Annotated in this window: 76 protein-coding genes, 1 tRNA gene and 2 pseudogenes; 33 read left to right on the top strand and 46 right to left on the bottom strand. The window is 70.3% G+C overall.

Annotated features, from left to right (window positions below; all coding sequences use genetic code 11):
- The coding region (locus tag ACWD2L_RS34990) for an ATP-binding cassette domain-containing protein (protein ID WP_351337386.1) at positions 1-347 on the bottom strand (347 nt) is incomplete at its 3' end.
- A 301-nt stretch (positions 348-648) separates the two neighbouring features.
- On the opposite strand from ACWD2L_RS34990, the gene ACWD2L_RS34985 reads away from it, so the two are divergent.
- Genes ACWD2L_RS34985 through ACWD2L_RS34975 form a run of 3 tightly spaced genes read left to right on the top strand, consistent with a single transcriptional unit; the run spans position 649 to position 3433 of the window.
- A complete protein-coding gene (locus ACWD2L_RS34985) occupies positions 649-1557 on the top strand; it encodes a 5'-3' exonuclease (protein ID WP_351337537.1) in 909 nt (302 codons plus the stop codon).
- 49 nt (positions 1558-1606) lie between these two features.
- Positions 1607-2440, top strand: coding sequence for a siderophore-interacting protein (locus ACWD2L_RS34980; RefSeq protein ID WP_351337389.1), 834 nt, complete (start codon positions 1607-1609; stop codon positions 2438-2440).
- 33 nt (positions 2441-2473) lie between these two features.
- Positions 2474-3433 (top strand): pseudouridine synthase, encoded by a 960-nt coding sequence (locus ACWD2L_RS34975; RefSeq protein ID WP_351337392.1) that lies wholly within the window; start codon positions 2474-2476, stop codon positions 3431-3433.
- A 9-nt stretch (positions 3434-3442) separates the two neighbouring features.
- Here the strand turns inward: ACWD2L_RS34975 and ACWD2L_RS34970 are convergent, their stop codons facing one another.
- The 17 genes from ACWD2L_RS34970 to ACWD2L_RS34890 form a co-directional block, all read right to left on the bottom strand.
- Complete coding sequence (locus tag ACWD2L_RS34970) at positions 3443-4984, bottom strand: cytochrome P450 family protein (RefSeq protein ID WP_351337395.1); 1542 nt, start codon at positions 4982-4984, stop codon at positions 3443-3445.
- Between the two features lie 75 nt (positions 4985-5059).
- On the bottom strand, positions 5060-5707 hold the full coding sequence (locus ACWD2L_RS34965) for a GTP-binding protein (protein ID WP_351337398.1): 648 nt from the start codon (positions 5705-5707) through the stop codon (positions 5060-5062).
- Entirely contained in the window at positions 5688-6095 is a 408-nt protein-coding gene (locus ACWD2L_RS34960) for a DUF742 domain-containing protein (RefSeq protein ID WP_351337400.1), read from the bottom strand. Before ACWD2L_RS34960 ends, ACWD2L_RS34965 begins: the two co-directional genes overlap by 20 nt.
- Complete coding sequence (locus ACWD2L_RS34955) at positions 6092-6499, bottom strand: roadblock/LC7 domain-containing protein (protein ID WP_266721521.1); 408 nt, start codon at positions 6497-6499, stop codon at positions 6092-6094. Before ACWD2L_RS34955 ends, ACWD2L_RS34960 begins: the two co-directional genes overlap by 4 nt.
- Positions 6496-8196: a sensor histidine kinase gene (locus tag ACWD2L_RS34950; RefSeq protein ID WP_351337403.1), complete on the bottom strand. Its 1701-nt coding sequence runs from the start codon at positions 8194-8196 to the stop codon at positions 6496-6498. Before ACWD2L_RS34950 ends, ACWD2L_RS34955 begins: the two co-directional genes overlap by 4 nt.
- 343 nt (positions 8197-8539) lie before the next feature.
- Positions 8540-11350 (bottom strand): DEAD/DEAH box helicase, encoded by a 2811-nt coding sequence (locus tag ACWD2L_RS34945; RefSeq protein WP_451193111.1) that lies wholly within the window; start codon positions 11348-11350, stop codon positions 8540-8542.
- 76 nt (positions 11351-11426) lie between these two features.
- Positions 11427-12317: a diacylglycerol kinase gene (locus ACWD2L_RS34940; protein ID WP_351337409.1), complete on the bottom strand. Its 891-nt coding sequence runs from the start codon at positions 12315-12317 to the stop codon at positions 11427-11429.
- A 42-nt stretch (positions 12318-12359) separates the two neighbouring features.
- Positions 12360-13334 carry a twin-arginine translocase subunit TatC gene (gene tatC / locus ACWD2L_RS34935; RefSeq protein ID WP_351337412.1) on the bottom strand — a complete coding sequence of 325 codons (975 nt, stop codon included), beginning with the start codon at positions 13332-13334 and terminating at the stop codon, positions 12360-12362.
- Between the two features lie 51 nt (positions 13335-13385).
- A complete protein-coding gene (gene tatA / locus ACWD2L_RS34930) occupies positions 13386-13679 on the bottom strand; it encodes a Sec-independent protein translocase subunit TatA (RefSeq protein ID WP_351337415.1) in 294 nt (97 codons plus the stop codon).
- 260 nt (positions 13680-13939) lie between these two features.
- On the bottom strand, positions 13940-14137 hold the full coding sequence (locus ACWD2L_RS34925; protein WP_351337417.1) for a G protein-coupled receptor family protein: 198 nt from the start codon (positions 14135-14137) through the stop codon (positions 13940-13942).
- Positions 14138-14146: 9 nt separating this feature from the next.
- Positions 14147-14419 carry a hypothetical protein gene (locus ACWD2L_RS34920; RefSeq protein WP_351337538.1) on the bottom strand — a complete coding sequence of 91 codons (273 nt, stop codon included), beginning with the start codon at positions 14417-14419 and terminating at the stop codon, positions 14147-14149.
- A 19-nt stretch (positions 14420-14438) separates the two neighbouring features.
- A complete protein-coding gene (locus ACWD2L_RS34915) occupies positions 14439-15395 on the bottom strand; it encodes a helix-turn-helix transcriptional regulator (protein ID WP_351337420.1) in 957 nt (318 codons plus the stop codon).
- A gap of 14 nt (positions 15396-15409) precedes the next feature.
- Entirely contained in the window at positions 15410-16363 is a 954-nt protein-coding gene (locus tag ACWD2L_RS34910) for a helix-turn-helix transcriptional regulator (RefSeq protein WP_351337423.1), read from the bottom strand.
- A 129-nt stretch (positions 16364-16492) separates the two neighbouring features.
- The gene (locus tag ACWD2L_RS34905) at positions 16493-16867 is read right to left on the bottom strand and encodes an FKBP-type peptidyl-prolyl cis-trans isomerase (RefSeq protein WP_351337426.1); all 375 of its coding nucleotides are present in this window, start codon (positions 16865-16867) and stop codon (positions 16493-16495) included.
- 84 nt (positions 16868-16951) lie between these two features.
- The gene (locus tag ACWD2L_RS34900; protein WP_351337429.1) at positions 16952-17965 is read right to left on the bottom strand and encodes an FKBP-type peptidyl-prolyl cis-trans isomerase; all 1014 of its coding nucleotides are present in this window, start codon (positions 17963-17965) and stop codon (positions 16952-16954) included.
- Between the two features lie 144 nt (positions 17966-18109).
- Positions 18110-19471, bottom strand: a complete 1362-nt coding sequence (pafA, locus tag ACWD2L_RS34895) for a Pup--protein ligase (RefSeq protein WP_351337432.1) — start codon at positions 19469-19471, stop codon at positions 18110-18112.
- A gap of 9 nt (positions 19472-19480) precedes the next feature.
- Positions 19481-20740, bottom strand: a complete 1260-nt coding sequence (locus ACWD2L_RS34890; RefSeq protein WP_351337435.1) for an MFS transporter — start codon at positions 20738-20740, stop codon at positions 19481-19483.
- Positions 20741-20860: 120 nt separating this feature from the next.
- Between ACWD2L_RS34890 and ACWD2L_RS34885 the strand changes: the two genes are divergently transcribed.
- Positions 20861-21907 (top strand): LacI family DNA-binding transcriptional regulator, encoded by a 1047-nt coding sequence (locus ACWD2L_RS34885; RefSeq protein WP_351337437.1) that lies wholly within the window; start codon positions 20861-20863, stop codon positions 21905-21907.
- Between the two features lie 56 nt (positions 21908-21963).
- Here the strand turns inward: ACWD2L_RS34885 and prcA are convergent, their stop codons facing one another.
- From prcA to arc, 6 genes and pseudogenes are all read right to left on the bottom strand, one after another.
- Positions 21964-22743, bottom strand: a complete 780-nt coding sequence (gene prcA, locus ACWD2L_RS34880) for a proteasome subunit alpha (protein WP_351337440.1) — start codon at positions 22741-22743, stop codon at positions 21964-21966.
- Positions 22744-22808: 65 nt separating this feature from the next.
- Positions 22809-23654: a proteasome subunit beta gene (prcB, locus tag ACWD2L_RS34875; RefSeq protein WP_351337443.1), complete on the bottom strand. Its 846-nt coding sequence runs from the start codon at positions 23652-23654 to the stop codon at positions 22809-22811.
- Positions 23606-23803 (bottom strand): annotated as a pseudogene (locus tag ACWD2L_RS34870) (endonuclease VII domain-containing protein); the annotation flags it as partial. The gene prcB and the pseudogene ACWD2L_RS34870, both read right to left, overlap by 49 nt.
- Before the next feature lie 122 nt (positions 23804-23925).
- Positions 23926-24144, bottom strand: a complete 219-nt coding sequence (locus ACWD2L_RS34865) for a ubiquitin-like protein Pup (RefSeq protein WP_306319237.1) — start codon at positions 24142-24144, stop codon at positions 23926-23928.
- Between the two features lie 202 nt (positions 24145-24346).
- Entirely contained in the window at positions 24347-25858 is a 1512-nt protein-coding gene (gene dop, locus ACWD2L_RS34860) for a depupylase/deamidase Dop (protein ID WP_351337447.1), read from the bottom strand.
- Between the two features lie 280 nt (positions 25859-26138).
- The gene (gene arc, locus ACWD2L_RS34855; RefSeq protein ID WP_351337450.1) at positions 26139-27905 is read right to left on the bottom strand and encodes a proteasome ATPase; all 1767 of its coding nucleotides are present in this window, start codon (positions 27903-27905) and stop codon (positions 26139-26141) included.
- Between the two features lie 263 nt (positions 27906-28168).
- Between arc and ACWD2L_RS34850 the strand changes: the two genes are divergently transcribed.
- Complete coding sequence (locus tag ACWD2L_RS34850; RefSeq protein WP_351337453.1) at positions 28169-28483, top strand: ferredoxin; 315 nt, start codon at positions 28169-28171, stop codon at positions 28481-28483.
- Between the two features lie 85 nt (positions 28484-28568).
- Here ACWD2L_RS34850 and ACWD2L_RS34845 read toward each other — a convergent pair whose 3' ends face one another.
- The 3 genes from ACWD2L_RS34845 to ACWD2L_RS34835 all read right to left on the bottom strand — a co-directional run bounded on the left by ACWD2L_RS34845 (position 28569) and on the right by ACWD2L_RS34835 (position 32028).
- On the bottom strand, positions 28569-29144 hold the full coding sequence (locus ACWD2L_RS34845) for a hypothetical protein (protein ID WP_351337456.1): 576 nt from the start codon (positions 29142-29144) through the stop codon (positions 28569-28571).
- Between the two features lie 233 nt (positions 29145-29377).
- Entirely contained in the window at positions 29378-30283 is a 906-nt protein-coding gene (locus tag ACWD2L_RS34840; RefSeq protein WP_351337459.1) for a tRNA (adenine-N1)-methyltransferase, read from the bottom strand.
- A 47-nt stretch (positions 30284-30330) separates the two neighbouring features.
- Entirely contained in the window at positions 30331-32028 is a 1698-nt protein-coding gene (locus ACWD2L_RS34835) for a site-2 protease family protein (RefSeq protein ID WP_351337462.1), read from the bottom strand.
- Positions 32029-32207: 179 nt separating this feature from the next.
- Here ACWD2L_RS34835 and ACWD2L_RS34830 point away from each other — a divergent pair, with 179 nt between their 5' ends.
- Together ACWD2L_RS34830 and ACWD2L_RS34825 are read left to right on the top strand one after the other, a co-directional pair.
- Complete coding sequence (locus tag ACWD2L_RS34830) at positions 32208-33107, top strand: RecB family exonuclease (RefSeq protein ID WP_351337465.1); 900 nt, start codon at positions 32208-32210, stop codon at positions 33105-33107.
- 64 nt (positions 33108-33171) lie between these two features.
- Positions 33172-33843: a response regulator transcription factor gene (locus ACWD2L_RS34825; protein WP_351337468.1), complete on the top strand. Its 672-nt coding sequence runs from the start codon at positions 33172-33174 to the stop codon at positions 33841-33843.
- Positions 33844-33906: 63 nt separating this feature from the next.
- Here ACWD2L_RS34825 and ACWD2L_RS34820 read toward each other — a convergent pair whose 3' ends face one another.
- The 4 genes from ACWD2L_RS34820 to metH all read right to left on the bottom strand — a co-directional run bounded on the left by ACWD2L_RS34820 (position 33907) and on the right by metH (position 41844).
- Complete coding sequence (locus ACWD2L_RS34820; RefSeq protein ID WP_351337471.1) at positions 33907-35484, bottom strand: ABC transporter substrate-binding protein; 1578 nt, start codon at positions 35482-35484, stop codon at positions 33907-33909.
- A gap of 71 nt (positions 35485-35555) precedes the next feature.
- On the bottom strand, positions 35556-37163 hold the full coding sequence (locus ACWD2L_RS34815; protein ID WP_351337474.1) for an ABC transporter substrate-binding protein: 1608 nt from the start codon (positions 37161-37163) through the stop codon (positions 35556-35558).
- A gap of 368 nt (positions 37164-37531) precedes the next feature.
- A complete protein-coding gene (locus ACWD2L_RS34810; protein ID WP_351337476.1) occupies positions 37532-38227 on the bottom strand; it encodes an HAD family hydrolase in 696 nt (231 codons plus the stop codon).
- A gap of 98 nt (positions 38228-38325) precedes the next feature.
- Positions 38326-41844, bottom strand: a complete 3519-nt coding sequence (metH, locus tag ACWD2L_RS34805; RefSeq protein ID WP_351337479.1) for a methionine synthase — start codon at positions 41842-41844, stop codon at positions 38326-38328.
- A gap of 272 nt (positions 41845-42116) precedes the next feature.
- Between metH and ACWD2L_RS34800 the strand changes: the two genes are divergently transcribed.
- The 4 genes from ACWD2L_RS34800 to ACWD2L_RS34785 all read left to right on the top strand — a co-directional run bounded on the left by ACWD2L_RS34800 (position 42117) and on the right by ACWD2L_RS34785 (position 47272).
- Positions 42117-42890 carry an IclR family transcriptional regulator gene (locus tag ACWD2L_RS34800; RefSeq protein WP_351337481.1) on the top strand — a complete coding sequence of 258 codons (774 nt, stop codon included), beginning with the start codon at positions 42117-42119 and terminating at the stop codon, positions 42888-42890.
- 367 nt (positions 42891-43257) lie between these two features.
- Positions 43258-44052: an MIP/aquaporin family protein gene (locus ACWD2L_RS34795; RefSeq protein ID WP_351337483.1), complete on the top strand. Its 795-nt coding sequence runs from the start codon at positions 43258-43260 to the stop codon at positions 44050-44052.
- A 46-nt stretch (positions 44053-44098) separates the two neighbouring features.
- Entirely contained in the window at positions 44099-45646 is a 1548-nt protein-coding gene (gene glpK, locus ACWD2L_RS34790) for a glycerol kinase GlpK (RefSeq protein WP_351337486.1), read from the top strand.
- Positions 45647-45655: 9 nt separating this feature from the next.
- The gene (locus ACWD2L_RS34785; RefSeq protein WP_351337489.1) at positions 45656-47272 is read left to right on the top strand and encodes a glycerol-3-phosphate dehydrogenase/oxidase; all 1617 of its coding nucleotides are present in this window, start codon (positions 45656-45658) and stop codon (positions 47270-47272) included.
- 121 nt (positions 47273-47393) lie between these two features.
- Here ACWD2L_RS34785 and ACWD2L_RS34780 read toward each other — a convergent pair whose 3' ends face one another.
- Positions 47394-47927 carry a MarR family winged helix-turn-helix transcriptional regulator gene (locus ACWD2L_RS34780; RefSeq protein ID WP_351337492.1) on the bottom strand — a complete coding sequence of 178 codons (534 nt, stop codon included), beginning with the start codon at positions 47925-47927 and terminating at the stop codon, positions 47394-47396.
- Positions 47928-47998: 71 nt separating this feature from the next.
- Positions 47999-49381, bottom strand: coding sequence for an MFS transporter (locus ACWD2L_RS34775; RefSeq protein ID WP_351337495.1), 1383 nt, complete (start codon positions 49379-49381; stop codon positions 47999-48001).
- A 230-nt stretch (positions 49382-49611) separates the two neighbouring features.
- Here ACWD2L_RS34775 and ACWD2L_RS34770 point away from each other — a divergent pair, with 230 nt between their 5' ends.
- From ACWD2L_RS34770 to ACWD2L_RS34700, 15 genes are all read left to right on the top strand, one after another.
- Complete coding sequence (locus tag ACWD2L_RS34770; RefSeq protein WP_351337498.1) at positions 49612-51096, top strand: aldehyde dehydrogenase; 1485 nt, start codon at positions 49612-49614, stop codon at positions 51094-51096.
- A gap of 23 nt (positions 51097-51119) precedes the next feature.
- Positions 51120-52052 carry a VOC family protein gene (locus ACWD2L_RS34765; RefSeq protein ID WP_351337499.1) on the top strand — a complete coding sequence of 311 codons (933 nt, stop codon included), beginning with the start codon at positions 51120-51122 and terminating at the stop codon, positions 52050-52052.
- Positions 52049-52843, top strand: a complete 795-nt coding sequence (locus ACWD2L_RS34760) for an aspartate dehydrogenase domain-containing protein (protein ID WP_351337502.1) — start codon at positions 52049-52051, stop codon at positions 52841-52843. The genes ACWD2L_RS34765 and ACWD2L_RS34760 overlap by 4 nt, the downstream gene beginning before the upstream one ends.
- The gene (locus ACWD2L_RS34755) at positions 52840-53646 is read left to right on the top strand and encodes an alpha/beta fold hydrolase (RefSeq protein ID WP_351337505.1); all 807 of its coding nucleotides are present in this window, start codon (positions 52840-52842) and stop codon (positions 53644-53646) included. The genes ACWD2L_RS34760 and ACWD2L_RS34755 overlap by 4 nt, the downstream gene beginning before the upstream one ends.
- Positions 53647-53673: 27 nt before the next feature.
- Positions 53674-54195 carry a cupin domain-containing protein gene (locus ACWD2L_RS34750; RefSeq protein WP_351337508.1) on the top strand — a complete coding sequence of 174 codons (522 nt, stop codon included), beginning with the start codon at positions 53674-53676 and terminating at the stop codon, positions 54193-54195.
- A complete protein-coding gene (locus ACWD2L_RS34745) occupies positions 54188-54943 on the top strand; it encodes an SDR family oxidoreductase (protein ID WP_351337511.1) in 756 nt (251 codons plus the stop codon). The genes ACWD2L_RS34750 and ACWD2L_RS34745 overlap by 8 nt, the downstream gene beginning before the upstream one ends.
- Positions 54944-54986: 43 nt before the next feature.
- Positions 54987-55763, top strand: coding sequence for an SDR family oxidoreductase (locus tag ACWD2L_RS34740; protein WP_351337514.1), 777 nt, complete (start codon positions 54987-54989; stop codon positions 55761-55763).
- Positions 55764-55772: 9 nt separating this feature from the next.
- Positions 55773-57401 (top strand): thiamine pyrophosphate-binding protein, encoded by a 1629-nt coding sequence (locus ACWD2L_RS34735; protein WP_351337517.1) that lies wholly within the window; start codon positions 55773-55775, stop codon positions 57399-57401.
- A gap of 10 nt (positions 57402-57411) precedes the next feature.
- Positions 57412-58353 (top strand): PDR/VanB family oxidoreductase, encoded by a 942-nt coding sequence (locus ACWD2L_RS34730; protein ID WP_351337520.1) that lies wholly within the window; start codon positions 57412-57414, stop codon positions 58351-58353.
- 22 nt (positions 58354-58375) lie between these two features.
- Positions 58376-58612 carry a recombinase-like helix-turn-helix domain-containing protein gene (locus ACWD2L_RS34725; protein ID WP_351337522.1) on the top strand — a complete coding sequence of 79 codons (237 nt, stop codon included), beginning with the start codon at positions 58376-58378 and terminating at the stop codon, positions 58610-58612.
- Positions 58613-58620: 8 nt separating this feature from the next.
- Positions 58621-59634 carry an aromatic ring-hydroxylating dioxygenase subunit alpha gene (locus tag ACWD2L_RS34720; RefSeq protein ID WP_351337541.1) on the top strand — a complete coding sequence of 338 codons (1014 nt, stop codon included), beginning with the start codon at positions 58621-58623 and terminating at the stop codon, positions 59632-59634.
- Positions 59631-60881: an MFS transporter gene (locus tag ACWD2L_RS34715; RefSeq protein WP_351337524.1), complete on the top strand. Its 1251-nt coding sequence runs from the start codon at positions 59631-59633 to the stop codon at positions 60879-60881. The genes ACWD2L_RS34720 and ACWD2L_RS34715 overlap by 4 nt, the downstream gene beginning before the upstream one ends.
- Before the next feature lie 141 nt (positions 60882-61022).
- The gene (locus ACWD2L_RS34710) at positions 61023-61991 is read left to right on the top strand and encodes a PAC2 family protein (RefSeq protein WP_351337526.1); all 969 of its coding nucleotides are present in this window, start codon (positions 61023-61025) and stop codon (positions 61989-61991) included.
- Positions 61992-62278: 287 nt separating this feature from the next.
- Complete coding sequence (locus ACWD2L_RS34705; protein WP_351337528.1) at positions 62279-64051, top strand: S8 family peptidase; 1773 nt, start codon at positions 62279-62281, stop codon at positions 64049-64051.
- A 37-nt stretch (positions 64052-64088) separates the two neighbouring features.
- Entirely contained in the window at positions 64089-64745 is a 657-nt protein-coding gene (locus ACWD2L_RS34700; protein ID WP_351337531.1) for a hypothetical protein, read from the top strand.
- A gap of 76 nt (positions 64746-64821) precedes the next feature.
- Here the strand turns inward: ACWD2L_RS34700 and mshC are convergent, their stop codons facing one another.
- The 4 genes from mshC to ACWD2L_RS34680 form a co-directional block, all read right to left on the bottom strand.
- Positions 64822-66051, bottom strand: a complete 1230-nt coding sequence (gene mshC / locus ACWD2L_RS34695) for a cysteine--1-D-myo-inosityl 2-amino-2-deoxy-alpha-D-glucopyranoside ligase (protein ID WP_351337534.1) — start codon at positions 66049-66051, stop codon at positions 64822-64824.
- A gap of 199 nt (positions 66052-66250) precedes the next feature.
- Complete coding sequence (locus ACWD2L_RS34690; protein WP_351343419.1) at positions 66251-67084, bottom strand: SCO1664 family protein; 834 nt, start codon at positions 67082-67084, stop codon at positions 66251-66253.
- Positions 67048-67638 carry a DUF3090 domain-containing protein gene (locus ACWD2L_RS34685; RefSeq protein ID WP_351343421.1) on the bottom strand — a complete coding sequence of 197 codons (591 nt, stop codon included), beginning with the start codon at positions 67636-67638 and terminating at the stop codon, positions 67048-67050. Before ACWD2L_RS34685 ends, ACWD2L_RS34690 begins: the two co-directional genes overlap by 37 nt.
- Positions 67639-67736: 98 nt before the next feature.
- On the bottom strand, positions 67737-68423 hold the full coding sequence (locus tag ACWD2L_RS34680; RefSeq protein WP_351343423.1) for a histidine phosphatase family protein: 687 nt from the start codon (positions 68421-68423) through the stop codon (positions 67737-67739).
- Between the two features lie 62 nt (positions 68424-68485).
- Here ACWD2L_RS34680 and corA point away from each other — a divergent pair, with 62 nt between their 5' ends.
- A complete protein-coding gene (corA, locus tag ACWD2L_RS34675) occupies positions 68486-69487 on the top strand; it encodes a magnesium/cobalt transporter CorA (RefSeq protein WP_351343425.1) in 1002 nt (333 codons plus the stop codon).
- 7 nt (positions 69488-69494) lie between these two features.
- Here corA and ACWD2L_RS34670 read toward each other — a convergent pair whose 3' ends face one another.
- Together ACWD2L_RS34670 and ACWD2L_RS34665 are read right to left on the bottom strand one after the other, a co-directional pair.
- The gene (locus ACWD2L_RS34670; protein ID WP_351343427.1) at positions 69495-70274 is read right to left on the bottom strand and encodes a ferritin family protein; all 780 of its coding nucleotides are present in this window, start codon (positions 70272-70274) and stop codon (positions 69495-69497) included.
- A gap of 231 nt (positions 70275-70505) precedes the next feature.
- Positions 70506-71567 carry an LLM class F420-dependent oxidoreductase gene (locus ACWD2L_RS34665; RefSeq protein ID WP_351343429.1) on the bottom strand — a complete coding sequence of 354 codons (1062 nt, stop codon included), beginning with the start codon at positions 71565-71567 and terminating at the stop codon, positions 70506-70508.
- A 144-nt stretch (positions 71568-71711) separates the two neighbouring features.
- On the opposite strand from ACWD2L_RS34665, the gene ACWD2L_RS34660 reads away from it, so the two are divergent.
- Positions 71712-72695 (top strand): aldo/keto reductase, encoded by a 984-nt coding sequence (locus ACWD2L_RS34660; RefSeq protein WP_351343431.1) that lies wholly within the window; start codon positions 71712-71714, stop codon positions 72693-72695.
- Positions 72692-75190, top strand: a complete 2499-nt coding sequence (locus ACWD2L_RS34655) for a helix-hairpin-helix domain-containing protein (protein WP_351343433.1) — start codon at positions 72692-72694, stop codon at positions 75188-75190. Before ACWD2L_RS34660 ends, ACWD2L_RS34655 begins: the two co-directional genes overlap by 4 nt.
- Before the next feature lie 92 nt (positions 75191-75282).
- On the opposite strand, the gene ACWD2L_RS34650 is transcribed toward ACWD2L_RS34655, so the two are convergent.
- A complete protein-coding gene (locus tag ACWD2L_RS34650) occupies positions 75283-75960 on the bottom strand; it encodes a hypothetical protein (protein ID WP_351343435.1) in 678 nt (225 codons plus the stop codon).
- 47 nt (positions 75961-76007) lie between these two features.
- Between ACWD2L_RS34650 and ACWD2L_RS34645 the strand changes: the two genes are divergently transcribed.
- Positions 76008-76196, top strand: coding sequence for a DUF5703 family protein (locus tag ACWD2L_RS34645; RefSeq protein WP_018535088.1), 189 nt, complete (start codon positions 76008-76010; stop codon positions 76194-76196).
- Positions 76197-76447: 251 nt separating this feature from the next.
- Here ACWD2L_RS34645 and ACWD2L_RS34640 read toward each other — a convergent pair whose 3' ends face one another.
- The 3 genes from ACWD2L_RS34640 to ACWD2L_RS34630 all read right to left on the bottom strand — a co-directional run bounded on the left by ACWD2L_RS34640 (position 76448) and on the right by ACWD2L_RS34630 (position 78994).
- A complete protein-coding gene (locus ACWD2L_RS34640; RefSeq protein ID WP_351343437.1) occupies positions 76448-77158 on the bottom strand; it encodes a chaplin in 711 nt (236 codons plus the stop codon).
- Positions 77159-77283: 125 nt separating this feature from the next.
- Complete coding sequence (chpH, locus tag ACWD2L_RS34635) at positions 77284-77517, bottom strand: chaplin ChpH (RefSeq protein ID WP_351343439.1); 234 nt, start codon at positions 77515-77517, stop codon at positions 77284-77286.
- Between the two features lie 151 nt (positions 77518-77668).
- The gene (locus ACWD2L_RS34630) at positions 77669-78994 is read right to left on the bottom strand and encodes a M20/M25/M40 family metallo-hydrolase (protein WP_351343441.1); all 1326 of its coding nucleotides are present in this window, start codon (positions 78992-78994) and stop codon (positions 77669-77671) included.
- A gap of 196 nt (positions 78995-79190) precedes the next feature.
- Between ACWD2L_RS34630 and ACWD2L_RS34625 the strand changes: the two genes are divergently transcribed.
- Positions 79191-79275, top strand: a tRNA-Leu gene (locus ACWD2L_RS34625).
- Positions 79276-79331: 56 nt separating this feature from the next.
- Here the strand turns inward: ACWD2L_RS34625 and ACWD2L_RS34620 are convergent.
- Both ACWD2L_RS34620 and ACWD2L_RS34615 read right to left on the bottom strand, forming a co-directional pair.
- Positions 79332-80222 (bottom strand): tryptophan 2,3-dioxygenase, encoded by an 891-nt coding sequence (locus tag ACWD2L_RS34620; protein WP_351343443.1) that lies wholly within the window; start codon positions 80220-80222, stop codon positions 79332-79334.
- Positions 80223-80281: 59 nt separating this feature from the next.
- Positions 80282-81463, bottom strand: coding sequence for a M20 metallopeptidase family protein (locus ACWD2L_RS34615; protein ID WP_351343445.1), 1182 nt, complete (start codon positions 81461-81463; stop codon positions 80282-80284).
- A gap of 134 nt (positions 81464-81597) precedes the next feature.
- Here ACWD2L_RS34615 and ACWD2L_RS34610 point away from each other — a divergent pair, with 134 nt between their 5' ends.
- Positions 81598-82653 carry an Lrp/AsnC family transcriptional regulator gene (locus ACWD2L_RS34610; RefSeq protein WP_351343447.1) on the top strand — a complete coding sequence of 352 codons (1056 nt, stop codon included), beginning with the start codon at positions 81598-81600 and terminating at the stop codon, positions 82651-82653.
- 34 nt (positions 82654-82687) lie between these two features.
- On the top strand, positions 82688-84589 hold the full coding sequence (locus tag ACWD2L_RS34605) for a serine/threonine protein kinase (RefSeq protein ID WP_351343449.1): 1902 nt from the start codon (positions 82688-82690) through the stop codon (positions 84587-84589).
- A gap of 54 nt (positions 84590-84643) precedes the next feature.
- On the opposite strand, the pseudogene ACWD2L_RS34600 reads toward ACWD2L_RS34605, so the two are convergent.
- Positions 84644-84748, bottom strand: a pseudogene (locus ACWD2L_RS34600) (6-phosphogluconate dehydrogenase); the annotation flags it as partial.

Raw genomic sequence — 84748 nt, 5'->3', positions numbered from 1 at the left:
AACAGCGCGAAGTGCTGGAAGACCATGCTGATCTTGTGGGAGCGGACCTCGCGCAGCTCCTTGGGAGCCAGCGTCGTCAGGTCCTGCCCGTCGAAGCGCACGTGTCCCGCGGTGGGCTCCAGGAGTCCGTTCAGCATCCGCAGGAGCGTGGACTTACCGGATCCCGACAGACCCATGACGACGAAGATCTGGCCGGACTCCACGGTGAACGACGCGTCGATCACGGCGGCGGTGGTTCCCTCGGAGCGCAGCTCCTCACGGTCCACACCGTTACGGAGCTTCTCCACACCCTCATCGGGTTGTCTGCCGAATACCTTGTACAGGTCTTCGGCTTCAAGCCTGGACACATACACCTCTCGGGTCGAAACAACACGGCCCGCCTCCCCCGCCGGCGGGCCGTAGAGCGATACGGATCTGTCCGCTTGACCGGTCGACCTCAATAGTTGAAGTACGAACCGGCACCGCTCCGTGGCCGCGCCTGCCCCCGTTTATCTGAAACAAACGGGGGAGTTACCCAGTTCACAGTGTGTTCACTCATATCGATCAGACCCCTTACGTTCGGTGACTGTCAGTGGCGTGCGGCATGATGCGAACGTGACCCAGACGACATCCACGACAGGATCGGCGGCCCGGGCGGATCGCCGTCTGATGCTGCTCGACACCGCATCTCTGTACTTCCGGGCCTACTTCGGGGTCCCGGACTCGGTGAAGGCCCCGGACGGCACCCCGGTGAACGCGGTGCGCGGGCTCCTCGAATTCATCACCCGCCTCGTGCACGACCACCGGCCCACGCACCTGGTGGCGTGCATGGACGCGGACTGGCGCCCCCAGTGGCGCGTCGACCTCATCCCCTCGTACAAGGCGCACCGCGTCGCCGAGGAGACTCCCGCCGGCTCGCCGGACGCGGAGGAGATCCCCGACACCCTCTCCCCCCAGGTCCCGGTCATCGAGGCGGTGCTCGACGCGGTGGGCATCGCGCGCGTGGGCGTGGAGGGGTACGAGGCGGACGACGTGATCGGTACGTTCACGGGGCGGGCCGAGGGGCCGGTCGACATCGTCACCGGCGACCGTGACCTCTTCCAACTGGTCGACGACAAGCTGGAGCGGCGCGTGCTGTACCCGCTCAAGGGTGTCGGCACGCTACAGGTGACGGACGAGGACCTGCTCCGCGAGAAGTACGGGGTGGACGGATCCGGGTACGCGGACATGGCGCTGCTGCGCGGCGACCCGAGCGACGGACTGCCGGGCGTGCCCGGCGTCGGCGAGAAGACGGCGGCGAAGCTGCTCGCGAGTTACGGGGACCTGGCCGGGATCATGGCGGCCGTCGACGACCCGAAGTCGAAGCTGACGCCGACGCAGCGCAGGCGGCTCGACGAGGCGCGCCCGTATCTGGCGGTGGCGCCGAAGGTGGTGCTGGTCGCCGGGGACGTACCGCTGCCGGAGGTGGAGACGGCACTGCCGCGCGAACCGCACGATGCCGCGACCCTCGAGGAGTTGGCGGTCCGCTGGGGCTTGGGAGGATCTTTGCAGCGCCTCCTCAGCACCCTCTCAGAATGAGGTGTTAGCTTAGGTATACCTAACTAATTGTGATCGAGGGAGACCGCCCATGGCCGAGCGCCCCGCACGCCCGCCCCGCAAGGCCCGCTCCGCACAGGTCGTGCGCGCCGAGAGCCTCACGCCCCACATGCGACGAGTGGTGCTCGGCGGTGAGGGGCTCGCTGACTTCCCGCAGGAGCTCGAACACACCGACCACTACGTGAAGTTGCTCTTCGCACCGGCCGGGGTGACCTACGAGGAGCCCTTCGACGTGGCCAGGATCCGCGAGGAGCTGCCCCGCGACCAGTGGCCCGTGACGCGTACGTACACGGTGCGCACCTGGGACCCGCAGGCACTGGAGCTCACCCTCGACTTCGTGGTGCACGGCGACCAGGGCCTGGCAGGGCCGTGGGCCGCGAACGTCACGCCCGGCGAGACCATTCATTTCATGGGCCCCGGCGGCGCCTACCACCCCGACACCACGGCGGACTGGCACCTGATCGCCGGTGACGAGAGCGCCCTGCCGGCGGTCGCCGCCGCCCTCGAAGCGCTGCCCGAGGGCACGCGGGCACACGCCTTCGTCGAGGTCGAGGGCCCCGAGGAGGAGCAGAAGATCGACTCCCCCTTGGAGATCACCTGGCTGCACCGCGCGGGCCGCCCGGTCGGGCAGGCGCTCATCTCCGCGGTGACCGGGCTCGACTTCCCCGAGGGCCGCCCGCACGCGTTCGTGCACGGCGAGGCGGGCTTCGTGAAGGAGCTGCGCCGCCATCTGCGCGTCGACCGCGCGATCCCGCGTGAGGACCTGTCCATCTCCGGCTACTGGCGCCTCGGGCACAACGAGGACGGCTGGCAGGCCTCGAAGCGCGACTGGAACGCGCAGGTGGAGGCCGAGCAGGAGGCCTGATCCCGCGCCCCGGCCGCCGTACCCTTTCTCCCTGTGAGAAGACGCAAGCGCCCCGCCCCGCCGCCCTCCCCGCTCGCGCAGCGTGCAGGCATCGACGCCGTTCGCGTACGGATGCCGGAGGGCGGGCCGGGGCGCACCGTCCGGGACCACCTCGTACAGCGGCTTCCCGCGGAGGACGCGGTGATCGACCGGATGATCGCGCAGGGCGCGTTCGTGACGGCGGACGGGCACCCGGTCACCGCCGACAGCCCCTACGAGGTGGGTGGCACCGTGTGGTTCCACCGGGACCTCGCGCCCGAGGTCCCCGTGCCGTTCGCCGTCGAGGTCGTGTACCGCGACGAGCACATCGTGATCGCCGACAAGCCGCACTTCCTCGCCACGACGCCGCGCGGCAGTCATGTCACCGAGACCGCGCTCGCCCGGCTCCGCCGCGACCTCGGCATCGAGCGGCTGAGCCCGGCCCACCGCCTCGACCACCTCACGGCCGGGCTCGTCCTGTTCGTGGTGCGGCCCGAGGAGCGCGGCCGCTACCAGACCCTGTTCCGCGACCGCCTGGTCACCAAGCGGTACGAGGCGGTGGCCGCGTACGACTCCGGGGTGGAGCTCCCCGTCACCCTGCGGGGCCGGATCGAGAAGGAGCCGGGGAAGCTCGCCGCGTTCGAGGTGCCGGGCGGGGAGCCGAACGCCGAGAGCCGCATCGAACTCGCCGAGCGCAAGGGGGACCTGGCGCTGTACCGCCTCACCCCGCACACCGGCCGCACGCACCAACTGCGCGTCCACATGAACCGGGTCGGCCTGCCGATCCTCGGCGACCCGCTCTTCCCGGAAGTCGCCGACCGCGCGGCGGACGACGACTTCCGGCGCCCCCTCCAACTCCTGTCCCGGTCCCTGGAGTTCACGGACCCGGTGACCGGCCGCGAGCACCGCTTCGTGAGCCGGAGGGACCTCACGGCCTGGACCTCGTACGAGCGGTGGGACCAGGGACCGGTCTAGGACACCGGCTCACTCACCGCGCCACCAGCGCAGGAAGCGCTGCCACACGCTGAGCTCGGCCGAGGCCGACCCCTGCGGGTCCGGGTGCGCGTACGGGCGCGGCGGCCGCGCTGCCGGATCGGGGGCCACCGGCGCGGCAGGCACTGCCGGGGGCGTCGTGGCCGGCGGCGGCGTCGGCAGGCCCGACGTGATCTTCCAGTCCGGCCGCTGCGAAGGCAGCTGGCCCGGCTGGGACCTCACGTCCTGCGGCGGACGCGGCGTGAAGTCCACCGGCAGCTCCACCAGATGCCGCCCCATGATCGTCGAAGTCCACCTCAACTCGCTCTCGGGGACTTCGAGTTCGGCGTCGGGCAGCCGCATCAGGAACGCGTCGACCCCGATCTCCGCCACCGCACGCCCGATGTCCTGTCCGGGGCACTCGTGCGGGCCGCCGCCGAACGCGAGGTGCGAGCGGTTGCCCATCATGTGGGCGCCGGGTTCGGGCCGTACCCTCGGGTCCGCGTTGCCCGGCTGGATGCCGAAGATCAGGCCGTCGCCCGCCCGGATCGGCTGCCCACCCAACTCCGTGTCCGCCTTGGCGAAGTAGCCGACGTTGGCGCTGAACGGCGGCTCGTCCCACAGCGACTGCTCGACCGCCTCCGGCACCGTCATCTGCCCGCCGTTGAGCCGCGCGCGGAACCGGGGGTCGGTGAGCACCACACGCAGCACGTTCGCGATGAGGTTGGCCGAACCCTCATGGGTGGCGATGAGGATGACCCGCAGGTTCTGCGCGACCTCGTCGTCGGTGAGTCCGGAGGGCGAGGTGATGAGCGTGCTGGTGAAGTCGTGCTCGAGGGGCGCGGCGCGGCGCCGCACGACGAGGTCCGTCAGGATGCCCATCAGGTACTCGTTGCACGCGATGGCCGACTCGCCACCCTTGAGCAGATCACGGGTGGCCTGCACGATGCGCTCGCTGTAGGCCTCGGGGGCGCCGAGCACCTCCAGCATCACCATCATCGGGAGGTGCTCGGCGAACTCCCTGACGACCTCGCACGTGCCGCGCTCGGAGAACCGGTTGATGATCTCCTGCGTGGCCTTGTTGATGGAGCGACGCAGCTCACGGTGCTCGACGGTCTCGACGGCGGCGGTGACCGGGCTGCGCAGCCGCAAGTGCTCGGCGCCCTCCTCCATCGCGCACATGGGCTGCCAGGTGAAGACCGGGGCGAGCGGGTGCGTGGGCCCGGCGGTGCCGTCCCTGACGGCGCTCCAGTTCCGGGAGTCCCGGTTGAACAGGGCCGTGGTGCTCACCATCTGGAGGTTCTCGCTGTGCCCGAGCACCGCCCACATGGGAACGTCCTCGTGGATGAGCGCCGGGGCGACCGGGCCGTACTCGGCACGGAGTTTCTCGTAGACACCGGCGATGTCCTCGTCCGCCTCGGGGCCGTAGAGCCGGCGCAGGCCGTCGGGGCCGAGGGCGTCGTGGGCGGGGCAGCCCGGCGGCGGCGCGAGCGGGGAGTCTCCGAGTGCGTCGAACGCGGTGGGCGGCTGTGAAGGCTGGGAGGGTGACGTCACGGGAATGCTCCGGTCGGTTTGGTTCGACGAAAGAAGAAGCGAACTACGTGAAGGAACACGGTGATTGATGGCACGTCAGGTGCGGTGCAGCGCCATCTCGTGCAGATACCGCATCAGCGTGAGCAGCACCTCGCGGCTGGACGCCCTGCGGCGCACGTCGCAGTCGACGATGGGGACGTACGGACCCAGGTCGAGGGCCGAGCGCAGCTCTTCGCTGGGGTAGCGCGGTCCGTCGGGGAAGGTGTTGTTGGCGATCACGAACGGCACTCCGCGCTCCTCGAGCCGCCCGATCACGTCGAAGCTGACTTCGAGGCGGCGGGTGTCGGCGAGCACGACGGCGCCGAGCGCGCCCTCGAACAGACCGTTCCACAGGAACCAGAACCGCTCCTGCCCCGGCGTCCCGAAGAGGTACAGGACGAGTTCCTCGGTGATGCCGATCCGGCCGAAGTCCATGGCCACGGTCGTGGCGGTCTTGGTCTCCGAGCCGTAGTCGTCGTCGACGCCGATGCCCGCCTGCGTCATGGTCTCTTCGGTGGTGAGCGGCCGGATCTCGCTGACGGAGCCGACCATGGTGGTCTTGCCGACCCCGAATCCGCCCACGATGACGATCTTTACGGCCGACGTGACGGTGTCGGGCAGTCGTTCCTCGGCCCGGGGTCCCGGGATGTTCACGCTCATCGCGGTGTCGGTCCCGGCCGTGCTGTCAGAGCTTCTGTAGTCCATGCATCACCGCTTCGAGAAGGGAACGGTCCGCGACCGCGCCGCGGATCACCGGCGCGCGGGCCTGCACCAGCTCGGCCGCGAGGAGTTCGCCGAGCAGCACGGTGACCACGCTGAACGGCAGAGCGAGGTAGGCCGAGATCTCGGCCGTCGACAGGGGCGTCTTGCACAGGCGCATGACGGCGGCCTGCTCGGGCGGCGACGACGGCGGCGGATCTCCGCGCGCCACTATCAGGGTCACCAGGTCGAGCGGCGCGCGGTCGCTTCCGTCGGTGCCGCCCGTGATGACGTAGAGACGCTCGGGGTCGGGCTTACCGTCGACCTGCTGCGCCCGGCGCTCACGCCTGGGCGGCGGTTCCCTGAAAGGGGGTTCGGGGGGACGGTGCGTCATACGGTCTGGCCGTTGCGCCGTGGCGGGCTCGTCAGATGCGCCCCGATCCGGATGACGAGATCGCGCATCTGGTGGCTGACGAGGCCGGCGTCGACGAACTGGTCGGCGAGCACGGCGAGGTACGCGCCCTTGCCAGCGGCCATCAGATAGAAGAAGCCGCCGTCGACCTCGATGATGACCATGTTCATCTTGCCGCTGCTCTCCGGGATCTCCGTGGCGACGGCGGAGGCCAGCGACTGAAGTCCCGCGCAGGCGGCGGCGATCCGGTCGGCGGCGTCGGGGTCACCGCCGTAGCGGGCGATGCGCAGCCCGTCCGAGGAGAGCACGACCACCTGCTTCACATTGGGCACGCACTCGGCGAGCTCCTTGAGCATCCAGTCGAAATTGGCCCGTTGCTGGATCACTGGCGGTCTCCCTCGTCGACCTGCTGGTTGTACGCGTCGCCCTGCGGCTTGGCCGCGCCGTCCGGGTCCTCGGCGGTGTGCCCCACCGCGTCGGTCCCCTCGGCCCGGCCCGCCTCGGGCCGCAGCCCGCTCATGAACGCCTCGACCCACAGGCCGGGTTCGGGCTGCTCGGCCCCGCCGTGCCGGTCCTGCTCGCCGGGTGCGGCGGAGGCCGGTGCCGAGGTCCCGTACGCCGCCGGGGCGGGCTCCGCCGCGGGCGGCGGCGTCGAGAGGTCCGGGTTGCGGGGCGTCACGATGATCTGGTCCTCGATGACCTTCGTGTCGTACTTCCTGCGCCGCTGCGGCAGGCCGTTGGCCCGCCATTCCGTGACCACGGGAACGTCGTCCTCCATCGCGGCGACGAGTGGGGCGGAGGGGCGCGGGCCCGTGACGGGGCGCGGTCCTGTGGTGGGGCGGCGCGTCTTCTTCAGTCGCGGCTCCTCCTTGACCGGCAGGCCCTCGTGGTCGACGCGGGGCACGGCGGAGGCGCCGATGCCGTGGGCGAGGCCGGGGGCGTGCTGGGTGCTCAGCATGGCGCGCGGCACGACGAGCACCGCGCGCACGCCGCCGTACGCGGACTGGCGCAGCGAGATCTGCATGTCGTACATCGCGCACAGCCGACCCACGATCGCGAGCCCGAGCCGCGGGTTCCCGCCGAGGTCGTTGAGGTCGTAGCCGGCCTGGGCCTTCTCCAGCATCCCCTCGGTCTTGCGGCGCTGCTCCTCGCTGAGGCTGACGCCGCCGTCCTCGATCTCGATGGCGACGCCGGTCTGCACCTCGACCGCGGTGACGTGCACGCGGGTCGTCGGCGGCGAGTAGCGGGTCGCGTTGTCGAGGAGTTCCGCGCAGGCGTGGATGACGGGCTCGACGGAGATTCCCCTGACGGCCACGTCGCAGATGGCGTGCAGGTCGATGCGCGGGTACTCGAGGATGCGCGACATGGCGCCGCGCAGCACGCTGTAGAGCTTGACGGGCTGGGGCCACTGGCGCCCGGGGCGGGCGCCGCCGAGGACGGCGACGGAGTCGGCGAGGCGGCCGATCAGGGCCGTGCCGTGGTCGACGCGCAGCAGGTCGTCGAAGACCTCGGGGTTGCGGCCGTGGTCCTCCTCCATCTCGCGGAGTTCCTCGGCCTGCTTGTGCACGATGGCCTGGACGCGACGGGCGACGGAGACGAAGGCACGCTGTGCGCCGTCCCGCATCGTGATCTCGTTGTCGATCTCCGTGAGGGCCATGCTCATCAACTCGCGCTCGCCCGGCGTGACATCACGGAAGGCGGGCTCGGCGTCGCAGGTGTTGCGGACGGCGTCGCCCGGCCTGTCGCCGGTGGCCATCCGGTACAGGGCGTGCGGGAAGACCTCCTTGGCCACCCGCATCGTGCGGTGTTCCTGGGCGGCTATATGGGCTTCCAACTCGGCTACATGCTGGGCGTATTGGCCGCGCTGCGCCCTGTTGACGCGGCCGCGGCGGACCGCCTCGGCGGAGACGGCGAGCACGAGGAGCACGCCGAGCGCGCCGCACAGGGCGACGGCCGGCCGGGCGGGCTGCGTGACCAGGGCGGCGGCTGCTCCGGTGGCGGCCGCCATGACCATGGCGGGCAGCAACAGCACGCGCAGATAGGGGACTTCTCGGCCACCGGGAGGCGATTGAACACTCACCATGTATGCCCTCTGAACGGTCGGGTCTGGGAACGTCGGAGATTCAGGATGGTTCGTCACGCTTCAGGTGCGCCACATCACGGAACTTCGGCGCATAAGGGAACAAGCGGCCGAATCCATCTCAACTCGGTTCGCTGCGTGCGAGCTTAGTCCCGCCGGATCATCGCCGGGTCATATTCAGCAAGGCCCTGAAATCGTCCCCACGACAGGAATACACTCGCCCCATTTGCACGCTCGGTCGCGAATCGCACACATGGAGCAATGGCGTCCGCGCGCGCGAATGTGGCCGAACGCAGCGGCGGGCCCACCCGGCATCCGGGTGGGCCCGCCGACGTACGCCTCGCTTCTACCCCACCGAGGAGTAGGCGACGACTCCCCTGCGTACGGCGTCCACGGCCTTGCGCGCATTGCGCCCCACCGTGGAGCCCTCCGTGGGGGCGGCCGCCGCGATCTGCCCCAGCACGTCGATGACCTGCTTGCACCAGCGCACGAAGTCGCCGGCCGGCATCTCGGCCTCCCGCAGCACCTCGTCGAGCCCCTTGCCCGAGGCCCACTGGTAGGCGATCCAGGCGAAGCCGAGGTCGGGCTCGCGCTGGCCGACGCCCTCCGCCTGGTTGATCCGGAACTCCTCCTCCAGGGCGTCGAGCCGGCCCCAGATCCGCACCATCTCGCCGAGCGCCGCCTTGGCCTTTCCCGCGGGCAGCTTGGGCGCGAGCGCGTCGTCCGCGACCCGCGCCTCGAACACCAACGCCGAGACGCACGCCGCGAGTTCGGCCGGGTTCAGGTCCTCCCAGACGCCGTCCCGCAGGCACTCACTGGCGAGCAGGTCCAGCTCGCCGTAGAGGCGGGCGAGCCGCTTGCCGTGCTCGGTCACCTCGTCGCCGCGCAGATAGTCCATCTCGGTGAGCAGCTTGACGATGCGGTCGAAGGTCCGCGCGATCGTGTTCGTGCGCCCCTCGATCCGCCGCTCCAGCTGCCCGGTGTCCCGCTTGAGCCGGTAATAGCGCTCGGCCCACCGCGCGTGGTCCTCGCGGTCGGAGCAGCCGTGGCACGGATGCGCCCGCAACTCAGCCCGCAGCCGCGCGATCTCCCGGTCGTCCGCCGCCTCCGAGCGGCCCTTCTTCTTGTGCCGGTCCGGCACGATGTGGCCGGCCTTGGTGCGCAGCGCGGAGGCCAGATCGCGCCGGGACTGCGGCGAGCGCGGGTTGAACGACTTCGGGATGCGCATCCGGTCCAGCGCCTCCACGGGCACCGGGAAGTCGATCGAGGCGAGCCGCTTGACCTGGCGCTCGGCGGTCAGCACCAGCGGTCTCGGGCCGTCGTGGTGCTCGAAGCCGCGATGCCCGTTGGACCGGCCGGCCGGCAGGCCCGGGTCGAGCACGAGCGCGAGGCCCGCGAACTTCCCCGTCGGCACATGGATGACGTCACCGGGCTTCAGCTTCTCCAGCGCGGCCGCCGCCTGGACGCGCCGCTGTGCGGCACCCTGCTTGGCCAACTCGGTCTCGCGGTCCTTGAGTTCGCGCCGCAGCCGGGCGTACTCCTCGAAATCGCCGAGGTGGCAGGTCATGGACTCCTGGTAGCCCTCGAGCCCCTCCTCGTTCTTCTGCACCTGCCGCGAGATGCCCACGACCGAGCGGTCCGCCTGGAACTGGGCGAAGGACGTCTCCAGGAGCTCCCTCGACCGGTGGCGGCCGAACTGGTCGACCAGGTTCACCGCCATGTTGTACGACGGCCTGAAGCTCGACTTGAGCGGGTACGTGCGCGTACCCGCGAGCCCCGCCAGGTACTCGGGGCTGAAGCCGCGCTGCCACAGCACCACGGCGTGGCCCTCGACATCGATGCCACGACGCCCGGCACGACCTGTGAGCTGCGTGTACTCACCGGGCGTGATGTCCGCGTGCTGCTCGCCGTTCCACTTGACGAGCTTCTCCAACACCACCGACCTGGCAGGCATGTTGATGCCGAGCGCGAGCGTCTCCGTCGCGAACACGGCCTTCACCAGGCCGCGCACGAACAGCTCCTCGACGACCTCCTTGAAGGTCGGCAGCATGCCCGCGTGGTGCGCGGCGATGCCGCGCTCAAGACCTTCGAGCCACTCGAAGTAGCCGAGGACGTGCAGATCCTCGTCGGGAATGGCCGCCGTGCGCTCCTCGACGATCGAGCGGACCTCGGCCCGCGCGTCCTCGTCGTTGAGTCTGAGGCCCGCGTACAGGCACTGCTGGACGGAGGCCTCGCAGGCGGCCCGGCTGAAGATGAACGTGATGGCGGGCAGCAGTCCCTCGGAGTCGAGGCGCTCGATGACCTCGGGGCGGCCCGGCGTCCAGATCCGGGAGCGCTGTCTGCGCTCCCGCTCCCTGTCGGCCTCGCGCATGTGCCGGCCGCGTCTGCGGTCCTGGTACGAGGGGCGGCTGGCCTCCATGCGCGCCATCCGCGTCAGGTCGGGGTTGACCGCCTTCTTGCTGCCCTCACCCTCCTCGAAGAGGTCGTACATCCGGCGCCCGGCGAGCACGTGCTGGAACAGGGGCACGGGCCGGTGCTCGGAGACGATCACTTCGGTGTCACCGCGCACGGTGTCGAGCCAGTCGCCGAACTCCTCCGCGTTCGACACCGTCGCCGACAGGGAGACGAGGGTCACGGACTCCTGGAGGTGAATGATCACCTCTTCCCAGACGGCGCCACGGAAGCGGTCTGAGAGGTAGTGCACCTCGTCCATGACGACGTAGCCGAGCCCGAGGAGCGACCGCGAGCCCGCGTACAGCATGTTGCGCAGCACTTCGGTGGTCATGACGACCACGGGCGCGTCACTGTTCACACTGTTGTCGCCCGTGAGCAGGCCGACCTTGTCCGCGCCATAGCGCTTCGAGAGGTCCTGGTACTTCTGGTTCGACAGGGCCTTGATGGGGGTCGTGTAGAAACACTTCTTGCCCTGCTCCAGGGCAAGGTGTACGGCGAATTCGCCGACGATCGTCTTGCCGGAGCCGGTGGGCGCCGCGACCAGGACGCCCTTGCCCGCCTCCAGCGCCTGGCACGCCTCGATCTGGAAGGGGTCGAGGCCGAAGTCGTACATCTCGCGGAAGGTCGCGAATGCGGTGGCCTGCTCGGCGGCCCGCTTACGGGCTGCCGCATACCGCTCGGCCGGTGAGAGGTCCTCTGTCATCGTGTTTTCCAGCCTACCGACGACCACTGACATCGGACGATCATTATCCGGTTAGGACTAGGGCCCGTCCGGCGGATCAGCCGGTGAGGATCCGCACCGCCCCCGGCACGCACCGCGCGACCAGCGGCAACGCGCCGACCGGCTCCCCGTCCGCGTAACCCGTGATGCCCCCGGCGGCCAACTCGACACGCGCCGCCCGGTACACGCTCACCGCGGGGTGGCCGATGTGGGTCCCCTTGTAGACGCGTGGGAACACCTTCATCAGGGTCGTACGGGAGCAGTCCCCGACCACGGTCACGTCGAAAAGACCGTCGCTCATGTCGGCCTCCGCGCAGATCCTCATGCCACCGCCGTACGACGTCCCGTTGCCGACGGCGATCAGCGTCGCGGCGACCTCGCGCACGGAACCGTCGTCGAGCGTCAGCTTGAAGGGCACCGCCTTGAAGGTGGCCAGTTCCAGCGCGATCGCCAGATCGTACTTGAAGCGGCCGATCGGCAGCCGCATCCGGTTGCCGCGGTCGTTGACGCGTGAGTCGAAGCCGGAGGCGAGCACAGTGCCGAACCAGTGGTCGCCGATCCGGCCGAGGTCGACCTCCCGGGTCCGCGAGCCCTTCAGCGCGTCGGCGACGAGCCGGCCGGCCGTGGCCGGGTCACGTATCGGAAGGCCGAGCGCACGGGCGAAGTCGTTGCCGGTCCCCACGGCGACGATCCCGAGCGGTGTGTCGGTCCCGGCGACCGCCTGCAGCGCGAGGTTCACGAGGCCGTCCCCGCCGACGGCCACCAGCGCCCCGGTCCCCTCCGCCACCGCTTCACGCGCGCGTGCCAGGGCGTCGTCGGCGTCCGTTCCGACGACGGTGCGCACCTGGAAACCGGCTGCCCGCAAAGCGGAAGCGGCCGGCTGCGCAGCGTGTGCGCCCCGGCCGCGTCCCGCGGTGGGATTGACGAAGAGGGTGATCTCACAGCTCACGTGCGGACACTAACAAGTGCCCAGCTCCGAACAGGAGTTACCTCAGGTCACATCGTCGTAACCGTTGATCCGGTCCGGTCGCGTCGCCGTGTCCGGCCGCTCGGAGGTCGCCTGCTCCGGGAGCGCCCGGCTCGCCGGGACGGGCTCGATCTCGCCGATGTCATCGGGCGTCAGGTCGAGCTCGGAGGCCTCGTCGTCATCGGGTCCCGCGGCCTCGCTCAGCCGCCTGCGCCGGTCGTTGAGCAGCGAGAAGATCACCGCTCCGAAGTAGAGGATCCAGATGGGCCCGGCGAGCAGCAGCATGGTCACCGGGTCGGTGCTCGGCGTCGCCACGGCCGCGAACACCGTGATGCCCATGATCATCGCGCGCCACCAGCCGAGCATCCGCTTGCCGGTGATCGCCCCGATGAGGTTGAGGAAGATCAGCAGCAGGGGCAGCTCGAAGGAGAGTCCGAAGACGAGCACCATGCGCAGCACGAGGTCGAGCAGATCGTCGAGCGGCAGCAGGTTCTGGGCGTTGCCCGGCGTGAAGTCGATGAGGACCTTCGCCGTCGTCGGCAGCACCGTGTAGGCGAAGTAGGCGCCGATCATGAAGAGCGGGGCGCCCGTGGCCACGAACGCGTACGCGTACTTCTTCTCGTGCCGGTGCAGACCCGGCGCGACGAAGCCCCAGAGCTGGTACAGCCAGACCGGCGAGGCGCCGACGACGCCGACCATCAGCGACACCTTCAGAGCGAGGGTGAAGGGGGTCAGCAGGCCGTTGAGGGTGATCTGGGCGCAGGGCTTGTCCGATGTCGTCTTCGCCAGCTCGGAGAACGACTGTGCGCAGCCGACCGAGTCGAGGATCGGCTTGGTGATCACATTGATGATGTCGTTGTAGAAGAACGCGGCGACGATCGTGATCGCGACGATGCCCACGAGCGCCTTCGCGAGCCGGTTGCGGAGCTCACGCAGGTGCTCCGCGAGCGGCATCCGCCCCTCGGGATCCTTCTCCTGTTTGCGGGCAGACTTGAGCAACCCACGTCCTCATCTCGTGCGGCAGGCCGCCATGGCAGGCGCGGCCTTCGATCAGCTCTTGGTCGTCTGGTTCGTCTGCTCGTTCACGGGACGCGAGCTGTCCACGTCGCCGGGGGACGCCTGGATGGTGCGCGGTACCGCGGTGTCCTTGGCGTCCTGCGGCGCGTCGGAGGGAGCGGCCGTCTTGTCGCCGCCCTCGCCCTTCATGGCCTTGGCCTCGCTCTTGAGGATGCGGGCCGACTTGCCCAGCGAACGCGCCATGTCGGGAAGCTTCTTCGCGCCGAACAGCAGAATGACCACTACGAGGATCAGGATGATCTCGGGTGCACCGAGCCTTCCGAACATATCCGTTTACCTTCTCACTGAGGCGGCAGGGGGCGGGGCTGCCGGTACCGATCGGACCTCGGACTGTTGTCCGACCACCGTGCTGGCAGCGATCGTATCCCGTGGGGGTAAACACGAGGCAATGCCCGTGCGTCCTCCCAATTGCGGACCGCGCCTCACTACCGGACCGCCAAAGGGAGCGTACCCGCCGACCACGACAACGGGACAGGCCGCGACGGTAAAGCGCTTTCCACGCTCCCGCCGAGGGCGCCGACGGGCCGTCAGACCACGTCGCCGCCGGCCTTCGCGACACCCACGGCGGCCCGCTCGAGGTCCTCCGCCGCGCGGTTGATCCGCTGCGTGGTGTCGGCCACTTGACTCCCGAGGCGCTGCGCCTCGACGAAGACCCGCACCGCGAGGACCGCCAGCACGGCGAGCCCCACGAAACCCACAGCAACCGCCAGCATCGCCCAGAACATGCGCCGAGCCTAGACGGTCTGGTGGAGACGCAGCGTGCGCACCCCGCCACCGGTGAGGAGTTCGATGATGCGCTCACCGGCGGGCTTGCGCACCGAGGTCTCGCACTCGGGGCAGGTGAACGAGTAGAACGTGGTGCGGCGGCTGGCCCCGATCGCCAACCGGATCGCCGTCGCGGCCAGTTCGAAGCGGGCGCGACAGTCGGGGCAGGCGGCCCTGAAGACGACGGGCGCGACGGTCGACGCCGTGGGGGACATTTCGGCGATATCAGTGAATCCGGCCATACCCGTCATGTCTCGCACCTCACGCCGCCCCGTCGTACGCCACGAGCGCCTCGCGCGCCGCGTCCCGCGCGCTGGTCGCCAGCTCGGCGGGCGCCACGATGTGCCCGTCCCGGCCGAGCCGCAGCGCGAGCCTGCGCAGCGAGGACGGCTCCGGCGTGCGCAGCGTGATCCGCAGCCCGCCGTCCTGCAGCTCCTCGGCGCTGTCGTGCGGGTAGTACTCGGCGACCCAGCGGCCACCGGGGCCGACCTCGACGACCACCTCGGGGTCCTCGGCCGCGGGCTGCACAAGCCCCTCGGACAGATCCCGCAGTTCGACCTCCGGCGGCGCCGACGGCTCGTCCAGGACCTTGATCTCGGCGACCCGGTCGAGCCGGAACGTCCGCCGCGCCTCCGAACGACGACACCACGCCTCTACGTAGGTGTGCCCCACGCTCACGAGCCGGATCGGGTCGATCTCCCGCTCGGTGACCTCGTCGCGGGCGGGTGAGTAGTAGCGGATCCACAGCCGGCGCCGCTCCGAGATCGCCCGGTCGACGTCCGCGAAGACGCCGCCCTCCGACTCGAAGGTGACGCTCAGGCGCGCGCTGGCGCCGGCCACCTCACCGGCCGCGGTCTCCAGCTTCGCGGTCGCCCGCAGCAGCGCGAGACGGTCGCTCTCCCGCAGCCCCGGCAGCGTCGCGACCGCGCGGGCCGCCACCAGAAGCGCGGTCGCCTCGTCGGCGGCGATCCGCAGCGGCTCCGCGACATCGTCGGGGTTGTGCCACCAGATGCGGTCGCCGTCGGTGTCGATGTCCAGCAGATCGCCGCCGCGGAAGCTCGTTCCGCACAGCGGCAGCACGTCCAAGTCGGAGATCAGCTCGTCCTCGGTGATGCCGAAGGCCCGCGCGACATCCTCCACGCGCGCGCCGGGGCGCTCGCGCAGATACGTCACCAGGGACAACATCCGCCGGGTCTGGTCAATGGCGTTGGAAGCCATCTGCGTACTCCCCCTCAGCCCTTGGCCACGGCGCGCAGCCGGTCCACGACATCGGCCCGCAGTTCCGCGGGCTCCAGCACCACCACGTCAGGCCCGAACTCCACGAGCCAGGCGTCGAGCCCGTGCCCGTACGGGATCTCCATCTCGTCCCAGCCCCCGCCGAGCTCGCGCACGGAGGCGGCCTTGGCGCGCAGCGGGTAGCCGGCGCCCGTCCGCAGCCTGATCAGCGCGGAGCGGTCGGCGGTCTCCCCCGCCCAACTCGCGACGGTCTCCCGCACGGTCACCACATCCGGCACGGGCACCTTGAACTGTCCTGCGCGCGAACGCACCTTGCCGGTGATCCGGGACAGCCGGAAGACCCGCTCGGCCTGCCGGTCCCGATCCCAGCCCGCGAGGTACCAGTGGCCGCGCCAGCACTCCAGGGCCCACGGCTCGACGTGCCGCTGCTCGGGCCGGACGGCCGTGGCCTTGCGGTAGTCGAAGACGACAGGGCGCCGGTCGCGGCAGGCCAGCATCAGCGGCTCGAAGGACGCCTCGTGCGCCGGGATCCTGGGTTCGAGCGCGCCATGGCTCTCGTACGGGTCCACGTCCTCGGGCATCCCGGCCGCGCGCAGCTTCTGCAGGGCGCCGCTCGCCGCTCCGGCGAGGCGGGCCTGCTGCCAGACCTTCGCGGCGAGGCCGAGGGCGGCGGCCTCCTCCGCGTCGAGCGTGACGGGCGGCAGGCGGTTGCTGTCACGGCCGGCCAGATATCCGACCTCGCCGTCCAGGTTCTCCACGGTCTCGATGACCAGGCCGAGTTCGCGCAGATCGTCCTTGTCGCGCTCGAACATCCGGTTGAAGGAATCGTCGCTGCCCGCTTCGAGGTAGGCCTCGATGGAGCCGCGCAGCTCGCGCTTGCTGAGCGGACGCCGCGTCCCGAGCAGACACAGCGCCAGATTCATCAGCCGCTCGGCCTTGGCAATCGCCATCGACGCCCTTTCTGAAGGTGACTCCCGACGGACGACCGTACCGCTCGGGAGTGTCGCGGCAAAAGCCGAGGGCCCATGCCAGCTGGCATGGGCCCAGGGTTGACCGCTTGCGGTCGGAGTGCGACTGGCTCAGACGGCGATCAGGTCACACACGAAGATCAGCGTCTCGCCGGGGGCGATGCGGCCGCCGCCGGCGCCACGGTCCCCGTACGCGAGGTGCGCCGGGATGGTCAGCCGACGACGACCGCCGACCTTCATGCCCTGCACGCCCTTGTCCCAGCCCGCGATGACCTGACCGGCACCGAGCTGGAACTCCAGCGGGTTGCCGCGGTTCCACGAGGCGTCGAACTCCTCGCCGGTGGAGAAGGCCACGCCCACGTAGTGGACCTTCACGAAGTCGCCGGCCTTGGCCTCGGCGCCGTCGCCCTCCCAGAGCTCCTCGATCTGGAGGTCCGCCGGTGCGTCACCGATCGGGAAGTCGACCTCGGGCTTGTCGATGTTCACGTGAAGTGCTCCTGCTTGTTGACTGCTCTGCAAACGGGACAGTCTGCCATCTTCTGCGGCTCAGTGTGCCGCTCAGTGTGCCGCTCAGTGTGCGGCGAGGATGTCGACCGTGAAGACCAGCGTCGAATTGGCCGGCAGCGTCTTGCCCTGCGCCTTCTTGCCGTACGCCTGCTCCGGCGGGATCACCAGGAGCACCCGGTCACCGACGTGCTTGCCGACGAGCCCGTTGTCCCAGCCCTTGATGACCTGGCCGCCGCCGATCGGCGTCGTGAACGGCTGGCCGCTCTTCCAGGACGAGTCGAACAGCGCGGCCTTCTTCTTGCCCTCGTTGATCTTCCAGGCGGCACCGCTGTACTGCATGGTGACCGTCTGGCCCTTCTTGACCTCGTCACCCTTGCCCTGGATCAGGACCTTGTCGACCAGCTTCTTCGGCGGGTCGCTCTTCGGGATCGAGATCGTCGCCGGCTCTTCCTTGTCGGCCTGGATCTGCGGCAGGTCCGACGGGATCGAGGCCTGCTTGCCCGCGGCCTTCTTCGGGATGACCTTGCCGACGTCCAGGGCGAAGACGAGCGTGTCCGAGCCCTTGATGCCCACCTGCTGGTTGCCCTGGCTGCCGAAGCCCGCGGCCGGCGGCGCCACGACGAGGACCCGGCTGCCCTCCTTCTGCCCGAGCACGGCCTGCGAGAACGCCGGAAGCTGACCCTCGGCGCCCGCGGTCACCATCTGGTCGCCACCGCCCTGCGCGCCGTACGTGGACCCGAGGTCCTTGCCGCCCTTCCAGACCTTTCCGGTGAAGTTCATCGACACCAGGTCGTTCTTCTTCACCGCCGGACCGTCACCCTGCGACACCGTGTGCACGACGAACTTGTCGCTCGGGTCGCCCTTCGGCAGCGAGATCTTCGCCTGCTTGCCGTACGCCCCCGACACCGCCGGCATCGGGTCGGCCTTGTCGACCGCCTTCGGCACCGCGGCCCCCTTCGGCGAGGAGGACGAGTCGGCCTTGTCCGCCGAATCCTTGTTGCCGTCATCGCCGCCGCAAGCCGTCGCGGTCAGCGCCAGTGCCGGCACGATCAGTAGAGCTGCAAGTCGGCGTCGCACAGTGGTCCTCAGGTCGCTCGAATAAGGTCCGGCCACTCTAGGCCCTGTCCCTGACATTCCAAGGGACGGCCGGGGGCCTCGTACGAATGATTCGTACGAGGCCCCCGGCCGGATTGCTCAGCGTGTGCGCCCACATACCGGCGATCACATACCGGCGATCAACTTCTCCACCCGATCGTCCACACTGCGGAACGGGTCCTTGCACAGCACCGTGCGCTGCGCCTGATCGTTCAGTTTCAGATGCACCCAGTCGACCGTGAAGTCACGGCGCTGCTCCTGGGCACGGCGAATGAAGTCACCGCGCAGCCTCGCGCGCGTGGTCTGCGGCGGCACCGACTTGCCTTCGAAGATCTTCAGATCGTTGCAGATCCGCTTGGCCTGGCCCTTCTTCTCCAGGAGGTAGTAGAGACCGCGCTGCCGGTGGATGTCGTGATACGCGAGGTCTATCTGCGCGACCCTCGGGTGCGACATCGTCATGTTGTGCTTCGCGCGATAACGCTCGATGAGCTTGTACTTCATGACCCAGTCGATCTCGGTGCCCACCCGGTCCAGATCCTCGGACTCGATGGCGTCGAGCGTGCGACCCCACAGCTCGAGGACCTGCTCGACGGTGCCGGTGCGGATCCCCCGGCGATCGACGAAGTCCACGGCCTTCTCGTAGTACTCGCGCTGCACCTCGAGAGCCGAGGCCTCCCGGCCACTGGCGAGCCGCACCTTGCGGCGACCCGTGATGTCGTGACTCACCTCGCGGATCGCCCGGATCGGGTTCTCCAGGGTGAGGTCCCGCATCACCGTGCCCGCCTCGATCATGCGCAGCACGAGGTCGGTGGCGCCGACCTTCAACAGCATCGTCGTCTCCGACATGTTCGAGTCGCCGACGATGACGTGCAGACGGCGATAGCGCTCGGCGTCCGCGTGCGGTTCGTCCCTGGTGTTGATGATCGGCCGGGAGCGCGTCGTCGCGGAGCTGACGCCCTCCCAGATGTGCTCGGCACGCTGGCTCACGCAGTACACGGCACCGCGCGGAGTCTGCAGCACCTTGCCCGCACCGCACAGCAACTGCCTTGTGACCAGGAAGGGGATGAGAATGTCCGCGAGCCGTGAGAACTCCCCGTGCCGCGCCACCAAGTAGTTCTCATGGCAGCCGTAGGAGTTACCCGCCGAGTCGGTGTTGTTCTTGAACAGGTATACGTCGCCCGCGATCCCCTCCTCGTGCAGGCGGCGTTCGGCGTCGACGAGCAGGCCTTCCAGAATGCGCTCGCCCGCCTTGTCGTGCGTGACCAACTCGGTCACGTTGTCACATTCGGGAGTTGCGTATTCCGGATGCGACCCGACGTCGAGGTAAAGGCGGGCACCGTTCCGCAGAAAGACATTGCTGCTGCGGCCCCATGACACGACACGGCGGAAGAGGTACCGCGCCACCTCGTCAGGAGACAGGCGGCGCTGTCCCCTAAACGTACACGTGACGCCGTACTCGTTCTCCAGCCCGAAAATGCGGCGGTCCATGACTGAACATTACGCCCGATCCCCCGAGCTGAAACGGGGTTCGACGGCACGGTTTGGATCATTTTCCGAAGAGCGTGCGACACGCCCGGACGTGCGCGGCTCCGCCAGGACCCGAGCCGTTGAAACCAGGACGACCAGCGCGAGCGCGCCGGCGACCGCCGGAACGGCGAAACCCCACCGTGTGCCGGCCCACTCGACGACCGGGCCCGCCACGGCCGTTCCCACACTGGAGCCGACCATGAACGTCGTCACGAGCCACGAGAACGCCTCCGTCACCGTGCCCCGCGGCGCGTGCCGGTCCACCACGATGAACGCACACGCGATGCACGGCGCGAGGAACACCCCCGCCACCACCATCAGAGCCACCATCGCCACCGGACCCGGCATCAGGACCAACGGCACGTAGAACAAGGCAAGGAGCGCCACCAGCCACCGAAGTCGCGCCTCCGGAGCGCCACTCCACTGGCGGGCCCCATACATGCTGCCACCCACCAGCGCGCCCAACCCGATCGCCGCCATCAGCCAGCCGTACACGGCATCGCCGCCGCGCCCCTCCGCATACGACATCGCCGCCACGGTGATCGAACCGAGCGCGATCCCGATGAACAAGAAGGCAACGAGCAGGACCAGCAGCCCAGACGAGCGCAACGCGCCCAGCCAATGCGCCTCGCGCGGAGCCGAACGCCACGCGCGCGAAGGCTTCGACAGCACCACGGAGAGCGCGCCCAACACGCCGATCACGTTGAGCACCACGAGCGCGGCCTGCGCCGACCACAACGACACGCACAGGGTCACCAGCAACGGCCCTACGGTGAACATGACTTCCTGCGCGATCGCGTCCATCGCGTACGCCGTGTGCACCTGCTCCTCACGCGCCAGCACACTCGGCCACAGCGCACGCAGACCGCCCTCGAGCGGCGGCGTGAACAGCCCGGCCAGGGCCATCGCCGCGTACGCCAACGGCAGCGAGTCCATCCCGACGAACGCGAAGACCGTCATCGCGAGGCCCGACAGGATCGCCGCCGGCAGCTGCACCAGCGGCTGGCCCCGCAGGTCGACGAGGCGCCCCAGGAGCGGCTGCCCGATCGCGTTCGCCACCCCGTACACCGCCGCGAGCGCGCCCGCCAGGCTGTACGTGCCGCCCTCGGCCCGGATGAAGAGCACGACGGCGATCGGAGCCGTCGCGTTCGGCAACCTGCCCACCAGGGTCCCGGTGAGCAGCCGCATCGCGTGCCGCGCCCTGAGGATCTCCGCATAACCCGCTGCCATCGACCCGCCCCCGCCTTGAAGTTTTACGTATAACGTCTCGGCGTTATACGTACCACGTGCCCGGCGGACAGAGCCACCCGCTAACGTCGGGAACCCCGGACGACCCCTACGGAGGCACCAGTGACCAGCGGCCCGGACGGCACCACCACCGCCCGCCCCACCAGCAGAGACGTCGCCCGCGCGGCAGGCATCTCGCAGGCCGCCGTCTCGCTCGTCATGGGCGGCAAATGGCGCGGCCGAGTCTCCGAGACCACCGCCGAACGCGTCCGCGCCGCCGCGGAGCGACTCGGCTACCGCCCCAACCTCGCGGCCCGCAACCTCCGCACCGGCCGCACCCGCACCGCCCTCCTCGTCGTCCCCGCACTCACCAACGAGTTCTTCGCCGGGGTCTACACCGGAGCGGCCCGCGTCGCGGCACAACACGACTTCGGCGTCATCCTCTACCCGTCACCCGACGGCATCGGCCCCGCGCGCGACCCCTTCCCCTCCGCCCGCGCCGCACTCGACGGCATCCTCGCCTCCTCCATGGCCGCCGACGCCCTCACCGCCCTGCGCGGCGACGACACCCCACCCATCCCCCTCGTCATGCTCGACAGCGACCCCGCGGGCAGCCCCGGCGCCACCACCGTCAACCTCGACCTCGCCGACGGCATCCGCCGGATCACCGACCACCTCATCGCCCACGGCCACCGGAACTTCCTGCACCTCGCCTCCGCCGTCCAGTCCTGGACCTTCGACGTCCGCGCCCGCGAACTCGCTGCCCGCACCGCACAGTTGCCCGACACCACCGTGCGCACCGTCCGCTCCGCCCTCACCGTCGAGGACGCCGTCGCCGCCACCGAAACAGCGCTGCGCACCTCCGGCCTCGTCGAGCCCACCGCCATCGTCTGCGACGACGACAAGCTCGCCGCCGGCGCCTACAAGGCCGCCCGCCGGATGGGCCTGCGCGTCCCCGACGACCTCTCCGTCACCGGCTTCGACGACCTCTCCCTCGCCACCGCGATCGAACCCGAACTCACCACCGTGCGCCTGCCCGCCGAAGAGGTCGGCGCCCACGGCATGCGCGCCCTGCTCGCCGTCCTCGACGAACGCGAGGCCGAAACGACCCCGCTCCCCGTCGAGTTGATCGTGCGCGGCTCCACGGGACCGGCCGCACCCCGCCCCTGACACACGGGTGCCCCGGCCGGTTCGACAACCGGCCGGGGCACACGACGCGCTACGAGCTACTTGTCCTCTGAAGGACCTGAAGGTCCGTCGTCGTCGGACACCGCCTCCGACTCGGCCTCCGTCGTCGCGGCAGCCCCCTCGGCCGTGAGCAGCCGCGACAACTGCCGCCCCACGATCCGCTTGAACTTCCGCTGCTGCGGCCGCGTCCGGTCCAGGACCGCCACCTCCAGGCGCTCCGCGGGAATCTCCCGCTCGCCCCCGTTGGTGTCCCTCGACAGCGCCGTCACGGCCAGCTTCAGGGCCTCGGACAGCGTCATGCCGTCCCGGTGCTCCTGATCCAGGTAATTGCTGATCTGCTCCGCACTGCCACCGACCGCCACCGAGCCGTGCTCGTCGACGATCGACCCGTCGTGCGGAAGCCGGTAGATCTGATCACCCTCGGCCGACTGCCCGACCTCGGCGACCACCAACTCCACCTCGTACGGCTTCTCCCCCGCGCTGGAGAAGATCGTGCCCAGCGTCTGCGCGTACACATTCGCCAGACCACGAGCCGTCACATCATCACGGTCGTATGTGTACCCCCGCAGATCCGCGTAGCGCACACCACCGATCCGAAGGTTCTCGTACTCGTTGTACTTACCGGCGGCCGCGAAACCGATCCGATCATAGATCTCGCTGAACTTGTGCAGAGCACGGGACGGGTTCTCGCCGACGAACACGATGCCATCGGCGTACTGCAGCACGACAAGGCTGCGACCGCGAGCGATGCCCTTGCGCGCGTACTCCGCGCGGTCGGCCATCGCCTGCTGGGGTGAGACATAGAACGGCGTCGACACCGGCTATCCGTCCCTTTCTGTCAGTAAAAAGTCAGTGGGGAACCAGAGGCAGAGGCGCGGTCAGCTCACAACAGGGCGGCCCGCGGGCCGTCCGGCTGCTCCAGACGCCGCTCGAGAACCGCCCGCGCGATCTCGGACGACTCATCGTCCGACAACCGCCGGAACCCGTCCTCAGTGATCACCGTGACGATCGGGAAGATACGCCGCGCCATGTCCGGACCACCCGTCGCCGAGTCGTCATCGGCCGCGTCGTACAACGCCTGCACGACCAACGTCGTCGCCTGCTCCTCCGTCAGGTCCTCGCGGTAGAGCTTCTTCATCGCCCCACGCGCGAACACCGAACCGGAGCCGGTCGCGGCATACCCGTGCTCATCACTCCGGCCACCCGTGACGTCGTACGAGAAGATCCGGCCCTTCTCGCGATCCACGTCGTAACCCGCGAACAGCGGCACAACGGCCAGCCCCTGCATGGCCATCCCGAGGTTCGACCGAATCATGGTCGACAACCGGTTCGCCTTGCCCTCCAGCGACAGCTGCGCACCCTCGACCTTCTCGAAGTGCTCCAGCTCCAACTGGAAGAGCTTCACCATCTCGACGGCCAGACCGGCGGTGCCGGCGATGCCCACGGCCGAGTACTCGTCCGCCGGGAAGACCTTCTCGATGTCGCGCTGCGCGATCACGTTCCCCATCGTGGCCCGCCGGTCACCGGCGAGTACCACGCCACCGGGGAACGCGACCGCGACGATGGTCGTGCCGTGCGGGGCCTCGATGACACCCTGCGTCGGCGGCAACTGCCGGTTGCCCGGCAGGATTTCGGGCTGGTGCTCGGACAGGAAGTCCATGAAGGACGACGATCCCGGCGTCAGGAAGGCAGCCGGTAGACGCCCGGTGCTACGAGGGTTGGCTTCCACGCGTTTCCTTCCAAGTAGGCAGCGGCCCGACGGACGGTGTCGAGGTCATCCCCCAACTTGCCGATGGCCGAATTGCAGTTGAAGCACAGTACGCCACGGACCCTACCCGTCTCGTGGCAGTGATCCACATGTACTGCCGGGGCATTCAGCTTGTGGTACCACTCGGCGTGCGGCTTGCCGGAAATACGCGGCGCCGCATTCCGCCACGCATTGCCGGCACCACACCTGGAGCCCGTGCAGACGGTCGTGTCGGCCGCGACCGACATGACCGCTATTGCCCGCCCTTCTGCACAAATGACCTCACGAAGTCCTCTGCGTTCTCCTCCAAGACGTCGTCGATTTCGTCCAAGACGGAGTCGACGTCATCGCTCAGCTTCTCCTGGCGCTCCTTGAGGTCCTCGGTCGACTGCTCGTCGACCTCCTGCTCCTCGACCTCCTCGGTGGAGCGCGTCGCCTTCTGCTGTCCGCCGCCGGTGTCCTTGGTTGCCATGTCCAGCTCACCCCGCTCGGTTCGACATCCACGCCGTGGGACGACGTGGTTCGCTCAGGTCGTTCGTGATCAGAACCCTACGCGTCGGCTCTGACATCGGCCCCGCACTTTGTGCAACGTGCGGGGCCCACCTCTGTGATTCCCCTGCCACCGACTTTTCAGCCCTGGATCGGTGATTGATCATCGGTGGATCGGGTGCCCGTCACTGGCCGGACAGCACCCGGACCAGGTCCTCGGCCGTGCGGCACCTGTCCAGGAGCTCCTTCACGTGGTTCCGCGTTCCGCGAAGGGGTTCCAGGGTTGGGACGCGCTGGAGCGAGTCCCGGCCGGGGAGGTCGAAGATGACCGAGTCCCAGGAGGCCGCCGCGACGTCGTCCGCGTACTGCTCGAGGCAGCGTCCGCGGAAGTACGCACGGGTGTCCTCCGGCGGCTTCGTACGGGCGTTCTCGACCTCGGTCTCGTCCAGGAGGCGCTTCATCTTGCCGCGCGCCTCCAGGCGGTTGTAGAGGCCCTTCTCGGCCCGTACGTCGGCGTACTGGAGGTCGAGCAGGTGCAGCTTGGCGGCGTCCCACTCGAGGTTGTCGCGGCGCCGGTAGCCCTGCATGAGCTCGAGCTTGGTGACCCAGTCGAGCTCGCCGGACAGGCTCATGGGATCCGACTCCAGGCGCCCCAGCACGTCCTCCCAGCGCGCCAGGACGTCCTTGGTCTGGTCGTCCGCGTCGGAGCCGAAGCGCTCCTCCACGTACTTCCTGGCGAGCTCGAAGTACTCCATCTGGAGTTGCACCGCGGTGAGTGTGCGGCCACTACGGAGAGTGATCAGGTGTTGGAGGGACGGGTCGTGGGAGACCTGGTGGAGGGTGCGGACGGGCTGGTCCACGGCCAGGTCGACCGCGATGAAACCGTCTTCGATCATGGACAGAACGAGTGATGTCGTGCCGAGCTTGAGGTAGGTCGAGATCTCCGACAGATTCGCGTCGCCGATGATCACGTGCAGGCGGCGGTACTTCTCCGCGTCGGAGTGCGGCTCGTCGCGGGTGTTGATGATCGGGCGCTTGAGGGTGGTCTCGAGGCCCACCTCGACCTCGAAGTAGTCGGAGCGCTGGCTGAGCTGGAAGCCGTGTTCGTGGCCGTCCTGACCGATGCCCACACGGCCGGCGCCCGTGACCACCTGGCGGGAGACGAAGAAGGGCGTCAGGTGGCGCACGATGTCCGAGAAGGGGGTCTCCCGCTTCATCAGGTAGTTCTCGTGCGTCCCGTAGGAGGCGCCCTTGTTGTCGGTGTTGTTTTTGTAGAGGTGGATGGGCTGGGCGCCGGGCAGCTGGGCCGCCCGGTCCGCGGCCTCGGCCATGATGCGCTCGCCGGCCTTGTCCCAGAGCACGGCGTCGCGGGGGTTGGTGACCTCGGGTGAGCTGTATTCGGGGTGTGCGTGGTCCACGTAGAGGCGCGCGCCGTTGGTGAGGATGACGTTGGCCAGGCCGATGTCCTCGTCGGTCAGCTGGCTCGAGTCGGCGGCCTCGCGTGCGAGGTCGAAGCCTCGCGCGTCGCGCAGCGGGTTCTCTTCCTCGAAGTCCCAGCGGGCCCTGCGGGCCCGGTGCATCGCCGCGGCGTAGGCATTGACGATCTGGGACGAGGTGAGCATGGCATTGGCGTTGGGGTGGCCGGGGACGGAGATCCCGTATTCCGTCTCGATGCCCATTACTCGCCGTACGGTCATGCGGCCCTCCTTGCCCGGCAGCGCCCTCGGTCGGGGGCGCCGCTCAAGTACCGCTGGTTCTCCGGTGCGTGTGCGGTGCCCGTCCCCGCACTGCGCGACTCGGCGGCATGGAAGAGACTAGAACGCCTTTGCGCTGGTGGGGAGATCATTTGCGTCATTGGATTCGCTCCGGCTTCGCGCGGTCGCTCGCGTGGTCGGTTCCTGTCGTGCGCCGCGGAGTGCTGCCGCAAAACAGTCGGCTGCGGGTACCCGGTTCGGGCACCCGCAGCCACCCTGTCTTTTACAGGTACTGACCGGTGTTCGCCACCGTGTCGATGGAGCGTCCGGTGTCCGCGCCCTGCTTTCCGGTGACGAGGGTGCGGATGTAGACGATCCGCTCGCCCTTCTTGCCGGAGATTCGGGCCCAGTCGTCCGGGTTGGTGGTGTTGGGCAGGTCCTCGTTCTCCTTGAACTCGTCGATGCAAGCCTGCAGGAGGTGGGAGACCCTGAGTCCCTTCTGGTTCTGTTCGAGGAAGGCCTTGATGGCCATCTTCTTGGCGCGTCCGACGATGTTTTCGATCATTGCGCCGGAGTTGAAGTCCTTGAAGTAGAGGACTTCCTTGTCGCCATTTGCGTATGTCACCTCGAGGAAGCGGTTTTCCTCGGATTCGGTGTACATGTGCTCCACGGCCGTCTGGATCATGGCGTGGACCGTGGCTGCCTTGTCGCTGCTGTGCTCCTCGACGTCGTCGATGTGCAGCGGGAGGCGTTCGGTGAGGTACTTGCCGAAGATGTCCTTGGCCGCTTCGGCGTCCGGGCGCTCGATCTTGATCTTCACGTCGAGTCGTCCGGGCCGCAGGATGGCCGGGTCGATCATGTCCTCGCGGTTGGAGGCGCCGATCACGACCACGTTCTGCAGGCCTTCGACGCCGTCGATCTCGGCGAGCAGCTGCGGGACGATGGTGTTCTCGACGTCCGAGCTGACGCCGGAGCCGCGGGTGCGGAAGAGGGATTCCATCTCGTCGAAGAAGACGATGACGGGGGTGCCCTCGCTGGCCTTCTCCCTCGCACGCTGGAAGACGAGGCGGATCTGCCGCTCGGTCTCGCCGACGTACTTGTTGAGAAGTTCGGGACCCTTGATGTTGAGGAAGTAGCTCTTGCCCTGGGCCACTCCGGTCACTTCTGCGACCTTCTTGGCCAGGGAGTTGGCTACTGCCTTGGCGATCAGGGTCTTACCGCATCCGGGGGGCCCGTACAGCAGGACGCCCTTGGGCGGCCGCAGTTCGTGCTCCCTGTAGAGGTCCGGGTAGAGGTAGGGGAGCTCGACCGCGTCGCGGATCAGTTCGATCTGGTTGCCCAGGCCGCCGATCTGCTCGTAGCCGATGTCCGGGACCTCTTCGAGGACGAGTTCCTCTACTTCGCTCTTCGGTACGACTTCGTAGACATAGCCGGATCGGGGTTCGAGCAGCAGGGCGTCGCCGGGGCGGATGGTGACGTCCAGCAACGGCTCGGCGAGCCGTACCACCCGTTCCTCGTCGGTGTGCCCGACCACGAGGGCTCGATCGCCGTCCTCGAGGATTTCCTTGAGGGTGACGATGTCGCCGACGCTCTCGAACTCCATGGCCTCGACCACGTTGAGCGCTTCGTTGAGCATGAGTTCCTGGCCGCGTCGGAGCTCTTCGAGTTCGACGCTTGGGCTCACGTTCACGCGGAGTTTGCGGCCGCCGGTGAAGATGTCGGCAGTGCCGTCCTCGTTGGCCGAGAGGAAGACTCCGAAGCCTGCCGGCGGTTGTGCGAGCCGGTCGACTTCTTCCTTGAGGGCCACGATTTGGTCGCGGGCCTCACGGAGTGTGTTGGCGAGCCGCTCGTTCTGAGCGGACACGCCGGCCAGGTTTGTCTGCAGCTCGACGATCCGCTCTTCGAGAATCCTCGTGTGCCGCGGAGAGTCGGCGAGCTTGCGCCGCAGGACGGCGATTTCCTGCTCGAGATAGGCAACCTGCCCGGCGGGGTCTTCGGACCCTCGTCCCGGGCGGATGCCGCGGTTGATGTCGTCGTCGTGGGCTGCCACGGTCCTCACCTCCTCCAAGGGGAGCTGGACGCTTCCAGACCCTACCTGGGCGGGTGTCGATTGAAACCCCTAGATCAAAAAGACGATGGGGTGTGTCCGATCTTCACCCTTGCGCTCTCCCTCACGCCAGGGGAATACCCACCCAACAACATCGGAAAGCGGCCGGTTGTAGGGTCGAAGCGTTCAACACCCGTCAGGCTTGGCCCGACTTACTCCTCTGAAGGAGGTTTTCGGGGGCCGCGACGCAGGAAAGCGCAGGAGACATGACCGTGCGGCAAGAGGCCGGATCCGACACCGGAAGCAGCGTTCCGCTGGAGGTGTGGATCGACCAGGATCTGTGCACCGGGGACGGGATCTGCGCGCAGTACGCCCCTGAGGTCTTTGAGCTGGACATCGACGGTCTGGCGTATGTGAAGAGCGCGGACGACGAGCTGTTGCAGGACGTGGGTGCGTCAACGCCCGTGCCGCTTCCGCTTCTCACGGATGTGGTGGCGTCGGCGAAGGAGTGTCCGGGCGACTGCATCCATGTGCGGCGGGTTTCGGACAGGGTCGAGGTGCACGGCCCTGACGCCGAGTAATTTTTTGCTCACTCCGCTCACTCTGCGTAGACGAACGGGCCCCGTTCGCCGGTTTTCCGGCGGGCGGGGCCCGTTGTGTGCGGTGTCAGGCGGCGCGGGCCTCGGAGGGCGTGGAGCGGACGAACGCCCCGCCCTGCCACTGCCACTTGGCCTTCTCGTGGACGTCCGGGCGGTATCGGGGCACGGAGTCCGAGGAGTAGCCGTCCAGCTCGGCGAGGACCGATCCGTCCTGTATGGCGAGCGTGGTCGCCGAGTAGTTGTCCTTGGGTGTGACGAGCGTGGCGACGACGCGGGGTTTGGCACCGGCGGGTTGGGTGACGACGTAGATGCCGCTGGGTGGTGTGCCGACGCCGGCGTCGCAGCGGACGACGGCGACCGTCTCGGGGCGTCCGTCGCCGTCCAGGTCCCCAGCGGCCTTCTGGACCACGGCGGTCTTGACGGGCCCGCAGTCGAGCGGGAAGTGCACGGCGGCGGGATCGGGCGGGGCCACGGCCGCGGGTTTGCCCGCGGGGGCCCTGTGGTCGGCCTGGGCCGCGGTGGCGGAGCCCGGCTTCAGGAAGCCGGAGACCGCGACGACGGCGGCGAGGGCGGCCGCGGTGGCCAGCCAGTGGATGGGTCGTGTGGTGGTGTGCGCCAGTTCCGGGACGGCGGATTGCTGCACGAGGAGCGTCTCCTGTGAGGGCTGTGCCGGTGGGGGTGGCCAGCATCGTGCCATACGTCACAGTGCGCGGGAACGGCGGGGTCCGTTCTTTCTTCCGGTGATATCTGGTCCTGGTGCTGCCGCTTCGTCAACGAACAAGCGCCGCCGCGGAGTTCCCGTGCGTGCGGGGGAACTCCGCGGCGGCGCTTTCGCGTTGTGCGGTTGTACGTTTCCGGTGGCTCGGCTTCGGCGGCTCAGCGGCCGCGGTTGCCGCCGTCGGCATTCGGGCCGTCGTAGTCCTCGCCGTAGGCGCCCTTGGAGGGGCGGCGGCGGCGCATGGGCGGCTCGACGCCGTCCGCGAGACGGCGGGCGGTGAGCAGGAAGCCGGTGTGGCCGATCATCCGGTGGTCGGGGCGGACGGCGAGGCCCTCCACGTGCCAGTTGCGGATCATCGACTCCCAGGAGGTCGGCTCGTTGAAGCAGCCGATCTCGCGGATGGACTCGACGGTGCGGGCGAGCTGCGTGGTGGTGGCCACGTAGCAGCACAGGATGCCGCCGGGAACGAGCGCCTTCTTGACGACGTCCAGGCACTCCCAGGGGGCCAGCATGTCGAGGATGACGCGGTCGACGTCACCGTCGGACAGGTTGTCCTGGAGGTCGCCGACGGTGAGCTGCCAGGCGGGGTGCGGTCCGCCGAAGTAGCGCTCGACGTTGCCCTTGGCGATGTCGGCGAAGTCCTCGCGGCGCTCGTAGGAGTGCAGCATGCCCTGGTCGCCGATGGCGCGCAGCAGGAAGCTGCTGAGCGAGCCGGAGCCCACGCCCGCTTCCACGACGCGCGCGCCGGGGAAGATGTCGGCGAAGGCGAGGATCTGCCCCGCGTCCTTGGGGTAGACCACGGCGGCGCCGCGGGGCATGGACAGGACGTAGTCGGGGAGCAGGGGGCGCAGCGCGAGGTAGGCGACGTTTCCGGTGGTACGGACAACGCTGCCCTCGGGTGCGCCGATCAGCTCGTCGTGCGGGAAGGAGCCCTTGTGGGTGTGGAAGCTCTTTCCCTCTTCGAGCGTGAACGTGTGATGGCGGCCCTTGGGGTCGGTCAGCTGAACCTGGTCCCCGACCGTGAAGGGCCCGCGCCTGCGGGCGGCACCGGTCGGTTCGGACATGTGAACAGCCTACCGGGCCCGGCGGGGGGCGCCGACCACGCGGCTTCTTATGAAGGGCGGGCCATGGCCTTGACGAAGGCGCGCTCCACGTCCGCCGCGGAGAGCACTCCGTAGATGGCGCCGTTCTCCTCGACCACGAGGTATTCGGTGGCGGGGGTCTCGCGGAGGGTGTCGAGGAGTTCCTCACCGGCGAGTTCGGCGGAGACGCGCATGCCGTCGGTGAGGTCCTGGGCGAGACCGCTGACGGGGACCCAGGGGCGGCGGTGTTCGGGGATGCCGACGATGGCGGCCTCGCGGACGAGGGAGTGGGGGTCGCCGTCGGCGTCGACGACGACGAGGGCGCGGGCGCCCGCGTCGTTGGCGCGGCGCAGGGCTTCGGAGAGCGGGGTTTCGCCTTCGACGGGGACGGCGCGGCGGGTGAGGGTGCGGGCGCGCAGGTCGGGGAGGTGTTCGCGCAGGCGTGCCATCCGCAGGCTGTTGCCGGCGCCGGTCCAGATGATCGCGGCGAGGATGGCGGCGAGCAGCGCGTCCATGAGGGTGTCCATGCCGCCGGCTTCTTCGGCGCCTTCGCCGAGGGCGCCGGACTGGGTGAGCAGCGGCAGGCCGATGAGGACGGTGACGGCGAGGGCGCGGCCGACCCAGGCGGCGGCGATGGTGCCGCTCATGGGCTTGCCGGTGAGCTTCCAGACGACGGCGCGGAGCATCCGGCCGCCGTCGAGGGGCAGTCCGGGCAGGAGGTTGAACGCGGCGACGATCAGGTTGGAGATCATCAGGCCCGCGAGGAGTACGCCGGGGACGGTGCCGGGTTCGACGGCTCGCATCGCCGCGTAGAAGACGCCGGAGAGGACGAGGGAGAGCAGCGGGCCCACGAAGGCGAGCACGAACTCGCGTCCTGGGGTCTCGGACTCCTTCTCGATCTCCGATACGCCGCCGAAGAACTGCAGCCGGATGCGGCGCACCGGGAGCTTGAAGCGCAGCGCGGCGACGACGTGCGCGAGTTCGTGGACGAGTACGGAGGCGTAGAAGGCGACGGCGAAGAAGAGGGAGACGAGGTAGCGGGCGGCGCCGAGTTCGGGGAGCACGCGGTCGAGCTGGCCGCCGAAGACCCAGGTGATCAGCGCGGCCACGAGGAACCAGCTGGGGGCGACGTACACCGGGACGCCGAAGGGCCGCCCCATGAGCAGTCCGCCGCGCGGTTCGGGGCGCTTGGTGGGGCCCTTGGTGGCGCCCTTCCGTTCACCGGAGGCGGCCGCGGCACGCTCGGGGTGCCGGTCATAGGGATGCGCGGGCGGCACGTCCTGCGGCTGGGGGGCGGGGCTCGTGTCCGGGTCGGAGTCGGCCGTCCGGGCGGAGTCGGCCGGCGAGGTGGAGTCGGTCTGCCGTGTGCCGGGGGCCCGCTGTGGCGCCGCGCTGTCCGGTGTCGCGGCGGGCTGGTTCGAGGCGGGCTGGCCCACGCCGACCTGGTCCGCACCCGGCCGGTCCACGTCCGGCCGGTCCGCACCCGGCCGGTCCGCACCCGGCCGGTCCGCGTCCGGCCGGTCCGCGTCCGGCCGGTCCGCGTCCGGCCGGTCCGCGTCCGGCTGGTCCGCATCAGGTCGCTGCGGCGCCTGCGGCGCTGCCGGGTCGTGTGGGTTCTGGGTCCCATTGGTTTCACGGGCTTCGGTCGCGTCCGGCTCGGCCGCGACCGGAGGCCCGGGCGACGTCGCCTCGCCGGTGCCGGGCTGCGGCCGGCCGCTCTCGTCCACGGTGATCCCTCGGTCCCCTCGTTCGAAGCGTTTCCCGCCGCCGGGCGGGACGTTCTGGCGTCGATGGTATGCGGACAGTGTCGGCGGGCCCCCGTCGACTCCCCCGCGCCACGCTACGCAAGACGCGGCCGTCCGTGCAGGTGCCTGACTGTCAGTGGGTGCCCGTATCGTCGTACGGCATGGAGACCAGCACCGATCAGGCCCCCGCGCAGGCCGTGGCCGCCCCGCCGAGGTCGCTCTCGCCCTCGCGCGCGAGCGATTTCATGCAGTGCCCGCTGCTGTACCGGTTCCGGGTGATCGACAAGCTGCCGGAGAAGCCGAGCGAGGCGGCGACGCGGGGCACGCTGGTCCATGCCGTCCTGGAGAGACTCTTCGACGCGCCCGCGGACGAGCGGACGGTGCCGCGGGCCGCCGCGCTGATCCCCGGCCAGTGGGACCGTCTGCGGGAGTCGAAGCCGGAGCTGGCCGAGCTGTTCGCCGATGCCGGCGAGGGCGAGGAGGCCGCGGGCGAGCGGATGGCGCGCTGGCTCGCCGATGTGGAGCGCCTCGTGGAGCGGTGGTTCACGCTGGAGGATCCGACGCGGCTCGAGCCCGTCGAGCGGGAGCTCTTCGTGCAGGCCGAGCTGGAGTCGGGCCTGAAGCTGCGCGGGATCATCGACCGGGTGGACGTGGCGCCGTCGGGCGAGGTGCGCATCGTCGACTACAAGACGGGCAAGGCGCCCCGCCCCCAGTACGCGGAGGGCGCGCTGTTCCAGATGAAGTTCTACGCGCTGGTGGTGTGGCGCCTGAAGGGGGTCGTGCCGCGCCGCCTTCAGCTCGTGTATCTGGGCAGTGGGGACGTGGTGACGTACGACCCGGTGCCCGCGGATCTGGAGCGCGTGGAGCGGAAGCTGCTCGCGTTGTGGGAGGCGATCCAGCAGGCGACGGAGACGGGCGACTGGCGGCCGAGGCCCACGAAGCTGTGCGGTTGGTGCGACCACCAGGCGGTGTGCCCGGAGTTCGGCGGCACTCCCCCGCCGTACCCGCTGCGGATCGTCCCGGCGGCCGAGGCCGGGGTGACGGACCTCCCGCAGGCATAGCAGGGCAGAATGGGCCGCCGGGTCTGTCCAAGGATCCCCCATCGAAGGATCAAAGGAGAGTTTCGTGGCCATCCGCGTCCTGCTGGTCGACGACCAGCCGCTGCTGCGTACGGGCTTTCGCATGATTCTGGAGGCCGAGCAGGACATCGCGGTGGTCGGCGAGGCCGGGGATGGCCTGCAGGCGCTTGACCAGGTGCGTGCCCTGCAGCCCGATGTGGTCCTCATGGACATCCGGATGCCGCGGATGGACGGCGTGGAGGCGACACGGCAGATCTCGGGTCCCGGCAAGGACGGCCCGGCGAAGGTCCTGGTGCTCACCACGTTCGATCTCGACGAGTACGTGGTGGAGGCGTTGAAGGCGGGGGCCAGCGGCTTCCTGCTCAAGGACGCGCCCGCGGGCGAGCTGGTGCAGGCGATCCGGGTGGTGGCGGCCGGCGAGGCGATGCTGGCGCCGAGCATCACGCGCCGTCTCCTCGACAAGTACGCGGACCATCTCCCGTCCGGGGACGAGCCGGTGCCGGACACGCTGGGCACGCTCACGGAGCGGGAGGTCGAGGTGTTGAAGCTGGTCGCGCGCGGCCTGTCGAACGCCGAGATCGCCGCCGACCTGTTCGTGAGCGAGACGACGGTGAAGACGCACGTCGGCCATGTGCTGACGAAGCTGGGCCTGCGCGACCGGGTGCAGGCGGCTGTGTACGCGTACGAGAGCGGGCTGGTCCGCCCGGGCGCGCAGTAGGCAGTAGAAACGAAGGCGGCGGTCACCATCACGGTGACCGCCGCCTTCGTGTGCGTACGGTGTTCAGCCCTTGCTGATCTCCCAGAACCGGAAGACGGTCGACGCGTCGAGGCAGTTCTCCAGGCCGTACACGTCGGACTTGGCGACGGCGTACTGCTTGGCCTGCCAGACCGGCAGGATGGGCAGTTCGTCGGCGACGATGTCCTGAAGCTGCTCGTAGCGCGGGACCGTTCCGGAGCGGTCGCTGCGGGCGCCGGTCTCGGGGATGATCCGGCCGGTGATGGTGCTGTTCTCGTAGCGGTTGTCGAGGACGTTGCCCTTGCCGAAGAACGGCTGGGTGAAGTTGTCCGGGTCCGGGTAGTCGGGCACCCAGCCCTTGACGTAGACGCCGTACTTGCCGGACTTGATGTCCCGCTCGTACTGGGCGAATTCGACGGACTTCACGTCGGCGTCGAACAGGCCGCTCGCGTTGAGCTGCTTGGCGATGGTCTTCAACTCGGCGTCGGTGGCCGGGCCGTAACGCGCGGGCGTGGACCAGAGCGTGAGCTTGACCGGCGTGTCGATGCCGTCGGCGCGCAGCGCGGCCGCCGCCCTGCTCTTCGAGGGGCGGGCCCCGTACTTGTCGAAGAAGGCGGTGTTGTGGCCGGTGATGCCCGCCGGGATGATCGAGTACAGCGAGGTGGCCGTCTGGTCGTACACGTCGCTGATGAGGGCGTCGCGGTCGATGAGGTGGGCCATCGCCTTGCGGACGCCGATCTTGCCGGCGACCGGGTCGTCCATGTTGAAGACGAGGTGCTGGACCTCGGCGCTCGTGCCCTCGATGACGTCCAGGTCCTTGGTGCCGGACTCCTGGATGTCGGCGACGTCCTTGGCGGCGAGGCCGCGGTAGGCGAGGTCGAGGTTCCCGGCGAGCAGCGACTTCTTCAGGCCTGCCTGGTCACCGTGGAAGAACTTCATGGTGACGCCCTGGTTCTTGACCTTGGCGGTGCCCTCGTACTTGGAGTTGACCGAGAAGTCGGCCTGCTTCTTGCCGAAGGAGTCGAGCTGGTAGGGGCCGGAGCCGGTGGCCTTGCCGTCCGTGCGCAGCTTGTCCGCGGGGTATGCGGTGTGGTCGACGATCGATCCGGCGCCCGAGGCGATCTTGCTGGGGAAGGTCGCGTCGGCGGACTTCAGCTTGAAGGTGACGGTCCTGGCGTCCGGGGTCTCGACCTTGTCCAGCATCGGGAACATGATCGCGGGACCGGCCGCGTCGTTGATCTTCATCATGCGGTCGAAGGAGAACTTGACGTCCTTCGACGTGAGTGCGTTCCCGTTGCTGAACTCGAGGCCGGAGCGGAGCGTGCACGTGTAGACCTTGGTGGCGCTGTCGCTGAAGTGGCACTCCTTGGCGGCTTCCGGCTGCGGTTCGGTGCCACCGTTGGGGAAGCTGAGGAGCGACTGGAAGACGTTGTTGAACAGCAGCCACGAGCCGGGGTCGTAGCCGGAGGCAGGGTCGGTGGCCTGGATGTCGTCGGACATTCCCATGACCACGGCGTCGCCGTTGCCGGCTGAGTCGCTCTCGTCAGAGCCACAGCCGGCCAGGAGTGCCGCGGAGAGTACCGCGCCGAGGGGCATGACCAGCCACTGGTTGCGCATTCTCACGTACGTGCCTTGTCGTCGGTCGAGCGGACGGACTGGGGCCGGCCCGCGAGTGGACCGGCCCCGGGGTGGGCTCAGCCGCTGACGCCGCGGCCCAGCTCCCACAGCTGGAGGATCGAGGAGGCGGACAGCGCCCACTCCACCCCGGTGATGTCGTCGCGGGCGGCGACGTACTGCTTGCCCTGCCACAGCGGGAGAACGGGCACGTCGTCGGCGACGATGTTCTGGATCTGCTGGATGGGCTTGGACGCGGTGAGCCGGTCGGCCTCGCGGCGCTCGGCCGGGATCAGGTCACCGCGGATGCTGCTGTTGGAGTACGGGGACGACAGGAAGTTGTCCTTGTCGAGGAACGGCGCGAGGAAGTTGTCGGCGTCCGGGAAGTCGGGGAACCAGCCCATCCCGTAGACGTCGTACTTCCCGTTGAGCTGGGCGTCGCGGTAGGTGTCCCAGACGTCGCCCTTGATGTCGACGTCGAAGAGGCCGCTGGTGTTCAGCTGCTTCTGGAGGAGCTCGAACTCCTTCTTGGTGCCCGATCCGTAGTGGTCGCTCGTGTAGTGCAGGGTGAGTTTGATCGGCGTGTGGATGCCCGCCCGCTGCAGAATCGATGCGGCCTTGGACCTGCTGGGGTTCTGGTACTTGTTGAAGAACGAGTTCTGGTGGCCCGTGATGCCGCTGGGCACGAGCGAGTACAGCGGCTCGGCGCCGGTGCCGTACACCTCGGACGCGATCTCGCCGCGGTCGACGAGCTGCGCCATGGCCTGCCGGACGGCCTTGTCCCGGACGGTGCTCGCCTTGGTGTCGAAGCCGAGGTAGCGGATCTCCATGCCGGGCATCTCGACCAGGTTGACGTTCTTGGGCGCGCTGTCCGAGTACTTCTTGATCTGCTCCGGCGACATGGTGCGCGTCATCATGTCGATGTCGCCCTTCTCCAGCGCCTTGCCCATGGCGTCGGCGCCGGTGAAGGAGTCCAACTCAACCTTGTCGTTCTTCGGCTTCAACTGCCCCTTGTAGTTGGGGTTCTTGGTGAAGACGGTCTTGACGACGGCGTCGTTCTTGACGGTGGCCTTCAGGGTGTACGGGCCCGAGCCGTTGACCTCGAAGCCGTTGCGCAGCTTGTTCTTCGGGTAGTCGTCGGGGTCGACGATGCCGGCGGTGGGGGTGGCCAGCTTGTACGGGAACGTGGCGTCCGGGGACTTGAGGTGGAAGATGACCTCGCGGTCGCCCTGGGTCTCGATGGTGTCGATCGAGGAGAGCAGCCCGAAGGAGTTGCTGTCGCTCTTGATGTTCAGGACACGGTCGATGGAGTACTTCACGTCGGCCGCGGTGATGGGCGTGCCGTCGGCGAACTTGAGGTCCTTGCGCAGCTTGCAGGCGTAGCGCTCGCTGCCGCTGTCGGAGAATATGCAGCTCTGGGCGGCCTCGGGCACGGGCTCGCCGCTGCCGCTGCGGGGCATCGCCATGAGCGTCTGCACGGTCTGGCGCAGTACGTTCCAGGATCCGGAGTCGTAGGCGTACGCCGGGTCGAACGGCGCGGGCACCTTGCCGGAGGCGATGAACCGGTCCGTGGTGCCCACCTTGATCGCATCGCCGCCCGCGTCCGAGCTGTCGGACCCGCCGCACGCGGCGAGCACGGGGGCCAGCAGACCGATGATGGCCGGCAGCACCAAAGTCTTGCGGTTCATGCTCGAAGTTCTCCAGAGCTGTTGAACCCGCCGGCCCGGCGAAAGGGGTGGGACGCGTGGGCGACGGGAGAGTACGGCGATGTTCTCGCGACGACATTAATGGGCGTACCGCCGCCGCGCCGCCGCGGTTCGCGGGTGCGGGATCGGGGCTTCCATCACGCTGTGGAATCAGGCGTGGACGCACCGAAAACACCTCAGGAGGAAGGTTCGTCGCATGGGGTGGCCAATCGGGACACAAAGGCGCCCCATACTGCACGGAAGGCGCTCGCGCAGCATGCGTCGGATGACCTGTCGACCCTCGGGGAAGTGGGAAAGGTCACACCCTCAACAAGCCTGTCGTACGCACGGATTCAGCCACCCCGGGGACTTCAGGACGTCATGAGTCCCTGTAGGAAAGGCACGTTGACGTGTTCCAGGGAGCGGACGACGGTGCGCCGGGGTGCCGGCTCGATCGGTGACACGGAGGGCACGGCGACGACCTGGCAGCCCGCCGCCTCGGCCGCTGTGACGCCGGTGGCGGTGTCCTCGATGACGGCGCAGCGGGCGGGCTCCGCGCCGAGCCCCGAGGCGGCGAGGAGGTACGGGTCGGGGTGCGGCTTGGTCCGTGAGACCTCGTCACCGGCGACGGTGAGGCGGAAGTTGGCGGGTCCGAGCGAGTGCAGGACGCGGTCGATGATGCGCCGGTGGGAGGCGGAGACGAGCGCCGCGGGCACGTCGTGCGCGGCGAGTTCGGCGAGGAGTCTCGCGGCCCCCGGCATCAGTGGCAGGGAGCTGCTGATGCGCTTCTCGAAGGCGTCGTTGAGCAGCACGGTCACCTCGGGCACCGTGATGTCGGCGCCGGTGGCCTCGATGAGGAAGCCGGCGCTGCGGGTCATGGGCCCGCCGACGACGACGTGGCGCCAGGCGTCCTTGAGGGTGTGGCCGAGTTCGGCGAAGACGGCCGCCTCGGCGTCCCACCAGAATCCCTCGGTGTCGACGAGTGTTCCGTCCATGTCGAGGAGCACGGCCTGAAGCGTGGAGCCTTCGGCCGTTCGGGTACCGAGTGCGGGGACCGTACTGGTCATCCGTACACCTCCATGAGGGACGAAGAGGCCGGTTGCCCCCTTTCGAACACAAGGGCAACCGGCCTGCGCTGGACCGACCAGTGTACGACCGGTCGCGATTACCGCGCGTTGAAGTACTTCGCCTCGGGGTGGTGGATGACGATCGCGTCGGTGGACTGCTCGGGGTGGAGCTGGAACTCCTCGCTGAGCTGGACGCCGATCCGCTCCGGCTCCAGGAGGTCGGCGATCTTCGCGCGGTCCTCCAGGTTCGGGCAGGCGCCGTAGCCGAGGGAGAAGCGGGCGCCCCGGTACTTCAGGGCGAACATGTCCTCCATGGCGTCCGGGTCCTCGCCCGCGAAACCCAGCTCGGCGCGGGTCCTGGCGTGCCAGTACTCGGCGAGGGCCTCCGCCAACTGCACGGACAGGCCGTGCAGTTCGAGGTAGTCGCGGTAGGAGTCGGAGGCGAACAGCTTCGCCGTCTCCTCGCCGATCCGCGAGCCGACGGTGACGACCTGGAGGCCGACGACATCGGTCTCGCCGGACTCCTCCGGGCGGAAGAAGTCCGCGAGGCAGAGGCGGCGGCCGCGCCGCTGGCGCGGGAAGGTGAACCGGGTCCGCTCGTTGCCCGCGTCGTCGAGGATGATCAGGTCCTCGCCCTTGGAGACACACGGGAAGTAGCCGTGCACGACGGCCGCTTCGAGCATGTTCTCCGTGTGCAGCTTGTCGAGCCAGCCGCGCAGCCGCGGACGGCCCTCGGACTCCACCAGCTCCTCGTACGAGGGTCCGTCGCCGGTGCGCGCCTGGCGCAGGCCCCACTGGCCCTTGAATAGGGCGCCCTCGTCGAGCCAGGACGCGTACTCCTTGAGCTGGATGCCCTTGATGACGCGGGTGCCCCAGAAGGGCGGCTCGGGGACCGGGTTGTCGACGGCGACGTCGGAGCGCACGGGGCCCTCGTCGACCTCGTCCTCGATGACCACGTCCCGCTTGGGGACACGGCGCTGCTTGAGCTCCGGCAGCACCGCGCCGGGGACGCCGCGCTTGACGCCGATGAGCGCGTCCATCAGGCGCAGGCCCTCGAACGCGTCGCGGGCGTAGCGGACTTCGCCGTCGTAGATCTCGTGCAGGTCCTGCTCGACGTAGGCGCGGGTGAGCGCGGCGCCGCCGAGGATCACCGGGAACTCGGCTGCCAGCTTGCGCTGGTTGAGCTCCTCCAGGTTCTCCTTCATGATCACGGTCGACTTGACCAGGAGACCCGACATGCCGATGACGTCGGCCCGGTGCTCGGCGGCCGCGTCGAGGATCGCGGAGACGGGCTGCTTGATGCCCAGGTTGACCACGTTGTAGCCGTTGTTGGACAGGATGATGTCGACGAGGTTCTTGCCGATGTCATGGACGTCGCCGCGCACGGTGGCGAGCACGATGGTGCCCTTGCCCTCCGAGTCGGACTTCTCCATGTGCGGCTCCAGGTGGGCCACCGCGTTCTTCATGACCTCGGCGGACTGGAGCACGAACGGCAGCTGCATCTGGCCTGAACCGAACAGTTCGCCGACGACCTTCATGCCCTCCAGGAGGGTGTCGTTGACGATGTCCAGGGCGGGGCGGGTCTCGAGGGCCTCGTCGAGGTCGGCCTGCAGGCCGTTCTTCTCGCCGTCGATGATGCGTGCCTTGAGGCGCTCGTCCAGCGGGAGGGCCGCCAGCTCCTCGGCCTTGCCGGCCTTCATCGACTTCGCGGTGGCGCCCTCGAACAGCGCCATCAGCTTCTGCAGCGGGTCGTAGCCCTCGGAGCGCCGGTCGTAGACCAGGTCGAGGGCGGTCTGCACCTGCTCCTCGTCGAACCGGGCGATCGGCTGGATTTTGGAGGCGTGCACGATCGCCGAGTCCAGGCCGGCCTTCGTGCACTCGTCCAGGAAGACCGAGTTGAGGACGATGCGGGCGGCCGGGTTGAGGCCGAAGGAGATGTTCGACAGGCCCAGCGTCGTCTGTACGTCGGGGTGGCGGCGCTTGAGTTCACGGATCGCGTCGATGGTGGCGATGCCGTCCTTGCGGGACTCCTCCTGACCGGTGCAGATCGTGAACGTCAGGCAGTCGATGAGGATGTCGGACTCGCTGATGCCCCAGTTCCCGGTGAGGTCCTCGATCAGCCGCTCGGCGATCTGGACCTTGTGCTCGGGGGTGCGGGCCTGGCCCTCCTCGTCGATGGTCAGCGCGATCAGCGCGGCGCCGTGCTCCTGCGCCAGCTTGGTGACCTTCGCGAAGCGGGACTCGGGGCCGTCCCCGTCCTCGTAGTTCACGGAGTTGATGACCGCACGGCCGCCGAGCTTCTCCAACCCGGCCCGGATCACCGGGACTTCGGTGGAGTCGAGGACGATCGGGAGGGTGGAGGCGGTGGCGAAGCGTCCCGCCAGCTCCTTCATGTCGGCGACGCCGTCGCGGCCCACGTAGTCGACGCACAGGTCGAGCATGTGCGCGCCCTCGCGGATCTGGTCGCGGGCCATCTCCACGCAGTCGTCCCAGCGGGCCTCCAGCATGGCCTCGCGGAACTTCTTCGAACCGTTGGCGTTGGTGCGCTCACCGATCGCCATGTACGCGGTGTCCTGGCGGAACGGCACCGTCTGGTAGAGCGAGGCGGCGCCCGGCTCGGGCTGCGGGGTGCGCGACGTCGGCTCGGCGCCGTGCACGCGCTCGACGACCTGGCGCAGGTGCTCGGGGGTCGTGCCGCAGCAGCCGCCGATCAGGGAGAGGCCGTACTCGCCGACGAACGTCTCGTGCGCGTCGGCCAGTTCGGCCGCGGTCAGCGGGTAGTGGGCGCCGTCCTTCGTCAGGACGGGCAGACCGGCGTTGGGCATGCAGGACAGGGGCACGCGCGCGTGCCGGGCGAGGTAGCGCAGGTGCTCGCTCATCTCGGCGGGGCCGGTCGCGCAGTTCATGCCGATCATGTCGATGCCGAGCGGTTCGAGCGCGGTGAGGGCCGCGCCGATCTCGGAGCCGAGCAGCATGGTGCCGGTGGTCTCCACGGTGACGGACACGATGATGGGCACATCGATCCCGGCCACCTCGCGGGCCCGGCGCGCCGCCACCACGGAGGCCTTGGTCTGCAGCAGGTCCTGGGTGGTCTCGACGAGCAGCGCGTCGGCGCCGCCGGCGAGGAGGCCCTCGGCGTTGCGCTGGTAGGCATCGCGGATGGTGGCGTACTCGACGTGCCCGAGGGTGGGCAGCTTGGTGCCGGGGCCCATCGAGCCGAGGACCCAGCGCTGCCGTCCGCTGCGGGCGGTGTGCTCGTCGGCCACCTCGCGGGCGATGCGGGCACCCTTCTCGGACAGCTCCTCGATCCGGTGGGCGATGTCGTACTCGCCGAGGGCCGCGAAGTTGCAGTTGAAGGTGTTGGTGCCGACGCAGTCGGTGCCGACGGAGAAGTACTCGTCGTGGACCGAGCGGACGATGTCGGGCCGGGAAACGTTGAGGATTTCGTTGCATCCCTCAAGGTTCTCGAAGTCCTCAAGGGTGGGGTCCTGCGCCTGCAGCATGGTGCCCATGGCTCCGTCGGAGACGACCACGCGTGAGGCGAGGGCCTTCCGGAGGGCTTCCACACGAGCACGGGACTCAGCGGCGGCGGATGCGGGCGTTGGCAACGAGGCCATGAAAGTTCTCCCAGAGGTGCGACGGCTGTCGGCTTTGCGGCTCCACTCCCGGAGGCGCACCCGGTCAGGGTAACGGGGACGATGGTCCCGTTGTGGGTACGTCCACGAGCCGGAACGGCGTGCGCGTGTCGTGGCCGGAAGCATCCGATGGAAATATTGGCGCACGCCGCGCTCGCCGGAGGTCGGCAACGACCGATACTGTTCAGCATTGCCGAACGGTGCACGACACCACCTCTGCCAGCTGTCAAGATCCGAGGGAGGAAGGGACTGCGATGGCACGCAACATCCAGTCGCTCGAACGGGCCGCGGCCATGCTCCGGTTGCTCGCGGGCGGCGAGCGGCGGCTCGGCCTCTCGGACATCGCCGCCGCGCTCGGCCTCGCCAAGGGCACGGCCCACGGCATCCTGCGCACCCTGCAGGCCGAGGGCTTCGTGGAGCAGGACTCCGCCTCGGGGCGCTACCAGTTGGGCGCCGAGCTGCTCCGCCTGGGCAACAGCTACCTGGACGTGCACGAGCTGCGGGCGCGCGCCCTGGTGTGGACGGACGACCTGGCCCGCTCCAGCGGCGAGGCGGTCTACCTCGGCGTACTGCACCAGCAGGGCGTGCTGATCGTGCACCACGTGTTCAGGCCCGACGACAGCCGGCAGGTCCTGGAGGTCGGCGCGATGCACCCGCTGCACTCCACGGCCCTCGGCAAGGTGCTCTCCGCGTACGACCCGGTGGCGCACAGCGAGGCCCTCGAGGCCGAGCGCAAGGGCTTCACCACGCGGACAGTGTGCGACTCCGGCGAGCTGGAGGCGGTGTTCGACCTCACCCGAGCGCGCGGGTACGCCGCCGACGTCGAGGAGACCTGGGAGGGCGTGGCCTCGGTCGCCGCCCCGATCCACGACCGGCACCGGATGCCGGTGGGCGCGGTGGGCATCACCGGCGCCGTCGAGCGGGTGTGCAGGCAGGACGACCCGGCGGCGCTGCGCCCCGAGCTGATCGCGGCCGTCCGCGACTGCGCCCGCTCCGTCTCCCGCGATCTGGGCGCCAGCCGCTTCTGAAGCCGCTCCGCCCGCACCCCACGAGCCGCGACTCACACGGCGGACGTGGCTCAAGGTGCAGACCACACCAATCCGAGTGACCATCGTTGAACGCCCACCGGCCCGTCGCCCTCAACGGTGGGCCGATAGCCACAGGCGATCAATAACGATCGCGCATTCGATAAAAGATCCCTTGACGAGCCGGGAACCACAGAGCGAGACTCGCGTCCATCGGTCGGCATTGTCGAACACCTACCGGCAATACGCGTTAGAGTGTGAACAGGCCAGACCGGACCCGACCCTCGCCTGAGGGCTCGGACCACCGGAAAGGGACCCGGGAGGTTCGTTACTCGGGTTTTCCCCTGGACGAAGGACAAAGGAGTCGCGGGTGTCCAGCCACGACATCTTCCTTGGCGAGACCATCGGTACCGCCATATTGGTTCTGCTGGGCGGTGGCGTGTGCGCCGCCGTCACTTTCAAGCGCTCGAAGGCCTACGAGGCCGGCTGGGTCGCCATCGCGTTCGGCTGGGGCTTCGCGGTTCTCACCGGCGCCTATCTGGCGGGCGGCGTCTCCGGCGCCCACCTCAACCCGGCCGTCACCATCGGCCTCGCCATCGAGGGCGGCACCAAGTGGAGCGACGTACCGCTCTACCTGGTCTCCGAGCTCTTCGGCGCCATGATCGGCGCCGTCCTGGTCTGGCTCGCGTACTACGGGCAGTTCCACGCCCACCTCACCGACCGCGAGGTGCTGGCCGCGCACAACGGCACCGACGGCGAAGAGGGTCTCGTCGACCCGAAGGCCGCACCCGAGGCCGGCCCCGTGCTCGGCGTCTTCTCCACCGGTCCGGAGATCCGGAACCTGGCGCAGAACCTCATGACCGAGATCATCGCCACGGTGGTGCTCGTCCTGGCGATCCTCACGCAGGGCCTGAACGACAACGGCAACGGCCTGGGCACCCTCGGCGCCCTCATCACCGCACTCGTCGTGGTCAGCATCGGTCTCTCCCTCGGTGGCCCCACCGGCTACGCCATCAACCCGGTCCGTGACCTCGGTCCGCGCATCGTGCACTCGCTGCTCCCGCTGCCCAACAAGGGCGGTTCGGACTGGTCGTACGCCTGGGTCCCAGTGGTCGGTCCGCTCATCGGCGGAGCCATCGCCGGCTTCCTCTACAAGCTGTTCTGAGCGACGCCACCGAGACCACCGACTTACGTACGACGAGGAGCACACCGTGACCGACGCACACACCACCGGCCCCTTCATCGCGGCGATCGACCAGGGCACCACGTCCAGCCGCTGCATCGTGTTCGACAAGGACGGCCGGATCGTCTCCGTCGACCAGAAGGAGCACGAGCAGATCTTCCCGAAGCCGGGCTGGGTCGAGCATGACGCGAACGAGATCTGGACCAACGTCGAGGAGGTCGTCGCCGGAGCCATCACCAAGGCCGGCATCACGCGCGACGACATCAAGGCGATCGGCATCACCAACCAGCGCGAGACGACGCTGCTCTGGGACAAGAACACCGGCGAGCCCGTCCACAACGCGATCGTCTGGCAGGACACCCGCACCGACGCCCTGTGCAAGGAGCTCGGGCGCAACGTGGGGCAGGACCGCTTCCGCCGCGAGACCGGCCTCCCGCTGGCGAGCTACTTCGCGGGTCCCAAGGCCCGCTGGCTGCTCGACAACGTCGAGGGTCTGCGCGAGCGCGCGGAGCGCGGCGACATCCTCTTCGGCACGATGGACACCTGGGTCATCTGGAACCTGACGGGTGGTGTCAACGGCGGCAAGCACTACACCGACGTCACCAACGCCTCCCGCACGATGCTGATGAGCCTGCACGAGATGCAGTGGGACGAGCGGATCTGCTCGTCCATCGGCGTCCCGATGTCGATGCTGCCGGAGATCCACTCCTCCGCCGAGGTCTACGGCGAGGTCACCGGAGGCAAGCTGGGCGACCTGCTCGGCGGCATCCCGGTCGCCTCGGCGCTCGGCGACCAGCAGGCGGCCCTGTTCGGCCAGACCTGTTTCGCCGAGGGCGAGGCCAAGTCCACGTACGGCACCGGCACCTTCATGCTGATGAACACCGCGGACAAGGCCATCAACTCGTACTCGGGCCTGCTGACCACGGTCGGCTACCAGATCGGCGACCAGAAGCCGGTCTACGCGCTCGAGGGCTCGATCGCCGTCACGGGCTCCCTGGTGCAGTGGATGCGCGACCAGATGGGCCTGATCAAGTCGGCCGCCGAGATCGAGACGCTGGCCTCCAGCGTCGAGGACAACGGCGGCGCGTACTTCGTGCCGGCCTTCTCCGGCCTGTTCGCCCCCTACTGGCGCTCCGACGCGCGCGGTGTCATCGCGGGTCTGACCCGCTACGTCACCAAGGCGCACCTCGCGCGCGCCGTCCTCGAGGCCACCGCCTGGCAGACCCGCGAGATCACCGACGCCATGACGAAGGACTCCGGCGTCGAACTGACCGCGCTCAAGGTCGACGGCGGCATGACCTCCAACAACCTGCTGATGCAGACCCTCTCGGACTTCCTGGACGTGCCCGTGGTGCGCCCGATGGTCGCCGAGACGACCTGCCTCGGCGCCGCCTACGCCGCCGGTCTCGCCGTCGGCTTCTGGTCCAGCACCGACGAGCTCCGCGCCAACTGGCGCCGGGCCGCCGAGTGGACCCCCCGCATGGACGCGGCCACCCGCGACCGTGAGTACAAGAGCTGGCTCAAGGCCGTGGAGCGGTCCATGGGCTGGCTCGAAGACAGCTCTGTCGAGGAGTAACACCCCACCATGACTACCCAGTCCACCCTGCAGACCGTGCCTGCCCTCGGAACGCACCCGGTCGCCGGTTCCAACCCGAGCCGCGCCGAGACCCGCGAGCAGCTTTCCAAGGCGACGTACGACCTCCTGGTCATCGGCGGCGGCATCCTGGGCATCTCCACTGCCTGGCATGCGGCGCAGTCCGGCCTGCGGGTGGCCCTGGTCGACGCCGGCGACTTCGCCGGCGCCACGTCCTCCGCGTCCTCCAAGCTGCTCCACGGCGGCCTGCGCTACCTGCAGACCGGCGCGGTGAAGCTCGTCGCGGAGAACCACTTCGAGCGGCGTGCGGTGTCCCGCAACGTGGCCCCGCACCTCGCCAACCCGCTCACCTTCTACCTGCCCGTCTACAAGGGCGGCCCGCACGGCGCGGCCAAGCTGGGCGCGGGTGTGTTCGCGTACAGCGCGCTGTCCGCGTTCGGTGACGGTGTGGGTCACCTGCTGTCCCCGGAGAAGGCCCAGCGCGATGTGCCGGAGCTGCGCACCGACAACCTGAAGGCCGTTGCCGTGTACGGCGACGACCAGATGAACGACGCGCGGATGGCGTTGATGACCGTGCGTGCGGCTGTGGACGCGGGCGCTGTCGTTCTCAACCACTCCGAGGTCACCGGGCTGCGCTTCACCAACGGCCGGGTCACCGGCGCCGAGCTCAAGGACCGTACGAGCGGTGACGAGTTCGGGGTCAACGCCCGTCTGGTGCTGAACGCGACGGGCCCCTGGGTCGACCACCTGCGCAAGATGGAGGACCCGAACTCGGCGCCGTCCATCCGCCTGTCCAAGGGCGCACACCTGGTGATGAAGCGGACCGCCCCCTGGAAGGCCGCGCTCGCGACCCCCATCGACAAGTACCGCATCACCTTCGCCCTCCCCTGGGAGGACATGCTGCTGCTCGGCACGACCGACGAGGAGTACGAGGGTGACCCCGCGGATGTCTCGGTCACCGAGAAGGACATCGACCAGATCCTGGACGAGGCCGCCTTCTCGGTCCGTGACCAGCAGCTCAAGCGGGAGCTGATGACGTACTCCTTCGCCGGTCTGCGCGTGCTGCCGGGTGGCCCCGGCGACACGTCGAAGGCCAAGCGCGAGACGGTCGTCAACGAGGGCAAGGGCGGCATGCTGTCCGTCGCCGGCGGCAAGTGGACGACGTTCCGGCACATCGGCCGCACGGTCATGCAGAAGCTGGAGGCGCTGCCGGGGCACCCGCTCGGTGACGACTTCGAGCAGATCAAGAACCTGCCGAAGAAGCTTCCGCTGCCGGGTGTCGCCAACCCGCGTGCCGTGGCGCACCGGCTGCTGGTCGACAGTCCGGCGCCCGGGCCGCGGATGGGGGCCGACACGGCCAAGCACCTGGCGACGCACTACGGTTCGCTGTCCTTCGACATCGCGCGGCTTGCCAACGAGAGCCCGGAGCTGGCGGAGCGGGTGCACCCGGATGCGCCGGAGATCTGGGCGCAGGTCGTGTATGCACGTGATCACGAGTGGGCCGAGACGCAGGACGATGTGTTGCGGCGGCGGACGACGTTGACGATTCGTGGGCTTGACACGGATGACGTGCGGTCCAAGGTGCAGGATCTGCTCGACAAGAAGTAGGCCTGTACGTAGGCGGATGGGGCGGCACCCACGGGGGTGCCGCCCCATTTGCCTGTTGCCGCGGCGGGGTTGCGGTCTCGGGGCTCTGCCCCGGACCCCGCTGCTCAATCGCCGCAGGGGCCTAAATGGAGCCTGACTCGTCGTCCGAGTCCAGGATCGAGTGCTCCAACTTGCCCAGCAGGCGCGCCAGTTGGCGGCGTTCCGCCGGGGAGATGGCGGCGAGCATGCGTTCCTCGTTGGCCAGGTGGTCCGTGAAGACCTCGTCGACCTTGGCGAGGCCCTCGTCGGTGAGGCGGGAGTAGACGACGCGGCGGTCTTCGGCGTCCCGCTCGCGCACGATGAGGCCGTCCTTCTCCAGGCGGTCCATGCGCAGGGTGACCCCGGCGGACGAGACGAGCCCCGAGTCCGCGAGCTGCCCGGCGGTGAGCCGGTAGGGCTTGCCGGCGCGGCGCAGCGCGGTCAGCACGTCGAACCCGGCGACGGACAGGCCGTGCCGGTCGATCGACGCGTTGAGCTTGGTGTTGTAGCGCAGGAACGAGCGGTGCAGCCGGGCCAGCACCTCCAGCGGTCCTGTGTCGAGCTCGGGCCGCTCCCGCGCCCAGTCCGCCACGATCTGTGTCACGGCGTCGCGCCGCTTCGGCTTCCGCTCGGCCATCCCGTCCCCTCGCGCGCTTCCCACGGGCGGACGCGAAATCGTACGCCCCTGAAAATTCTACCCCTGAGTCATTACGCGTTGAGCTCCTCCAGGGTCTTCCCCTTCGTCTCCACCGCGAACAGGGCGATCACCGCGCCCACGGCCGCCATGCCCGCCAACTGTGCGAAGACCAGGCCGAGTCCACCGCCGGAGCCGATGATCGCGCCGACCGTGATCGGGCCGAGGATGACGCCGAGCCGGTTCCACAGGCCGCCGAAGGCCGCGCCGGTGGCACGGTTGGCGGTGGGGTACAGCTCGGGCGAGTAGAGGTAGAGGCTCGCGTTGATCGCGTAGACGAAGAACGTGGTGACGGAGGCGAACAGGGCGACCTGGAGGCCCGAGGTGACGCCCGCGACGGCCAGCACGCCGAGGGCGAGGGCGGCCCCGCCGAGCCCCGCGACCAGGGCGGGACGCCGGCCGATCCGGTCGATGAGGAGGGCGACGACGAGCGTGCCGAGCAGGCCGGTGACGTTGCCGAGCATCGTGTAGGCGAGCGAGGTCGTCAGGTCGAGGCCGAAGTTCTTCGTGTACAGGGACGGCAGCCAGGTCGCGATGCCGTAATTGACGTAGTACCCGGAGAACCACAGGGCGGACAGGACGGCGGTGCGGCGCCGGTATCGGCCGGTGAACAGGTCCCGCAGGCGCCCGCGTTCCACCTTCGCGTCGGGCGTGCCGCCGGGCTGCGGCAGCGGCTCGCCCACCGCTCGCTCGACCTCCGCCTCGATCCGGGCGACGGCCCGCTCGGCCTCCTCCGTACGCCCCTGCGAGAGCAGCCAGCGCGGCGACTCGGCGACGTGCTTGGGCAGCGCCACGGCGATCAGGACGGGCAGCGCGCCGAGCACGAACATCGCGCGCCAGCCCAGGTTCGGCACCACCCACACCGCGACGAGGCTGGCGGCCGCGAGTCCGGCCGGGAAGATCATCTCGTAGAGCAGGACGAAGCGGCCGCGCTTGTCGGAGCGGGAGATCTCGTTGATGTACGTGGCCGCGACCGGGACGACGCCGCCGATGCCGAGCCCCTGGACGAACCGGAAGCCCGAGAACAGCTCGATCCCGTTCGCCGTGGCGACGGCGAGGCTCGCGAGGCCGGTGATCGCGACGCCCAGCGCCACCGTGCGCACCCGGCCGATCCGGTCCCCCAGCCACCCGGCGACCAGCGCGCCGAGCAGCATGCCGACGGATCCCGTGGTGACCGCGAAGGTGGCCTGCCCCGTGCTCAGGTGCCAGTCCTTGATGAGGACGGGCAGCGCGGAGGCGGCCAGGAGCTGGTCGAAGGCCTCGAAGAACGTCACGGCGCCGATCAGGCAGCGCACCTTGACGTGCCAGCGGGAGTGCGGAAGTCGTTCGAGTCGGGCCGCGATCGAGCCGAGGCCCTGTTTATCGGGCATGCCCGGTTTGCCTGCCACTGTCGTCATGGGGAGGTGTCCTTCCGCGAGCACGCGAACACAGGGACGTGAAGGGGGATGCCGCGACCTTAGAAGGCAACTACTTAGCGGTCAATGGTTAGGCGCTTAGGGATCTGAAAGCCGTGCACTCCGCAACTCTTCTTCAAGCACGCCCTTGCGGAGAAACACTTAAGCGCTTAGATTTCTAGCGCTTCGACTCAACAACGCACCTACGCACCACTCCATTTGGAGGTCCCGCCGTGCCTCAGCACCCCACCGAAATCCTCGTCGCGGGCCAGTGGCGACGCGGCTCCGGTGCCCCGCTCGACACGGTCGACCCCGCCACCGGGCAACTGCTCGCCACGCTGCACACCGCCTCCGCCGAGGAGGTCGACGAGGCCGCGCGGGCAGCGGCAGCGGCAGCGGCTGACCCCGCCTGGCGGGAGCTGCTCCCCCACCAGCGGGCCCGGCTCCTGTACCGGATCGCGGAGCTGACCGAGGAGGCCGCCGACGAGCTGGCCGCGACGCAGACCGCCGACACCGGAAAGACCCTCACCGAGACGAAGGCGCTCGCGCTCAGCGCGGCAGGCACCTTCCGCTACCTCGCCGCGACCCTGGAGACCGCCGAAGAGGCGATCACCCCCTCGCGCGGCCCGTACGTCACGATGAGCGTGCACGAGCCGATCGGCGTGGTCGGGGCGATCAACCCGTGGAACTCCCCGGTCGCCAGCGACGCACAGAAGCTCGCGCCCGCCCTGGCCGCGGGGAACGCGGTGCTGCTCAAGCCGGCCGCCTGGACCCCACTGGTCTCCCTGAGGCTCGGCCGGATCATCACGCGGGCCCTCACCGAGTTCGGCCTGCCCACCGCCCTGCTGTCGGTGCTCCCGGGCAGTGGCCGGGTGGTGGGGGATGCCGTCGTACGGCACCCGCTCGTCGGCCGGATCGGATTCACCGGCGGCACCGAGACCGGCCGCTCCATCGCGGAGATCGCGGCACGGAAGCTGATCCCGGCCTCTCTGGAGCTCGGCGGCAAGTCGCCGACGATCGTGCGGGCCGACGCCGACGCCGAACAGGCCCTGGCGGGTGTGATGTTCGGGATCTTCTCGTCCAGCGGGCAGTCCTGCATCGCGGGTTCGCGGCTGTTCGTGCACGCGTCACTGTACGAGTCCTTCATCGGTGAACTGGTCTCCCGTGTAAGGAAGTTGCGGGTCGGGCCCGGCACCGACCCCGACACCCAGGTGGGCCCGCTCGTCCACGCGAAGCACCGGGACTCGGTCGCCGCGTACGTCGACCTCGCCCGCTCCGAGGGCGCCGAGGTGCTGTGCGGCGGCTCCGCACCCGAGGGCCCCGCGTACGAGAACGGCGCGTACTACCTGCCGACCGTCCTCGCCGGGCTGCCGAACGACTCCCGCACCTGCCAGGAGGAGATCTTCGGCCCGGTCCTCGTGGTCCTCCCCTACGACGACGAGGACGACCTGGTCCGCCAGGCCAACGCCTCCGTGTACGGCCTGGCCTGCGGGATCTGGACCCGCGACCACCGCGCCGCCTGGAACCTGGCCCGCCGGATCGACGCGGGCACCGTGTGGATCAACACGTACAAGCAGTTCAGCGCGGCCACCCCGTTCAGCGGGATGAAGGACAGCGGCCTCGGCACCGAGAAGGGGCGTGACGCCATCCGCGCCTACCAACGCCAGAAGTCCCTGTACTGGGGCACGTCCGCAGCCCCGCTCCCCTGGGCCAACTGACCATGCCTGCAACGGAGTTCCGTATGTCCCACCCCACTCACCCGCCCATCGCCCGGCTGCGCGCGCTGCGCTCCGTCGAGCTGCTCACCCCCTCCTTCGCCGAGGCCACCGACTTCTACGAGGACGCGTGGGGGCTGGAGGTCGTCGAGTCCGAGCACAGCGCGAGCTGGCTGCGCGGCACTGGCGAGCAGCACCACGCCCTCCAGCTGACCCGCTCCGACCGCACGGGGCTCGGCCGCCTCGTGTTCGCCGTCGCCACGCCCGCCGAGATCGACGAGGCGGCGCGGCGGCTCGAAGCCCGCGGCATCGTGCCGCTCGCCGGGCCCGGCCTCCTCGACCAGGTGGGCGGGGGCTACGGTCTGCGGTTCCACGACCACGAGGGCCGGCTCGTCGAACTGTCCGCCGAGACCTGGGCGGTCGCGCCGCGCGGGCAGGACACGGCGGTGCCGGTCGGTGTCACGCACGCGGTCCTCAACACCCCGGACATCGACGCCGCCGTCGCCTTCTACCGCGACGTCCTCGGCCTGCGCGTGTCCGACTGGTCCGAGCACCAGATGGCGTTCCTGCGCTGCAACGCCGACCACCACTGCATCGCGTTCAACCAGGCCGAGTGGGTGTCCCTCAACCACGTGGCGTACGAGATGAGTTCGGTCGACCACTTCATGCGCGGGCTCGGGCGGCTGCGCCATCACGGGATCGTCCCGAAGTGGGGTCCGGGGCGGCACGGGCCCGGCAACAACACGTTCTCCTACTTCACCGATCCGACCGGGCTCGTCTGCGAGTACACGTCCGAGGTCGCGCAGATCGTCGAGGACCGGTGGATCGCCAAGGTGTGGCGGCGGGTGCCGGAGCTGTCCGACCTGTGGGGCACGGCGGGGGCGCCGTCGAAGGAGATCCGCTGTCACATGGCCGGTTCGCCGGAGTCCCCGGTCATTCCTGAAGGAGCACAGAAATGAGCACGCTCAAGATCGGGCTCGTCGGCTGGGGCGCCATCGGCCGCGTCGTCGGCACCGCGCTGGCCCAAGGGGGCGTTCAGGGCGCCGAGTTGACCGGCATCGTCGACAACCGGCCGCTCGGTGAGGCGGCGCCCGCGCCGCAGGTCACCTTCGAGGAGGCCATCGAGGCTTGCGACCTGATCGTCGAGGCGGCAGGTCAGGGCGTCGTACGGGAATGGGGCGAGCACGTCCTCGACCACGGCACCGATCTGCTCGTGGCCTCGACCGGGGCCCTCACCGACGACGAGCTGAGCAAGCGGCTGCTCGCCGCCGGGCCCGGCCGGGTGTTCTTCACGGGCGGGGCCGTCGGCGGCCTCGATCTGCTCCAGGCCGTGCGGGGCCTGGGGCCGATCGAGGACGTCCGGCTGACGACCACGAAGCTGCCCGCCACCCTCGAACAGCCGTGGATGGACGCGGAGTTGCTGGGCCGCATGCGCTCAGCGACCGGGCCGGTCGTCGTCATGTCGGGCACGGCGCGCGACGTGCCCGTGAAGTTCCCCAAGTCGACGAACGTGGCCGCCTCGGTCGCCCTCGCTGTCGGCGACCTGGACGCTGTGCGGGTCGAGGTCGTCGCCGATCCGGGGGCCACGCTCACCCGGCATGTCATCGAGGCGTCCGGGGAGCACGGCTCGTACCGCTTCGAGGTCGCGCACCGGCCCGACCCGGGCAACCCCGCGACCAGCCGGATCGTGCCGTACGCGGTGCTGCGGTCGGTGGCCGCGCTCGCCGGACGGCCGGGGCAGATCCTGTGACGGCCGCCCACCCGGACACCAACCCAGCCGCCCACCCTGCCGTCCATGTGGAGGAGGCCGGCACCGAAGGCCCCCTGCTGGTGTGTCTGCACGGCATCGGCTCCTCGTCGGCCGCGTTCGCGCCGCAGCTCGCCGCACTGAGCGAGCACGCGCGCGTGGTGGCCTGGGACGCCCCCGGCTACGGCAAGTCCCCCGACCCGGAAGGCCCGTTGGACCTGGACGGGTTCGCGGACGCCGCCGCCGACCTCATCCGCTCGTACGGTCCGTCGGCACACGTCCTCGGTGTCTCGTGGGGCGGTGTCATCGCGCTGCGGCTCGCGACCCGGCACCCCTCGCTCGTCGAGTCACTGATCGTCGCCGACTCCAGTACGGGCTCCGGCACCGACCCCGCCAAGGCCGAAGGCATGCGGGCCCGCGTCGCCGACCTGGCGGAGGCCGGCCCACGCGCCTTCGCCGAGAAGCGCGGCCCCCGCCTCGTCTCCGACCTCGCGCCCGCCGCACTCGTCGAGCGGGTCGTCGACACCATGGCCGCCTCCGTGCGGCTGCCCGGATACGGGTACGCCGCCGAGTCCATGGCCGGCGCCGACCTGCGCCCCGAACTGTCCGCCGTCTCCGCGCCCACCCTCGTGATCTGCGGCGACCGCGACAAGGTCACCGGCGCCGAGGCCTCCCAGGCCATCGCCGGGGGCCTGCACAAAACCGCCTACGTGATCGTCAAGGACGCCGGTCACCTGGCCAACCAGGAACAGCCCGAGCGGTTCAACGCCTGGGTCCTGTCCCACCTGCACATCGTCACCCTCTAGTTCCAGCTCTAGCGAAGGACACCCACCATGCCTCTGACCACCACCGAGTACGACAACGGCAGCGACCTCGGCACGTACACCGACTCGCTGATCGCCTCGAAGGAGTCCCGCGTCGCGGACTTCGACACGCTCTCCTTCCAGGAGAAGGCGGGCAAGCAGTACCGCCGCGGCCAGATCCGCTACGTCGGCTCCGGCGCCACCGGCAACCACGAGGGCGACAGCCGCATCCTCCCGTCCGGCGGCTTCACGTTCTCCAACATGCTGCTGCCGCCCGGCGCCGAGGGCCCGGCCCACACCCACCACGACGTGGAGGAGGCCTTCTTCGTCCTGGAGGGCGAGGTCCGCGTCGGCGTCCACCGCGGCCCGGACGAGGTCGAGTACCGCACCCTCGGCTACCGCGACATGATCGTGGTGCCCGCCGGTGTGACCCGCTCGCTGAAGAACGAGGGCGACACCGACGCCCTGTTCTGCGTCGTCATCGGCACGCAGAAGCCGCAGGTGCCCTCGTACCCCGAGTACTCGCCGATGCACGGCGTCACCCGTGACTGAGCTGTCCCCCAAGGACGCGCGCACGGTCGTCGTGACCGGGGCGGGCCGCGGCCTGGGCCTTGCCATGGCCCGCCGGGCCGCCGAGGACGGCTTCCGGGTCGTCCTCGCGGAGCTCGACCCCGAGCGCGGCGCCCGGGCCGCCGAGGAGCTGCGCGGCGAGGGGCACGACGCGCACTTCGCGCGCTGCGACGTGGCGGACCCGGCGTCCGTCGAGGAACTCGCCTCGGCCGTAAGGGACTTGGGCGGGCTCTACGGACTCGTCAACAACGCGGCCCTCGCCAACGGCGTCGGCGGCAAGGAGTTCCAGGACATCGACATCGAGGCCTGGGACCGCCTGATGACGGTGAACGCGCGCGGCCCCTGGCTGGTGTCGAAGGCGCTGCACCCGCTGTTTGGCCCGACCGGACGCATCGTCAACATCGCCTCGGACGCGGCCCTTTACGGCTCCCCGCGGCTCGCGCACTACATCACGTCGAAGGGCGCCGTCATCGCCCTCACCCGCGCGATGGCCCGGGAACTCGGCGAGCGCGGCATCACCGTCAACGCGCTGGCGCCGGGCCTCACCGAGTGCGAGGCGACCGAGGGAGTGCCGGAGGAACGGCACGGCTTGTACGCCGCGAACCGGGCGATCTCCCGGCCGCAGCAGCCCGACGACCTCACCGGTCTGGCCTCCTTCCTCCTCTCCGAGGAATCCCGCTATCTGACCGGACAGGTGATCGCCGTCAACGGCGGCTTCACCATGAACTGACCACTGAACCTCTGAACCAACTTCCTTACTGGAGCACTGAGTTATGGATCTCGGCCTCGCCGACCGGACCTATGTGGTCACCGGAGGCAGCTCGGGCGTCGGCCTGGCCACGGTCCGCGCCCTCCTCGACGAAGGCGCGAACGTCGCCACCTGCGGACGCGATGCCGACCGCCTCAAGAGCATCGGCACGCACGACCGCCTCTTCACCGCCACGTGCGACGTGCGTGACGCCGATGCCGTACGCGGCTTCGTGGCGGCGTCCGCGAAGGCCTTCGACGGGCGTCTCGACGGGCTGGTCAACAACGCCGGCCAGTCCCGCATGAAGAGCCTCGACGACACGACCGAGGACGACTGGCGCGACGAGCTGGAGCTGAAGTTCGCGGGCGTGCTGAACCCGCTTCAGGCGGCCCGGGAGTATCTGCGGGCGTCCGACGCGGCCTCCGTCGTCAACGTCAACGCAGTGCTTGCCAAGCAGCCCGAGCCGCGGCTGATCACGACGAGCGCCGCCCGCGCGGGCATCCTCAACCTCTCCAAGTCCCTTTCCCAGGAGCTCGCTTCGGCCGGCGTCCGGGTCAACTCGGTCTGCCTCGGCCTCATCGACACCGGCCAGTGGACGCGGCGGCACGCCGCTGCGGACTCCGGCCTGAGTTACGAGGACTGGCAGGCGGAGCTGGCCGCCGACCGCGGTGTCTCGCTCGGCCGGCTCGGCCGCGCCGAAGAGGTCGCCTACGCGATCGTCGCGCTGCTGTCGCCGCGCGCCTCGTACATCACCGGAACCGCCGTCGACGTCTGCGGCGGCGTCGGCCGCGGCATTCTCTGAGGAGTTCACATGCAGTACACCAATGGCGGTGACCTCCTCGTCGCCGTCCTGAAGGAACTCGGCGTCGACACGGTCTTCGGCATCGTGTCCGTGCACAACCTGCCGCTGGTCGAGGCCGTCGACCGCGAGCTGCGCTTCGTACCCGTGCGGCACGAGGCGAGCGCGGTCAGCGCCGCCGACGCCTACGGCCGGGCCCGCGGCACCATCGGCTGCGCGCTCACCTCGACCGGCACGGGCGCGGGCAACGCGGCCGGTTCGCTGATCGAGGCGCTCGCCTCCGGCACGTCCGTGCTGCACGTCACGGGCCAGGTCGAGACCGGATTCCTGGGCAGCGGACGCGGGTTCATCCACGAGACGAAGAACCAGCTCGGCATGCTGGACGCCGTCTCGGCGTTCGCGGCCACGGTGGGCTCGGCCGGCGAGGCGGGCGACGTGCTGCGGTCCGCCGCACGTGCCGCGCTCGCGTCGCCGGGCGGCCCCGCGAGCGTGGAGTGGCCGATCGACCTGCAGTACGCGGCGCAGACGGACGCGCCCGTGGCCGTGGAGCCGACCGTCTCGCCGGTTCTGGCAGACCAACTGGCGCAAGCCGCCATGCTGTTGGCGTCCGCCGAGCGTCCCCTCATCTGGGCCGGCGGCGGCGCCACCCGCGCAGGCGCCGAGCTCACCGCGCTCGTCGAGGCGACCGGCGCCGGGCTGCTCACCTCCAACTCCGGGCGCGGCGCGGTCCCCGAGGACCACCCGCAGGTCATCGGCAACTTCGCGACCACGCCCGCCGGGCGCGCGCTGCTCGCCGACGCGGACGTACTGCTGACCATCGGCACGCACTTCCGCTCCAACGAGACCGCCGACTACGGCCTCCAACTCCCGGACGCCGAGCGGCACATTCAGATCGACGTCGACGCCGCCGCCCTCGGCCGCGTCTACCCGGCCGCACACCCCCTGCACGCCGACGCCGCCGACGCCCTGGCCGCCCTGCTCCCCCACGCCCGCGCCGCCGAGCCGTCGTGGACGCGGCGGATCACGGACGTACGCGCCGAGGTGCGGGCCACGCTGCACGACAACATCGGCCCGCAGGCCGCCATCTGCGACGCGCTGCGCGCCGTGCTGCCGCGCGACGCGGTCGTCGCCCGTGACGTCACGATCCCGTCCAGCAGTTGGGGCAACCGGCTCCTGGAGATGTACGACCCGCGCTCCAATGTGTTCCCGCGCGGCGGCGGCATCGGGCAGGGCCTCGGCATGGGCATCGGCGCGGCCCTCGCCGACCCCGGGCGGCCCACCGTCGTCATCGCGGGCGACGGCGGCCTCGCCGTGCACCTCGGCGAGCTGCTCACCGTCGCGCAGGAGCGCCCCCGTCTGACCGTCCTGGTCTTCAACGACGGCGGTTACGGCGTGCTGCGCAACATGCAGGACCGCTACAGCGAGCGCCGGTCCGGCGTCGACCTCGTCACGCCGGACTTCGAACTCCTCGCCCGTGCCTGCGGGTTGCCGTACCTGCGGATCTCGGACGCCGAGCACGCCCGGCCGGTGATCGAGCAGGCCGTCGCGTCCGAGGGTCCGACGCTCGTCGAGGTCGACCTCGCCTCGCTCGGCCCGATGAAGAACCCGTTCACCCCGCCCGTGAAGATCCCCGGCACGTAAGGAGGCCACCATGACCGAAGAGCGTCGACTCGACCTGCTGGTCCGGCGGATGACCTGGGAGGCCGACGGTGTCCTCTCCGTCGAGCTGACCCACCCGGACGGCAAGCCGCTGCCCGCGTGGGCGCCGGGCGCGCACCTCGATGTGCACGTCGGCGGGCAGGTCCGCCAGTACAGCCTGTGCGGCGACCCGTCCGACTGCGGCACGTACCGCATCGGTGTGCTCAACGAGCCGTCCTCGCGCGGCGGTTCGCGGTACGTGCACACCCAGCTGCGCCCCGGCCAGCAGGTCACCACCTCCGAGCCACGCAACCACTTCGCCCTGGAGGACGCCCCCGCGTACGTGTTCATCGCCGGCGGCATCGGTGTCACGCCGATCCTCGCGATGGCACGGGAGGCCGCCCGGCGCGGCGCCGACTGGCGCATGGTGTACGGCGGCCGGGGGCGCGCCTCGATGGCGTTCACCGATGAACTGGGCGCGCTCGGCGGCGACCTGACCCTCGTACCGCAGGACGAGCAGGGGCACATCGACCTCGACGCGACGCTCGCCGGGCTGCCCGAAGGGGCACTCGTCTACTCCTGCGGACCCGAGCCGCTGCTCGCGGCGGTCGAGGAGCGCTGCCCGGCCGACCGACTGCGCCTGGAGCGCTTTGCCGCCCCCGTCGTCGAACGGGTCGCGGACGAAGGCGAGTTCGAGGTCGAATGCCGCGCCTCCGGACAGACCCTCACCATCGGCGCCGACACATCGATCCTGGAGGCCGCCGAGGCCGCGGGCATCGACGCGCCCAACTCGTGCCGCGACGGCATCTGCGGCTCCTGCGAGACCCGTGTCATCGAAGGCGCCCCCGAACACCGCGACTTCCTCCTGTCGGAGACCGAGCACGCCGCGAGCGCCTCGATGATGATCTGCGTCTCGCGCTGCGCCGCCGGCTCCCGCCTCGTACTCGACCTCTGACTTGACCTCTGAGGAGACATCCATGACCACCACCGACACCAACGACTGGCCGTACCTGGAGACCCACCAGTCCCGCGACCACGAGCCGAGCCCGTACGAGTACAAGCTGGCGGCCACGCTCGAAGAGGTCTTCACCAAGGTCGGCCACGAACTCACCGACGTAGTGACCGGGCTGAATGCCCGTCAGGTCCACGCCCCCGACGGGGCGCCGTGGACCGAGGAATCCTTCCGCGCCGAGATGCACCGACTGGGAGCGTGACGTACCCCATGGCTCTGACCGCCGACCACATCTACGCGACCGGCCTGCGCAACCAGTGGCACCCGGTCGTCCCCTCCTCCTTCGTCGCGCCCGGCGCGATGCGCAAGGTCACCGTCCTCGGCGAGCAGTGGCTGCTGTTCCGCCGCTCCGACGGCACCCTGAGCATGCTCGCCGACCGCTGTCCGCACCGTGGCGCCCCGCTCTCCCTCGGCAAACACCTGGGTGACCGGGTGGCCTGCTGGTACCACGGCGTCGAGATCGAGACCGACGGCACCGTCTCCTCCGTGCCGGGCCTGCCCGGCTGCAACCTGGAGGGCAAGAAGCTCGTCACGTCGCTGCCCGTGCGCGAGGTCTCCGGCGCCGTCCTCGCCTACTTCGGCGACGAACAGCACCCGGAGCCGGTCGAGTTGACGCTCCCCGAGCCGCTCACCGACCCCGACATCGACGCGATCCTGTGCTACGCCGAGTGGGACGCGCCGTGGCGTTACGGCGTCGAGAACCTGCTCGACCCGATGCACGGCCAGTTCCTGCACCACGACTCACACACCATGTTCGACGGTGACACCACCGCCAAGTTCCGCATCCGCGAGACCGACCGCGGCTACTTCTTCGAGAAGACCGACCAGCGGGGCGTGAACTTCGACTGGATCGAGCTGTGCCGCACGGGCGTGGACTGGTTCGACCTGTCCATCCCCTACCCGCCGTCGGCGGGCCCCGGCGGCCCGTTCGGCATCGTCGGCATGGTCCGCCCGGTCGACGAGAACCGCTCCGCCGTCTTCTTCTGGCGCTACCGCAAGGTCCAGGGCTGGCAGCGGGACACCTGGCGGTTCCTGTACAAGACGCTGATCGAGGAGCGCCACTGGCAGGTCCTGGAGCAGGACCGGGAAATGCTGGAGGCGATGCCGGCCGACGCCGACCAGCAGGAGAACCTCTACCAACACGACCTCGGCGTGGTCCGCCTGCGCCGCATGTACCGCGGCGAGGCCGAGAAGCAGGCGGCCGGGAAGCAGTCGACCGCATGAGTGCGAGAGCGCGCTGGGCGGGGGTCCTGAGCCTGCTGGTCATCGTGCTGATCAGCTACGTGGACCGCGTCAACGTCTCCGTCCTCATCACGGACAAGGCGTTCACCGACCACTTCGGCATCACCGGTGACCCGACGGCGCAGGGCGCCCTGTCGACGGTGTTCCTCGTCGGGTACGGGATCGCGGCGTTCTTCCTCACCCCGTTCTACGAGACGTCGCTCGGGGTGCGCCGCGGCCTCGTCGTCAGCGTCGCCCTGTGGTCGCTGATGACACTGCTGTCGCCGTACGCGCTCGGCGCGCTCACGCTGACCGTTCTGCGCGCCCTGCTCGGCGCCGCCGAGGGCCCGCTGTTCTCGCTCAAGACGATGTACGTGCGCGAGCACTTCGCGCCGCACGAGGCGGGCCGCCCCAACGCGGTCAGCTCCATGGGGGTGTCGCTTGGCACGGCCGCGGGCCTGCCCCTGATCACGTACCTCGTCTACCGCTTCGACTGGCACACCTCGTTCCTCGCCCTCGCGGCGCTGAACGCGGTGATCGGCCTCCCGCTGATCCTGCTGTTCGTACGAGGGCGTGGGGTGCGCGGCGCCGCCGAGCGGCCGGGCTTCGGGGCCACGTTGAAGGGCGCCCTGCGCATGCCCCGCCTGGCGCCCATCCTGGTCATCGAGATCGCCACGCTCGCGTACCTGTGGGGATCGAGCGCCTGGCTGCCCTCGTATCTGCTGCACGAGCGGCACTTCTCCCTGGCCGCGATGGGGATCGTCTCGGCCCTGCCGTTCGTGATGTCACTGATCTCCGGGTTCCTCGGCGGGCTGCTGCTCGACCGGCTGCCGCGGCGGCTGCTCGCCCTGCCGTTCGTGGTGGGCTCGACCGGCACCGCCGTGTGCGTGCTGCTTGTCGCGGGCGCGGGCAGCGGCGGGGCCGCAGCCACCGGGCTGATTCTGGCCGGCGGTTTCTGGGGCCTGCAGGGCCCGGCCATCCCCACCCTCGTCCAGCACTGCGCGCCCACGCACTTCGTCGGCAGCGCCTACGGAGTCGTGAACGGGGTCGGCAACCTGGTGTCGGCGTTCATGCCCACCCTCATGGGCGTGGCCATCGCGGCCAGCGGCGGCCACGGCTTCGGTGCCGGATTCAGCCTCCTCGCCGGGGCCCAGGCGCTGACCCTGGTGTGCGGGGCATGGCTGCTGGTCAGGCCGGTCCGCGAGGCACCGGCCGACGAACCCGACGCCGCGCGGCTCGCGCGCACCTGACGGCTGCCCCACGGTGGAGTGGACCACTCCGGCGTGGGGCAGTGTTGGGGGCAGTCCGCGCCCACAAGGGGGCTGCGGAGGGCCCCCGCCGACGCCGTAAGGTGGGCAGGTACGCGAGGGCACGTCGGAAGGAGGCACTGGGTGATCGAGCTCGAGGGGGTTCCCGAGCTGGTCGACCCGGTCATGGTGGCCGCGTTCGAGGGCTGGAACGATGCCGGCGACGCCGCCTCCACCGCGGTCGCGCATCTCGACAAGGAGTGGAAGGGCCAGGTGTTCGCGGCGCTCGACGCCGAGGACTACTACGACTTCCAGGTCAACCGGCCGACCGTGTTCGTCGACGACGGCGTGCGAAAGATCACATGGCCGACGACGCGGCTCTCGGTGATCCGTATCGGCGGGGACAAGCCGCGCGACCTGGTCCTGGTCCGGGGCATCGAGCCGTCCATGCGCTGGCGCTCGTTCTGCAACGAGCTGCTCGGCTTCGCGCACGAGCTGGGCGTCGAACTCGTCGTCGTCCTCGGCGCGCTGCTCGGCGACACCCCGCACACCCGGCCGGTGCCGGTCAGCGGCGTCACGTCGGACGCGGACCTGGCCTCGCGGATGAACCTGGAGGAGACCAAGTACGAGGGTCCGACAGGCATCGTCGGCATCCTCCAGGAGGCCTGCACGCACGCCGGCGTCCCCGCGGTCTCGCTGTGGGCGGCCGTCCCGCACTACGTGTCGCAGCCGCCGAACCCGAAGGCGACGCTGGCCCTCCTCAACCGTCTCGAGGACCTGATCGACCTGCGCATCCCGCTGGGCGAGCTGGCCGAGGACGCGCGGGCCTGGCAGTTGGGCGTGGACCAGCTGGCCGCCGAGGACAGCGAGGTCGCCGAGTACGTGCAGTCCCTGGAGGAGGCCCGCGACACCGCGGAGCTCCCCGAGGCCTCCGGCGAGGCGATCGCCCGCGAGTTCGAGCGCTACTTGCAGCGCCGCGACCCGAACGCCCCGCCCGGCGGCGGCCACGCGACGGACGGCGGCGACGGCTCCTCGCACCTGCGCGACAACCCGAGCGGCCGGACCAGGCCGCCGAAGCCGCCGCGCCCGGAGGGCGAGGACGGCGACGAGTAGTCGCGGCACGCAGTGACTTCAGGGCGGGGCGCCGAGCGCCCCGCCCTCCGTCGTGCCGCCCTGCCCGCACCCCAACTCTGGCCGGTTTGGGGCGTGACAGTTGATTCCGGTCGAATTGATGGCAGTTGCACGGGGTTCCCCATTCAACTTGTTTTCAAACGCAGTTGTCCTGCGGGGTCTGGACGGGCGGGCGTCGGCGTAGCAGGGTGAGCCCCGACGAGCCTCAAGAAGACACACGGCACAAGCAGACCCGTACGACCAGATGTGGCGAGGGGAGCTGTGGACCGATGACCGACCAGCACGCAAGCCCGGCACAGGGGCCGGGAGCGGCCGGGCCCGGACCTGATGGATCCGGTTTCACCTATCGCGGAGCGGAAGAGGAACTGATCGTCGTGGCGCGCCCCGAGGCCCGCCTGCGCGTCCAGGCCGACGGGGTGCGCTCCGCCGCGGGCGCCGACGTATCGGCGCTGAACATGTTCCTCGGGGACGAACAGCTCGCTCTTGAACCGCTGTTCGGCGGCGAGGAGCGGGTGCAGGGAGCCGGCGAGACACCCGGCGCCGACGTGCCGGACCTGGCGCTGTTCTACCGGGTGCGCGGCGGGGCCGAGCGGGCGCAGGAGCTGCGGTCGCGGATCGCGGCGCTTCCGGAGATCGACACGGCGTACGTGAAGCCGGGCGCGGTGCCCGCGGCCGCGGCGCAGTCGTCGCCGTCGTCGCCGTCGTCGCCGTCGTCGCCCGAGAGCTTCGACGAGGAGCGGCGGCTGAAGGAGAAGACGGCCGCGACGCCCGACTACACGGGCCGCCAGGGCTACTTGGGCCCCGCACCCGCCGGAGTCGACGCGCAGTGGGCGTGGCGGCGGCTCGGCGGCAACGGCGAGGGCGTCACCGTCATCGACGTGGAGGGCGCCTGGCAGTTGGGGCACGAGGACCTGTCGGCGAAGCTCGCGGGCATCGTGGTCGGCACACCGATCTCGGACGTGGCCTGGCGCAATCACGGCACGGCGGTCCTCGGTGTGATCGGCGGCGATCGCAATGAGCGCGGCATCACCGGCATCGTTCCGGAGGCGGTGACCGCCGCGGCCTCGTTCCAGGGCGTGGGCACGGCTGCGGCGATCCACGCGGCGGCCGACCGGCTGAGCCCCGGCGACGTCATCCTGATCGAACTGCACCGGCCTGGACCGCAGTTCGACTTCGAGCCGCGCGACGACCAGCGCGGCTACATCGCCCTGGAGTGGTGGCCCGACGACTTCGCGGCCATCAAGTACGCGACGTCGAAGGGCATCGTGGTCGTGGGCGCGGCGGGCAACGGCGCCGAGTCCCTCGACGACGCGGTGTACGAGCGGCGGCCGGACGACTTCCCGGCGTGGTGGCACAACCCGTTCAACCCGTCGAACCGCTCATCGGACGCGGTCCTCGTCGGCGCGGGCGCCCCGCCGCCCGGCACCCACGGCCGCGACCACGGCCCGGACCGCTCGCGCCTCTCGTTCTCCAACTACGGTGCCCGCGTGGACGCCCAGGGCTGGGGCCGCGAGGTCACCACCACCGGCGGCTCCTGGGACCGGCCCGGCGACCTCCAGGGCGGCACCGAGGAGATCGCCTGGTACACGGACACCTTCTCCGGCACCTCGTCCGCCTCCCCGGTGGTCGTCGGCGCGCTGACCGCCCTCCAGGGCATGCTCAGGGCGGGCGGCCAGCGCCCGATGACCTCGCAGCGGGCGCGCGACGTGCTCCGGGCGACCGGCTCACCGCAGCAGGACGCCCCCGGCCGGCCCGCCTCCCAGCGGATCGGCAACCGGCCCGACATCAAGGGGGCGGTCACCAACCTGCTGCCCTCGACGGTCGGTTCGGGCCAGGCGGAGCGGTACTGGGACGAGCTGATCCCGTATCCGCCCGAACTCCCGCCCCGGCTCCGGCTGTTCGTGGCGGGCTCCTGGCGCAATCTGAACAACCCGTCCCCCGAGACCCGGCAGGCGGTGCACACCGCCTTCGCGGGGGGACGGCCGGACGTACGTGTGTGGTTCTCGGACGACGAGGTCGTCGGCCTGGTCGTCACGGGCTGAGGAACGCAACCAACCATTGATGGAAGGTGGCACCCGCATGAGCATCACCCCCCAAATGGGCCAGCAGGGTCAGCAGTTCCCGAGCACCTCGCCCTACCAGCAGCAGCACGGCATGGGCCAGCAGTCGTACGGTCAGCAGCAGCCGGGCATGAGCGGCCAGGGCCAGGGTGGTCAGGGCCAGGAGCAGCTCGTCCAGCAGCTTCAGCAGCAGCTCCAACAGCTCGGCCAGCAGCAGCCGTACCAGCAGCTGCTGCAGCAGCTCGGCGGGCAGCAGCAACAGCAGCCCTTCGGCCAACAGATGCAACAGGGCCAGCAGAGTTACGGGCAACAGCAGTACGGCCAGCAACAGCAAGGACAGCAGCAGGACCAGCAGGCACAGCAGATCGAGCAGCAGGTGCAACAGCAGCTGCAGCAGGTCCAGCAAGCCGCGTACCAGCAGGCCCAGCGGCAGATCGAGCAGCAGGCGCTCGCCTCCGGCGTGGCGAACGGCTACATCGACATCGTGCAGCCGCTCCCGGGCCAGCCACGGCAGATCTTCCTGCGCATCAACAACCAGTTCCGCGTCCTCAACAACCCGACCCCGCAGGCCCACGACGAGGTCCAGGAGGCCTTCGCGTTCGGCCACCAGGTCGTCGGCATCTGGGACACGGGCTCGCCGCTCGTCCTGCGCAGCGTGCGCGTCCAGCGCATCTGACGGGAAGGTGAGAGACACACACGAAAAAGGGGCGCCTCCCCACACGGGGAGGCGCCCTGATGTGTCCTTCGGCTCGCTACAGCGCCACGCCCAACAGGGCGTCCACGGCACGCGATACGACGCCGGGGGCGCCCTCGTCCGTGCCGCCCCCGGCCGCCTGGGCCTCGGCCCAACGGTCGACGGCGGCCAGCGCGGCGGGCGCGTCCAGGTCGTCGGCGAGCGCCTCGCGGATCTCCTCGACCATCGCCTCGGCGGACGGGCCGTCGGGCCGGGAGACGGCCGCGCGCCAGCGGTCGAGGCGGGCCACCGCGTCGGCGAGCACCTGGTCCGTCCACTCCCAGTCGGAGCGGTAGTGGTGGGAGTGCAGGGCGAGCCGGATGGCGGCGGGGTCGACGTCGTCGCGGCGAAGCGTCGACACGAACACCAGGTTGCCCTTGGACTTCGACATCTTCTCGCCGTCGAGCCCGACCATGCCGGCGTGCACGTACGCCTTGGCCATCGGGAACTCGCCGGTCAGCGCCTGCGCGTGTGAGGCACCCATCTCGTGGTGCGGGAAGGCGAGATCCGATCCCCCGCCCTGGACGTCGAAGCCCATGCCGAGGTGGTCGAGGGCGATGGCGACACACTCGATGTGCCAGCCGGGCCGCCCCTGGCCCAGCGAACCGCCGTCCCAGCTCGGCTCGCCCTCCCGGGCGGCCATCCACAGCATCGGGTCGAGCGGGTTCTTCTTGCCCGGACGGTCCGGGTCGCCCCCGCGCTCGGCGGAGAGCAGCCGCATCGCGGCGGCGTCGAGGTTCGAGACGGACCCGAAGTGCGGATCGGCCTCGACGGAGAAGTAGGTGTCGCCCTCGAGCTCGTAGGCGGCACCGGAGTCACGCAGTCGTTCGACGAGCGGCACGATGCCGGGTATCGCCTCGACGGCGCCTATGTAGTGCTGCGGCGGCAGCATCCGCAGGGCAGTCATGTCCTCGCGGAAGAGGGCGGTCTCCCGCTCGGCGAGACCCTCCCACTCGATGCCGTCACGCACGGCCCGCTCCAGCAGGGGATCGTCGACGTCCGTCACGTTCTGGACGTAGTGAACCTGCCGCTTGGTGTCGAGCCACACGCGCTGCACGAGGTCGAACGCGTTGTAGGTCGCCGCGTGACCCATGTGGGTGGCGTCGTACGGCGTGATGCCGCAAACGTAGATACGGGCGACGGGACCGGGGGCAAGGGTGACGAGCCCAGCGGTCGCGGTGTCGTGGATCCGGAGGTCGCGGCCCTTGCCGGGCAGGGCGGGGACCTCAGAAGCGGGCCAGGCATGCATGCAACGAGCGTAACCGGACGCCCCTTCCGGATACGAACCGGACCATCCTCAATGGCCGAACACCCCCTCTTGCATGATCTTGCCGGGGACGCTAGGCGTTTCAAGCCCCTGCGGCGATTGATCCCATTCAAGCCCCGCCGGCGATTGAGGCGCGGGGTCCGGGGCAGAGCCCCGCGACCGCAACACCGTCCGAGCCCCGCTATACGGGCGGCCAGGGGATGGCCGGCCAGTCCCCACCCGGCTCCCGATGCCGCCCGGCCTTGAGCAGCCCCGCAACCCGCTCCCGCACCGCCTCCAGCTCCACCCCGGTGATCAGCTCACCGAGCCGCACCGCAAGCGACTCACCGGCCCCCAGGGCCACCCGCAACGCCTCCAGCGCACCAGCCGCCTCCCCGGTCAACGGCTCCCCCGCCCACCCCCACAACAACGTACGCAGCTTGTCCTCGGCGTTGAACGTCACACCGTGATCGATACCGAACAGGCGCCCCTCGGCATCGACGAGCAGGTGCCCGCCCTTACGGTCACCGTTGTTGATCACGGCATCGAGCACCGACAGCCGCCGCAGACGGGCATCGTCCGCATGCACCAGCAGCGCCGTACGCCCCTCCCCGACCTCGGCGAAGCCAATGGCCTTCCAGCCCTCCTCCGGCTCCTCACGGTCCACGAGGGCGAGCAGCTCGCCGCCGCCCCCGGGCTCCTCCGGAGTGTCGATCCACAGCTGGACCATGCCCTCGCCGTACGGCCCCTCCCGCAGCACCGTCGGCGGCACGAGCCCCCACCCGAGCGCCTCGGACACCTCGTACGCGGCGACCTCGCGCCGCGCCAGGTTCCCATCCGGGAAATCCCACAGCGGACGCTCGCCGCGTACCGGCTTGTAGACGCAACGGGCCTCGCGGCCCTCGTGGGTGACGGTGCACACCAACACCGCGTTCGACGCCTCGCGGATCTGTCCTTCCACATGGAGCTCACCAAGGGCGAGCAGGTCCCGGTCGCCGCTCACGCGTCGCGCCGGTATCCGTTCTGGCGCGGACATACGTGTCCCTCCGGGTCGAGCGGCAGGCTGCACAGCGGGCACGGCGGACGGCCCGCGTTCACGACGTCAAGGGCCCGCTTGGCGAAGGCGCGGGCCTGGTTCCCTGTGAGGCGGACGCGGAGCATCGGCGGGCCGTTCTCCTCGTCCTGGAGCAGCTTCTCCTCGGCCTCCGCCAGGTCGTCCTCGGACTCGGCGTCCAGCTCGACGAGGGCCTGCGCCTCGACGATCATGCGCTGTTCGTCGCCGTCCCACGCGAGTGCCATGGTGCCGACGCGGAACTCCTCCTCCACGGGCGCCTCCAGCGGCGCGGTGTCGGAGATCTCGCCCGGCGGCACGGCGGGCACGGGGGCGCTGCCCCCGGTGCGCCGCACGACCTCGTCGAGCAGTTCGTCCATGCGCTCGGCGAGCGCGGCCACCTGGGTCTTCTCCAGAGCCACGCTGGTGACCCGGGCTCCTGCCACGGCCTGCAAAAAGAAGGTGCGGCGCCCGGGGAGCCCGACCGTACCGGCCACAAACCGCTCCGGGGGGTCGTAGAGGAACACCTGACGGGACACGTCCGCTCTCCATGGGATCGGGATCGACTGGCTTGAACCGGTCATGGCCGACCGGGCCGACTGTGCTTACGGCTGCTTCACCCTACTGCGGGCGACGATCACGGTGCGCCCGCGCCGCCCCCGACCGGTGCATCGGGCTCCTGCGGCGTCTCACGCGGCGCCAGGGACGCGAAGTCACCGGTGTCCCCGAGGCGTACGAGAAAGGGGCGCAGCCGTGTGTAACGGATCGCTGTGATGGAACACGGCTCTACAGAGATGCGCTGAAAGAGGTCCAGATGCAGCCCGATGGCGTCCGCGACAAGGGACTTGATGATGTCGCCGTGCGAACACATCACATAGGCGGCGTCCTCGCCGTGCTCGCGCTCCACGCGCGCGTTCCACTCACGTACCGCCTCGGCGGCCCGGTGCTGCATCTGCCGCATCGACTCCCCTCCGGGGAACGCGGCGGCCGTCGGGTGCTGCTGCACGACCTGCATCAGCGGTTCGTCGGTCAGCTCGGCGAGCTTGCGGCCGGACCAGTCCCCGTAGTCGCACTCGCCGATGCGGTCGTCGGTGTGCAGGGTGAGCTCCGGGCGCGCGGCGAGCAGCGGCGCGACGGTCTCCCGGCAGCGCTGCAGCGGGCTGGCGACGATCTCGGCGAGCGGCAGGTCGGCCAGCCGCTCGGGCAGCCGCGCGGCCTGCGCGGCGCCGCGCTCGTCGAGCGCCACACCGGGGGTCCACCCGGCGAGCACTCCCGCGGTATTGGCGGTGGACCGTCCGTGCCGGACAAGGATCAGCGTGGGCATGTGCCCCACCCTAGGCATACGACGACGTGCGGCAGTGGCCGGTCCTGGGAAGAATTCGCCTCGTGATCGTCGACTGTGCCATCTACCGCGAAGGACGCCGCATCGAGCGGCCCGCCGACTTCTCCGACGCCCTCGACGAGGCGCGGGCGGCAGGGGACGCGTTCGTGTGGATCGGGTTGCACGAGGCGAGCGAGGACGAGTTCGACCGGGTGGCCCAGGAGTTCGGGCTGCATCCGCTGGCCGTGGAGGACGCCATGAAGGCGCACCAGCGGCCCAAGCTGGAGATCTACGACGACTCGCTGTTCGTGGTCCTCAAGCCGGTCGTGTACGAGCCGCAGAGCGACAAGGTGTCCACGGGCGAGCTGATGCTGTTCCTGGGCGACTCGTTCGTGGTGACCGTCCGGCACGGCGAGGGCGCGCCCCTGAAGGCCGTACGGCAGCGTCTGGAGGCCGAGCCGGAGTTCCTGAAGCAGGGGCCGACGGCGGTCCTGTACTCGGTCGCGGACGCCACGGTGGACCACTACCTGGAGGTCGCGGCCGAGTTGCAGACCGACCTGGAGGAGCTGGAGACGGAGGTCTTCTCCCCGGACGGCGGCGGCACCCGAGACACCGCGTCGCGGATCTACACGTTCAAGCGCCAGATCCTCGAATTCCGGCGCGCGACCGGTCCGTTGACGATGCCGCTGGCCCGGCTCGCCGGGGTCGGCCCGTGGGGGCTCGCCGCCGTGCCGTTCGTGCACGAGGAGGCGCGGCCGTTCTTCCGAGACGTGAACGACCACCTGACGCGGGTCAACGAGTCCGTGGACGGCCTGGACCGCCTCGTCTCGGACATCCTGTCCGCGCACCTGGCGCAGATGAGCGTGCGGCAGAACGACGACATGCGGAAGATCTCGGCGTGGGCGGCGATGGCCGCGGTGCCCACGATGATCGCGGGCATCTACGGCATGAACTTCGACCACATGCCGGAACTCCACTGGATCTGGGCGTACCCGGCAGTGATCGTCCTGATGGCCCTCCTGGAACTACTCCTGTTCCGCACATTCAAACGCCGCGGCTGGCTGTGACCACCCTTCAGGCGAACTCGGCCGCCGCCCCACCAAGCGCATCCCGCCGCTCCGGCATACGCAACGACACCATCCGCCGCCAGCCCCCCAGCCGCTCGTACACGTACACGGCACGGATCCCCGCGGCAAGCGCGACCGCCTTCGGCTTCGACCAGCCCAGAACACGCCCCATGTGATCCATGACGGCGAGGCTGACATCCCGGTAGACCGCGATCTCCGCGAGAGCGCACTCCCGCAGAACCCGCTGAATAGTGCGGCCATGACCCGCGTACGCGAATCGCAGCAACTCCTCGTGGCAGTACGCGAGATGGTTGTCCTCGTCGTTGGAGATCATCTTGACCGCGCGGCCGAGGTCGGGGTCGTCGCCGAAGTGCTTGCGGAGCATCACCATCTGCTCGGAGGCCCGCTGCTCGGTGACACGGCTGTGCGCCAAGTACGTGACGATGTCCCGCACGCGGAGCCGCTCGTCGCGCCGCAGCCGATCGTGCGCGAGCCCGATCCCCTGCTTCTCCAGAAGCATCGTGTAGTCGGCATCGGCGGGGACGGGGACCGGCTCCAGGCCGCGCTTCCTCATGAGGGCGTGGAAAATCCGCCCGTGCTTGTCCTCGTCCGCACCGTGCCGCGCGATCCTGGGCGCGAGGCCGCGCTCGCTCTCGGGCACCAGCGCGGCGATCCGCCCGTTCTCCCAGCCGCCCTGGGATTCGCCGCCTGCCGCGATGGAGCAGAACAGCCGGAACGACTCGTCGTTGTCGACGATCTCCTGGAACAGACTCTTGGCCGACAGCATCCGCAACCTCCACCTCGCCGCGCCGGACTCCGCAGTACTGCAAAGTCCGAGTCAAATGCGGGACATGAGGCAGGGCAACAGCTATGCGGGTCAACTCGTCCGAAAGGAGGACACGAGGCGGGGGACGGGCCGTAACCAGGCCCCTCGTGGCGCGTTGTGCAAGGCGTCGGCCGTGGCGGGGAAGACCCCCGAGCCCCCACCACGGCCGCAGAAGAACTGCTTCCCGAGCGCTTACGCCAGCCCGGCGAGCTCCATCGCCTCGGTGCCCGCGCGCAGCGAGGCGAGGCGGTCGTCGAGCGTGAGCCCGGCCGGGTTGACGGTCAGCGTGGTGACACCGGCCTCGGAGTAGGCCCGCATCCGGTCGGCGATCCGCTCCACGGAACCGAGCATCGTGGTGGAGTCGATGAGCTGCTGCGGGATCGCCGCGGCCGCGCCCTCCTTGTCGCCGGCCAGGTACTTCTCCTGGATCTCGGCGGCCTCCTTCTCGTAGCCCATGCGCTGCGCGAGCTGGTTGTAGAAGTTCTGCTTGCTGCTTCCCATGCCGCCCACGTAGAGGGCGGTGTACGGCCGGAACATGTCGGCGAGCGCACTCACGGAAGCCTCGTCGGACCCGCCGAGCGCCAGCGGGACCGTCGGGCAGACGTCGAAGCCCTCCATGGTCAGTCCGGCCTTCTCGCGGCCCGCACGGATGTGCCGGAGCGTGGTCTCCTCCAGGTGCTCGGCCGCCGGGAAGATCAACAGGGCGCCGTCGGCGATCTCTCCGGTCTGCTCCAGGTTCTTCGGGCCGATCGCGGCGATGTAGAGCGGGATCCGCTCGCGCTCCGGGTGCACGATCAGCTTCAGCGGCTTGCCGGGGCCGTCTGGCAGCGGGAGCGTCCAGTGCGCGCCGTCGTGGCTGACCCGCTGCCGGCTCATCGCCTTGCGGACGATCTCGACGTACTCGCGGGTGCGCGCCAGCGGCTTGTCGAACTTGACGCCGTACCAGCCCTCGGAGACCTGCGGCCCCGAGACACCGAGGCCCAGCCGGAAGCGGCCCCCGGACAACGAGTCGAGGGTCGCGGCCGTCATCGCCGTCATCGTGGGCTGACGGGCCGGGATCTGGAAGATGGCCGAGCCGACGTCGATCCGCTCCGTCTGCGCGGCGACGTACGCGAGGACCGTGGCGGCGTCGGAACCGTAGGCCTCCGCGGCCCAGCACACCGCGTAGCCCAGTCTGTCGGCCTCCTTCGCGATAGCCAGGTTGTCCGCGTCCATGCCCGCGCCCCAGTAGCCGAGGTTGATGCCGAGCTTCATTGACCACATCCCCTTAACGCCTTGCCGGATCCAGTGAATTACCCATGGGTAGGGCACCTCGCTCGGCACCCTAACCCGGCGGTCCCGACGACAGATATCCACAGGGGCCCCGTTCCTGACCTTCGGCCAGTAACCTCAGCGCCCATGGAGCAGAGGCATCTCGGCCGCACCGGCCTGCGCGTGTCCCGGATCGGGCTCGGCACCCTCCTGTGGGGCAGGGACACCGACGAGCACGACGCGGCGGACCTGTTGAAGGCCTTCTGGGAAGCGGGCGGCACGCTCGTCGACACGGCCGACGTGTACGGGGACGGGGAGTCGGAGTATCTGCTCGGGCGGCTCATCGAGGGCCTGGTCCCCCGCCGTGACCTCGTCATCGCCACCAAGGCGGGCAGCGTGCCCGACCCGGACCGCCGCTTCGACGGCTCGCGCGGCCATCTGCTCTCGGCCCTGGACGCCTCGCTCGCCCGGCTCGGCACGGATTACGTCGACCTGTGGCAGGTGCACGCGTGGGACCCGGCGACCCCGCTCGACGAGACGCTCCAGGCCCTCGACATCGCGGTCAGCAGCGGGCGTGCGCGCTACGCGGGCGTCTCGAACTTCTGCGGCTGGCAGTTGGCCAAGGCCGGTACGTGGCAGCTCTCCGCGCCCGGCTCGCGCACGCGTCTCGCCAGTACGCAGATGGAGTACTCGCTGCTGCAGCGGGGCGTGGAGCGCGAGGTGCTGCCGGCGGCGCTCGACCTCGGCATCGGGCTGCTGCCCTCGTCCCCGCTGGGCCGCGGGGTGCTGACCGGCAAGTACCGCTCCGGCACGCCCACGGACTCGCGGGGCGGCTCGGACCACATGGCGCCGTTCGTCGAGCCGTATCTCGACGAGGCGGCCGGGCACATCGTGGACGCGGTGGCCACGGCGGCGGACGGGCTCGCCGTGACGCCGCTCCAGGTGGCTCTCGCGTGGGTCAGGGACCGGCCGGGAGTGGCCGCGCCGATCGTCGGCGCGCGCAACGCGCGGCAGCTCACGGCGGCATTGTCAGTGGAGGCCCTTAGTCTTCCTGACGAGATCTGCCAGGCGCTCGACGATGTGTCGGCGCCCGTGCACCGCTATCCCGATCAGGACTGGAGCACGTTGTGAGTACGGAGTCCGCTGCCGCGGAGAACGAGTCGGGGGCCCGCCCCGACACGGATCCGGCTGCCGCCGCGAGCGCCGAGGCGGTCCCGGTGCCGGCGGACGGCGCCGGGCCCGGGCCGACCGGAACCGACGACGCCGAGGCCTCGGCCGCCGACACCGACGAGCAGCCCGAGCCCGACGAGGGCGAGGGCGCGGAAAGCCCGGCCGGTGAGGGTGCCGAAGCCGCGGCGGATGGCGGCGCGGAGACCGGGCCCGGCGAGGGGGCGGAAGCCGCGGCGGACGGCGGCGAGGGGACCGGGCCCGCCGAGTACTCGGTAGGCCCGGCCGGCGAGGGCGCGGAAGCCGCGGCGGACGCCGACGAACAGACCGCGCCCGACGGGGGCGCAGCCGCGGCGGACGGCGACGCGGAGACCGGGCCCGACGAGGACTCGGTAAGCCCGGCCGATGAGGGTGCCGATGCCGCGGCGGATGGCGGCGGTGCGAAGGGCGGCGCCGAGGTGTCCGAGGCCGAGGCCGAGTTGGCGGCGCAGCGGGAGTTCCGGGAGCGGATCGCGGAGCGGAAGGCCGCCAAGGAGAGCCCGATCGACGCCGGGGCCAAGCTGAGCGGGACCGCCGCCGACCTGCTCGCCGCCGTGCGCGCGGTGGAGAGCGGGGAGAAGCCCGTCGCCGCCCCGGAGCCCCGGCGGGACGTCGCACCCGCCCCCGAGCCCGTACGCAGGCCGCAGGCCGCCGCCCCGGCGGGGCCCGGCGCCGAGACGGTGACCACCGTGCGGGACGTGCTCGTCGAAGGCGGCGCGCCCGAATCGCTCGCCGCCGCGACCGCCGCGGCCCTCGGCGAGGGCGCGAGTGACGAACTGCGCGCGGATCCGTGGCAGTTGCTGCGGGTGAGCGGAGTCCGCCCCGAGCAGGCCGACGGGTTCGCGCGGGCGCTGCTCGGCGCGGAGTGCGGGCCCGACGACGAGCGGCGGGGCCGCGCCGTCACCGTATGGCTGCTCGAGCAGGCCGCGGACGCCGGGCACACAGCCCTCGACCTGCCGGTCCTCGCGGACGCGCTCGGCAAGCGCGGCGTGCCCGACCCGGAGGAAGCCGTGCAGAGCGCCGTCGCGGAGGGCGACGCGCTGATCTTCCACGACCCCCTGGAGGACGCGCCCGCCCCGGCGCCCGCCGCCCAGGAGGAGGACTGCGAGGAGGAAGAGCCGGAGCGCCCGGTCCGGGTACTGGTCGGCCTCGAGCGGTACGCGCTCGCCGAGGAGAGCCTCGCCGACGGGCTCGCCCGGCTGCTCAACGCCTCGCCCAAGGACGAGGGTTCGGCCGCAGGCCTCGAGGAGGCCGCCGGGTCCGCGCGCGGCACGACGGCCGAGCTGATCCGGGCGATCGCCGGGCACCGCCTCGTCCTGCACACCGGCGGCGAGGCGGCCCGCGCCGAACCGATCGCGGCCGTGGCCGCCGCGGGCAAGCTGGGCCTGCGGGTGTGCGTCGCCGCGCACAGTGCGGACGGCCGGCGCCGGGCCGCCGAACTCCTCGGCCCGGACGCGCCCGAGACGGCCACCGCGACCGTCGCGGGCCTGCTCGCACAGGCGGAGGGGCCCGGCCTCGACCGGGACGGGGCGTTCGCTCTCGACCTCCTGGTCGTCCTGGACGCACCGCAGCTGGCCGTGGGCGACGCCGCGATGCTCGTGGAACTGCTCGCGGACGGTACGTGCCTGGTGCTCAGCGGGGACCCGGGGACGCTGTGGTCGGCGGGCCCGGGCCGGGTCTTCGCGGACGTCGCCGCGGCGGAGATCTGCCCCCGCATCGCCTCCCGCACGCCGGACGCAGGACCGATCGGCGAGCTGGTCTCCGGTATCGGCATCGGTGAGCTGAACCAGGTGGAGGCGCCCGGCAAGGAGGTGGTGATCGTTCCGGTGCGGGACCCGGCCGAGGCGATCCACCGCACCGTCCAGCTCGTCGCGGACTCGGTGCCGCGGGCGATCGGGGTGCCGGCCGAGCAGACGCAGGTGATCACGACGGGGCATGGCGGCGCCGCGGGGACCCGGGCGTTGAACGTGGCACTGAAGGAGCGGCTCAACCCGGGGCCCGGGCGCTTCGGGGGCTTCGATCCCGGCGACCGGGCGGTGTACGTGACCGGGCGCGGCCGGATCCGGCCGGGCGTGGTCGTCGGGGCCGACGCGGAGGGCCTGCGCCTCGAGTGCGACGGCGCCCCCGTCCTCGTACCCAAGGAGCAGGTGGAGCAGGGGGCGGTGCGGCACGGGTGGGCCTTGACCGGGCACCAGGCCGTGGGGGTTCGGTGGCCCGCGGCCGTGGTGGTGCTGCCGGGCGATGCGGCGCAGGCGCTCAGTCGTCCCTGGGTCTATACGGCCTTCGGTCGCGGCGAGCGGCACCTTTCGGTGGTGCACGGCGTGGACGCGGCCCTGCCACGAGCGGTGTCCGAGGTCCCCGCGAAGCCACGCACCACGCGCCTGCGGGGGCTGGTCCGCGCCCAGGTCCCCGGCACGTAGCCGCGACACCGTGGTGCCGCCTTGCCCACCCTGCCGCCCAAGGCGGCAGATTGCCCAAGGCAGGGCGGCACCATCAAGGGCGCCCCGTGGCCTCAGCGGTCCGCGTCCTCCAAGGGCTCGTCCAGGCCCGCCCCGCCGCCGTCCCCGACGTCGAACTCGTCGTCGTCGAAGACCGCGCTCACGTCGAAGCGGCACACCACCCGCTGCGGATCGACCTGCTCGAAGGGCGCTTCCAGCCAGTCTCCGGGGTCCGTGGGCTCGTCCGATGCCGTGACCCAGAGCGTGGAGTCGCCCTCCTCCAGGCCGAACTCCTTGTGCCGGGAGGCGATTTCGTCGGGCTCGAACTCGCCGAAGAGGACGCCCAGGGCGGCGTGCACGCTACTGCCCGCCCCGTTCGCGGCCTCCGTGTCCGGCTCCGCCTCCAGGTCGGCGACCCGCCCGGCCTGGGCCAGCAGACGCTGCGGCTCGACCACGGCGTAGTCGCGTCGAATCAGCACGCTCAGCGCGTTCGGCTCCTCCGGTCCCGCGTACGGCGGCAGCGAGTCCTCGCTGCCGGGGATCTCGAAGGGGGTGACCTCGTCGTAGCGGTCGTAGAGGAGCTCGTCGTACTCCTCGGCCGCGGCGGCGAGTTCGTTGAACGCTTCGTAGACGGCCGGATCGTCTTCTCCCGACCGGCGATCGACGGCCGCCAAGTGGGCGTCGATCGCAGCCTTGACCGCCTCGGCGGCGGCGCGTACCTCGGCAGCGGTGGGCTGCGCAGCATCAGACATAGTGCAGACGCTATCCGTACCGGGCCGCTGCCCGCACAATAGATGCGATGCCGGAATACGAATTTGTCGACGTGTACGTACCTCGCGGGGTCTCCCGCAAGGAGGCGACGCGCCTGCTGACGGACCATGCCGAGTACGGACACTGGGAGTTGGACCGCTTGAGCCTGCGCCGCGACGGCAGCCGCCGGGTGCGCCTGCGTCGACGGATCATCCGCCAGGTGCGGGCCACATGGTGACCTAGGGCCCTTCTGACGGATCTTGCTGGGGTCGCGGGCCCTGGCACGCACATCTGCCGCGTTGTCGTCGGTTGCCAACGCTCCGCGTTGTCGCCCTCCTCCGCCTTGCAGCTGCACGCACCAGCCCCCGCTCGCGGAGCCGAAAGGCGCGGCCTCCCGCATCCAGCCTGATCCGCCAGAAGGGCCCTAGGGTGAGACGACGGAGCGGGCCCCGTCCGTGCGGGGCCCGCTCCGTTTCGTACCGTCCGATGTCACGCCGCCGCGTTGGCCCGCCGGTAGAGCAGCGCGCCCGCGAGCAGCGCTCCCCCGGCGAGCGGGATGGCCGCGCCGAGCGGCACCGAGCTGCCGGTCTCCGCGAGCGTGCCGGCCGCGCGCGGGCTGCCGGTCTGTCCGAGCTGGGACTCGCCCTTCGGCATGGCGACGGTCTGCGTCCCCGGGTCGTTGGGAGTGTCCGCACCCGGCTGCTGCGGCGAGCCGCCCCGTGAGTCCCCGCCGCGCGAGGGCGGTGTGGTGGTGCTGCTCCCGCCGTCGTCGACGCAGCCGTTACCGGTCGTCCCGTTGCCGACCGAGCCGGCGCCGACGGAGTTCCCGCACGCGTTCACCGGCACGTGCACCGGTACCGACACGTGGTTGCCCGAGCCGACACCGGGTGAGTCGCTGGTGTTGCCACCGGCCTGCGCGCCACCGTCCGAGGACTGGCCGCCGGCCTTGTCGCCGCCGCCCGAGCCGCCGCAGTCGTTGCCCGACGCCGGGTTGAGCAGTCCGACGACGTTGATCGTGTTGCCGCAGGCGTCCACCGGGACGTCCACGGGCGCCTCGACGGAGTTGCCGGACAGGACGCCCGGCGAGCCCGACGAGCTTCCGTTCGCACTCGAGTCCGCGTGCGCGTAGCCACCGGTGACGGCGAGTACGCCGGACGCGGCCGCCACGGTGATCAGGCCCTTCCGCATGACCTGTCGCATAGGTTTTCCCTGCCTTGCCTTGGAAATCTTGCGTTGGAACCGTGTCCAACCCGTCGGCCCCGGAGTGCATGGCTCGCACTCCGGGGCCGTGGGCTCAAACCCTCAAGGGGTGAGGCACAACAACGTCAGTCGTTGACGCAGGTGTTACCGAAGGCAGGGTTCAGGAGCCCGATCACGGAGACCGTGTTGCCGCACACGTTCACCGGCACGTGGACCGGGACCTGGACGACGTTGCCCGAAATGACGCCGGGGGACTGCGTGGCAGCACCCTGAGCGCCGGAGTCGGCGACGGCCAGACCCGCACCCGCGAGAACCAGACCACCAGTGGCTGCCGCAGCGGCGACGACCTTCTTGAGCATTATTCCTCCTAGTTGGCAATGCAGTCCCAGCCGCGGACTGCACTCCCTGTAACGAGGAATAAACGATGGGGCTACGACCGTACGGCGCCATTCACTCTTTCCGGTCCATTACGTACGTGCGAGCGATTTCCGGCGCTGTGCCGGGTTGACGTCAGGACGCGTCGATGAAGCGGTCCAGGACCCGCACGCCGAACTTGAGGCCGTCCACCGGCACCCGCTCGTCGACACCGTGGAACATCCCCGCGAAGTCCAGCTCGGGCGGCAGCTGCAGCGGCGCGAAGCCGAAGTTGCGGATGCCGAGCTCCACGAAGGACTTGGCGTCGGTACCGCCGGAGAGCATGTACGGGATGGCCTTGCCGATCGGGTCCTCGGCCTCGATCGAGGTCTTCATCGCCTCGACGAGCGCCCCGTCGAAGGTGGTCTCGACGGCCTTGTCCGCGTGCACGTCCGAGCGCTTGACCTTCGGGCCGAGGATCCGGTCGAGGTCGGCGAGGAACTCGTCCTCGTGTCCCGGCAGGAAGCGGCCGTCGACATTGGCGGTGGCCTCGCCGGGGATCACGTTGACCTTGTAGCCGGAGTTCAGCTGCGTCGGGTTCGCGGTGTTGGAGAGCGTGGCGCCGATCAGCTTGGCGATGCCGCCGAGCTTGGCGATGGTCTCCTCCATGTCCTCCGGGTCGAGCTCGGTACCGAGGGCGTCGCCGAGCTCGTCGAGGAAGTGCCGGAGCGTCTTGGTGACGCGGACGGGGAACTGGTGGCGACCGAGGCGCGCGACGGCCTCGGACAGCTCGGTGATCGCGTTGTCCCGGTGGATCATGGAGCCGTGCCCGGCGGTGCCGGCCACGGACAGCTTCATCCAGTGCATGCCCTTCTCGGCGGTCTGGACGAGGTAGAGCCGGCGCTGCTCGTTCACGGTGAAGGAGAAGCCGCCGACCTCGCTGATCGCCTCGGTGACGCCCTCGAAGAGGTCCGGGTGGTTGCGCACCAGGTGGCGGGCGCCGAACACGCCGCCGGCCTCCTCGTCGGCGAGGAAGGCGAGGACGATGTCGCGCGGGGGCTTGCGCCCGGTGCGCAGCCGGTCGCGGACGACCGCGAGGGTCATCGCGTCCATGTCCTTCATGTCGACGGCGCCGCGGCCCCAGACACAGCCGTCGGCGATCTCGCCGGAGAACGGGTGGTGGGTCCAGTCCGCCGCGTTCGCCGGGACGACGTCGGTGTGACCGTGGATGAGGAGGGCGGGCCGCGAGGGGTCCTCACCCTCGATGCGGGCGACCGTGGAGGCGCGGCCGGGGTGGGACTCGAAGATCTTCGGTTCGAGGCCGACCTCGGCGAGCTTCTCCGCCGTCCACTCGGCGGCCTTGCGCTCGCCGGGGCCCGAGTGGTCGCCGTAGTTGCTGGTGTCGATCTGGATCAGTTCGCGGCAGAGGTCGACGACCTCGTCCTGCCCGGTGACCGCCCTGCCCGTGCTCGGCTCGCTCACGCTGGTTCCTCTCTTGCCGTGGATGCCTCTCATCCTCTCTCTCCCGACCTCCGGACCCAAGCCCGGCCGCCTCTCGTCACGTGCCGTTCACAGGCGGGGCCACCGGGTCGGGGGGCTGATCGAGGCACTCCGAATCCCTGGTAATGTTCTCTCTGTCGCCGCGGGAAACGCCCCGCACAGAGGCGGCAGACACCTAGTCCGGGTGGCGGAATGGCAGACGCGCTAGCTTGAGGTGCTAGTGCCCTTTATCGGGCGTGGGGGTTCAAGTCCCCCCTCGGACACAGAGAAGGACCCCAGATGATTCTGGGGTCTTTTGCGTTGTCGGGCGCCGTCGTGGTCATGCGCCGATCTGCGTGCGGACCGCGAGGAGTTCGGGGAAGAAGCTGAGGTCGAGCGCGGCCTTGAGGAAGTTCACGCCCGAGGAGCCGCCGGTGCCCGGCTTGAAGCCGATGACCCGGGACACGGTCTTGAGGTGGCGGAAGCGCCAGAGCTGGAAGTTCTCCTCGATGTCGACGAGTTCCTCGCAGGTCTCGTACGCGGACCAGTGCTCCTCGGGCTTCTCGTAGATCTCCCGCAGCACCGGCAGCAGGGACTCGGTGAAGGTGTGGGCGCGGGTGACGTCGCGGTCGAGGAACGAGTGCGGGACGGCGTGGCCGTGGCGGGCGAGGTGGCGCAGGAACTCGTCGTAGAGGCTCGGGGCCTCGAGGGTGGCGGCGAGCTCGGCGCGGGTGACCGGTTCGTGGTCGAAGACGTTGAGCATCTGCGGGTTCTTGTTGCCGAGCAGGAACTCGACCATGCGGTACTGCGCGGACTGGAAGCCGGAGGAGTGGCCGAGGGCGCCGCGGAACTGGGCGTACTCGCTGGGGGTGAGCGTGGCGAGCACCGACCACTGGTCGAGGAGCTGGCGCTGGATGTGCTTGATGCGCGCGAGCGACTTGAGGGCGGGGGCCAGGTCGTCGGCGGCGATCCTGGCCATGGCGTAGCGCAGTTCGTGGATGACCAGCTTGAACCAGAGCTCGGAGGTCTGGTGCTGGATGATGAAGAGGAGTTCGTCGTGGTGCGGCGGGTCACTCAACGGGGTCTGGGCACCGAGGAGTTGGTCCAGTTTCAGGTATCCGCCGTACGTGATCTCGTCGCGGAGGTCGCGGTGGATGCCGGATTCCAGGTCGCGGGTGTTGGTGCCCGAGGTGTCGGTGCCGGTGTCGGGGGTGCGGGGCTCGTGGTCCATGGTGACCCAGTTTCGGTGGCGGGTGTGTCGGTGGCCCGGTACCCAGGGGTGCCGGTGTGTCAGCCGCTCAGGCGGTCGAGGGCCACCTCGGCGAGGTAGTGGGCGCCGTCGGTGAGGACGGCGTCGTCGAAGACGGCGTGCGGGGAGTGGTTCTCCTCGGCGCCCTCGGGGTCGACGCCGGGCGGCACCGCGCCCAACTGGACGAAGGCGCCGGGTACTTGGGCGAGGACGCGGGAGAAGTCCTCGCCGGCCGCGGTGGGGCGCTCCATCGGCGTGTAGCGGTCGGCGCCGAAGGTCCGCTCGGCGACGGTCGCGGCGCGGGCGGCCTCGGCCGGGTCGTTGATGGTGGCGTGGACGTACTCCTCGATGACCGGCTCGGCGGTGACGCCGTGGGCCTCGGCCGTGGCGCGGCAGACCCGTTCGACGCCTGCGCGCAGCGCGTCGCGGGTGCCGGTGTCGAACCAGCGGATGGTTCCGGTGATGACGGCCTCGTCGGGGATGATGTTGGGGGCGCTGCCCGCGTGGATCTCGCCGACGGTGAGCACGGCGGTGCCGAACGGGTCCACGGTGTGGGTCACCAGCGTTTGGAGGGCGCCGACGATCGCGCAGGCCGCGGGGATCGGGTCGCGGGACAGGTGCGGGGTCGAGCCGTGGCCGCCGACGCCGCGCAGCTTGACGGTGAAGATGTCGCCGCCCGCGAGCATCGGCCCCGGCTTGGCGGTGAACACCGCGTGCGGGATCCGCCCCGCGATGACGTGCAGGGCGTACGCGGCGACGACCCGCTCCCCCGCGGCCTCCAGGACGCCTTCGTCGATCATCCTGCCCGCGCCGTCGCAGCCCTCCTCGCCCGGCTGGAACATGAACACGACGTCGCCGGTGAGCTCCCCGCGGCGCGCGCACAGTTCGCGGGCGGCGCCGACGAGCATGGCGGTGTGCAGGTCGTGGCCGCAGGCGTGCATGGCGTCGGGGTGCGGGGACGCGTAGTCGAGACCGGTCCGCTCGGCGAGTGGCAGGGCGTCCATGTCGCCGCGCAGGAGGACGGCGGGTCCTGGGCGGCCGCCGCGCAGCACCGCGACGACCGAGCTGAGCGCGTCTCCCTTACGTATCTCCAGGGGCAGCCCCGCGAGGGCGTCGAGCACGCGCTGCTGGGTGCGCGGCAGGTGCAGGCCGACCTCGGGGTCGGCGTGCAGGGCGCGGCGCAGGGACACCAGGTCGCCGTGGGCGGGGGTGCTGGTCGGCATGGGGCTCCTTCTGGGCACCGGCCGGGGTGCGGCGTGGTGGGCGGCGGACTCGTGGCGGGTCGGTGGCGGTGATCCGTACCGCTGCCAGCATGGACGCGCTTGCCACCTCGGCGCCGGGGACGCAGGATCCTTGCGTGGACGACGGTCTTGCGCAGGATTCTTCGGCGCCGCTGAGCGAGCGCGACTTCGCGCTGATCAACTGCCTCGAGGTGAGTCCGCGGGCGACCTGGCGGCAGATCGGCGAGGTGCTCGATCTCGACCCGGTCACCGTGGCGCGGCGCTGGCAGCGCCTGGAGCGCTCGGGTGCGGCCTGGGTGACCGGGCGTCCGGCCGCCCGCTTCGCCCCCGGCGCCTGCCTGGCCGTGCTGGAGGTGCGCTGCTCGGCCGGGGCGGTGGCCGATGTGTGGCGGGCGCTCGCGGCCCGGCCGCATGTGCTGTCGGTGGAGCACACCAGCGGCGACTGGGACCTGACGGCGACGCTGGCCCTGCCGTCGGCGGCGGAGCTCTCCCGGTATCTGGAGCGGGTGGTGGGCCGGGTGGCCGGGGTGAGCGAAGTCCGCAGCCAACTCGTCACCCGGGTCCACACGGAGGGCGATCTGTGGCAGTTGCGGGTGCTGGACGCCGACCAGCGGCGCGCTCTGGCGGTACCGGCCGTCGCGGCCGGGACCCGGCGTGCCAGGACCTCGGGGCCGGACGCGGCCGACCGGCGCCTGATCCTCGCGCTCGGCCGCAACGGGCGCGCCCCGCTTTCGGCGCTCGCCGCCGAGACGGGGCTCGCGGTGAGCACGGTGGGCCGCCGGATCGCGGCGCTGCTGGAGCGCGAGGAGCTGTCGCTGCGCTGCGACGTGGCGACACCGCTTTCGGGCTGGCCGGTGAGCGCGTGGGTGTGGGCGCGGACCGCCCCGGACGACACGGCGACACCCGCCGCACTGGTGCGCCGGCTGCCCGGACTGCGGGTGTGCCTGCGGCTCTCCGGCGGCAGCGCGAACCTGCTGCTCGGCCTCTCGGCCCGCTCCCTCGTCGAACTCCCCGTGGTGGAGGCCGAGTTGGCGAGGGCCGCGCCGGGGCTCACGGTGCTGCGCGAGGCCATGGTGCTGCGATTCGTCAAGCGTATGGGGCGTCTCCTCGACGAGCGGGGACACAGTTGCGGCGCCGTCCCCATGGACGTATGGAGCGACCTCTCGTCGTGACGCGCCGGTGGGGTGCGATGTCTCACGTGATGCAATGGACCCTCTAAGCAACCTGGGGGTGCAGCGCGAGGTGTGGGCGAACAGGGAGCCCGGCAGCGGCGGTTTCCGTCCGCTGGACGACAAGGATCCGCGGACCGTGGGCGGATACCGCCTGGTCGCGGGGCTCGGCTCCGGTGGCATGGGGCGCGTCTATCTGTCGCACACGCCGGGCGGCCGGGCCGTCGCGGTCAAGGTGATCAGACCCGAGCTGGCCGAGGACCCCGAGTTCCGCCGCAGATTCCGTACCGAGGTCGCCGCGGCGAGCAAGGTGCACGGCCTCTACACGGCACCGGTCGTCGACAGCGACACGGAGAGCACGGTGCCGTGGTGCGCGACCGCGTACGTGCCCGGTCCCTCGCTCGCGGAGGCGGTGCGCGAGCACGGGCCGCTGCCGGTGGACACCGTGCTGCGGATGACCGCCGGGATCGCGGAGGCACTGCAGGCGGTGCACGACGCCGGGATCGTGCACCGCGACCTGAAGCCGTCGAACGTGCTGCTGGCCTCCGACGGGCCCCGCGTCATCGACTTCGGGGTGGCGCGGGCGGCGGACGCGACGTCCGTGACGCGCAGCGGGACGACCGTGGGCACGGTCGCGTACATGGCGCCGGAGCAGGTGCTCGGCGGCTCCGCGAGTGGCTCCGCCGATGTGTTCGCGCTCGGCCAGACCGCGGTGTTCGCCGCCACCGGCAGCACGGGGTACGGGGAGGGCGAGCCGCACGCGGTGCTGTACCGGGTCGTGCACGAGGAGCCGGATCTGTCCAAGGTCCCGGACGCCCTGCGGGAGTTGACGTCCCGCTGCCTCAGCAAGGCCGCCGAGGACCGGCCGACGGTGCGGGAGGTCATCGAGACCGTCCAGGAGATCCGTGCGGCGCAGCCCGGCGGTCCCGGACCCGCGACGGACGCCTGGCTTCCCGGTGAGCTCGCCGAGGGGATCGCGGCGCGCGCCGAGGGCGCCCGGGTGACCGGGGCGGAGTCGACGGGCCACGCGACGCCGCCGCCCGGTGCCACGAGTGAGCCCGCGACGCCCGGGAGCCCCGCCCCCGCCGGTGTGTTCGGGCCGGCCGCCGCGTTCCCCCAGGACCCGCCCGGCGGGCCGGCGCGGCAGGGCCACCCGGCGACGGTCCCCGACGGGCCCACGCCCGGCTCCCCTGCCGCGCCGGTGGGTGCCGAGACGTCCGCCGTGAGCACGGAGCCCCGGCGGGGGCGCTCGCGTGCCTGGCTGTTGGCGGCCGCCGGGGTCGCGCTCGTCGCGTGCGGTGCGGCGGCCGCGCTGTACTTCGTGCCCGGCGGCACGCCGGACGGCGGGGCGGCGGGGCCGGGGGCCGCGAACCCCGAGGCCTCGCGCTCCGCGTCGAAGTCGGCGTCCGCGTCGAAGTCCGCCTCCCCGAGCGCCTCGAAGTCTCCGAAGGCCTCCAACTCCGGTGCGGCGCCCGCCCCTTCGGGATCGGCCGGCGACCCCACGCCCGTTCGCCCGACGCCGACGGAGAGCGGTCCTTCGGCCTCGGCTCCCCCGCTCCCGTCGACGTACACCGGCATCGTGATGACGGACAACCAGGACCTGTATCTCGCGGACGATCCGGTGCGGGCCAAGCCGGACGACGGGCAGTCGAGCGAGGATCTGACCTACGCCGTCTACCGCAACGGCGCGATCTTGGCGCCCGGCAGCACCTCGGGGAGTTCACTCGCGCTGCTCCCCGCCGGGAAGCCTGCCACCCTCGCCGCGTGCCGCGGCGCGCAGGCGGCCAAGGACTCCTACTGGGTCTACGACCTGCCGGTGGGCCAGCGGCTCTGCCTGATCGGCGGCTCGGGGGACGTCGGCCTTCTGACGCTGCGGGGCAAGACGGAGGGCAAGAACGTGACCCTGGACGCGAAGGTGTGGCGGGCCACCGACCAGTAGACGCACGAAAAAGCCCGCCGGACCGATCGGTCCGGCGGGCTTCATGTGTATCGGCTACTTGGATTCGACGGCGTGGCCGCCGAACTGGTTGCGCAGCGCCGCGATCATCTTCATCTGCGGCGAGTCCTCCTGGCGGGAGGAGAAGCGCGCGAACAGCGA

The organism is Streptomyces sp. NPDC002754 (assembly GCF_053592315.1).
Note: the sequence above shows the minus strand (reverse complement) of the source record. Positions and strands in the feature narration are given on the sequence as shown.

What these genes read in the sequence shown, in the direction of transcription:
- ACWD2L_RS34985 (WP_351337537.1), top strand. Translation starts at nt 649, where the DNA reads ATGCTGCTCGACACCGCATCTCTGTACTTCCGGGCCTACTTCGGGGTC.
- ACWD2L_RS34980 (WP_351337389.1), top strand. Translation starts at nt 1,607, where the DNA reads ATGGCCGAGCGCCCCGCACGCCCGCCCCGCAAGGCCCGCTCCGCACAG.
- ACWD2L_RS34965 (WP_351337398.1), bottom strand. Translation starts at nt 5,707, where the DNA reads ATGGACTACAGAAGCTCTGACAGCACGGCCGGGACCGACACCGCGATG.
- ACWD2L_RS34960 (WP_351337400.1), bottom strand. Translation starts at nt 6,095, where the DNA reads ATGACGCACCGTCCCCCCGAACCCCCTTTCAGGGAACCGCCGCCCAGG.
- ACWD2L_RS34950 (WP_351337403.1), bottom strand. Translation starts at nt 8,196, where the DNA reads ATGGTGAGTGTTCAATCGCCTCCCGGTGGCCGAGAAGTCCCCTATCTG.
- ACWD2L_RS34945 (WP_451193111.1), bottom strand. Translation starts at nt 11,350, where the DNA reads ATGACAGAGGACCTCTCACCGGCCGAGCGGTATGCGGCAGCCCGTAAG.
- tatA (WP_351337415.1), bottom strand. Translation starts at nt 13,679, where the DNA reads ATGTTCGGAAGGCTCGGTGCACCCGAGATCATCCTGATCCTCGTAGTG.
- ACWD2L_RS34925 (WP_351337417.1), bottom strand. Translation starts at nt 14,137, where the DNA reads ATGTTCTGGGCGATGCTGGCGGTTGCTGTGGGTTTCGTGGGGCTCGCC.
- ACWD2L_RS34920 (WP_351337538.1), bottom strand. Translation starts at nt 14,419, where the DNA reads ATGGCCGGATTCACTGATATCGCCGAAATGTCCCCCACGGCGTCGACC.
- ACWD2L_RS34915 (WP_351337420.1), bottom strand. Translation starts at nt 15,395, where the DNA reads ATGGCTTCCAACGCCATTGACCAGACCCGGCGGATGTTGTCCCTGGTG.
- ACWD2L_RS34910 (WP_351337423.1), bottom strand. Translation starts at nt 16,363, where the DNA reads ATGGCGATTGCCAAGGCCGAGCGGCTGATGAATCTGGCGCTGTGTCTG.
- pafA (WP_351337432.1), bottom strand. Translation starts at nt 19,471, where the DNA reads ATGGACCGCCGCATTTTCGGGCTGGAGAACGAGTACGGCGTCACGTGT.
- ACWD2L_RS34890 (WP_351337435.1), bottom strand. Translation starts at nt 20,740, where the DNA reads ATGGCAGCGGGTTATGCGGAGATCCTCAGGGCGCGGCACGCGATGCGG.
- ACWD2L_RS34865 (WP_306319237.1), bottom strand. Translation starts at nt 24,144, where the DNA reads ATGGCAACCAAGGACACCGGCGGCGGACAGCAGAAGGCGACGCGCTCC.
- dop (WP_351337447.1), bottom strand. Translation starts at nt 25,858, where the DNA reads ATGACCGTACGGCGAGTAATGGGCATCGAGACGGAATACGGGATCTCC.
- ACWD2L_RS34850 (WP_351337453.1), top strand. Translation starts at nt 28,169, where the DNA reads ATGACCGTGCGGCAAGAGGCCGGATCCGACACCGGAAGCAGCGTTCCG.
- ACWD2L_RS34840 (WP_351337459.1), bottom strand. Translation starts at nt 30,283, where the DNA reads ATGTCCGAACCGACCGGTGCCGCCCGCAGGCGCGGGCCCTTCACGGTC.
- ACWD2L_RS34830 (WP_351337465.1), top strand. Translation starts at nt 32,208, where the DNA reads ATGGAGACCAGCACCGATCAGGCCCCCGCGCAGGCCGTGGCCGCCCCG.
- ACWD2L_RS34815 (WP_351337474.1), bottom strand. Translation starts at nt 37,163, where the DNA reads ATGAACCGCAAGACTTTGGTGCTGCCGGCCATCATCGGTCTGCTGGCC.
- ACWD2L_RS34810 (WP_351337476.1), bottom strand. Translation starts at nt 38,227, where the DNA reads ATGACCAGTACGGTCCCCGCACTCGGTACCCGAACGGCCGAAGGCTCC.
- metH (WP_351337479.1), bottom strand. Translation starts at nt 41,844, where the DNA reads ATGGCCTCGTTGCCAACGCCCGCATCCGCCGCCGCTGAGTCCCGTGCT.
- ACWD2L_RS34800 (WP_351337481.1), top strand. Translation starts at nt 42,117, where the DNA reads ATGGCACGCAACATCCAGTCGCTCGAACGGGCCGCGGCCATGCTCCGG.
- ACWD2L_RS34785 (WP_351337489.1), top strand. Translation starts at nt 45,656, where the DNA reads ATGACTACCCAGTCCACCCTGCAGACCGTGCCTGCCCTCGGAACGCAC.
- ACWD2L_RS34780 (WP_351337492.1), bottom strand. Translation starts at nt 47,927, where the DNA reads ATGGCCGAGCGGAAGCCGAAGCGGCGCGACGCCGTGACACAGATCGTG.
- ACWD2L_RS34775 (WP_351337495.1), bottom strand. Translation starts at nt 49,381, where the DNA reads ATGACGACAGTGGCAGGCAAACCGGGCATGCCCGATAAACAGGGCCTC.
- ACWD2L_RS34765 (WP_351337499.1), top strand. Translation starts at nt 51,120, where the DNA reads ATGTCCCACCCCACTCACCCGCCCATCGCCCGGCTGCGCGCGCTGCGC.
- ACWD2L_RS34760 (WP_351337502.1), top strand. Translation starts at nt 52,049, where the DNA reads ATGAGCACGCTCAAGATCGGGCTCGTCGGCTGGGGCGCCATCGGCCGC.
- ACWD2L_RS34750 (WP_351337508.1), top strand. Translation starts at nt 53,674, where the DNA reads ATGCCTCTGACCACCACCGAGTACGACAACGGCAGCGACCTCGGCACG.
- ACWD2L_RS34740 (WP_351337514.1), top strand. Translation starts at nt 54,987, where the DNA reads ATGGATCTCGGCCTCGCCGACCGGACCTATGTGGTCACCGGAGGCAGC.
- ACWD2L_RS34735 (WP_351337517.1), top strand. Translation starts at nt 55,773, where the DNA reads ATGCAGTACACCAATGGCGGTGACCTCCTCGTCGCCGTCCTGAAGGAA.
- ACWD2L_RS34730 (WP_351337520.1), top strand. Translation starts at nt 57,412, where the DNA reads ATGACCGAAGAGCGTCGACTCGACCTGCTGGTCCGGCGGATGACCTGG.
- ACWD2L_RS34725 (WP_351337522.1), top strand. Translation starts at nt 58,376, where the DNA reads ATGACCACCACCGACACCAACGACTGGCCGTACCTGGAGACCCACCAG.
- ACWD2L_RS34720 (WP_351337541.1), top strand. Translation starts at nt 58,621, where the DNA reads ATGGCTCTGACCGCCGACCACATCTACGCGACCGGCCTGCGCAACCAG.
- ACWD2L_RS34715 (WP_351337524.1), top strand. Translation starts at nt 59,631, where the DNA reads ATGAGTGCGAGAGCGCGCTGGGCGGGGGTCCTGAGCCTGCTGGTCATC.
- ACWD2L_RS34705 (WP_351337528.1), top strand. Translation starts at nt 62,279, where the DNA reads ATGACCGACCAGCACGCAAGCCCGGCACAGGGGCCGGGAGCGGCCGGG.
- ACWD2L_RS34700 (WP_351337531.1), top strand. Translation starts at nt 64,089, where the DNA reads ATGAGCATCACCCCCCAAATGGGCCAGCAGGGTCAGCAGTTCCCGAGC.
- mshC (WP_351337534.1), bottom strand. Translation starts at nt 66,051, where the DNA reads ATGCATGCCTGGCCCGCTTCTGAGGTCCCCGCCCTGCCCGGCAAGGGC.
- ACWD2L_RS34690 (WP_351343419.1), bottom strand. Translation starts at nt 67,084, where the DNA reads ATGTCCGCGCCAGAACGGATACCGGCGCGACGCGTGAGCGGCGACCGG.
- ACWD2L_RS34680 (WP_351343423.1), bottom strand. Translation starts at nt 68,423, where the DNA reads ATGCCCACGCTGATCCTTGTCCGGCACGGACGGTCCACCGCCAATACC.
- ACWD2L_RS34670 (WP_351343427.1), bottom strand. Translation starts at nt 70,274, where the DNA reads ATGCTGTCGGCCAAGAGTCTGTTCCAGGAGATCGTCGACAACGACGAG.
- ACWD2L_RS34665 (WP_351343429.1), bottom strand. Translation starts at nt 71,567, where the DNA reads ATGAAGCTCGGCATCAACCTCGGCTACTGGGGCGCGGGCATGGACGCG.
- ACWD2L_RS34660 (WP_351343431.1), top strand. Translation starts at nt 71,712, where the DNA reads ATGGAGCAGAGGCATCTCGGCCGCACCGGCCTGCGCGTGTCCCGGATC.
- ACWD2L_RS34650 (WP_351343435.1), bottom strand. Translation starts at nt 75,960, where the DNA reads ATGTCTGATGCTGCGCAGCCCACCGCTGCCGAGGTACGCGCCGCCGCC.
- ACWD2L_RS34645 (WP_018535088.1), top strand. Translation starts at nt 76,008, where the DNA reads ATGCCGGAATACGAATTTGTCGACGTGTACGTACCTCGCGGGGTCTCC.
- ACWD2L_RS34640 (WP_351343437.1), bottom strand. Translation starts at nt 77,158, where the DNA reads ATGCGACAGGTCATGCGGAAGGGCCTGATCACCGTGGCGGCCGCGTCC.
- chpH (WP_351343439.1), bottom strand. Translation starts at nt 77,517, where the DNA reads ATGCTCAAGAAGGTCGTCGCCGCTGCGGCAGCCACTGGTGGTCTGGTT.
- ACWD2L_RS34620 (WP_351343443.1), bottom strand. Translation starts at nt 80,222, where the DNA reads ATGGACCACGAGCCCCGCACCCCCGACACCGGCACCGACACCTCGGGC.
- ACWD2L_RS34615 (WP_351343445.1), bottom strand. Translation starts at nt 81,463, where the DNA reads ATGCCGACCAGCACCCCCGCCCACGGCGACCTGGTGTCCCTGCGCCGC.
- ACWD2L_RS34605 (WP_351343449.1), top strand. Translation starts at nt 82,688, where the DNA reads ATGGACCCTCTAAGCAACCTGGGGGTGCAGCGCGAGGTGTGGGCGAAC.